This is a genomic window from Pseudomonas sp. 1 R 17 (genome assembly GCF_900067035.1).
Lineage (GTDB): Bacteria > Pseudomonadota > Gammaproteobacteria > Pseudomonadales > Pseudomonadaceae > Aquipseudomonas > Aquipseudomonas marginalis.
In genome coordinates this window covers 127,262-241,525 of sequence record NZ_FKLB01000060.1, presented here as the reverse complement: position 1 = coordinate 241,525, position 114,264 = coordinate 127,262, and the positions used below count along the sequence as shown (strand labels likewise).

Here is a 114,264-nt window from a genome sequence, read left to right as displayed (position 1 = left end):
CGCGGTGGCCAACAACTTGCTGCACAGCAAGAATGTGCGCGGCAGCGGGCTGGTCAGCAGCACGCGCATGCTGCCCATCTCGCGGTCGTAGACCATCGACAGCGAGCCTTGCATGCCGTTGAACAGCAGGATCATGCAGGCCAGCCCCGGGACGATGTACACCTCGTAGGGGATGTAGGTGTCGTAGGGTTCGATTACCGAGATGCCCAGCGCGGCGCGGAACCCGGCGGCGAACACCAGCAGCCACAGCAATGGGCGCACCAGCGCACTGAGAAACCGCGTGCGCTGCAACACAAAGCGCAGCCACTCGCGCAGCACGATGCCGCGCAGGCATTGCCAGTAAGCGTTCATGCCGCCGCTCCCGTCGTGGTGGGGCGAGTCAAGTGCGCGAACACGCTGCCCAGATCGCCGCCTTGCTGCGCAATCAAGGCAGCGACTTGCCCACTGGCCACCAGGCGGCCCTGATGCAGGATCATCAACCCATCGTCGGCCTGTACTTCGTCGAGCAGGTGGGTGGTCCACAACACGCTGATGCCCTGTTCGATGCACAGGCTGCGCACGTGCTGGTTCAGCGCCAGGCGGCTGGCCGGGTCGAGGCCGACGCTGGCCTCATCCAACAGCAGCAGGCGCGGCTCATGCAGCAACGCCCGGGCGATTTCCACCCGGCGCCGATGCCCGCCGTTCAGTTCGCGAACTTTTTCCCGGCGCCGTTCGGTGAGGGCCTGGCGGGCCAGTTCGGCGGCGACGCGCAGGTCGGTCTGGCGCCGCGATAAACCATGCAGCGCGGCGTGGTAGCGCAGGTTCTGTTCCACGCTTAAATCCAGGTCCAGGGTGCTTTGCTGGAACACCACACCCAGTTGTGTGAGGGCCGCACGCGGCGCCTCACGCAGGGAATGACCGCCCACGCGAATGTCGCCGCTTTGCAGGTCATACAGCCGCGTGAGCAGGGCGATCAAGGTGGATTTGCCGGCGCCATTGGGCCCCAGCAGCGCCGCAAAACGCCCTGGCGCCAGGCTGAAACTCATCTCGCACAAGGCCTGCCGTGCGCCGTAGGCGAAGCTCAGGTCGCGCACCTCCAGGGCGTTCATGGCGTGACCACCACGCCCCACGGATAACGCCCGACCTTCACCGACTTGATCACCTTGAGACTGTCCACATCGATCACCGACACATCACCGCTTACGCCGTTGGTGGCCAGCAACTGTTTCTCGTCCGGGGTAAATGCCATCTGCCACACGCGGCGGCCCACCAACAGGTAGTCGATGACCTCGAAGGTCTTGGCGTCGATCACGGCCACATGGTTGGCCGGGCCGAGGGCGACAAAGCCGTACTTGCCGTCGGCGCTGAGCTTGATGCCGACCGGCTGGACTTTGTCCGGGTGCACGCCCTTGATCTTGAAGGTCAAGGTCTTGAGGATCGCGCGGCTGGCCACGTCGAGGATGGTCACGGTGCCGCCGATTTCCGCCGAGGCCCACAGTTGCGAGCCATCGTGGTTGAACTCGACGAAGCGCGGGCGCTGGTCCACCAGGGTGCTGTCGGCCAGGGTCTGGGTGCTGGTGTCGATCCAGTGCAGCATGTTGGTGGTTTCGCTGGTGTTCACCGCCCACTTGCCATCCGGGCTCACGGCCATGCCTTCGGGTTCGACGCCGACGTTGATCTGGCCGAGCACCTTGGAGGTCTCGGTGTCGATCACGGTGACCAGCGCATCGTCTTCGTTGGACACGTACAGCCAGCGGTTATTGGGGTGCAGGGCGAACTGCTCGGGGTCTTTGCCGGAGGGCAGTTCCTTGATGATCCTGCGCGTGGCCACGTCCATCACCTGCACGCGGTCCGAGTCGCTGGCGCAGATGTACAGCAGCTTGTTGTCATGGGACAGCAGCAGGCCCCGTGGGCGCTGGCCGACCTTGAGGGTGTCGGTGACTTGCAGGGTCTGCATGTCGATCAGGCTCAGGCTGTTGTCTTTCTCGTTGGAGACCCAGGCGGTACTGGCCACGGCGTGCCCGGCGGCAAGCAGCAGGGCGCATGGGAGCAGGGTGCGGCGCATGGCGGATTCCTTATTATTGTGGGTAGGCGATCAAGGGAAGCGGCAGGTCACCTCGGGTTTGTCATAGCCCAGGCTGTCCATTTCGTTGGTGGGGTGCAGGAAGCCGTCCTGGGGCGAGGTGCTGACCAGCGCGCGGGGCTGCACGATGGGAATCGGCTGACGCAGTTGGCCGTTCCAGGAGCGGTAGCTGAGCTTGCGGCCCTTGAAGCCGTCCAGGGGCAGTTGCTCGCTGATTTGCACTTGGCGGATCGCCATGGGCTCGACCTGGCGCAACTTGCTCACTGCACTGGCGACGCTGCGCACGGCCATCCAGGCGGCGAAGTCGCGGTCGTTCATCCAACGCCCGGCCAGGGCCTCGAAGCGTTTCTGCAATTGGGCGGCGCCGTAGGTCTCGACGGTTTTGTGCCAGCCGGTGGGCGTCAAGCCCTGGGTGCCGGCGACGGGGCGCGGGTACCAGGTCTGGTAGGGCACGTACTCGCCGAAGTCGCCGCGCTCGTCGGCCACCAGCACCACGTCGTATTCGGCGGTCTGGGTGAACAGCGGCATATCCGCCTGGGCGCTGCGGCGTTGGTCGTTATCGAAGCGCCAGGCCTTTTCCGCCACCAGCTGCACGCCGAAGCGTTTGGCGGCGCGCCGCAGGGCGGCGGCGTAGGCCTGGTCATCCTCGGTGGGGCCGACGATCAACAGCGCTTTCTGCCATTTGCGCACTACCAGGAACTGCGCCAGGGCATCGGCGAGCATCGCGCGGCTGGGCAGGGTATGCAGCACGTTGCCCAGGCAGTCGCTGCTGCGCAGTCGGTCATCCGGGCTGCCGGCATTGAACAGCAGGCTGTCGGGCAGGGCTGCGCTGAGTTGGCGCAGGCTGGCGGCGGGTGCGTTGATCACGAACAGGCGCAGGCCCTGGGCATGCTGGGCCTGGGCGGCGGCGAGCAGGGCGTCCGGGGTGTCCACCGTGGCGGTCGTCAGGCTGTAGCGCTGGTTGAGAAAGGCGCCCGTGCTGTTGCTGTCGATGATCGCCAGTTCAGCGCCACGCTGCCCGGCATCGGCGGGCTCGGGAATCACATTCGACAGCAGCGGGCCTGGATCGGGCCGATAGCCCAGGTAGCCGATCTGCACCTGCAAGGGCGCTTCGGCGGCCTGGCCGGTGGCGGCCCAGGCGATCGCCAGCAGGCAGATCACGGCGTAGGGGGCGAGCTGGCGCATAGGGCACTCCATGACAGGTAGCGCCAGCATAGGAACCCTGAACGTCGCTGCAAATATGCAGAAAGTAGCGCTGGGGCAGTACCAAGGTAGTAGCCCCAGGCGCGCCGTGGGGTTTTAGCATGGAGCACCACGGGCTCTATCCACAGGAGTGACACCAGCATGCGCGTCTTGTCGGCCTTGTGGCGCATCAACCTATGGGTGTGCGGCTTCTTCATCCTGGTGACCTGCGCCTGCACCGCGCTGTTGCTGCACCAGGCCCTGGCCGATGTGGAGCGCGAGCTGCAATCGGCCGAAGCGGTGGTGCACTACCTGAGCGAAACCGCCGCGCGCGACCCGGCCAGCCTGCAACCCCACCTCACCGCGAGTTTGCGCCATGTCCGCGTGCACTGGCTGGCGAGCGGCGACACCGTGCAAGCGCCGGACGCGGACGGGCTGGACGCCTGGCTCGGGCAGCTATTGTTTGCCGAGGCGCGGCGCAGTGCCCAGGTGTTGGACTTGCCGGACGGCCGGCGCGTGTCCATCGCTGTCGACCCACGGGATGAAATCGACGAGGTCTGGGACTCCCTGCAACAACTGCTGGGCCTGTGCGCCCTGGCCCTGGCCCTGAGCCTGTTGACCATCCGCTGGGCGGTGCGCCGGGGCATGGGCGTGCTGGATGAATTGCTGCGTGCGCTGCAACAGGTGTGCGCCGGCCAGCTCAATGTGCGCCTGCGCAGCCAACGCGCGCCGGAAGCACGCCAACTGGCGCTGCACTTCAACCGCATGACCGACGCCCTGGAGCAGGCGCGCACCGATAACACCCGGCTTACCCAAACCCTGCTGGCGGTGCAGGAGCGGGAACGCACCCACCTGGCCCAGACCCTGCACGATGACCTCGGCCAATACCTGGCCGGCATTCGCGCCCAGGCCTGCCTGTTGCGCCTGGCCACCGACCAGCCGCACCTGCTGGCGCCCACGGTGACGCAACTTGAGGATCACTGCGAGCACTTGCAGCGAGGCTTCCGGGCACTGGTCCACGACCTTTATCCGGTGGCCCTGCAACACCTGCCGATGGCCGAGGCGTTTGCGCTGCTGGTCACCCAGTGGCAGGCCAGCCACGGCATTCCCTGCCACCTGCAGGTCAGCACCGACCTGCCGCTGTTGCCCGGCGCCAGCAAGACCCATCTGTACCGCCTGCTCCAGGAAGCCCTGACCAACATCCTGCGGCATGCCGACGCCAGCCAGGTGCACGTGCGCCTGCAACATCGCGGTTCGCGCCTGCGCCTGTGGGTGCGCGATAACGGTCGCGGCGCAGACACGCCCCAGCGGCCCGGCGTGGGCATGTATTCGATGGCCGAACGCGCCCGCTGCCTGGGCGGCGAATTGAAGATCATCAGCCACCCCGGCGCCGGCTGGGCATTGGCGTTGAACATGCCGTTGGAGGCCTCATGAATATTCTGTTGGTGGATGACCACGCGGTGGTACGCCAGGGCTATGCCAGCCTGTTGCGTGCGCTGCTGCCGGCCGTTGAAGTGCGCGAGGCGGCCAGTGGCGAAGAGGCGTTGAGCCGGGTCCAGGAAGCGCTGCCGCACCTGGTGATCATGGACTTCGGCCTGCCGGGCATCAGCGGCCTGGAAACCACCCGGCGCCTGCGCCAGCGCCTGCCGCACCTGCGCGTGCTGTTTTTCAGCATGCACGACGAGTTGCCCCTGGTGCGCCAGGCCCTGGAGGCGGGCGCCTCGGGCTACCTGACCAAAACCTCGGCACCCGAGGTGTTGATCGAAGCGGTGCGGCGCATCCTCGACGGCCACGCCTATATCGAACAGGCCCTGGCCACTGAACTGGCCTATACGCCCGGTGATCAACGTTTGCAGGGCATGACCCCGCGCGAGCTGGAAATCTTCCTGATGCTGGCCAGGGGCACGCCGACCCGAGCGATTGCCGACCAGTTGAATATCAGCAGCAAGACCGTGTCCAATCACCTGACCTTGCTCAAGAGCAAATTGCAGGTGAGTTCCCATGCCGAGCTGGTGCACCTGGGGATCGACATGGGGGTGGTGCGGGTGGTTGGGTAACCGGGTGTGCGCACCGTCCCTCCTACATTTCAATAGCGTCGTTTCAGCGATCCCAGGTCGTTGGGCAATCCTGGCAGCCCTCCATATTCGCATCCTGAAAATTCCCATAATGTTGCCGCGCACCGGTCAGGGTGGCGTTTTCAAGGTTGCTCTCGCCGAACTTGGCTTCCTGCAGGTTGGCATCGCTGAGGTCGGCACCTTGCAGGTCGGCCTTGCTCAGCCAGGTCATTTCCAGGTCGGCCGCACGCAGGTTGGCCTTGTGCATTTTCGCCCCGGACAGCCGCGCAAATTGCAGGTAGGCCGCGCTGAGGTTGGCGTTTTCGAACTGCGCACCCTGGGCGAACAGGCCCCAACCCTGGATCGCCATCAACGTGGCGCCGCTGAAGTCGGCCAGGCGCAGGTTGGCCTGTTGCAGGCTGGCGCGGGTCAGGTTGGCGCCTTGCAGTCGGGCTTTTTCCAGGTTGGCCAGGTCGAGGTTGGCATGGCGCAGATCCGCCTCGCGCAGGTCGGCGCCGGCCAGGTTCATCTTGCTCAAGTCCTGGTTGCGCAAGTTGGCGCCCTTGAGGTTGGCGCCAGGGCATTGGCTGTGTTCGGCGATGGTGCAGCCGTTGATGATCAGCGGCGCATCGTCGCCATCCTCGGCGTGGGCCACGGGCAGGCAGAGCAGGAGTAACAAGGGCAGGTAGTTCATCGTGCGACCTCTGGGGATCCTGTGGTAAGCGGGCTTGCTGTGGTGAGTGGGCTTGCTGTGGTGAGCGGGCTTGCTGTGGTGAGTGGGCTTGCTGTGGTGAGCGGGCTTGTTGTGGTGAGCGGGCTTGCCCCGCGCTGGGCTGCGAAGCGGCCCCGGCATTCCTCCAGCACCACCGTGCGCTCAGGTTCTACGACTGCTGCGCAGCCGAGCGCGGGGCAAGCCCGCTCACCACAAGGGAAGAAGCCGCCTGCTGCAAAAAGCGGCCCGGCATTCTCGCGGGGGTTATTTTTGCGCGGTCTTTTGATCCCAGCTCGGGATCTTGAACACCCAGAACGACCCGCCTTGTGCCACTGGCTTGGTCAGCTCCGCCATGTCGCCGCCCCACAATGGCACCGCGCCGCCGTAGCCGACGGTGACGCCGACATACTGCTCGCCATCCTGCTCCCAGGTGATCGGCGGCGAGACGATGCCGCTGCCGGTCTGGAACTTCCACAGCTCCTTGCCGGTTTTCGCGTCGAAGGCCTTGAAGAAACCGTCGCCTGTACCGGTAAACACCAGGTTGCCCTTGGTCGCCAACACGCCGGCCCACAGCGGCAAGGCTTCCTTGTGCTCCCACACCACCTTGCCGGTGGTCGGGTTCATTGCCCGCAGGGTGCCGACGTGGTCGTCATACATGCGCTTGATGCGAAAACCCATGCCCAGGTACGCCGAGCCCTTCTTGTAGTTGACCTCTTCGGTCCAGTATTCCTCTTTCCACTGGTTGCCCGGAATGTAGAACAGGCCGGTGTCCTGGCTGTAGGCCATGGGGTTCCAGTTCTTGCCACCCAGGAACGGCGGCGAGACTTCCACCGGTTTGCCTTTGGTTTCACCCGGCAATGGCTTGGCCGGGCGCTGGCCTTCGTTCTCCACCGGACGTCCGGTCTTCAGGTCGATATGGCTGGCCCAGGTGATGTTGTCGACAAACGGGAAGGCGTTCTGCAGCTTGCCGTTGTTGCGGTCCACCACATAGAAAAAGCCGTTGCGGTCGGCGTGGCCGGTGGCCTTGACCACTTTGCCGTCCTTGTCCTTGTAGTCGAACAGCACCAGCTCGTTGTTGCCGGAGAAGTCCCAGGCGTCGTTCGGGGTGTGCTGGTAGAACCACTTCACTTCGCCGGTGCTCGGGTCGACGCCGACCTGGCCCGAGGTGTAGAGGCTGTCGAAGTCGTGGGGGTTGCCGTCCTTGGCGGTGCGCGCCCAGGTGTTCCACGGGCCGGGGTTGCCGGCACCGACGATGATCGTGTTGGTCTCGGCATCGAAGCTCGCGCTCTGCCAAGGGGCGCCGCCGCCGTGGCTCCAGGCCTCGACCTTGCCGGTTGCGGTGGTCGGGTCATCCGGCCACGAAGGCGCCTTGACGTCGCCGGTGGTGGTGCTGTCCTTGCCGTTGAGGCGGCCCATATGGCCTTCCACGAACGGGCGCATCCACACTTCTTCCCCGGTGTCCGGGTCGCGGGCAAACAGCTGGCCGACCACGCCGAACTCATCGCCGGAGCTGCCGTGAATCAGCAGCACCTTGCCGCTGACCTTGTCTTTGATCAGCACCGGGGCGCCGGTCATGGTGTAGCCGGCGGCGTGGTCGCCGAACTTCTTGTTCCACACCACTTTGCCGGTGTTTTTGTCGAGGGCGATCAGGCGTGCGTCGAGGGTGCCGAAGTAGATCTTGTCGCCGAAGATCGCCGCACCGCGGTTGACCACATCGCAGCATGGGCGAATGTTGTCGGGCAGGCGGTGGTTGTAGGTCCACAGGCGCTTGCCGGTCTTGGCGTCGAGGGCGAACACGCGGGAATAGGAGCCGGTGACGTAGACCACGCCGTCGCTGACGATGGCCTGGGATTCCTGGCCGCGTTGCTTCTCATCGCCAAAGGAATAGGACCAGGCCGGGGTGAGCTTGAATACGTTCTTGTCGTTGACCTGGGCCAGCGGGCTCCAGCGCTGGGCGTTGGTGCCCATGCCGTATTGCAGCACGTCCTGGGTAGTCAGGTGGTCGTTGGCGATGTCTTCCCAGGTGACGTTGTGCGTCGGCTTGGCGGGTTCGGCGGCGGCAAACGTTGCCGCACTGAGGGACAGGCTGCCCACCAGCACGAAGGCTTGCACGGCAAGGCTTAAAGGTGAGCGGGCGGGTAGCGATCTTATTGTCATGGTTGCAGTTCCCAGTGGAGGTTTTGGCCTGCACAGGGTGGAACGCCGGGGCGCCGGGCGGATACGGAAAAACTCCCGCCGTGGCCGGGAAGACTTCCCGAGGCGCCGCTGTTTTAGGCGTGCCCCACAAGCCCTACTACCAAGGGAGGAGAGGGCGGCCACCAAAGCAGCATACGGCCTATGCCCCGGGGTTTCTAAGATGGTTGCCATAGCCTCTGCAATGAGGTTTTGCGTGCAATCCTGAGGGCAAAAATAATGACAACAAAACACAATGCCTTGCTCGTCGCCGGGCTGTTGGTCGGTGTGATCGCCGGGGGCTCCGCCTGGGCCCATGGCAACGTGGTCCCGCAAGCGGTGGAAACCAAGGGCCTGACCTCGATCAAGGACGCCGGCGTACCGGTCAACGAAGACGGCTGGGCGGCGGTCAACCCGTACCGCACCTCGCCTGAACACGACCGCGCCGTGGAAATCGGCTCGTCCGCCTACAACCAGAACTGCGCCGCCTGCCACGGCCTGGAAGCCAAGTCCGGCGGTATCGCCCCCGACCTGCGCATGCTCGATGTGGGCGAAGCCGGTGATGAGTGGTTCGTCGAGCGCGTGCGCCATGGCGCGGTGCGTGACGGTCGCGTGTACATGCCGAAAATGGCCGACTATCTGAGCCAGGAAGCCTTGTGGGCCGTGCGCACCTACCTGGACAGCGTGCACGTCGAGGAGTAAGCCATGCGCCTGTTCGCTTATGTGCTTGGCCTGGCCCTGCTGTGTTGCCAGCCGGCACAGGCGCAGGTGCGCAGCTATGACCAGATGATCGCCGCCGGCGAAATCAACGTGGCGGTGTACAAGGACTTTGCCCCCTACAGTTTCGAAGACGGCGCCACCGCGCGCGGGGTCGACGTGGAACTGGCCCAGGCCCTGGCCACGGCGCTGGGGGTACGGCTGAAGTTGATCTGGGCGCCGGCCGGCGAGAAGCTCGACGACGACCTGCGCGACTACATCTGGCGCGGCAGCCCGTTGCACAACCAGCAACTGGCCGACCTGATGATGCGCGCGCCCTACGACCGCGATTACGCACAAAAGCGCAACGACCAGGGCGAACTGGAAAACGGCCATGTGGTGATGTTCGGGCCGTACCAGAACGAACAATGGCAGGTGGCTTATGACCGTCGGCGCCTGGACACGGTTGCCAGCGTGGCGGTGTTCGAGCAGCACCCGATTGGCGTCGAAGTCGACAGCGTGCCGTCGTTCTACCTCACCTCGGTGTTCAACGGCATGCTCGCCGCCAAGACCCATCACTACCCCGACGTACCCCAGGCCTTTGCGGCGATGAAAGCCGGTGAGGTCGATGCGGTGATGGCGATGCGCGGCGAAGTCGATTGGCAGGTGCACGAGGCCCATGACCCGCAACTGGCCCTGGCCGAAAACGCCTACCCGAACATGGGCAAGCAACGCTGGGAGATCGGCATGGCGGTGCACGAGAGCAATCGCCAGTTGGCCTACGCGGTGGAAGAGGCGCTGGAAGGCCTGATCCGCGACGGCGCGGTGCAAGCCATCTATGCCCGTTACGGCCTGCAGTACGAAGTGCCCGAGATGTATCAATAGGAGCAGGCGATGAACTGGCGATTGAGCTGCATCCTGGCCTGCTGGCTGCCGCTGGCGGCGCACGCCGTGGAGGTCGATCCGGTGCCGTCGGTGATGTGGGACTTCTATCACAAGCAGTTCCTGGCGCTGGCGCCGTTCGTGTTCGACGACCGAGTCAAGCTGCTTGCGCCGCCGTTTGCCGAAGATGCGCGCCAGGTGCCCCTGGAAATCGATGCACGGGCCTTCAGCGGCCATGTGGTAAAGATCCTCGCCTGGGCTGAGCTCAACCCGTTGCCGAAAATCGTCGACTTCCAGCCCAAGGCCGGGGTGCTGCCGTGGCTGTCGCTGCGGATTCGTATCGAGCAGGCCACGCCGTTGCGGGCGGCGGTGCTCACCGATGACGGCCTGTGGCACGTGGGCTCGACCCTGATCGACGCGGCCGGTGGCGGCTGCACCGCGCCCAGCGTGGTACGCACCCAGCCGGGCTGGGAAGAGCACATCGGCGAAGTGCTCGGCGGCCGTTACCCGCGTGGCGAGTTCAGCCGGGTGCGTGTGCAGGTGGCGCACCCGATGGACAACGGCATGGTCAGCGGCATCCCCGAGTTTTTTATCAACCATGCACAACTGCGCGGCCAGGACGGCCAGGTGCTGGCTGACCTTGAGTTGTTCCCGGCGGTCAGCGAAAACCCCAACCTGGCCTTCGACATCGACGCGCCGGGGCCCACCCGCCTGGTGTTGCGCGACAACAGCGGCAATGAGTTCGACGCGGCCATCCCCTGACCAGAAGGAGCGCGGCATGCGCTGGATTCTATTGTTATGCCTGGGCCTGAGCCTGCCCGCCCTGGCGGACCTCGACTACGCCCTCAAGCCCCGGCTGATCGCCGACGACACCTGGCTGCTCGAAGGCAGCACCGACAATTTTGCCAAGGCCAATGGCGGCAATATCGTCAACACCGCCTTCATCGTCACCGAGGCCGGTGTGGTGGTGATCGACACCGGACCGTCGCGGCGCTACGGCGAAGCCATGCGCGAGGCCATCGCCCGTGTCACCCCCAAACCGGTGATCCAGGTGCTGATTACCCATCATCACCCCGACCATGCGCTCGGCAACCAGGCCTTCAAGGACATGCCCATCGGCGCCCTGGCCGAGACCACGCGGCTGCTGCACGAGCAGGGCGACGGCATGGCGGAAAACCTCTATCGCATGGTTGGCGACTGGATGCGCGGCACCGAGGTGGTGTTGCCCACCCAGGTGCTGGAACCCGGTGTGCTGAGCGTCGGCCGCCACGACTTGCGCCTGCTTGCGCTCAGCGGTCACACCGGCGCCGACCTGGCGATCTTCGACCAGAGCACCGGCGTGCTGTTTGCCGGCGACCTGGTGTTTTACCAGCGCGCCCTCACCACCCCCAACAGCCCGGGGCTGGCGGTGTGGCTGGCTGACCTCGGCACCCTGCAAGCCTTGCCCTGGACCCTGATCGTGCCCGGCCATGGCCCGGTGGCCAGCGACGCGCAACCCTTTACGCAGATGCGCGACTACCTGACCTGGCTTGACCAACTGCTGCGTGACGGCGCGGCCCAGGGCAGCGACATGGCCGAGATGATCCGCAGCCCCATCCCCGCACGCTTCGCGGCGATCAGCCTGAGCCGCTATGAACTGATCCGCAGCGTCAGCCACCTGTACCCGCGTTACGAGCGCGAACAGATGCAACGCGTGGATTCGGCGCGCTGACCCGCTACTAAGGAACTAGCAAACTCGATACTGCGGTCAATTGTGACAACGGCCCCTGCGCCCAAGAATCTGCACCAGACCGGGAAAATTTCCCGGGTATAACAAAAAACCGCAGAGGTAGCCGTCATGACCCAACCCGCACGTCGCCAACCCTTCGCCTTGAGTGTGTTGCTCGGTGCCATCCTGTTGTCTGGCCAGGCCATGGCCTCGGTCACCGATGAGGACATCCTCCAGGACCCTAAAAACCCCGGGCAGATCGTCACCAACGGCCTCGGCGTGCAGGGCCAGCGCTACAGCCCCCTCGATACCCTGAACGTCGACAACGTCAAGGAACTGCGCCCGGTCTGGGCGTTTTCCTTTGGCGGCGAGAAGCAGCGTGGGCAACAGGCGCAGCCGATGATCAAGGACGGGGTGATGTACCTCACCGGTTCCTACTCGCGGGTGTTCGCGGTGGATGCGCGCACCGGCAAGAAGCTCTGGCAGTACGATGCGCGTCTGCCCGATGACATCCGCCCGTGCTGTGACGTGATCAACCGTGGCGTGGCGTTGTACGGCGACCTGGTGTTCTTCGGCACCCTCGACGCCAAGCTGGTGGCGCTGAACAAAGACACCGGCAAAGTGGTGTGGAGCAAGCAGGTCGCCGACCACAAGGAAGGCTACTCGATCAGCGCCGCGCCCCTGGTGGTCAACGGCAAGCTGATCACCGGCGTGGCCGGTGGCGAATTCGGCGTGGTCGGCAAGATCCAGGCCTATGACCCGAAAAACGGCGAGCTGCTGTGGAGCCGCCCGACGGTCGAAGGTCATATGGGTTATGTCTACAAGGACGGCAAAGCCGTGGAAAACGGCATCTCCGGTGGCGAGGCGGGCAAGACCTGGCCGGGCGACCTGTGGAAAACCGGCGGCGCCGCACCGTGGCTGGGCGGCTACTACGACCCGGAAACCAACCTGCTGCTGTTCGGCACCGGCAACCCGGCGCCGTGGAACTCGCACCTGCGCCCCGGCGACAACCTCTACTCGTCCTCGCGCCTGGCGCTGAACCCGGACGACGGCACCATCAAGTGGCACTTCCAGAGCACGCCCCACGACGGCTGGGACTATGACGGCGTCAACGAGCTGATCTCCTTCAACTACACCGAAGGCGGCAAGGAAATCAAAGCGGCAGCCACCGCTGACCGCAACGGCTTCTTCTATGTACTCGACCGCACCAACGGCAAGTTCATCCGTGGCTTCCCGTTTGTCGACAAGATCACCTGGGCCAGCGGCCTGGATAAGGACGGTCGACCGATCTACAACGAAGCCAGCCGCCCAGGCGCGCCGGGCAGCGAAACCAAGGGCACCTCGGTGTTTGTCGCGCCGGCGTTCCTCGGTGCGAAGAACTGGATGCCGATGGCCTATAACCGCGACACCGGGCTGTTCTATGTGCCGTCCAACGAGTGGGGCATGGACATCTGGAACGAAGGCATCGCCTACAAGAAGGGCGCGGCGTTCCTTGGCGCCGGCTTCACCATCAAGCCGCTGAACGAAGACTACATCGGCGTACTGCGCGCCATCGACCCGAAGACCGGCAAGGAAGTCTGGCGCCACAAGAACTTCGCGCCGCTGTGGGGCGGGGTGCTGACCACCAAGGGCAACCTGGTGTTCACCGGCACGCCGGAAGGCTTCCTGCAGGCGTTCAACGCCAAGACCGGCGAGAAGGTCTGGGAATTCCAGACCGGCTCCGGCGTGCTCGGCTCGCCTGTGACCTGGGAAATGGACGGCGAACAGTACGTCTCGGTGCTCTCCGGCTGGGGCGGCGCAGTGCCGTTGTGGGGCGGTGAAGTGGCCAAGCGCATCAAGGACTTCAACCAGGGCGGCATGCTCTGGACCTTCAAGCTGCCCAAAGAGCTGGTCGCCAAGCACTGAATCTACGACCAAATGACAAGTGCCCCCCTGCCAACGGCGCATTCGCCCGCCAGCGGGGGCTCTTTACTATCGGGTCATCGCCTGTTGACCGACAGGCCCGGACCCAGACAGAGGCTTTAACATGATCTACGCACAACCTGGCACCCCTGGCGCCATCGTCAGCTTCAAGCAGCGCTACGGCAATTACATCGGCGGCGAGTTCGTCGCCCCGCTCAGTGGTGAGTACTTCACCAACACCTCGCCGGTGACCGGTGAAGTGATCGCCGAATTCCCGCGCTCCAACGCCGCCGATATCGACAAGGCCCTTGACGCTGCCCATGCCGCCGCCGACGCCTGGGGCAAGACTTCGCCCCAGGATCGCTCCCTGGTGCTGCTGAAAATCGCCGACCGTATCGAGCAGCACCTCGAAGTGCTGGCCGTGACCGAAAGCTGGGACAACGGCAAGGCCGTGCGTGAAACCCTCAACGCCGACGTGCCCCTGGCCGCCGACCACTTCCGCTACTTCGCCGGCTGCATCCGCGCCCAGGAAGGCGGCGCCGCCGAGATCAACGAACACACCGCGGCCTATCACTTCCATGAGCCATTGGGCGTGGTCGGGCAGATTATTCCGTGGAACTTCCCGCTGCTGATGGCCGCCTGGAAACTCGCCCCGGCCCTGGCCGCCGGTAACTGCATCGTGCTCAAGCCGGCCGAGCAGACGCCGCTGTCGATCATGGTGTTTGCCGAGTTGATCAATGACCTGCTGCCACCGGGCGTGCTGAATATCGTCCAGGGCTTTGGCCGCGAAGCCGGGGAGGCGCTGGCCACCAGCAAGCGCATTGCCAAGATCGCGTTCACCGGCTCGACCCCCATCGGTGCGCACATCATGCATGCGGCCGCCGAGAACCTCATTCCCTCCACCGTGGAACTAGGCGGCAAGTCGCCGAACATCTTCTTCGAAGACATCATGCAGGCTGAGCCGCAGTTCATCGAAAAAGCCGCCGAAGGCCTGGTGCTGGCGTTCTTCAACCAGGGCGAAGTGTGCACCTGCCCGTCGCGGGCGCTGGTGCAGGAGTCGATCTACGACGACTTCATGAAAGTGGTGATGAAGAAGATCGTCAAGATCAAGCGCGGCAACCCGCTGGACACCGAGACCATGGTCGGCGCCCAGGCGTCCGAACAGCAATACGACAAGATCCTCTCCTACCTCAAGATCGCCCAGGAAGAGGGCGCCGAGCTGCTCACCGGCGGCGCGGCCGAGCGCCTGGAGGGCGACCTGTCCAGCGGTTACTACATCCAGCCGACCCTGCTCAAGGGCCACAACAAGATGCGTGTGTTCCAGGAAGAAATCTTCGGCCCGGTGGTGGGTATCACCACCTTCAAGGACGAAGCCGAAGCCCTGGCGATTGCCAACGACAGCGAATTCGGCCTCGGCGCCGGGCTGTGGACCCGCGACATCAACCGCGCCTACCGCATGGGCCGGGCGATCAAGGCCGGCCGCGTGTGGACCAACTGTTATCACCTGTACCCGGCGCATGCGGCGTTTGGCGGCTACAAGAAATCGGGCGTGGGGCGTGAGAACCACAAGATGATGCTCGATCACTACCAGCAGACCAAGAATTTGCTGGTGAGCTACGACATCAATCCATTGGGTTTCTTCTAACCCTCTGATTGCAATGCGGTCCCCTGTGGGAGGGGGCTTGCTCCCGATGGCGGTGGGTCAGAGGCATAAATGCTGGCTGACACACCGCCATCGGGAGCAAGCCCCCTCCCACATTTTGATCGGCGTACACCCGCTACCAATGCAGGCGCCGCTTCGTTCGAAAGTAGCATTCGCACCCCCATCCCCCCATGCATTAATGCCTTTACCGGAATCTTCCGGCACAACAAGAGGACTCTGCCCATGTGGACCAAACCCGCCTTCACCGACCTGCGTATCGGCTTCGAAGTGACCATGTACTTCGCCAGCCGCTGATCCATCTCCGGCCAGCCTCGCGCTGGCCGGTGCCCTATTGGGAATGACCCTTTGGTCTGATTGCAAACGCCTGCGAATGGGTTAGTGTGGAGCGCATCTCCCAAAAATAATAACAACAGGCTTTCCAATGAGCCCCAATCTGAGCCTCCTGCGTAAATTCGTCTCGCCTGAAATCATCTTCGGTGCCGGCTGTCGGCACAACGTCGGTAACTACGCCAAGACCTTTGGTGCGCGCAAGGTCCTGGTGGTCAGCGACCCCGGTGTGATCGCCGCCGGATGGGTCGCCGATGTGGAAGCCAGCCTGCAGGCCATCGGCATCGACTACTGCCTGTACAGCGCCGTGTCGCCCAACCCGCGCGTCGAGGAAGTGATGCTCGGTGCCGAGGTGTACCGGGAAAACCATTGCGACGTGATCGTGGCCATCGGCGGCGGCAGCCCCATGGACTGCGGCAAGGCCATCGGCATTGTGGTCGCCCATGGGCGCTGCATCCTCGAGTTCGAAGGCGTGGACACCATCCGCGTGCCGAGCCCGCCACTGATCCTGATCCCCACCACCGCCGGCACCTCGGCGGATGTCTCGCAGTTCGTGATCATTTCCAACCAGCAGGAACGCATGAAGTTCTCCATCGTCAGCAAGGCGGTGGTGCCGGATGTGTCGCTGATCGACCCGGAAACCACGGCGAGCATGGACCCGTTCCTGTCCGCCTGTACCGGCATCGATGCGCTGGTGCATGCCATCGAGGCGTTCGTGTCCACCGGCCATGGCCCGCTGACCGACCCCCATGCGCTGGAAGCCATGCGCCTGATCAACGGCAACCTGGTGCAGATGATCGCCAACCCCGGTGACATTGCCCTGCGCGAGAAGATCATGCTCGGCAGCATGCAGGCGGGGTTGGCGTTCTCCAATGCGATCCTCGGCGCGGTGCATGCCATGTCCCACAGCCTCGGCGGGTTTCTCGACCTGCCCCATGGTTTGTGCAACGCGGTGCTGGTGGAACACGTGGTGGCGTTCAACTACAACTCGGCGCCGGAGCGCTTCAAGGTGATTGCCGAGACCTTCGGCATCGATTGCCGTGGTCTCAACCACCGACAGATCTGTGGGCGCCTGGTGGAACACCTGATTGCCCTGAAACACGCCATCGGCTTCCATGAAACCCTTGGCCTGCATGGCGTGCGCGTGGCGGACATTCCGTTCCTGTCCCAGCATGCGATGCACGACCCGTGCATCCTCACCAACCCGCGCGAGTCCAGCCAGCGTGATGTCGAGGTGGTGTATGGCGAAGCGCTCTGACGACCAGCAACAGGCCCTCGCCGGTCTGTTGGGCCTGGGTAATCACTCGGCGCGCAAGAGCCACTACCCGGAACTCACCGCGCGTCTCGACGAGCTGGAGGCCGAGCGCAACCGCTATATCCGTCTCAACGATGAGCTGGAGCAGCGCGTGGCGGCGCGCACCGATGAACTGCTGGAAGCCAACCGCAACCTGCAACAGCAGATCGCCCAGCGCGAGCAGGTCGAGCAGGAGCTGCGTGACGCCCGCGATGCCGCCGAGGCCGCCAACCGCAGCAAGGACAAATACCTCGCCGCCGCCAGCCATGACCTGTTGCAGCCACTCAACGCCGCGCGACTGCTGATCTCCACCTTGCGCGAGCGCAAGCTGCCCAGCGTCGAACAAGTGCTGGTGGAACGTACGCACCAGGCCCTGGAAGGCGCCGAGGATTTGCTCACCGACCTGCTGGATATTTCGCGGCTCGACCAGGCGGCGGTCAAGCCCGATGTGGCGCTGTATCGCCTGGATGAGCTGTTTGCGCCGCTGGTCTCGGAGTTCCAGTCGGTGGCGCTGGCGGCCGGGCTGAACCTGCGCGCGCGTACCGGCCATTATGCGATTCGCACCGACCTGCGCCTGGTGACGCGGATCCTGCGCAACTTCCTCAGCAACGCCTGTCGCTACACCGACGAGGGCTGCATCCTGCTCGGCGCGCGCCGCCGTGGCGATCGCCTGCGCCTGGAAGTGTGGGACACCGGGCGCGGCATCGCGGCCGACCGCCTCGACGCGATCTTCCTCGAGTTCAACCAGCTCGACGTCGGCCGTGCCTCGGACCGCAAAGGCGTAGGGCTGGGCCTGGCGATTGTCGAGCGCATCGCCGAGATCCTCGGCTACCCGGTGGCAGTCCGTTCGTGGCCGGGGCGCGGCTCGATGTTCAGTATCGAGGTGCCCATCAGCGACGAGATGCCCCTGGCGATCAGCCAACTGCCGGCGCAACCGAGCACGGGCAACCCGCTGCCGGGAAGGCGCCTGCTGGTGATCGACAACGAGGTGAGCATCCTCGACAGCATGCGCGCGCTGCTGGGGCAGTGGGGCTGCGAGGTAATTACCGCCACCGACCAGGCCGGGGCGTTGCTGGCGTTGCAGGGCAGGGCGCCGGAGCTGATCCTCGCCGACTACCACCTTGACCATGGGGTGGTGGGTTGTGCGGTGGTCAAGCACCTGCGCGAGCATTTCGCGCAGAACATCCCCGCCGTGATCATCACCGCCGACCGCACTGACCAGTGCCGCCGCGCGCTGCGCCGCCTGGACGCGCCGTTGCTGAACAAACCGCTCAAGCCCGGCAAGTTGCGGGCGGTATTGAGCCAGTTATTGACCTAGGGTGTTGATACCCGTCAACACCTGTTGCGGCGCTTTGCCCCATGCTGCCTCCCTGATTCAGAGCCCGACGGAGCCCGCCATGAACGCCCCCGCAACAACCGCAGCCTCTTTCAAGTTGCCCCTGGGCCTGGTGATCGGCGTACTGGTGATGGTCGGCGTGCTGCTGTTGCCGCTGCCCGCCGACCTGCCGGTGGCCGGGCAGCGCATGCTGGCGATCCTCGCGTTTGCGGTGGTGGTGTGGATCACCGAGGCGGTGTCCTATGAAGCCAGCGCGATCATGATCACCTCGCTCATGGCGTTTTTGCTCGGCACCGCGCCGTCGCTGCAAGACCCCACGCACCTGATCGGCTCCAGCCCGGCCATCAGCATGGCGCTTACCGGCTTTTCCAACCCGGCACTGGCCCTGGTGGCGGGCGCGTTGTTCATTGCGGCGGCCATGACCCACACCGGCCTGGACCGGCGCATCGCCCTGGTGACCCTGACCCGCGTCGGCACCAGCACGCGGGGCATTCTGCTCGGGGCGATTGCGGTGACGATCCTGCTCAGCCTCGTGGTGCCCAGCGCCACTGCGCGCAGCGCCTGTGTGGTGCCGATCATGATGGGCGTGGTCGCCGCATTTGGCGTGGACAAGCGCTCCAACATCGCCGCCGGCCTGATGATCGTGGTGGCCCAGGGCACCAGCATCTGGAACGTCGGCATCCAGACCGCCGCCGCGCAAAACCTGCTGACCGTGGGCTTTATGGACAAGATGCTCGGCCAGCGCGTGTCGTGGATCGACTGGCTGATCGCCGGCGCGCCGTGGGCGGTGATCATGTCGGCGGTGTTGCTGTTCCTGGTGATCAAGCTGCTGCCGCCGGAAACCGACAGCATCCCCGGTGGCAAGGAGGCCGTGGCCCAGTCCCTGGTGGACATCGGCCCGATGACCGGCCCGCAGAAACGTTTGCTGACGGTGTCGGTGCTGCTGCTGTTGGCATGGGCCACGGAAGGGCGCCTGCACCCGTTCGACACCACCTCGACCACCTATGCCGGGTTGGTGTTCCTGCTGCTGCCGGGCATCGGGGTGATGACCTGGAAAGATGTGCAATCGCGCATTCCGTGGGGCACGGTGATCGTGTTTGGCGTGGGCATCAGCCTCGGTACCGCATTGCTGACCACCCAGGCCGGGCAATGGCTGGGGGCTCAGGTGGTGGCGCACACCGGCCTGGATCAGGTCGGGCCGTTGGGGGTGTTTGCGATCCTGGGGGCGTTTCTGATTGTGATCCACCTGGGCTTTGCCAGCGCCACGGCGCTGACTTCGGCGTTGTTGCCGATATTGATTGCGGTGCTGCAGACCTTGCCGGGGGAGTTCAACCGCTTGGGCATGACCATGCTGTTGGGGTTTGTGATGAGCTACGGGTTTATCCTGCCGATCAATGCGCCGCAGAACATGGTGTGCCTGGGGACGGGGACGTTTACGGCGCGGCAGTTTGCCAAGGTGGGGATCCTGGTGACGTTGATCGGGTATGGGTTGATGTTGGTGTTTGCGGCGACTTACTGGAGCTGGCTCGGTTGGATCTGATTTGAAATGCGCTTGTGGATGCCCATGAGATCCACTGTGGCAGGCCGCTGATGTGGTGAGCGGGCTTGTCCCGCGCTGGGGGCGCTTCGCACCCTCACGGGGGACAAGTCTGCATCGCCATCAGCTTGAGCGTTGGGTGGGCTTAGTCATAGGACCTTGATCACCACCTTGCCCTTGGCTCTGCCCCGTTCGACGTAGCTCAAGGCCTCAGCCGTTGCCTCGAGAGGGAAGGTTCGGTCGATCACCGGTGTGATAGCGCCGGACTCGACGAGCGCGGTGATTTTCTGCAATTGCGCACCGCTCGCACGCATGAACACGAACCCATAGTCGACGCCCTGCCTGCGGGCTTTTCTGCGTATGCCGCTGCTTAACAGGCGCATGATCCAACCGAGTCCCCAGGACAGCTTTTGCTCGCGTGCGAACTCGGCGGTCGGTGGCCCCGAGATGGAGATGAGCTGCCCACCCGGTTTGAGAATGCGCAGGGATTTTTCCAGTTCGGCGGGGCCGAGGCTGTTCAAGACGACGTCGTAGTCACGCAAGACGTTTTCGAAATTCTGCTGCGTATAGTCGATGACGACGTCTGCTCCCAACGCCTTGACCCAATCCACGTTGGCGGTGCTGGTCGTGGTGGCAACGAAAGCCTCCAGGTGTTTTGCAAGCTGGATGGCAATGCTGCCGACACCACCGGAGCCCGCCTGGATAAAGACTTTTTGCCCCTTCTTCACGCGGGCTGTTTCAACCAGCACCTGCCAGGCGGTCAGTGCCACCAGGGGCAGGGCGGCGGCTTGTTCCATGCTGGTGTTTTTGGGTTTCAGTGCGAGGGCACTTTCCTTAATCGCGATCAGCTCGGCAAAGCCACCGATGCGCGCGTCGGGCGGGCGCGCGTAGACCTCGTCACCGGGCTTGAAGGTGCGCACGCCTGACCCTACGCGAACGACGACGCCGGCCAGGTCGTTGCCCATGATCAGCGGGAATGTGTACGGCAGGATCAGTTTGAATTCACCCTTGCTGATCTTCGAGTCCAGCTGGTTGACGCTGCTGGCATGTACCTTGACCAGTACGTCGTGGATGCCCGGTTCCGGGTCCGGTACCTCGGCAAGGCGTCCTTGATGCTTGCCGTAACGGTCGATCAGGAAGGCTTTCATCGTTCAGTTCCCATGGCTATACGTGACAATCACGCCTTGGCTTGATAGCGCTCGGCGACGACCGATTGGCGAATCTCTGACAGCAAACCCTGGCGGGCGGCTTGCAGGGCATCCCAGCGGGCGGCGTCTTGCAATGGCGGAATGGTCACCGGCTCGCGACGATCAAAACCGACCAGCGCAGCATCGACCAACTCGTCCACGCTCATGATTTCGCTCAGGGTATTGATGTCGATGCCTGCGCGATCCCAGATTTCCGTGCGGGTGGCGGCTGGAAGAACGGCTTGCACGTAGACGCCCTTGGGCGAGAGTTCGAGGCTCAGCCCCTGGGATAGAAACAGCACGAACGCCTTGGTTGCGCCGTAGACGCTCATGCCGAATTCCGGTGCCAGCCCCACCACCGAGCCAATGTTGATAATCGCGCCGTTACCGGCGTGTACCAGGCGTGGAGCGATGGCGCTGGCGAGTCGCACCAGGGCGGTGGTGTTGAGCGCGACCAGGTTGGTAACGCTGTCGATGGATTGCTCGATGAAGCTGCCGGAGAGGGCGGCGCCCGCATTGTTCACCAGGATGCCGATACTGGCGTCCTCACGCAGGCGTGCTTCGACGCGGGCCAGGTCACCGGTTTGAGTCAGGTCGGCCTGGATCACGTCAATGGACACCGCGTGTTTCTCACGCAGCTGCGAGGCCAGTGCGTCCAGCCGGCCTTTATCGCGGGCTACCAGCACGAGATTGTGCCCACGTTGGGCAAAACGCTCGGCGTAGGTCGCGCCAATGCCTGTTGAGGCGCCGGTAATCAGTACGGTTTCTGGGGTGCTCATAAGTAGATGCTCTTGATTGTTCAGGATGATCAGAGACGGCGATCCGCGCCGTACAGCCGCAGAGACATGCGCTGGTGGTTTTATGATGTCGATCACAATCAAAACTGTCAACAGTTTTGATTGTGATCGACATCAGAGTATAGTCAGGCCATTGTTCAGGAGTCCCAGGGGCGCGAAATGAAGATCACCAAGACACAATCACTCGCCAACCGAGCTCATATTGTGGAGACGGCGTCAGAGCTGTTTCGTGAGCGTGGCTATGACGGTGTGGGTGTGGCAGAACTCATGGCTACTGCGGGTTTTACCCAGGGAGGCTTCTACAAACACTTCGGCTCCAAGGCCGACTTGATGGCCGAAGCAGCGGAAAATAGCCTGGCAAAGTCCCTGTCGAATAGCTCCGATCTGGACATTCCGGGCTTTGTGAACCTGTACGTGTCCAGGGATCACAGAGACGGCAGGGGAGAGGGGTGCACCATGGCAGCCCTGTGTGGTGACGCGGCCCGTCAGTCAGATGATCTGAAGGCAACCTTCGCCAGTGGCGTTGAAAACACGCTTGCAGCACTCGAGGACAAGTACACGGCGGGTGTGGATGTGCCCAGGCAAGAGGTCCGCGCGAAAATGATCGACCTGCTGGCCCATGCAATCGGTGCGGTCATGCTGTCGCGGGCGTGTCCGGATGACTCGGCCCTGGCGGATGAAATATTGGAAACGTGCCGCGCTGAGATAATGGCATCCCTGCCTTCGAGTGAAGAACGCAGCGCATGAGTGGCAAGATGGGCGCTGACCGACGCGCCCAAGATGGCAAGATGAACCCCGCTCAGGTTTACTACTCTGAGTAGTGGTTTTACCGACGTCACCCGTCGGCTCATCTAGGTCATCGAATGGACAAATACACCCCCCGCCCTTGGGAACCCCACGAGCGCCCGAGCCTGCCGGGCTCGCCGTCGACGCCGCTGCATCCGACGCACAAGCGCTGGCTGTTTGCGATGGTCGGCGTGCTGGTGGCAATCACCGGTGGCCTTGGCAACGCGCTGGTGATCGCCAACCTGCAATACCTGCAAGGCGCCCTCGGTGCGACCACCGCGGAAATGGCCTGGCTGCCCGCCGCCTATGTGATGACCAACGTATGCATGAACCTGCTGCTGGTGAAGTTCCGCCAGCAATTCGGCCTGCGCGCGTTTACCGAGGTGTTTCTGGTGCTGTATGCGCTGGTGACCTTCGGCCACTTGTTCGTCAACGACCTCAACTCGGCCATCGCCGTACGGGCCGCCCACGGCATGGTCGGCGCGGCGCTGAGTTCGTTGGGCTTGTATTACATGATCCAGGCGTTCCCGGCCAAGTGGCGGTTGAAATCCCTGGTGCTGGGGCTGGGCACGGCGCAGTTGGCGTTGCCCCTGGCGCGGCTGTTCTCCGAGGACTTGTTGCAGATCGCCGAATGGCGCGGGCTTTACCTGTTCGAACTGGGCCTGGCGCTGATCTGCCTGGGTTGTGTATTCCTGCTCAAACTGCCTCCCGGCGACCGCTTCAAGACCTTTGAAAAACTCGACTTCGTCACCTTCGCCATTCTCGCCAGCGGTGTCGCGCTGCTGTGTGCGGTGTTGTCCCTGGGGCGTATCGACTGGTGGCTGGAAGCGCCGTGGATCGGCGTGGCCTCGGCCTGTTCCCTGGTGCTGATCATGGCCGGCCTGGCCATCGAGCATAACCGCGCCAACCCGATGCTGATGACCCGCTGGCTGGGCAGCGGCACCATGATCCGCCTGGCGTTGGCGGTGATCCTGATTCGCATGGTGCTGTCGGAGCAGTCCACCGGTGCGGTGGGGTTCATGCAGATGCTGAACATGAGCTACCAGCAGATGCATACGCTGTACGTGGTGATGCTGGCCGGCGCGATCAGCGGGCTGGTGGTCAGTGCGCTGACGATCAACCCGGCGCACCTTCTAATGCCGTTGGTCATCTCCCTGGCGCTGATGGCCACCGGCTCGGTGATGGACAGTTTCTCCAGCAACCTCACGCGTCCGCAGAACCTGTACATCAGTCAGTTCCTGCTAGGCTTCGGTGGCACCTTCTTCCTGGGGCCGACCATGGTGCTGGGGACCAAAAACGTGCTGGCCAACCCGCGTAACCTGGTGAGCTTTTCGGTGATGTTCGGGATTTGCCAGAACCTCGGCGGCCTGATCGGCGCGGCTTTGCTCGGGACCTTCCAGATCGTGCGCGAGAAGTATCATTCCAGCATGATCGTCGAGCACCTGACGCTGCTCGACCCGCGTGTGGCCGCACGGGTGCAGAGCGGCGGGTCGGCCTATGGCGGTATCGTCGCCGACCCGGAACTGCGTAACCTCATGGGCATCCGCAGCCTGGCCACGGCGGCGACCCGCGAGGCCAATGTCATGGCCTACAACGATGTGTTCATGCTGATCGCGATTATCGCGATCCTGACCATGATCTGGATCTTTATCCGCAGTCTGTGGCTGATGAGTACCACCAAGGCAGCCACTCCCGTTCAACCCAGCGGCGCTACTTCATGACCGAACCCACCACCACGACCACCAACGCCATCGCCGCCACCCCGGAAGGCACCACACCGCCCGGCGCCACGGTTACCGAGCCGCGCTCATTGCGCGTGCGCATCTTCTCGTCCCTGGGCTTTGCCGCGATTGCCATCGTCGGCGTGCTGATCGTGCTGTATGCCTGGCAATTGCCGCCGTTCAGCAGCGCGGTGGAAACCACCGAGAACGCTCTGGTGCGCGGCCAGGTGACCATTATCGGCCCGCAGCTCAGCGGCTATGTGTTCGAGGTGCCGGTGCAGGATTTCCAGTACGTCAAGGCCGGCGACCTGCTGGTGCGCCTGGATGACCGCATCTACAAGCAGCGCCTCGACCAGGCCCTGGCGCAACTGGCGGTGCAGAAGGCCGCGCTGGCCAATGTGGTGCAGCAACGCAACAGTGCCGAAGCCACCATCAAGCTGCGCCAGGCCGCACTGGTGGACAGCCAGGCCCAGGCGCGCAAAAGCACCGCCGACCTGCGCCGCAACGAAGAGCTGATCAGCGACGGTTCGGTGTCCCGGCGCGAGCTGGACGTGACCCGCGCCGCCAATGCCCAGACCATCGCCGCCGTGGCCCAGGCCCAGGCCAGCCTGGAAATCGCGCGGCAGGATTTGCAGACGGTGATCGTCAATCGCGGCTCCCTGGAAGCGGCGGTGGCCAGTGCCGAGGCGGCGGTGGAGCTGGCGCGGATCGACCTGTCCAACACCCGCATTACGGCGCCCCGTGACGGGCAGTTGGGGCAGATTGGCGTGCGTCTGGGGGCCTACGTCAACTCCGGCGCGCAGTTGATGGCGCTGGTGCCGAAGCAGCTGTGGGTGATCGCCAACATGAAGGAAACCCAGATGGACAATGTGCAGGTCGGCCAGCCGGTGACTTTCACCGTGGATGCGCTCAACCACCGCAGGTTTCACGGCACGGTGCAGCATATCTCCCCAGCCACGGGCTCGGAGTTCAGCCTGTTGCAGGCGGACAACGCGACGGGCAACTTTGTGAAGATTGCCCAACGCGTGCCGGTGCGGATCACCGTGGACCCGGATCAGGCCGAGAGCGAACGGTTGCGGCCGGGGTTGTCGGTTGTCGTGAGTATCGACACGGCTGGGCGGCTGAAAAACTCTCCACCTTGAGCATGACGCTGATCCCTGTAGGAGCGAGCTTGCTCGCGAAGATCGTCAACGATAACGCGGGGCGCCTGATGCCCCGCGTTGCCCTGAGGTTTTTCGCGAGCAAGCTCGCTCCTACAGGGGGGTGTATTTCAGGTTGAAATTGAGTTGGACCGACTGATTGTGTTCCAGCAGTTTCAGGCCCGGCCGTCCCGCCAGGTGATGAGCATTCACCGGATGGCTCACCGGCTCGATGCAAAAGAACCCCAGCCCCGGCGGGCAGTACAGCAGGAAGTAATCGGCCCCGCTGGCCTGGCATTCCAGCGCATAGCCCAGGTCCGGCTGTTCGATCCGACAATGCCCGTCCCACTGGCAAAACCCGTTGTCCACCAAGCCTTCGGGCAGGGGCTTCAATGCCTGGAAGTCCCACTCGCCCGGCACCGGCGCCAACCCGGTCGGCAACTTGGATGCGTCACTCATCCACACCTGTGCGGCCCTGGCCTGCAACCGGGTACCCGGCCGGCGCGGAAAGTACGGATGCAAGCCCAGGCCGTGCCACGCCGCTGTTTCGGCCAGATGGGTCACCCGCAGTTCAATACTTAACGCTCCGTCACTCAGGCGAATCCGCTGCTCGGCGCGATAGGCAAACGGCGTCTCGCACAGTACCTCCAGCACCACTTCATCCGCCGACTGGCTGACCACCTGCCACGCCTGTTGCCAGGCCGAGCCATGGATCGGCAGCGGATCGGTGAGGCTGTTGGGCGTGAGCGCGAGCCAACCGTCGGGGTTGTCGAAACCGCCGTGGGCAATGCGGTTGGACCAGGGCACCAACGGATAGCACGCCAGCTTGCCGGGCAAACCGGTATGGATCGCCTGCTCATCGTTATGGCGCAGCAGCGGCTGCCCGGTGGCGCGCACCGTCCAGTTGACGAGGCTGCCGCCCACGGCCGGATTCACGGTGAGGTGGGTCAGGTGGTCTTCAAGTTCAATCATCTTCACAACACCACGCTTGGCAGCCACAACGACAGCGCCGGAATGTAAGTCACCGCTAACAGCACCAGGAACAGCACGGCGTAAAACGGCAGCAGCGCTTTCACGGTCTTCTCGATACTCACCTTGCCCACCGCCGCACCCACGAACAGCACCGCACCCACCGGCGGCGTAATCAAGCCAATGCCGAGGTTAACCAGCATGATCATGCCGAAGTGCACCGGGTCGACGCCGATACCGAGCACCACCGGCAGCAGGATTGGCGTGAGGATCAGGATCAGCGGTGCCATGTCCATCACCGTGCCGAGCAACAGCAGCATGGCGTTGATGCACATCAGGATCACGTAGCGGTTGTCCGACAGGGTCAGGAACAGCGTGGTGATCTTCGCCGGGATCTGCATCAGGGTCATGATGTAGCCGAAGCTGGCCGCGAAGGCGATCAGGATCATTACGATGGAAATGGTGCGCACCGTGCGGTGCATCAGCTTGGGCAGCTCGCTCCATTTGTAGTCGCGGTAGATGAACATGGTCACGAAGAACGCCCACAGCACGGCAATCGCGGCGGACTCGGTGGCGGTGAAAATGCCCGAAAGAATGCCGCCGAGGATGATCACCATGGCCATCAGGCCCCACAGCGCGTCGGCGCAGATTTTCAGGGCCTGTTTCAAGGGGATGACTTCGCCCTTGGGGTAGTTGCGTTTTTTCGCGAAGATCAGGCACAGCACCATCAGGCACGCGCTCATCAGCAAGCCGGGCACCACGCCGGCCATGAACAGCGAGGCGATGGACACCGTGCCGCCCGCCGCCAGGGAGTAGAGCACCGAGTTATGGCTGGGCGGGGTCAACAGCGCCTGCACCGAACCGCTGACGGTGACGGCGGTGGCAAATTCCCGTGGGTAGCCACGGCGCTCCATTTCCGGGATCAGCACCGAGCCGACCGAGGCGGTGTCGGCCACCGACGAGCCGGAGATGGCGCCAAAGAACGTCGAGGCCATGATGTTCACCAGCGACAGGCCGCCGCGTACAAACCCCACCAGCACCCCGGCAAACGCCACCAGCCGCCGCGACATGCCGCCCTCGGCCATGATCGCCCCCGCCAGCACGAAGAACGGAATCGCCATCAGCGAAAATTTGTTCACCCCGCCCGCCACCTGAATCATCAGGGCCTGGAACGGGATGTCGATCCACCACGCGCCAATCAGCGCCGACAAACCCAGGGCGTAGGCCACCGGCATGCCGATCAGGATCAAGGCGATAAAGCTGCCCAGCAGAATCAATGCGTCCATATCAGGCAGCCCCTTCGCTTTCTTCCACCAGGTCGAAGCGCACCACGCGCCGGTTGCTCTGGTCACCGAGCAGGAGTTTTTCCACCACGAAGATCAGGGTCAGCAGCCCGCCAATCGGGATCGGCATATAGGTGATGCCCACGCGCAGGGTCGGGATGGCGCTCATGAACTGGTTCCAGGTCGACACGCACAGCTTGGTGCCCCAGATCGCCATGAACAGGCAGATGGTGCCCATCAGCAGTTGCGACAGGATGCCGACGATGCGGCGCTGGGCGGGCGGCAGGCGGTCCGTGACCATGGCCACCGACATATGCGCGCCGGCGCGGTAGCTGGCGGCGGCGCCGATAAAGGTGAACACCAGCATCAGCAGGATGGCGGTTGGTTCCGGCCAGCTGGAGCCGGTGCCGAGGATGTAGCGGGCGAAGATGCCCCAGGGGATGATCAGTGCGACGCCGAGAACCGAGAGGCCGGCGACCCAGATGCAGGTCATGTAGATGCGGTCGTTGATGCGCAGCAGTAGATTCTTCATGGCGTTCACCGTAACCGGGCGCGGCGGTGCAGACCGCGCCGGGCCTTTTGCGAGAGGCAGGAGAGGTTATTGAACGGCGTCGATGCGCGCGATGATGTCGGCGTACGGCGCGCCGTACTTGGCGCGAACCGCTGCGGTGGCGTCATAGAAGGGCTTTTTGTCGACGGTGATGAACTCGACGCCGGCCTTTTTGAGTTTTTCCTCACTGCTGGCGGACTTGGCATCCCACAGCGCGCGCTCATCGGCCTGGGCGGCCTTGGCGGCGTTTTTGACCATGACCTGTTGCGCCGGGGTGAGCTTGTTCCAGGTGATTTTCGACATCACGATGGGCTCGGGCAGGATCAGGTGCTCGGTGAGGGTGTAGTACTTGGCGTTCTGGAAGTGGTTGTGTTCCAGCAGGGTCGGCGGGTTGTTCTCCGCGCCGTCGATCACCCCGGTCTGCAGGGCGCTGAAGATCTCGCCGGTGTCCATTGCAATGCCGTTGGCGCCCATCGCGTTGAAGGCGTCGATGAACAGCGGGTTGCCTTGCACGCGGATCTTCATGCCCTTGAGGTCTTCGATCTTGCGCACCGGCTTCTTGGTGTAGAGGTTGCGTGTGCCGCCGTCCATCCAGGCCAGGGCCACCAGGCCGAACTCGGAGTCGGTGATCTTGGCGAGAATCTCGTCGCCGATCTCGCCGTCGATAACCTTGCGCATATGCGCCTGGTCGCGGAACACGAACGGCAGGTTGAACACGTTCACGTCCGGCACCACCGGCCCGACGATGCCGAGGCTGACGCGGGTCATCTGCACGGCGCCGACCTGGGCCTGTTCGACCACTTCCTTCTCGGAGCCCAGCACGCCGCCGGGGAAGTACTTGAAGGTCAGTTCGCCGTTACTTTCCTTGGTCAGGGCCTTGCCCATGTTTTCTTCGGCGACGACGGTGGGGTAGCCGGCGGGGTGGATGTCGGCGAACTTGATTTCCAGTGCCTGGGCGGCGCTGCTGAGGGTAAAGACTGCGGCGGCGAGCAAGGTGCGTTTGAAGTCCATGGGAGGTCACTCCTGTGTTGTTATTGTTGTATTCAAGGCACAGCGATGCAGCTAAAGGATGAAGCGGGGCTCCGGCAATCCGGTGACACCGGGGTTGAGGGCGAACACGCCGCCGGACACTGACTGTTCACTCTGGTCGTCACGGATCGAGGTGACGAACAGGGTGTCCAGGCGGCTGCCGCCGAAGGCGCACATGGTGGGTTTTTTCACCGGTACGGTGAGGGAGCGGTCCAGGCGCCCGTCGGGGGTGAAGCGGTGGATCAGGCCGGCGTCGTTGGCGCAGATCCAGTAGCAGCCATCGGCGTCCACGGCGGCGCCGTCGGGGCGGCCGAGGAAGTTGTGCATGTCGACGAACACGCGACGGTTGGACGGCGTGCCGGTGTCGATGTCGTAGTCGAAGGCCCAGATCTGCTGGACCAGCGGGTGCGAATCCGAGGCATACATCGTGCGGCCATCGGGGCTGAAGGCCAGGCCGTTGAGGGTGATAAAACCGTCCAGATGGGCGTGGGGGGCCGAACCCGATGCATAGCGATAGAGGATGCCTTCGGCCGCATTCGCGCCCATGTTCAGCACCATGCTGCCGGCCCAGAAACGGCCCTGGCGGTCGCAACGGCCGTCGTTCAGGCGCATGTCCGGGCGTGGATGCTCGACACTGGCCAACGGCGTGGTATCGAGGCTGCCGTCGTTGTGCGGCGTGAGTTGGAAGAAACCGGTTTCCATCCCGGCGACCCAGTCGCCCGCCGTGGTGCGGGCAATGCAGGCAAGCATCTGCGGGGCTTTCCAGGCGGCAACGTGGCCGCTGGCGGCGCTCCATTTTTGCAGGCCGCCGTTGGGGATATCCACCCAGTACAGGGCGTTTTCCTCGGGCACCCACACCGGGCATTCGCCCACGGCATTGCGGGCGTCGACGATCAATTCAGCAGTCATGGCCACTCATTCCCTTGGGTTGGTGTGAACTCAGTCACCGAACGGCCCGGCGGCGCAGAACGCCCCACCCTGATAGACCTTGGCCGGGTCATCGGCGGCTACCGGTGGCTGGGTTTCGACCTGGGCGCGGAAGACTTCGGAGCTGTCTTTCGGGGCGTAGCCCAGGTGCGCGGCGTAGCGGTTGTCCCACCAGGTGTCGAGGTTATCCGACATGCCGTAGACCACCGTGTGACCGACGTTCGGCGTATACAGCGCGCGTTCGAGCAGTTGGGTCAGGTCGTCGAAGCTCAGCCAGGTGTGCATCATCCGGCGGTTCTGCGGTTCCGGGAACGAGGAGCCGATACGGATGCTCACGGTCTCGATGCCGTAGCGGTCGAAGTAGAAGCTCGCCATGTCTTCGCCGTAGGACTTGGACAGGCCGTAGTAGCTGTCGGGGCGGCGTGGGGAGTGGGCGTCGATGGTTTCGGTCTGCTTGTAAAAGCCGATCACATGGTTGGAACTGGCGAAGATCACACGTTTTACCCCATGGCGGCGTGCGGCTTCGTAGATATGGAAGGTACCGCTGATATTGGCGCCGAGGATTTCTTCAAACGGACGCTCCACCGATACACCGCCGAAGTGCAGGATGGCGTCGACGCCTTCCACCAGGTGGTGCACCGCTTGTTTGTCGGCGAGGTCGCAGGGCTGGACTTCTTCCGAGGCATCCACCGGCGGGGCCATGCTGGCGATGTCCGACAGGCGCAGCACCTGGGTGTAGGGACGCAGGCGTTCGCGCAGGACTTTGCCGAGGCCGCCGGCGGCACCGGTGAGCAGCAGGCGGTTGAAGGGAGTGGGGGTGGTCGTGGTCATGGGGATTCCAAATTTTTGTTGTAGGTTGTCGTATGACTATGCCGAAGTATTGTTAGGGATCCCCCAGGTTGTCAACGTTCTTCCAGATGAGTGAGATTCAAACTGTGGGAGGGGGCTTGCCCTCGATGAGGGCGTGCCAGTGAATGCATCTGTTACTGACCCACCGCCATCGGGAGCAAGCCCCCTCCCACAGGGGATTTTCTGGGGCTGGGAGACTAGGTTCTACAGCAGGGAGATTGGATAGCTGATAAAGATCCGGTTTTCGTCGAACTCGTTGTTGCTGAAATCTCGACGCATGGTCGAGTTGCGCCACTTCACGTTGAGGTTCTTCAACGCACCGCTCTGCACGGTGTAGGCCAGTTCCGATTCGCGCCCCCATTCCTTGCCATCGGTGATCGCCCCGGTGTGCACGTTGCTGCCGCTGATATAGCGGTTCATCAGCGTCAGCCCCGGCACGCCGAGTACCACGAAGTTGAAGTCATGCCGCACCTGCCAGGATTTTTCCTTGGCGTTGTCGTAGCTGGCGTTGTAGCTGTCGTTGGCCAGGGTGCCACCGCTGGTGCCGTTGACGCGCATCCACACGCTGTCGCCGGTGAGTTTTTGCAGGCCCACGTAGAAGGTGTTGCCGTTGTACTTGGCCGAGAGCAGGGCGAACACGGTCTTGTTGTCGAGGTCGCCGGCCAGGGCGCTGCCGTCTTCCTTGCCGTTGAAGAAACCGAGGTTGGCCCCCAAGGTCCAGTCGCCCACGGGCTGGCTGTGGGTCAGGTTGAAGTACTGCTGCTGGTAGATATCGGCCAGCTCGGCGTACCACACGCCGACCTGGGTGCGCTTGTCGTTGAAGGTGTATTCGCCGCCGCCGAAGTTGAAGCGATCGGAGGTGAACGCGGCTTTGCCGTTCATGAACATGTCTTCCATGCTCGCGTCGTTGCGCGGGCTGTTGCCGCGAAACTGGCCGCCGTAGAGGGTCAGGCCGGCGATTTCGCTGGACGTCACCTGGCCGCCGCGAAAGGTCTGGGGCAGCGAGCGGCCATCGTCGGAGCGCAGGATCGGCAGCACCGGCATCCATTCGCCGACCTTCAATTCGGTCTTCGACAGCCTGGTTTTCAGCGCCACGCCCAGGCGCCCGAAGTTGTCGGCGGGGCGGCCGTCGTCGTGGATCGGCAACAGTTGGGTACCGCCGGTGCCTTTGCCGCCATCGAGCTTCTGGGAATACAGCCCCAGCACATCAATGCCGAACCCCACGGTGCCCTGGGTGAAGCCGGACTTGGCGTCGAGAATAAAACTCTGCGTCCACTCTTCGGCCTTGCCCTGGGGGTTGCTCGGGTTGGTGAAGTTGCGGTTGAAGTAGGCGTTGCGCAGGTTGAGCGTGGCCTTGGCATCATCGACGAAACCGTCGGCATGGGCGAGGAGGGGCAGGGTAAACAGGCCGATAACACTGAGACGCGCGGACGAATTGCGGGCGAATGGACTCACAGTGACGCTCCCTTTCATTTGTTGTTTTTATTATTTGTTATACGTCGTCGTACAACATTGGAGCGGATATTTGCGGGGTTTTCAGGGTGTGTCAAGCAGAAGTTATACGATGACTAGGTGTGGGTTGACCTAGAGCGCACAGGATCAATGTGGGAGGGGCGGTGCGACGATTCGACTTGCCCCTTCCACATTCAGCCCGCCAGGACCATCGGCGGCAAAGTGCCAAGGAGTGAAACGACCGCTACTGCACAAACACCGAGCAGCCATTCCAGCATCACGCTGGCCTTCAAGCTGCCCAACCGCTGTTCGCCGCTATCAAGGCGCAACCGGTTCAACAATGCCAGCGCCAGCATGCCCAGCACCAGCATCACCTTGATCAGCAGAATCAGGGCAAAACCACTGAACAACGGCGTGGGCCACAGCTGTCCGGTGAGTACGCGCACATTGATCAGGCCGGTCACCAGCAAGCCGGTGACCAGGCCATAACCCACGCCGCTGAAACGACGCAGGACAGGCGCCAGCTCAACACGGTGTGACTGCCTGAGGATCAATACCAGCAGCAACAACCCACCCAGCCATGCGCCGACGCATATCAGGTGCATCACCTGGTTGAGGATCAACAACTGCCCGCTCAGCCCGTCGAGCATGGCGCCATGGCCGACCGGGGCGAGAGTCATCAGCAACAGTGTGAGCAATGGCAGGCGCGGGGCTTTCCACGGGGTCATCAGGGCGATGACCAGCAAGCCATTGACGATCAGGTGCCAGGTCCACACCTGGCCAAAAAAGGTCTTGCCCAGCACCAACTGCACGGTCGACAGTTCCAGCGCCGCCGGCCATGAACCGGCCATGCTGGCAGTAATCAACAGTAACCAGATCACCCCCGACGCGAGGGCCGTCCATGCCAGCCCATGGGTGATGCGCAACAATTGCCGGTCCAGCACCGGCTGCGGTTCAGCGCCGAGGAGCCAGGGCCTGAATACACGGGCCCCGAACATCAACAGCACGACGATGAAATGCACGAACCGGCACAGCACCAGCAGCGTTGCCATGGGTTATTGGCCGACCTTGAAGCTGTACTCACCGTTGCTCTTGTGGGTGTCGACCGACACCGCATTCCACACCACCTTGTAGGTGCCCGCCGCAAGTGGGGCGGCCGGTGTCACCACCAGGGTTTTCTTGTCGGCGTCCGGGGTTTCCAGGCCTTTGATGGCGATTTCGGTGCCGTCCTTGCTCAGGGACACCTTGGTGAAGGTGGCTTCGACGCCTTCGCTGAAGGTCAGGCGCAGGTCTTTGGGCGCGGTGACGCTGCTGTCTGCCGCAGGCGTGGAGCTTTTGAGATGAGCATGGGCAAATGCTGCGGAGGCACCCAGCAGGGAGGCGAGCAGGGCGACAGTGGTCAGGGTTTTCTTGATCAACATTGTGCAATACCCATCAATGGTTAGGAGCGGGCAGTGTACGAAGTTTCGACTGCGCCTGTCGCCCCGATCTAGAGCGGTGGTAGTCTTTGGGGCATGTCTTTGTCAGGGAGCCCTTATGGGCAATCACAAGAGCGGAATTCGCCGGGTCAACGTCGAGAAAATCCTGCTGGCGGCGGAGAAAATCTTCGCCGAAAAGGGCTACGGCAGCACTGCCATGGCCGATATCGCCGAAGAAGTACAACTGCCGCGCTCCAACCTGCATTACTACTTCACCACCAAGAGCGAGCTGTACAGCGCGGTGCTGTTCGACCTGCTGGAAGTGTGGAAGCAGGACGCCCTCAGCTTCGAAACCTTCGATGACCCCCGGGTGGTGCTAAGCAGCTATATCCGCGCCAAGATGCAGCGCTCGCGCACGCGGCCCTATGGCTCCAAGGTCTGGGCCAACGAGATCATCCACGGCGCGCCGACACTCGGTGAGGCCCTGGATGAAAGCCTGTACGACTGGGCCAAGATGAAGGAAGCGAAAATTCGCCAGTGGGTGGAAGACAAACGCATCCTGCCGGTGGAGCCGTCGAGCCTGCTGTACATGATCTGGGCGTCGACCCAGCACTATGCCGACTTTGATCACCAGGTGAAGATTTTGAATGATCACCAGCCGTTGTCGGATATGCAGTTCGAGAAGGCGATCCAGACGGTGACCAGTGTGATTTTGCGCGGGATTGGGTTGGAGCCTTGAGTGTTGTGGTGGGGCTGAGGGCCTCATCGGGGCATAGGTATCTACACAACTCTTAAAGGCTGACACATAACTCTGTGGTGAGCGGGCTTGCCCCGCGCTGGGCTGCGCAGCAGCCCCAAAACACAGCCCCGGAACTGTCTGGCACACTGCAGCGTTCTTATTGGGGCTGCTACGCAGCCCAGCGCGGGGCAAGCCCGCTCACCACAGAAGCCTAATTGCCATAGATTAGTGTGTAGATACCCATGCTCATCGGGGGCAAGCCCCCGATAGCGGCCTACAGGCCTACACCGCCTCCCGGTAAGGATTCCTCGGATCCTGCGTCCAATTCAAAAACGGCTTGCCCGTGTCGATGGGCACCATCTCGATGCAATCGGCCACCGGGCAGGTGATCTGGCACAGGTTGCAGCCCACGCACTCGTCATCGATCACTTCGTATTTATGCGTGCCGTCCGCCTGTTTCAGGCTGGCGATGGCCTGGTGCGAGGTGTCCTCACAGGCAATATGGCAACGCCCACAGCCAATGCACGCCGCCTGGTCGATCCTGGCGATCACCTGGTAATTGATGTCCAGGTACTTCCAGTCCGTGGTGTTGCCCACCGCACGCCCGGAAAATTCTTGCAGGCTGGTGTAGCCCTGGCTGTCCATCCATCGCGACAGCCCATCCTTCATCTCTTCCACGATGCGAAAACCATGCAGCATCGCCGCCGTGCACACCTGCACCGCGCCGCAACCGAGGGCGACGAATTCCGCGGCGTCGCGCCAGTTGCCGATGCCGCCGATCCCGCAGATCGGTAGGCCTTGGGTCTGCGGGTCACGGGCGATTTCGGCAACCATGTTCAGGGCAATCGGCTTGACCGCCGAGCCGCAGTAACCGCCGTGGGTGCTCTGGGTGCCGACCATCGGCAGGGCGACCATGCGTTCCAGGTCCACGCTGGTGATGGAGTTGATGGTGTTGATCAGCGACACCGCGTCCGCACCGCCGCGATACGCTGCCCGTGCCGCCACGCGGATGTCGGTGATATTCGGCGTGAGCTTGACGATCACCGGCAGCGAGCAATAGGTCTTGCACCAGCGCGTCACCTGTTCCACGTACTCCGGCACCTGGCCCACCGCCGCACCCATGCCGCGTTCGGGCATGCCGTGGGGGCAGCCGAAGTTCAGCTCGATACCGTCGCAGCCGGTGGCTTCCACCAGGGGCAGGATGTTTTTCCAGGATTCCTCCACGCAGGGCACCATCAGCGACACGATCAGCGCGCGGTCGGGCCAGTCCTTTTTGACTTGGGTGATTTCCCGCAGGTTGATCTCCAGGGAACGGTCGGTGATCAGTTCGATATTGTTGATGCCCAGCACTTCACGGTTGGCGCCGTAGTGCGCCGAGTAGCGCGATGACACATTGACCGCCGCCGGGTCTTCACCCAGGGTCTTCCACACCACGCCGCCCCAGCCCGCTTCAAACGCACGCACCACGTTGTAGGCCTTGTCGGTGGGCGGCGCGGAGGCCAGCCAGAATGGGTTGGGGGCCTTGATACCGGCGAACACAATCGAGAGATCGGCCATTACGCAGCCTCCACATTCAGCATGAGTTGGGCGTGCATGGCTTCGGCGGCCAGCTTGCCGTGTTGCACCGCCTGCACGGTGAGGTCCTGGCCGAGGCTGACGCAGTCACCGCCGGCGTAGACCCCAGGGATGCTGGTGCGCAGCTGTTCGTCGACGAAGATACGCTCGCCGACGCGGTGCAGCTGTTGCGCCAGGGGATCGTGCAAAGCGTCGTTGTCGAAGCCCTGGCCGATGGCCTTGAAGATGGCATCAGCGGCCAGTTCGAAGGTTTCTCCGGTGGATTGCAGGCGGCCGTTTTCCAGGCGGGTGCGGGCGAAGCGCATGCCGCGTACGTGGCCCTGGTCGTCGAGCAGGACTGCTTCGGGTTGGGCCCAGGTCAGCAGGCGCACCTGATTGGCCTTGGCGATGTCCTGCTCATGGTGGGTGGCGCCCATATCGGCCAGGCCCCGGCGGTAGACGAGGTTCACATCACGGGCACCGAGCCGGGCCATTTGCACGGCCATGTCGATGGCGGTATTGCCGGCGCCGAGCACGATGCAGCGGTCGGCCAGGGGCAGTTGGCTCAGGTCGTCGGCCTGGCGCAGTTCGCGGATATAGTCGGTGGCGGCGAGCAGGCCGGGGGCGTCCTCATGGGGTAAACCGAGTTGCTTGCTGGCCGCCAGGCCCAGGCCGAGGAACACCGAGTCGAATTGCTGGTGCAGTTCGCTCAGGGTCAGGTTGTCGCCCAGGTGCTGGCCATGGCGGATTTCGATGCCGCCGATCTGCAGGAGGAAATCCAGTTCCTTCTGGGCGAAGTCGTCGACCAGCTTGTATTTGGCGATCCCGTATTCATTCAGGCCGCCGGCTTTTTCCCGCGCTTCGAAGATCACCACGTCATGCCCGTGCAGCGCGGCGCGATGGGCACAGGCCAGCCCTGCGGGACCTGCGCCGACCACGGCGATGCGTTTGCCGGTGGGGGCGGCACGCTGGAACGGGTGTTCGCTGAAGTGGGCGTTATCGATGGCGTAGCGTTGCAACAGGCCTATCAGCACCGGCGCGCATTCTTCGGCGTTGTTACGCACGCAGGCTTGCTGGCAGAGGATCTCCGTCGGGCAGACCCGCGCGCAGCTGCCGCCAAGGATGTTGGCCGAGAGGATTTTCTGCGCTGCGCCCTGGACGTTGTCGGTGTGGATATTGCGGATGAACGACGGGATGTCGATTTCGCTGGGGCATGCGTTCACGCAAGGGGCGTCGTAGCAATACAGGCAGCGCGAGGCTTCCAGTTGGGCCTGGCGCGCGTTGAGCGGCGGCGCCAGGTCGGTGAAATGGCTGGCGAGGGTGGCCCCGTCTTCATGGGGATGGGGGAGGTGGGTCAGGGTCTGGATCACGGTGTGGGCCTCACGGTTTTTTTGGATTGCCTCTAAGTGGGCATTTTTGTTGCCTGGCGGTCTCAGCGCTTCACAGCAACCGGCCTGGAATGCTCCGCCCGCTTGCTCAACTGTTCGAACACCGACGGATACGCCGGCCGTTCCACATAGCGCCCGGCCCCGCGCTCGGCGCGCAGGTCGCCATCGGCCCAGACCAGCTTGCCCTGGCTGATGGTGTGGCTCGGCACGCCGCGCACGGTCTTGCCTTCGAAGATGTTGAAGTCGACTTGCTGGTGATGGGTCTTGGCGGAGATGGTCCGCGTACCCTCGGGGTCCCACAGCACCAGGTCGGCATCCGCACCCACGCGGATCGCGCCTTTGCGTGGGTAGAGGTTGAAGATCTTCGCGGTGTTGGTGGAGGTCAGCGCGACGAACTCCTGCATCGACAGGCGCCCGGTATTGACCCCTTCGTGCCACAGCAGCGCCATGCGGTCTTCGATACCGGCGGTGCCGTTGGGGATCTTGCTGAAGTCGTCACGCCCGGCGGCTTTTTGCTCGGCGCAGAAGCAGCAGTGGTCGGTGGCGGTGGTGTGCAGGTTGCCCGATTGCAGGCCATGCCACAGCGCTTCCTGATGCCCGCGCGGGCGGAACGGCGGGCTCATCACGTAGCCGGCGGCGGTTTGCCAGTCGGGGTGCTGGTAGACGCTGTCGTCCAGCAGCAGGTGGCCGGCGAGCACTTCGCCGTAGACCGCCTGGCCCTTGCCCCGGGCGTAGGTGATTTCATCCAGCGCTTCCCGGGTGGACACGTGCACCAGGTACAGCGGCGTGCCGATGGTCTCGGCGATACGGATCGCGCGGCTGGCCGCTTCGCCTTCCACCTGGGACGGGCGCGACAGCGGGTGCGCTTCCGGCCCGGTGATGCCCTGGGCCATCAGCTTGCGTTGCAGGTGGTACACCAGTTCGCCGTTTTCCGCATGCACGGTGGGCACGGCGCCGAGTTCCAGGCAGCGTTCGAAGCTGGCCACCAGGGTATCGTCGGCCGCCATGATCGCGTTCTTGTAGGCCATGAAATGCTTGAAGCTGTTGATGCCGTGGTGGCTGACCAGCTCGGCCATTTCCTCGCGCACCTGCTCGCTCCACCAGGTGATTGCTACGTGAAAGCCATAGTCGGACGCGGATTTTTCCGCCCAGCCCCGCCACTGATGGAACGCTTCCATCAGCGATTGCTGCGGGTTGGGAATCACGAAGTCGATAATCGACGTAGTGCCCCCCGCCAAACCCGCCGCCGTGCCGCTGAAGAAGTCTTCACTGGCCACGGTGCCCATGAAGGGCAGTTGCATATGGGTATGGGGATCGATGCCGCCGGGCATCAAATATTGTCCGCTGCCGTCGAGTTGTTCAGTGCCGGCGGGAATATCCAGGTCCGTGCCAATGGCGCGAATCAGACCGCCTGCGCATAAAACATCGGCGCGGTAACTTTCATCATGGGTAATAACGGTGGCGCCACGGATCAACAGCGACATGTCGAGTTCCTCACAGGCTTGACCGGCTTGTGCCAGTTCTAAGTGTTGTATGGCTACGCGCCGATGGTCGGTTAATTCCTGTCATCGGTGACAGGAATAGAAACTAGACCGAGTTTTTCGATTGAGCAAGAAGATTTTTTATAAGCTTATATCGTATTTAATCTATTGATTTATAAGAATAAAAATACAAAATCACCAAAATGTAGCGGTCTCTCACCATTTTGACGCACTTGACAGGTTCCCAATATGAGCAACATTTCTTATTGCAAATCAGACGCTTGAGACATTCCTCTTGACGGGGTCGGTCAATAAAAATAATTGTGGTGCACCAGATTGAGTCCTGACCATTCGGATAATTGGCGCGTTATTTAGCCTGAGTATCGCGGCAAGTACCGCAGGCACAATCGGAAAGCTGATTAACATCAGCGAGTTATATAAGCGGTGCGGGTTCAAGAGCGGTTGTCGGCACGGTTATTGAGTGCAGTGGCGGCTGGCCGGGCCCGTGATGTCATGTTGTTTACGAGGTACTCCGGCCACCCTGCGTTCAGCGCGGAGTGAGCAACAATAATTCGAAAAAACCGTGGAGCGGCCATGCAACAGAACAGATCGCAAGTCATTGAGCGCAACGGCCTGTACGAACTCGACGCCGGCCCCGACGTCCTCGACAGCCCTCGCTACAACCACGACATGGCACCGACCAAGGTGCACGAACGCACCTGGAACAAGTGGCACATCACCGCGCTGTGGGTCGGCATGTCGATCTGCGTGCCCACGTACACCCTGGGCGGTGTGCTCACCGCGTATTTCGGGTTGTCGGTGGGCGAGGCGTTGATGGCGATTTTGCTCGCCAATATCGTGGTGCTGATCCCGCTGACCCTCAACGCCTTCCCCGGCACCAAGTACGGCATTCCGTTTCCGGTGTTGCTGCGTTCGTCCTTCGGCATCCTCGGCTCTAACGTGCCGTGCCTGATCCGCGCGCTGGTGGCGTGCGGCTGGTTTGGTATCCAGACGATGTTTGGCGGGCTGGCGATTCACCTGTTCCTGGGCTCGATTTTCGAGGGGTGGAAGTCCCTCGGCGGCACTGGTGAAGTGATCGGCTTCATGATGTTCTGGTGCCTGAATTTATGGGTGGTGCTGCGCGGCGCCGAGTCGATCAAGCGCCTGGAAACCCTGTCGGCGCCGTTGCTGGTGGCGGTGGGCATTGGCCTGCTGGTGTGGGCGATGCCGAATGTGTCTCTCAGCGAACTGATGGCGATCCCGCCCAAGCGTCCGGAGGGCGCGAGCCTTACCGGTTACTTCATGGCCGGCCTGACCGCGATGGTGGGCTTCTGGGCCACCTTGTCGCTGAATATTCCCGACTTCAGCCGCTACGCCAAAAGCCAGAAGGACCAGATCCTCGGGCAGATCTTCGGCCTGCCACTGACCATGTTCCTGTTCGCCGCCCTCGGCGTGATCATGACCGCCGCGTCGGTGAAACTGGTGGGCGTCAGCGTGTCCGACCCGGTGACGCTGATCGGGCATATCCAGAGCCCTGTGTGGGTGGCCGTGGCCATGGCGCTGATCATCGTCGCCACCTTGTCCACCAACACCGCCGCGAACATCGTCTCGCCCACCAACGACTTCCAGAACATCGCGCCCAAGCTGATCAACCGCACCACGGCGGTGATCCTCACCGGGTTGGTGGGCTTGGCGTTGATGGGCCATGAACTGCTGAAAAAACTCGGCTTGATCGTCTCGGATGTGAGCCTGGAAACCGTGTATTCCAACTGGTTGCTGGGCTATTCGAGCCTGTTGGGGCCGATTGCCGGGATCATGGTGGTGGACTACTTCATCACCCGCAAACAACAACTGGACCTGGCCGGCCTGTACCGCGACGACGTGTACCCGGCGTGGAACTGGAGCGGTTTTATCGCCTTCGGTGTGCCGGTGGTGCTGACCTTGCTGTCCCTGGGCAGTGATGCGTTCAGCTGGTTCTATAGCTACGGCTGGTTTACCGGTTCGGCGTTGGGCGGGTTGTTGTATTACGGCCTGAATGCCAGGCGTGGAGCCAGCCCGGTGGTTGTCAATTCATAAGAAATACAAGCCTGAGGAGATCCCCATGAACGCTGCCCTTGACGTTCTGCAATCGCCCCACCAGCACATCAATCGCGACCGCTTGTGGCAGTCGTTGATGGACCTGGCCAAACTCGGTGCCACCCCCAAGGGCGGCGTGTGCCGCCTGGCGCTCACCGACCTCGACCGCAAGGCCCGCGACCTGTTTGTGCAATGGTGCGAAGACGCCGGTTGCACCGTGACCGTCGACGGCATCGGCAATATCTTCGCGCGCCGCCCTGGGCGTAATCCCGACCTGCCGCCGGTGATGACCGGCAGCCATATCGACACACAGCCTACGGGCGGCAAGTTCGATGGCTGTTTCGGTGTGCTGGCGGGGGTGGAGGTGCTGCGTACGCTCAATGACCTCAAGATCGAAACCGAAGCGCCCTTGGAAGTGGTGGTGTGGACCAACGAGGAAGGCTCGCGCTTCCCGCCGTGCATGATGGGCTCGGGGGTATTTGCCAAGAAATTCACCCTGGCGGATACCTTGGCCAAGGTCGATGCGGATGGGGTCAGCGTGGGTGACGCGCTGAATGCGATTGGCTACGCGGGAACCCGTCCCGAGTGTGGACACAAGGTCGGTGCGTATTTCGAGGCGCATATCGAACAAGGGCCGATTCTGGAGGATGAGAAAAAGACCATCGGCGTGGTGCTCGGCGCCCTCGGGCAGAAGTGGTTCGACCTGAAACTGCGCGGTGTCGAGGCCCATGCGGGGCCGACGCCGATGCACCTGCGCAAGGACGCCCTGGTAGGCGCGGCAGCGGTGGTGGCGGCGGTCAATGCGGCGGCGTTGGGGCATCAGCCCCATGCGTGCGGGACCGTCGGTTGCCTGCAGGCGTATCCCGGTTCACGCAACGTCATTCCGGGCGAAGTGCGCATGACTCTGGACTTCCGTCACTTGGAACCGGCGCGGTTGGATTCGATGATTGCCCAGGTGCGCCAGGTGATTGACGAGACCTGTGCCAAGCATGGGCTGAGTTTTGAAATGGAACCCACGGCTGACTTCCCGCCGCTGTACTTCGACAAAGGCTGTGTGGACGCCGTGCGCGATGCGGCCAATGGGCTGGGCTTGTCGAACATGGACATCGTCAGCGGGGCAGGGCACGACGCGATTTTCGTCGCCGAGTTGGGGCCGGCGGGGATGATCTTTGTGCCGTGTGAAGGGGGCATCAGCCACAACGAAATCGAGAACGCCGCCCCGGATGACCTGGCGGCGGGGTGTGCGGTGTTGTTGCGGGCCATGGTGGCCGCTTCAGCCGCCATCGCCAGCGGCAAACTCGCGGCTTGAAATGCGGGTAAAAAATGTAGGAGGGGGCTTGCTCCCGATAGCGGTGTATCAGTTACAGATAAGTTGACTGACCTACCGCAATCGGGAGCAAGCCCCCTCCCACATTTGAACTGTGTTTGACGTTAAACCCAGATGGCATCCCACAGTGGGTAGTCGCCAATCCGCTCGACCAGACCCGCTCGCAATGGATTAGCCACCACATACCGGGCCATTTTCACCAAGTCATCTTCCTTGCGCAGTGCCCGGTCATGAAAGCTTTCTTGCCAAAGCCGTCCTTTGCGACCACTCACAGCATTGACGGTCCTGGTGCTTTTTGACTTCACCTGGCACATCAAGTCCGCCAGCGAGCCTTTTTTCAGTTCAAGCAGCCAATGGAAATGGTCCGGCATGATGACCCATGCCAGGGAGTTGGCCAGCCCTTGGTACTGGGCTAACCGAAATTGCCAGACCACCAGGCGAGCGAGTTGGAAATTGTCGAATATCGGTATGCGTTCGTGGGTGTTGGTGGTGATGAGGTAGATGCGGTTGGGGTCGCTGAATCGACCGATGCGCAGGCGGTGTGAAGCGGGTAAATCTGCCATTCCCTGGCCCTCTCTAGATGTGCTTAGAGAGGCTAGATTGGAGAGCAAGAGGTTGATGGGCGGGCTTTTGGCAGGATGTGTCTGGACGGTCGCGATCGGGGGCAAGCCCCCTCCCACATTGGCTCAGCGGTGTTCATACATTGTGTGTCTGACGTGGGACCAGTGTGGGAGGGGGCTTGCTCCCGATGAGGCCGGAACTGACGCTGCCGAAACCTCATTGGACGTGGAAGTACCTTGTTTTGAGGCTGTGGTGTAAGGCATGTCTTACTCCTTTGTACGAAGTCTCTTTTGTTCTTCTCCTCGCTCATCATCTTGGCTATCTGGTGTTAGGTTCTGCCGCGCAAAAACCTAATGCAGAGGAAGCATGCAATGGCGAACCCTATACCCCCGCCTGGTGTATCGGTTGACGAAAATATGGCCACCGCTTTTCATAAAAAGAATGTACTGAAAGCCGGTTCAGCGTTTATGTACTCTTGGTTTTATACTCAGGTCCGCAATCGCGGCCCGTGGGACTACAAGCAAATTTCCAAAGAATATGAAGCGTTTGGAAATTTTCACTATGGTGCGGTGGGGATTGCGGCGGGTTTCAGCGAGGAAGTGCTTTTACGCGCAGCGGGACTTGCTCAAACCAGAGCGGGTACGGATAAACCCGAGTTTGGTCGTTGGTGGGGGGATGCGCCTTTCGGTGACGATCCAGTCGACCAATATTGGATCAAGAAAGGAATCAGCTATGCCAGGTTCAGGAACTACTAGAAAGTCGCTTTATTCAACGGTCACAACGATCTTGCTGGCGCTTTGCTTGGTGTATATCGCTGGTGATTGGCTGCTCTCGCCGGGCCGTCCGCAATTGACGGAGGTTGTACTCCGCGTGCCGATCAGTGATGACGCTTCGATCTATGGCGTCAAGGATGATCGCGGAGGGGCCACTGTGCCGTTCAGTTACCGATATTACGTTTACCGCACCTTGGGAACCGATAGTGAAATATTGGCTGTATTGAAAGATGCCAATCCGTTTCTAGTTACGCGTGACGGGGCGGTAAAAGTTGATGTCGAGAGCCGTTCGATTACGGTTTCGGTGTCGGGGGATGTATCCGACTATCACAGCAGCACCCTGTATCGGCATGCCAATGGTAGTGATTACACAGTGGTGAGTGTTTTTCTTAATAGTCGGCCAGAGGGCTGAAATGTGCGGTGGCTCAGTCAGTGGTGGTTGACTGAGCCACCGCCATCGGGGGCAAGCTCTCTCCTGCATTTAGCCTGAACTGTGCCTTGGGGCGATGTCAGGCGCCAGGTTGCCAGCCGCCGCCGAGTGCGGTCACGAGTCCTACACTGGCCTGCAACTGCCGCGTCTGCACCGCCTGCAATGTCCGCTGCGCCTGCAACGCTGCGGTCTGCGCGGTCACCACATCCAGGTAACTCACCGCCCCCGCCTGATAGCTGTTCATCGCCAATGATTGCGTATGCTGCGCCGCATCCGCCGCCGCCTGTTCATCCTGCGCTTCCTGCTGCAAATCCCGTAGTTGCGCCAAGTTATCTTCCACCTCGCGCACGGCCTTCAGCACCTGGCTACGGTACTGCGCCGACGCCTCTTCAAACTCGGCCTTGGCCTGGCGTTCATTGGCGCTCAAGCGGCCACCGTCGAAAATCGGCAGGTTCACCAACGGGCCCAGTGCCCAATACCGATTACCCGCCGACAGCAGATTGCCGACGCCCTGTGTCTGCCCGCCAATCAACCCGGTCAAGCTGAAGTCCGGATACCACGCCGCCTTGGCCACGCCGATATTTGCGTTGGCCGCAAACACCCGTCGCTCTGCCGCTGCAATATCCGGGCGACGTTGCAACAGGTGGCTTGGCAACTGCGACGGAATTCCCGGCAGGGCGATCAGTTGCTGGCCGGGCGGCAAGGTAAAGTCGCTGGCTGCCACACCCACCAACTCGCCGATGGCGTGCTCGGTGAGGTTGCGTTGCCCACGCACTTCATCCAATTGCGCCCTGGCCTGCGCCAGTTGATTTTGCGCACGGGTCAGGTCCAGCTCCGAGGCTATCTGGCCCTCGTAGCGGCTGCGGGTCAATTGCAATGCCTGGCTGAAATCATCCAGCGAGCGAGTGAGAATCCGGCTCTGTGCATCCAGCCCATTGAGCTGCACGTACAAGGTCGCCAACTGACGCTGCAAACTCAGGCGTGCCACCGCCAGGTCATCCCCGGACGCTTGCGCCTGGGCATCGCCGGCCGCGACCTGGTTGCGGATTTTGCCCCACAGGTCCAGGTCATAGCTCAACGAAAAGCCCGCGATGTTGCTGTTGTACACCGACGGTTGCGTATCCCCCCGCAACGGTCGCGAATCCGATTGCCGCTGGCGCAGCGGTTGCGCGCTGGCGCTGATCTGCGGGAACAGGCCTGCGTGCAGTTGGCTGGCATACGCCTGGGAAGCGTCGAAGTGCGCCAGCGCCGCCGCCAGGTCCGGGTTGGCCTTGAGCAGCTGCTGTTGCAGGTCATTCAGGCGCGAATCGTTGTAGAGCTTCCACCATTCGGGCGCCAGTTGGTCGGAGGGCTGGGCGCTGTGCCAGGGCCCATCGCTGGTCCGTTCGCGGTAGTTGGCCGGCAGGTCGATCGCCGGCACCTTGTAGGTCGGCGCCATCGAGCAACCCTGCAAGACCAGCAGCGTCAATGCGGCGAGCGGTTTAAGCCTTATGCGCATGCGCACCTCCGGAGGCATCGGCGAGTTGCACGGGATCACCTTCGCGCAGCGCATCGGGCGGGTTGTCGACGATGCGGTCGGCGGGTTTCAAGCCCTGGTCGATCACCAGGCGTTCGCCCAGGTCGAGGCCGATATGGATGGCCTGCAGGTGCACATGGTTCTGCCCGTCCAACACCGCCACCTGGGTGCCTTGGGCGCGGAAGATCAGGGCGCTGGCCGGGATGCTCACACCATGGGTATCGGCCGGAATCGGCAGGGTGGCCTCGGCATAATCACCGGGCAGCAGTTCGCCGTCGGGGTTGTCGGCGACGAACTGGGCGAGCAGGGTGCCGGAGCGGCGGTCGATGGCGGTGGAGTCACCGATCAGGCGCGCCTTGAAATGCTTGCCGGGGTGCTCGGGCACGGTCAGCTCGGCTTCAAGGCCCGGATGGATGACCGCTGCGTAGTTCTGCGGCACCGGTACATAGAGGCGCAATTGATGGGTGTCGGCAATGTTGAACAGTTCCGGATCGCTGTCGGTGTCGGCCTTGATCAGTTGGCCGATATCGGTGTTGCGCGCGGTGATGGTGCCGGCGAACGGGGCGCGAAGGGTCTTGTAGCTTTCCAGCGCCGACAGCCGGGCATAGTCGGCAGCGGCGGCCTCGGCGTTGGCCTTGGCGGCAGCGGCATTGGAGGTTTTTTCATCGGCCTCCTGGCGCGATACCGAATGGCTGGCCAGCAGGTTTTGCCAGCGCGTGGCGGTGGTTTCGGCCAGGCGTGCGTTGGCCTGTTCCTGCACCAGGCGTGCATGGGTCTGCGCCAACTGTTGATCAAGGTCGGGGCTGTCGATTTCCGCGAGGACTTGCCCGGCGTTGACGTGGCTGCCGATATCGACTTTCCAATCCTTCAGGTAACCGCTGACCCTGGCGTGGATCGGCGCCTTGCTCCAGGCTTCCAGGTGCGCCGGCAGGCGCAAGGTATCGCCGGCCACATTCTGCCTGGGCTGGAACACCATCACGTGCGGGATGGCGGCGGTCTCGGTCCAGGCCGTGACCGATTGTTCGTGCAGCGTACGGGCATGCAGGCCGTTGGCGACCAACAGGGCGGCCAGGGTCAGGCCGCCGACACCCATGAGCATCAGACGCTTGCGCGAGGGTTTGTGATCAGACGACATGTGGGGTTTCTCCTGCAACTGCGCGAGTAGGGTGACGACCGTGGACCAGGCTGAAGACCACGGGAACAAACAACAATGTGGCGAGGGTGGCGAAGATCAAACCGCCGATGACGGCGCGCCCGAGCGGGGCGTTCTGCTCCTCGGAAATCGCCAGGGGCAACATGCCGATGATCATCGCCAGGGCGGTCATGCACACTGGGCGGAAGCGCGTGTAACCGGCCTCCATTGCGGCTTTCAACGCATCACCATGTTCGGCCAGGCGCTCACGGCAGAAGCTCACCACCAGGATCGAGTTGGCCGTGGCGACGCCCATGCACAGGATGGCGCCGGTGAGTGCCGGCACCGACAAGGAGGTGCCGCTGAGGAACAGCATCCACACGATGCCTGCGAGCGCCGCCGGCAACGCGGTGATGATGACGAATGGGTCGGCCCACGACTGGAAGTTGACCACGATCAGCAGGTAGATCAGCACCACCGCACCCAGCAGGCCAAGGCTCAAGCCGCTGAAGGCTTCATGCAGCGCATCGATCTGTCCGTGCAGGCTGATCGTCGCGCCTTTGGGACGCAGATGCGCGGTGTCATCCAGCACCTTTTGCACGTCGCGGGCTACGCCGCCGAGGTCGCGGCCCTGCACGTTGGCGTACAGGTCCAGGGTCGGTTCGATGTTGTAGTGGGTCACCACCGCCGGGCTTTGCACGCGGGAGATGGTTGCCACGCCGCCGAGGATCTGCGACTGCCCATCGGCGCCGGTGACGGGCAGCGCTTCCAGTGACGGCAGGCTGTCGAGGCGGTATTGCGGGGTGGCGGCGACGATGGAATAGGACACGCCGTTGGCCGGGTTGAGCCAGAAGGTCGGCGCGGTCTGCGAACTGCCGGCCAGCGACGCCACCATGCTGTTGGTCACGTCCCGCTCGGTAATGCCCAGGCCGTTGGCGCGCATGCGGTCGACACTCACCTGCAGCGACGGGTAGCCGGTGGACTGCTGGATGCGCAGGTCGGCGATACCAGGCACGTGTTGCAGGCGACGTTCCAACTCGACGGCATAGGCGCGGTTTTCTGCATCGCTGCGCCCGGAGATTTTCACGTCCAGCGGCGCCGGCGCACCGAAGTTGAGGATCTGGCTGCTGATGTCCGCCGGCAGGAACGCAAAGTGGCTGCCAGGGAAACTTTGCGGCAGCGCTTCACGCAGTTTTTTCACGTAGTCGGCGGTGGGCGCATGGTCCTTTTTCAGGCTGACCTGGATGTCGCCATCCTGCGGGCCGATGGTGCCGCTGCTGCTGTAGGCCATGTCGATGCCGCTGAGCGGAATGCCAATGTTATCGACGATGGTGTCCAGCTCTTCGGCGGGGATCACTTCACGGATCCGCGCTTCGATGCGGTCGAAGGCGGCGGCGCTTTCTTCGATGCGCGTGCCCAGCGGCAGGCGCACATGCAGGGCCAGCGCACCGGCATCCGTCGCCGGGAAAAAGTCCTGGCCCAGGCTGGGCAACAGCAGGAATGAGGCGAGCACACAGGCCAGGAAACCGACGATAAAACCCTTGCGATTGCCCAGGGCCAAGGTCAGCAGGCCGTGGTAGGTGTCGCGGATATTCGAGAAGTGACGCTCGAAACCCTGCTGGAAATTCAGCACCGCTTGCAGTCCGGCATTGCGCGGTTTCGGGTGCTGCTCGCCCTCATGGTGGTTGATGAATGCATCTTCGGGATGGTGCCCCACGCCTGGCTCCGGCGTGTGCGGCTTGAGCAGGAACATCGCCAGCGTCGGCACCAGGGTGCGCGAAAGAATGAATGAGCTGGCCATGGCGAAGATCACCGCCAGCGCCATCGGCCGGAACAGATAACCGGCGATGCCTTGCAGCAGGAACATCGGCACGAACACGATGCAGATGCACAGCAGCGAGACGAACGCCGGGCCGACAATTTGCGCGGCGCCGTCGAGGATCGCGGTCTTCACCGCCTTGCCTTGTTCCAGGTGCCAGTTGATGTTTTCGATGGTCACCGTGGCGTCGTCCACCAGGATCCCCACCGCCAACGCCAGCCCGCCGAGGGTCATGACGTTGAGGGTCTGCCCGCTGACCGCCAGCAACGCAATGGCCGACAGCACCGCCAGGGGAATTGACGCCGCGATAATGATCGTGGAGCGCCAGCTGCCGAGGAACAGCAGGATCATCGCACTGGTCAGCAGCGCGGCGATGATGCCTTCCTGGGCCACGCTGCCCACCGATTGCTTGACGAATACCGAGGCGTCGCCCAGCAACGAGGTCTTCAATGACGGCGGCAGGGTTTCGTTGATGCGCGGCAGCATCTGGCGGATACCGTCGATGATCGACAGGGTGGAAATGCTGCCGTTTTTCAACGCCGGCATCAGCACCGCTCGATGGCCGTCGACGCGCACGATGTTGGTCTGCGGCGGCGAACCGTCGCGCACGTGGGCGACCTGGCCGATGGTGATCAGCGCGCCGTCGACGGTCTTGATCGGCAGGTCGTTGAGCTCATCGATGGCCTTGGGGCTGTTGTTGAGCAGGATCGTGTATTCATTGGGGCCGAGTTTGGCGGTGCCCACCGGGATGATCTGGTTCTGCAGCGCCAGGGCATTGCCCACATCCTGGGCCGACAAGCCTTTGGCCGCCAACGCCTGGGGGTCGAGGTCGAGGGTGATCTGCCGCTGCTTGCCACCCATCGGCGTGGGCATGGCCAGGCCGGGCAGGGCGCTGAGGGGCAGGCGGATATTGTTCTGCACCAGGTCGCGAATTTTGGCTTCCGACAGCGTGGGGCTGGAGAACGCCATTTGCAGGATCGGCACCGTGGAGGCGCTGTAGTTGAGGATCAGCGGCGGCGTGATGCCCGGTGGCATCTGCTTGAGCACGGTTTGTGACACGGCGGTCACTTGGGCGTTGGCGGTGCGGATGTCGACGCCGGGCTGGAAGAAAATCTTCACGATGCCCATGCCGGGCAGGGATTGCGATTCAATATGTTCGATGTCGTTGACGGTGGTACTCAGGGAGCGTTCATAGGTGTAGATCACCCGGCCGGCCATGGCGTCCGGTGACAGGCCGTTGTACTGCCAGACCACAGCGACCACAGGGATGCCGATATCGGGAAACACGTCGGTGGGGGTTCGCAGGGCCGCCATCGGCCCGATGATGCAGATGAATATGGCCAACACGATAAACGTGTACGGCTTTTGCAGTGCGGTCTTTACCAGCCCGAGCATGCGTGAACCTCCGAGGGAGCAGGATTGCAAACCCCGGCAGTCTTGCCCGACCCACCTAACACGCGCCTTTCAGCCAGGTGAAGGAACATTTAGGTAAGGGCTGAAGATCGTTTCATATGGATTCATTTGTTCTACAGGGCGTGGCTGCCCAAGCTTGCATCCCATCGGACGACTTGTCTTTTAACTGATGTTCTTTGGAGCCCTGCCATGTCACTCAAACCTTTATTGTTGATCCCCGCCCTGGGGGCTGTTTTGTTGTTGTCGGCCTGTGCCGGCCCGATTCCCAAGGCGGACCCCAGCGAAGCCTGGATCGGCTTGAAAGAAGAAGCGCCGAACGACCTGATGGCCGAACGTGTGGACGGCAAGCGTGTCGACGACGGGCGCTTTTTCGAGGTGACCCCCGGGGATCACCGCCTGGACGTGACGTTGTTCGAGGAAGAGGCAGGCGACGACAACCAGCAGGACTGCCAGGGTCGGGTCGAGTACAAGGATTTCAAGGCGGGTGAGCATTACACCCTGGTGGAGTCGAGCCTGGGCACCACCGTGCGCGCATCCCTGATGGACGGGCACGGCAAGGAAGTCGCAGCGACTCAGGATTTCAATTGCATGCCTGGCTAGGCGTGGTGCACCGCCGCTCTATGGGGCTTGGCGGGTGCCGCAGGTTTGACGTGGGGGTGATGGTGCCGGCGAGTAATGCGCAACACCCCCCACAACATGGCGCCGGCTACCGCCAGCCAACCGCAGATCAACAGGAAAATCGTTGTTGCAAGGCTCATTTTGGCCTCCTTTCGCCCCGCAGGGGGCACACACAGTCTTCTCAATGGACAGTCTAGCTACCCGGCGGTTGCCTGCTATTGACCAATGGTCGTGTTCGTCCAACTTGTTTGCTCTATCCGCGACGCTTTACTGAGCCTGTGGGCTATACCCGCGTGGCAGAGCGTCCTATGATCAGGGCCCTCACCGGCAGTTGATCAAGAGAGTAAAAAATTGCGGTTACGGTCGAACCTTAAAACATCCTTGTTGCTGGCCTGTGCCCTGGGGCTCGCGGCCTGTTCCGGGCAGCCGTCGAAACTTCCGGGCCTGCCGGAACGTGTCGAACTCAATGGTGTGCCGACCTTTCGCAGCGAGGCTTATCAGAGTGGTCCTACAGCGTTAGCCAGCATGCTGTCGCAACAAGGCATTGTGATGACACCGGGCTTGTTGGATAAACCGTTGCATTTGCCGGGCGGGGAAGCGGACCTGGAGCGCAACATGCAGGTGCTGGCCCGTGAGTACGGGCTGATGGTGTACCCGCTGGATGCCAAGCTGACCGCGGTACTGGCGCAGGTGGCGGCGGGTTACCCGGTGATGGCGCGGATTGGCGGCGGCCTGTTGTCTGACGCGCGCTACGTGGTCGTGGTGGGTTTCAACCAGCAGAAAAGCACGGTGCTGTTGCGTTCAGGCATGGACCGACGCCTGCTGATGAGCTTCAGCGACTTTGAGTCGAAGTGGAGCAGTGCCGGGCACTGGGCAATCCTCACTCAGCGCCCGAGCCAGTTGCCGGCCAATGTGGATGCGCAGCGCTGGCGGGACTCGGCGAACGCAACGGCCCAGGCCGGGCAGGAGCGGGCGGCGGCGCAGGCGCTCAAGGTGTTGGCGGAACACAAATAAAATGGGAGGGGCGAGCCCCACCTAAATGAGTTCTCGGTGTTCCTTAGCGGCGGACTTCGGCGGCATTCGCGCGGTTCTTCAGGTTCTTATCAGCCTTGTAGCGCAGAGCGACGTCCGGCACCGAGCCGCCCTTGCCGGTCTCGACCCAGTTACGGATACGGCTGGCATCGGCAAAGTGGGTGAATTTGCCGAAAGCATCCAGGATCACCAGCGACACCGGACGATTACCCATGCGGGTGACCAGCACCAGGCAATGACCGGCCTGGTTGGTGAAACCGGTCTTGGTCAGCTTGATATCCCAGTTGGCGCGGTTGATCAGGTGGTCGGTATTGGAGAACCCCAGGGTGTAGTTGGGCTTGCGGAACGCTACGGTCTTTTCCTTGGTGGTGCTCAACTGGCTCAGCATCGGAAATTTTTGCGCGTAGGCCAGCAGCTTGCTCAAGTCGCGGGCGGTGGACACGTTGTGGATCGACAGGCCGGTGGGCTCGACATAATGGGTGCTGGTCATGCCCAGGGCCTTGGCCTTGGCGTTCATCGCGGCAATAAAGGCCGCGTAGCCGCCCGGATAGTGGTGCGCCAGGCTCGCGGCGGCGCGGTTTTCCGAGGACATCAGGGCAATCAGCAACATCTCCTTGCGCGGCATCTGGCTGCCGATCTTCACGCGGGAGAACACGCCTTTCATCTCCGGCGTGTCGGTGATGTTGATGTCGATGTACTCGTCCATGTTCTGCTTGGCTTCAAGCACGATCAGGCCCGTCATCAGTTTGCTCACCGAGGCGATAGGCACCACCACGTCGGGGTTGCTGGCGTAGATGACCTTGTTGGTTTGCAGGTCCACCAGCATGGCGCTGCCGGAAGCGATCTGCAGTTTGGATGGATCCCGCGGCGCCAGGGCGGAGTCGGCAGCGTGTGCAAAGGTGCCGGTGAAAGCAAAAAATAGGCTGACAATGGAAAGACGAATTTTCACGCGGATGAACTCGCTAAAAAAGTAAGAAATACCGTTGGGAAACGGGTTCTGTGACAAATGGCGTTACATTTTAGGAGTATGGACGACAGACTGTCGAATGTTCTTCTAAAACCAGACGAAAGTGCTTAAAAACTAAGAAAAAACAGGTTTTCTTCCGGGCGATAAAAAGCCCTGCGATAAGGCAGGGCTTTTTCAGTACGACTGGTTATTAACCGTGCAGGGTTTCTGCGGCGTACAGGGTATTTTCCAGCAGGCAGGCACGGGTCATCGGGCCAACGCCACCCGGCACCGGGGTGATCCAGCCAGCGCGGGGCAGGGCGGTTTCATACACCACGTCGCCGACCAGCTTGCCGTCTTCCTGGCGGTTGATGCCCACGTCGATGACGATGGCGCCTTCCTTGATCCATTCGCCCTTGACCAGGCCCGGCTTACCGGCGGCCACGACGACCAGGTCGGCACGGCCAACGTGGCCTGCGAGGTCCTTGGTGAAACGGTGGGTCACGGTGACGGTGCAACCGGCCAGCAGCAACTCCATGGCCATGGGGCGGCCCACGATGTTGGACGCGCCGACGATGACGGCATCGAGGCCGTACAGGTCGACACCGGTGCTTTCCAGCAGGGTCATGATGCCTTTGGGCGTGCACGGGCGCAGCAGCGGGATACGCTGGGCCAGGCGGCCGACGTTATAGGGATGGAAACCGTCGACGTCTTTGTCAGGGCGGATGCGCTCGAGCAACTTGGACGCGTCCAGGTGCGCGGGCAATGGCAATTGCAGGAGGATGCCGTCCATCGCCGGGTCGTCGTTGAGGCTGTCGATCAGGTCGGTCAGGGCCTGCTGGGTGGTGTCGGCAGGCAGGTCGTAGGCCTTGGAAAGAAAGCCGACCTCTTCACAGTCTTTACGCTTGTGCGAGACATAAACCTGAGAGGCAGGATCGCTGCCGACCAGGATCACCGCGAGGCCAGGCGTGCGCAAGCCTTGCTGGCTGCGCTCGGTGACTCGTTTGGCGATCTGCTGGCGCAGGCTGGCGGCGATTGATTTGCCGTCGATAAGTTGTGCAGTCATTACGCGTGATTAACCATCGAGAGGGGGAGGAAAAGTGCGCGCATTCTCGCACGCCACGGCGTGAGGGCAAAGGCGCTTGGTCCGCAAATTGGCCTAACCCCTTAAATAAAATGAATTTTTTTCAAAAAAGATTTGACGGGTTTCCAGGCCCTCTATACTATTCGTCGCACTTGTCGGGCACAGCCTAGCACTGGTTAAGAAGGTCGAGCAGAATCGTTGTTCTGCAAGGCTGGAAGCACTTAGTTTGTAATCCTCCAAGAGTACAGATTAATAAGGCGCCCGTAGCTCAGCTGGATAGAGCATCCGCCTTCTAAGCGGATGGTCGCAGGTTCGAGTCCTGCCGGGTGCGCCATTAGGCAGCTTTGGCACAAGTAGCGCTATATGGTGGGCGTAGCTCAGTTGGTAGAGCACGGGATTGTGACTCCCGTTGTCGAGGGTTCGATCCCCTTCGTCCACCCCATATTTTGAAAGGCGCCAGATTAACCGTCTGGCGCCTTTGCTTTAAGAGCTTCAAGCGCGGATGTGGTGGAATTGGTAGACACACTGGATTTAGGTTCCAGCGCCGCAAGGCGTAAGAGTTCGAGTCTCTTCATCCGCACCAATAAAGCTTTACTCGGTCTATACGCAGGGTAGGGCTCGACAAAGAAGTGGTTTGGTTTCTTTGTTAACGCAATATGGTGGGCGTAGCTCAGTTGGTAGAGCACGGGATTGTGACTCCCGTTGTCGAGGGTTCGATCCCCTTCGTCCACCCCATATTCGAAAGGCGCCAGATTTAACAGTCTGGCGCCTTTTTTGGTTTTGGCGGTTCGGATTGTCGTGGCCGCAGGTTCTGGGTCGCGATGGCGGTGCGTTTCATCGTATTTATGTGTCTCGATGATACTGCGTTGTTATCTGCCCTCACTGCGGGGTGGGCGTCAGGGAGATGAGCGACGACCCCTTCTATATATAGAAGGGGCGGCGCAGAGCCCTGGCGTGATTGGCTTTATTTGTCACCGGGGCGGGGCGCGACAGTGCCTTCGTATCGATAAATTGCCGGCTGTTTACGGGCGTATTTCCAGTAGGGTGACTTCTTGAGTTTGACCCACTAGAATGCATGCCCTTGATTGGGGTCGGAAATGGCCGGCTAACGTCTGTGCAACGAGGAATATCCATGCAAGTTTCTGTTGAAAATACTACTGCTCTCGAGCGCCGCATGAGCATCACCGTGCCGGCTGAGCGCATCGAGACTGCGGTCAACAAGCGTCTGCAGCAGACTGCCCAAAAGGCCAAGATCGCTGGTTTCCGTCCAGGCAAAGTGCCAATGAGCGAAATCAAGCGCCGTTTTGGTGCTGATGCACGCAATGAAGCCGTCGGTGACGTGATCCAGGCTTCTTTCTACGAAGCAGTGGTTGAGCAAAAGCTGAACCCGGCTGGTTCGCCTTCGATCGAACCCAAGTCCCTGGAAGCGGGCAAGGACCTGGAATACGTTGCCGTATTCGAAGTGTTCCCCGAGTTCGAAGTGGCCGGTTTCGACGGTATCGCTATCGAGCGCCTGAGCGCCGAAGTGGCTGATTCGGACCTGGACAACATGCTGGAAATCCTGCGCAAGCAGAACACCCGTTTCGAAGTGGTCGACCGTGCTGCCCAGAACGAAGACCAGTTGAACATCGATTTCGTTGGCAAGGTTGACGGCGAAGCATTCGCTGGCGGCTCCGCCAAGGGTACTCAGCTGGTGCTGGGTTCCAACCGCATGATTCCTGGCTTCGAAGACGGCCTGGTTGGCGCCAAGGCTGGCGAAGAGCGGGTCCTGAACCTGGAATTCCCTGCTGACTACCAGAACCTGGACCTGGCTGGCAAAGCCGCCGAGTTCACCGTGACCGTCAACAGCGTTTCCGAGCCTAAGCTGCCAGAGCTGAACGAAGAATTCTTCAATCAGTTCGGCATCAAGGAAACCGGTATCGAAGGCTTCCGCACCGAAGTTCGCAAGAACATGGAGCGCGAGCTGCGCCAGGCTATCAAGTCCAAGGTCAAGAACCAGGTCATGGACGGTCTGCTGGCCTCCAACCCGATCGAAGTGCCTAAGGCCCTACTGTCCAACGAAGTGGATCGCCTGCGCGTACAGGCTGTCCAGCAGTTCGGCGGCAACATCAAGCCAGACCAGCTGCCGGCCGAGCTGTTCGAAGAGCAAGCCAAGCGCCGTGTGGTGCTGGGTCTGATCGTGGCTGAAGTGGTCAAGCAGTTCGACCTCAAGCCTGACGAAGATCGCGTCCGCGAAATGATCCAGGAAATGGCTTCGGCCTACCAGGAGCCTGAGCAGGTCGTGGCCTGGTACTACAAGAACGACCAGCAGCTGAACGAAGTACGTTCGGTTGTGCTGGAAGAACAAGTTGTGGATACTGTTCTGCAGAAGGCTAAGGTGACCGATAAAGCGGTCTCTTACGAAGAAGCAGTCAAGCCGGCGGAAGCAGCACAAGCCGACTGATTGTCCAACTCGTTGGAAATTCAACCATAAGCCAGCCTCGCGCTGGCTTATGCGTTTTCAAGACATGACTATTTGGGAGTAACTGCAGAGCATGTTCCGTAATTCCTATATTCAGCAGAACTCTGATATCCAGGCCGCAGGCGGCCTGGTCCCGATGGTTGTCGAGCAGTCCGCTCGTGGTGAACGCGCCTACGACATCTACTCGCGCCTGCTCAAGGAGCGAGTGATCTTTCTGGTGGGCCCGGTAGAGGACTACATGGCCAACCTGATCTGTGCGCAACTGCTGTTCCTTGAAGCGGAAAACCCGGACAAGGACATCCATCTCTACATCAACTCGCCGGGCGGTTCGGTGACAGCGGGCATGTCGATCTACGACACCATGCAGTTCATCAAGCCGAACGTATCGACTACCTGCATTGGCCAGGCCTGCAGCATGGGCGCGTTCCTGCTGACCGCAGGTGCCGAGGGCAAGCGTTACTGCCTGCCGAACTCGCGCGTGATGATTCACCAGCCACTGGGCGGTTTCCAGGGCCAGGCGTCGGACATCGAAATCCACGCCAAGGAAATCCTCTTCATCCGCGAACGTCTCAACACGCTGATGGCCAAGCACAGCGGGCACACCCTGGAAGAAATCGAGCGCGACACCAACCGTGACAACTTCATGAGCGCCGAAGCCGCACGTGAATATGGGTTGATCGACGCAGTGATCGAAAAGCGCCCCGCTTAATATAAGCCGCTCAAAATAGGGCTGGTCGGGTTTCCCGATCATCTGCGGGCTTGAAAAAGCCCGCATAAGCCTTCATCTTGTGTTGCAAGCCTATCGGATTTGGATCGAACGAATGACTGACACCCGCAACGGCGAGGACAACGGCAAGCTGCTCTATTGCTCCTTCTGTGGCAAAAGCCAGCATGAAGTGCGCAAATTGATTGCCGGCCCCTCGGTCTTTATCTGCGACGAGTGCGTCGACCTGTGCAATGACATCATCCGTGAGGAGGTGCAGGAAGCCCAGGCCGAAAGCAGCGCGCATAAATTGCCTTCGCCTAAAGAAATCAGCGGCATCCTTGATCAGTATGTGATTGGTCAAGAGCGTGCAAAGAAGGTTCTGGCCGTAGCGGTATACAACCACTACAAGCGCTTGAACCAGCGTGACAAGAAAGGCGACGAAGTCGAACTCGGCAAGAGCAACATCTTGCTGATCGGTCCTACAGGCTCGGGTAAGACCCTGCTTGCAGAAACCCTCGCTCGCCTGCTGAACGTTCCGTTCACCATCGCTGACGCCACCACCCTCACCGAGGCTGGCTACGTGGGCGAAGATGTCGAGAACATCATTCAGAAACTGCTGCAGAAGTGCGACTACGACGTAGAGAAGGCCCAGATGGGTATTGTCTACATCGACGAAATCGACAAGATCTCGCGCAAGTCCGACAACCCGTCGATCACTCGGGACGTTTCCGGTGAAGGCGTGCAGCAGGCCCTGTTGAAACTGATCGAAGGCACGGTTGCTTCCGTACCGCCACAAGGCGGCCGCAAGCACCCGCAGCAGGAATTCCTTCAGGTTGATACGCGCAACATCCTGTTTATCTGTGGCGGTGCATTCTCCGGCCTGGAGAAGGTTATTCAGCAACGGTCTACCCGTGGCGGCATCGGTTTCAGTGCAGAAGTGCGCAGCAAGGAAGAAGGCAAGAAGGTGGGCGAGTCCCTGCGTGAAGTCGAGCCTGACGATCTGGTCAAGTTCGGTCTGATCCCGGAATTCGTTGGTCGTCTGCCGGTCCTGGCCACGTTGGACGAGTTGGATGAGGCGGCTCTGATTCAGATCCTCACCGAACCGAAAAACGCCCTGACCAAGCAATACGCCAAGCTGTTCGAGATGGAAGGTGTGGACCTCGAGTTCCGTACCGACGCGCTCAAATCGGTGGCCAAGCGGGCACTGGAGCGCAAGACCGGTGCACGTGGCCTGCGTTCGATCCTCGAAGGTGTATTGCTCGACACCATGTACGAAATCCCCTCGCAGTCCGAGGTGAGTAAAGTGGTGATCGACGAAAGCGTTATAGAAGGTAAGTCCAAGCCACTGTATATCTACGAAAACAGTGAGCCGACTGCCAAGGCTGCGCCAGACGCGTAAGCGTTTCGCAGTTTTGGTACAAACGAAGGGGCCTCTAGGGGCTCCTTTGTTTTTCATAAGGATTTTTACTGCGTGTAACTGCCAGCATTGAGCTTGTTTTTTTTACACGCAGCCCCCATCTTGGTTTCAAGCTTATTTTTCAACTGTCATAGAGGCGAAATCATGAAGACAACCATCGAATTGCCTCTCCTGCCGTTGCGTGATGTCGTCGTCTATCCGCACATGGTTATCCCGCTGTTCGTGGGGCGCGAGAAGTCTATCGAAGCCCTCGAGGCCGCGATGACGGGCGACAAGCAGATCCTGCTGTTGGCCCAGAAAAATCCTGCCGATGATGATCCAGGCGAAGATGCCCTGTATCGCGTCGGCACCATTGCCACTGTCCTGCAACTGCTCAAGCTGCCCGATGGCACCGTCAAGGTGCTGGTGGAAGGCGAGCAGCGCGGTGCGGTAGAGCGTTTCATGGAGGTGGACGGCCACCTGCGCGCCGAAGTGGTGCTGATCGACGAAGTCGAGGCCCCTGAGCGCGAGTCCGAAGTGTTTGTGCGCAGCCTGCTCTCGCAGTTCGAGCAGTACGTGCAGTTGGGCAAGAAAGTCCCGGCTGAAGTCCTGTCTTCCCTCAATAGCATCGATGAGCCAAGCCGCCTGGTCGACACCATGGCCGCGCACATGGCGCTGAAGATCGAGCAGAAGCAGGACATCCTCGAAATCATTGACCTGTCGGCCCGTGTCGAACACGTGCTGGCGTTGCTGGATGCCGAGATCGACCTGCTCCAGGTCGAGAAGCGCATCCGGGGTCGGGTCAAAAAACAAATGGAGCGCAGCCAGCGCGAGTACTACCTGAATGAGCAGATGAAGGCCATTCAGAAGGAGCTCGGCGACAGCGAGGAAGGCCACAACGAAATCGAAGAGCTGAAAAAGCGCATCGATGCTGCCGGCCTGCCGAAAGACGCCCTGGCCAAAGCCACCGCCGAGTTGAACAAGCTCAAGCAAATGTCGCCGATGTCGGCCGAAGCCACCGTGGTGCGCTCGTACATCGACTGGCTGGTGCAGGTGCCGTGGAAGGCCCAGACCAAGGTACGCCTGGACCTGGCCCGTGCCGAAGATATCCTTGATGCCGACCACTATGGCCTTGAAGAAGTCAAAGAGCGCATCCTCGAATACCTCGCCGTGCAGAAGCGCGTGAAGAAGATTCGTGGCCCGGTGTTGTGCCTGGTTGGCCCGCCTGGGGTAGGTAAAACCTCCCTGGCCGAGTCCATCGCCAATGCCACCAACCGTAAATTCGTGCGCATGGCCCTCGGTGGTGTGCGCGATGAGGCGGAAATTCGTGGCCATCGCCGGACTTACATCGGTTCGATGCCAGGAAGATTGATTCAAAAAATGACAAAGGTGGGTGTGCGCAACCCGCTGTTCCTGCTCGATGAAATCGACAAAATGGGCAGCGACATGCGTGGCGATCCGGCATCGGCCTTGCTGGAAGTGCTCGACCCTGAGCAGAACCACAATTTCAACGACCATTACCTGGAGGTCGACTACGACCTGTCCGACGTAATGTTCCTGTGCACCTCCAACTCCATGAACATCCCGCCGGCATTGCTGGACCGGATGGAGGTGATTCGTCTGCCGGGTTACACCGAAGACGAGAAGATCAATATCGCCGTCAAATACCTCGCGCCCAAGCAGATTTCGGCCAATGGCCTGAAGAAGGGCGAGATCGAATTCGACGTCGAGTCGATCCGCGACATCGTGCGCTACTACACTCGCGAGGCCGGTGTCCGGGGCCTTGAGCGCCAGATCGCGAAGATTTGCCGCAAGGCGGTCAAGGAGCACGCGCTGGAAAAACGCTTCTCGGTGAAGGTCTCGGCCGACGCTCTTGAGCACTTCCTGGGTGTGCGTAAATTCCGTTACGGCCTGGCAGAACAGCAGGATCAGGTAGGGCAGGTGACTGGCCTGGCGTGGACCCAGGTGGGCGGCGAATTGCTGACCATCGAAGCTGCGGTGATCCCCGGCAAGGGCCAGTTGATCAAGACCGGCTCCCTCGGTGACGTGATGGTCGAATCCATTACCGCCGCGCAGACCGTGGTGCGCAGCCGCGCCAGGAGCCTGGGGATCCCCCTGGACTTCCACGAGAAGCACGACACCCACATCCACATGCCGGAAGGGGCTACACCGAAGGATGGTCCGAGCGCTGGCGTAGGCATGTGCACGGCCCTGGTTTCGGCATTGACCGGCATACCGGTGCGCGCCGATGTTGCGATGACCGGGGAAATCACCCTGCGTGGCCAGGTATTGGCCATTGGTGGCCTGAAAGAGAAATTGCTGGCTGCACACCGCGGTGGCATCAAGACTGTGATCATTCCTGAAGAGAATGTTCGCGACTTGAAGGAAATTCCTGACAATATCAAGCAGGATCTTCAGATTAAACCGGTTAAATGGATTGACGAGGTCCTGCAAATTGCGCTGCAATACGCGCCGGAGCCCTTGCCGGATGTGGTTCCGGAGATAGTTGCAAAGGACGAAAAACGAGAGTCTGATTCCAAGGAAAGAATTAGCACGCATTAATGTGAATAAGCCTGGGGGCTTCCTTGACAGCTTTTTAGAGCCCTTGTTATAAAGCGGCTCTTAAGTGTCTGTAGGCCATTCAGCACTGGTTTTTGCTGTTTACCAAAAAACTTAGAATCATACTCAATAGATATATAAGGGGACTTAGAGTGAACAAGTCGGAACTGATTGATGCTATCGCTGCATCCGCTGATATCCCGAAAGCTGCTGCCGGCCGTGCGCTGGATGCAGTAATCGAATCCGTCACTGGCGCTCTGAAGGCCGGCGACTCCGTGGTACTGGTAGGCTTCGGTACTTTCTCTGTGACTGACCGCCCAGCTCGCACTGGCCGTAACCCACAGACTGGCAAAGCACTGCAAATCGCTGCTGCCAAGAAACCAGGTTTCAAAGCCGGTAAAGCCCTGAAAGAAGCGGTTAACTAAGCTTCGATCAAGCCTTTGCTACCCGGGTCGGACGCAGGTCTGGCCTGGCAGCGGAGCGAAAGCTGACCCAAGTATCCATCGGGTCGCCAAGCCGGGGGTGTAGATTCAACCCCCCGTCCGCTCCGCCAGTTACGAGAAGGCGCATCCTCGGATGCGCCTTTCTTCTATCCGGACTCTACCCACGCTCCACGGTTGCCAATTTTTGAAGTTCAACCGTTTCTGGGGGACGCATGCTGCAAAATATCAGGGACAATTCACAAGGCTGGATTGCCAAGACCATTATCGGGATCATCGTCGCATTGATGGCGTTCACCGGTATCGAGGCCATTTTCCAGGCTTCGACCAACACCAAGCAGGACGTGGCCAAGGTCAACGGTGAAGAAATCACCCAGACTGAACTGAGCCAGGCCGTCGACATGCAACGTCGCCAGCTGATGCAACAGCTGGGCAAGGATTTCGATGCTTCACTGCTGGACGAAAAACTGCTGCGCGAAGCGGCCCTCAAGGGCCTGATCGATCGCAAGCTGCTGCTGCAAGGCGCTGCCGACTCCAAGTTTGGCTTCTCTGAAGCTGCACTGGACCAGGTGATCCTGCAGACGCCGGAATTCCAGGTGGACGGCAAGTTCAACGCCGAACGCTTTGACCAGGTGATCCGTCAGCTGGGCTACAGCCGTCTGCAGTTCCGTCAGATGCTGACCCAGGAAATGCTGATCGGCCAGGTGCGCGCAGGCATCGCCGGCAGCGGTTTCGTGACCGACGCCGAAGTGCTGGCATTCGCCCGTCTGGAAAAACAGACCCGCGATTTCGCTACCGTCAATATCAAGGCCAACCCTGCGGCGGTGAAACTCACCGACGACGAGGTCAAGGCTTACTATGACCAGCACGCCAAGGAGTTCATGACCCCGGACCAGGTGGTCATTGACTACCTGGAACTGAAGAAGTCTTCCTTCTTCGACCAGGTCAGCGTCAAGGACGATGAACTGCAGGCTGCCTATCAGAAAGAAACCGCCAACCTCGCTGAACAGCGTCGTGCCGCGCACATCCTGATTGAAGTCAACGACAAGGTCACCGACGCGCAAGCCAAGGCCAAGATCGAAGAAATCCAGGCACGCCTGGCCAAGGGTGAGAAGTTCGAGGCCCTGGCCAAGGAGTTCTCCCAGGATCCAGGTTCGGCCAACAATGGCGGCGATCTGGGCTTTGCCGGCCCTGGCGTCTACGACCCTGACTTCGAAGCTGCCTTGTACGCGTTGAACAAAGACCAGGTTTCGGCGCCGGTGCGCAGCACCTTCGGTTGGCATTTGATCAAGCTGTTGGGCGTTGAAGCACCGCAAGTGCCGACGTTTGCCAGCCTGAAAGACAAGCTGACCCGCGAGCTCAAGACCCAACAGGTCGAGCAGCGTTTTGTCGAAGCAACCAAGCAATTGGAAGATGCGGCATTCGAAGCCTCCGACCTGGCCCAACCAGCATCGGACCTGAAGCTGACCGTACACACCTCCGCGCCGTTTGGCCGTGAAGGTGGTGACGGTGTCGCGGCCAACCGCGCCGTGGTCACCGCTGCGTTCAGCCCGGAAGTGCTGGATGAGGGTGCCAACAGCAGCGCCATCGAGCTGGACCCGGAAACCATCATCGTGCTGCGTGCCAAAGAGCACCGCAAACCGGCGCAACTGCCGCTGGAAAGCGTTGCTGCGGCGATTCGCACACAGATGGCCAAGGAGCGCGCCAGCGCGGCTGCCAAGACTCACGCTGACGAACTGATCGCCAGCCTGCGTGATGGCAAGACCCCGCTGAACCAGCCGGTCGACGGCCAGGCCTGGAAAGTCACTGAAGCGGCTACCCGTAGCCAGGAAGCGATTGACCCGGCCGTGCTGCAAGCCCTGTTCCGCATGCCCAAGCCTGCGGCCAAGGACAAGCCGACCTTCACCACCGTGACCCTGGCTGATGGCAGCCTGGTGATCGTGCGCTTGAACGGCGTCAACGAAGCGGCCGCCCCAACGGACGAAGAAAAGGCGCAATACCGCCGCTTCCTCGCTTCCCGTGTCGGCCAGCAGGACTTTGCGGCGTACCGCAAGCAGTTGGAAACCAAGGCTGATATCAAGAAGTACTGATGTCGCTTTGAACAAGAAGCCCCCGGCCTGAAAAGACCGGGGGCTTTTTTATGTGTGCGCTAGACTGGGTACTCGGTATCGTCGACCCAGGAGTTCCAAGCGTGTTGATTCAAGGAATGGATGGCTTGCTGATCCGCCGCGCCAGCGTGGCGGATGTTCCTGCGGTGCTGCAGGTGTTCGACGAGGTGATCGCCTGGTTCGTTGGCAGGGGCAATACCCATCAGTGGGGCACCGAGCCCTGGTCGGGGTCGCCCCGGCGGGTCGCGCAAGTGGCTGAAGCCTGCGCGTTGCCCGGGGCCTGGGTTGTCGAGGACCCCGAGGGGCATCTCCGAGGAGCGCTGGTGGTGGGCGATCCCATGCCTTATGTACCTTCGGCGACTGAGCCCGAGGTGTATGTGCGCCTGTTGATTGCCGCGCGTGACCCGAGTGTTCGCGGCCTTGGCCGGCGCATGATGGCCTTTGCCGATGACCAGGCCCGCGCAGCAGGAGTCACGCGCTTGCGTGTGGACTGCTACGGCGGCGGGACAGGGGATCTGGTGCGTTTTTATGAGTCCTGTGGCTACCAGCGCATTTCAACGTTCGACTTGGCGGGGTGGCCGGGCCAACTGCTGGGGCGCCGTCTGTGATGCACCGGCCCAGGCCAGCAGCATCAGAAGCACAACCGCCCATGGAAAGGCCGTGACGCCCCAACCTTGAAGCAATACGCCACCCGCCAGGCCGCCACCGGCTATCCCCAGGTTCCACACGGTCACCAGCATGGATTGTGCGGCATCCGCCGACTTGCCCGCCGATTGGGCCAGTGCGGTTTGCAGCAATGCCGGCAAACCGCCGAACGCCAGGCCCCATAACGTCACGGCGATATAGATGACTGCCGGCACATTGATCCACAACGCCAGCGCAAGGGCGATCAGGCCAAACAGCGCACAACTGATCAGCAGCAAGGCGCGCAACCACCGGTCAATCAATACACCTGCCAGCCAGATGCTCAGCACTGCCGCGAGGCCGAACACCAGCAGTACTCGGTCAACGTCCGCATCGACCCCTGCGGGCACCAGCAACGGGGCGATGTAGGTGTACAGAATGTTGTGGGCCAGCACGTAGGTAAACGTCACCCATAGCACCGGACGAATGCCCGGCAGGTTCAGCACCTGGCGCAGCCCCAGGCGTTTATCCGCCCGTTCGCCGGCAAAGTCCGGCAGTTGCCAGCGTGCCCAGGCGAGCAGCACCAGGGTCAGCCCGGTCATGATCGCAAAGCTCAAGCGCCAGCCAACGGCGGTGCCGAGGAAGGTGCCCGCAGGTACACCCAGCGACAGCGCCAGGGGTGCACCCAGCATCGCCACGGCAATGGCGCGACCTTGCAGGTGTGGCGCCACCATTCGGCTCGCATAACCCGCCAGCAACGCCCACAGCAACCCGGCGAAGACCCCGGCAAAAAAGCGCGCCACCAGGGTCAACCCGTAATGGCTGGACAGCGCGGTTACGCTATTGACCAAGGCAAAGCCGCCAATGGCCAGCAGCAACAACGGCCGCCTGCGCCAGCCGCGGGTCAGCAGCGTCAGCGGGATGGCTGCCAGCAGGGAGCCAAGGGCGTAGAGGGTAACCAATTGGCCGACCAAGGCGGGCGACACGCCCAGGCCGTCGCCCATCTGCGGCAGAAGCCCGGCGGGCATGGCTTCGGTGAGGATGGTAATAAAGCCGGCGCTGGCCAGGGCCATTAGACCGCCCAAGGGTAAAGAATCCCGTTGGGCTGATGCGGTGAGTGAAGGGCTGCTGCTCATGACGTTTTATCCAGGTAAAAGGGCAAGCAGGCAGAGTAGGGGGCTGTGGTTGACGGAAAAACAGGCTAAGGTTCCGAACTTATCGGACGCGGATGTCCGTAATTGGAGGCAGATCATGGACAGCTTGGGCAGCCTGTCGGTATTTGTGCAGGTGGCGCAGACGCTCAGCTTCACCGCCGCCGGCCGCGTGCTGGGGGTGTCGTCGTCGGCCGTGGGCAAAAGCATTGCGCGGATGGAAGAGCGCCTGGGCGTGCGGCTGTTTCACCGCAGCACGCGCAGTATCACCTTGACCAGTGAAGGTGCACTGTTCCTTGAGCGCTCGCGGCGGATTCTCGCTGAGGTGGAAGCGGCCGAGCAGGAGCTGACGGACGCCGCTGCAACGCCACGGGGCAAGTTGCGCATCAGTGTGCCGCAGGTGCGCGGCTTGTTGATGCCGGTGCTCAGTGACTTTATGCGCACCTACCCGGAGATCGAGCTGGACGTGGATTTTTCCGACCGCATGGTGGACGTGATCGAGGAAGGTTTCGATGCGGTGATTCGCACGGGCAAGCCGGAAGATTCGCGCTTGATGGCGCGTCATCTGGGCCACTACCAGTTGGTACTCGTCGCCACGCCGGGCTACTTCGCCCAACACGGCACGCCGCAGCAACCACAGGACCTCAATGGCCACGCCTGCCTGCGCCACAAGTTCTGCGCCACGGGCAAGCTCGAGCCCTGGCCGTTGCGCCTTGCCCCGGGGGCTGCGGAACCGCTGTTGCGTACGCCGCTGGTCAGCACCACCATCGAGTCCCTCAAGCATGTGGTGCTCGAGGGCTTGGGCATTGCCTGCCTGCCGGACTACATGGTCAACCAGGCCGTGGACGAAGGGCGCTTGCAACGGGTGCTGGATGATGACCTGGAGCATCGGGGCAATTTCTGGATATTGTGGCCCGGTCGCCATACCTCGGCCAAGCTCCGCGTATTTATTGACCATATGTGCGCCGGGCTTTTCCCTGCAGGCCCCGGCGCGTAACACTGTGACGTTTTACCGACAGGAATGCGCGCGCCAAGGCCTCGTTCTGTTGCACAATACCGCCCAGACCGTTTTCCTCAGGATTATCAATGTCGACATCATTCCACTTGCGTAGCCTCGGGCTGGCGCTGGTGCTGGCGGGCGCCGCGGGCTGCTCGTCACCCAAGACCGCTATTTATGAACATGAGAACTTCGACGACTCCGGTACATTTTCCCGGGATTACCCGGTTACCGATGTAGCGGCGTGCGAGGCCGCGCGGCGCGCCTTGCTGAGCCAGGGCTACATCATCACCAGCAGCGATCCGAAACTGGTCGTGGGTAACAAGAGCTTCCAGCAGACCGGCGAAACGCACCTGCAGATCAGCTTCAACGTGGTGTGCGCCGATGATGGCAAAGGCAAGAACCACTCGACGATGTTCGCCAATGCCCTGCAGGATCGTTATGCGCTGAAGAAGGTCAACAACTCCGCGAGCCTGGGCGTGGGCGTGCTGGGGTCGGTGTCGATGCCGATCGGCTCTACCGATGACTCGATGGTGAAGGTGGCCAGTGAGACGGTGTCCGCGCCGAAGTTCTACGACCGTTACTTTGCGTTGGTGGATGTGTTCCTGCCACAGGAAGTGAAGAAGGCCGAGCATATCCCCGAGCAGCCCAATGCCGACCTCGGTGTGCCGGAGCCGAAGGCCGCACCGGCTGCAGAGAAAGTCGAGGCGCCGAAGGAAGAGCCTGCCGCACCGGCTGCCTCGGAGCCGGTTGTGCCCGCGCCTGAGGCTGCACCGATTGCGCCGCAGGCCGAGCCCGCACCCGCTGCCACCACGCCGGACCTGCCGCCGCCGACAGAAGCGATTCCGCCCCTGCCGACGCCTGCGCAGTAAATCAAACCGCTACGGGGTCGGCCTTGTCGACGTTGATCCCGTAGCGTTTGATCGCTTCACTGACCTTGTCGCGACCGATCACGCCGTCATCCGCCAGTGCCTTCAGGGCAGCCAGGGCGATGTAGTGGCGATCCACCTCAAAGAACGCGCGCAAGGCTTCCCGGGTGTCTGATTGCCCGAAACCATCAGTGCCCAGTGCGACAAAGCGTCGGCCCGGCACGAACGGACGGATCTGATCGGCGAACAGCTTCACGTAATCCGTCGCCACCACCACCGGTCCCGTTTGCCCGGCCAGGCATTGCTCGACGTAGCTCTCGCGTGGCTCACGCTCGGGGTGCAACAGGTTCCAGCGCTCCACCGCGTGCCCGTCACGGCGCAATTCGGTCAGGCTGGTTACGCTCCATACATTGCATTGCACGGCAAAGTCGTTGGCGAGCAGGTCGGCGGCGGCGATCACTTCGCGCAGGATCGAACCACTGCCCATCAGTTGCACCTTGGCGTGCTGGCTGCCGCTCAGGCGGTACATGCCTTTAACAATGCCATCCTCCATACCTTCGGGCATTGCCGGGTGCGGGTAGTTTTCGTTGAGCAGGGTGATGTAGTAGTAAATATCCTCCTGTTCGACATACATACGCCGCATGCCTTCGCGAATAATCACCGCCAGTTCGTAGGCAAAGGTCGGGTCATAGGACACGCAGCACGGAATCACCGACGACAGGATATGGCTATGGCCATCGTCATGCTGCAGGCCTTCGCCCATCAACGTGGTGCGCCCGGCCGTGGCACCCAGCAGGAAACCACGTGCCCGTGCATCGCCCGCTGCCCAGGCCAGGTCGCCGACGCGCTGGAAGCCGAACATCGAATAGAAGATGTAGAACGGCACGGTCATCAGGCCGTGATTGCTGTAGGACGTACTCGCCGCTATCCACGAGGAAATGGCCCCGGACTCATTCAGGCCTTCCTGCATGATCTGTCCGTCCTTGCTCTCCTTGTAATAGCTCAGTTGCCCGGAGTCCTGTGGGGTGTAGAGCTGGCCGACGGCAGAGTGGATACCGATCTGACGGAACAGGCTTTCCATGCCGAAGGTGCGTGATTCGTCCGGCACGATGGGCACGATCAGCTTGCCCAGGTGCGGGTCTTTCAGCAGGGTGCCGAGGATGCGCACGAAGGCCATGGTGGTTGATATCGCGCGCTCGCCAGTGTCCTTGAGCTGAGTGGCGAAGGCGCTCAGTTCGGGGATCTGCAACGGTTCGACCGCCGTGTGGCGCGCGGGTACATAGCCGCCCAGGGCCTGGCGACGCGCGGCGAAGTAACGGGCTTCTTCGCTGTCGGCGGTGGGCTTGAGGTACGGAATTTCAGCGAGTTGCTCATCGGGCACTTCCAGGCCGAAGCGGTCGCGGAAGGCTTTGACGGCATCGGCGCCCATCTTTTTCAGTTGGTGATTGATGTTCTGGCCTTCGCCGGCTTCGCCCATGCCAAAGCCCTTGACGGTCTTTGCCAGGATCACCGTTGGTTGGCCGCTGTGGCGTACGGCGGCAGCATAGGCGTTGTAGACCTTGTCCGGGTCATGGCCGCCCCGTGAGAGTTTCCAGATATCGTCGTCGGACAGGTCTGCAACCAGTGCCAGCAACTCCGGGTATTTGCCGAAGAAATGTTCGCGCACATAGGCGCCGTTCTGGGATTTGTAGTTCTGGTAGTCACCGTCCACGCACTCCATCATGCGCTGGCGCAGCAGGCCGCCGGTGTCTTTTTCCAGCAGCGCATCCCAGCCACCGCCCCAGATCACTTTGATCACATTCCAGCCGGCGGCGCGGTACAGGCTTTCGAACTCCTGGATCACCTTGGCATTGCCGCGTACCGGGCCGTCCAGACGTTGCAGGTTGCAGTTGACCACGAAGATCAGGTTGTCGAGTTTCTCGCGCCCGGCCAGGGAAATGGCGGCCAGGGATTCCGGCTGGTCCATTTCGCCATCACCGAGGAATGCCCAGACCTTGCGGCCCTGGTGTTGCTTGAGGTCACGAAACTCCAGGTAGCGCATAAAGCGCGCCTGGTAGGCCGCCGTGATCGGCCCGAGGCCCATGGACACGGTGGGGAATTGCCAGAAGTCCGGCATCAGCCGTGGGTGGGGGTAGGACGAAATGCCCTCGCCACCGGCTTCGCGGCGGAAGTTATCCAGTTGTGCTTCGCTGATGCGGCCTTCGAGGTAGGCACGGCCGTAGATGCCTGGCGAGGAGTGGCCCTGGATGTACACCAGGTCGCCGTCGAAGTTGTCGGTGCGGCCACGGAAGAAGTGGTCGAAACCTACGTCGTACAGCACAGCGGCTGACGCATAAGTGGCGATATGCCCACCCACACCGGAGTGTTTGCCTGCACGCAATACCATGGCCATGGCGTTCCAGCGGATAAACGCGTTGATACGGCGTTCGATGACCAGGTTGCCGGGGTAGGGCAACTGGCGTTCCACCGGGATGGTGTTGACGTAAGGCGTGGTCACCCGCCCGTAGAAATCACCATGCCGCGCCACGTCGAAATCCAGCAACTGATCGATCAGGTAATGGGCGCGCGGGCGACCTTCGGTGGACAGCACCGATTCGATGGACTCCAGCCACTCGCGGGTTTCCTGTGGATCGACGTCGCGTCTGACTACGTTATTCGGGGTCATGTGAGGCTCCAGGGTCGGCGGATTTCAAGTGGCGGGCTCCTTGTGGGAACGTCGTCAAAGTTGTTGCAATTGCAACTACATGGCCGAATCTAGCGCGGGATGAGCTACTATTGCAACCTTCTTGAAATCCGCCGGATGGTGTTGCATGTCGTCGAAAGAGCCTGATGTATGGTTCCGTTTTGTCAGGGCCCACAGGACGGTCATCCGTGAAATCGAGCGCCGCCTGGCGGCCGCCGACTTGCCGCCTTACGCCTGGTACGATGCACTGTGGGGCCTTGAAAGCGGCTCCGAAGGCACCCGCCGCATGCACGAATTGGCCGATGTGCTGGCCATCGAGCGCTATAACCTCACGCGCCTGGTAGACCGCCTGGAAAAGGACGGCCTGGTGCTGCGTTCACGCTCCGACGGCGATGGCCGCGCCGCATTTGCGTCGATCACCGATGCCGGCCGGGCGTTGCGTAAAAAAATGTGGAAGATCTACGAAAGTACGGTGGACGAGTTGTTCCTGTCGCAGATCGAACCGCAGCAGCGCCAGGCGTTTGCCGAGGCGTTGGAGCGTGCCGCCGGGATGGCGGTGGAGGCGGGTGTTCAAACCCGTGGTCGACGCAGGTCTGAAACTTGATGCAGATCGAATGTGGGAGGGGGCTTGCTCCCGATAGCGGTGGGTCAGTGACAGATGTGTTGACTGACACCCAGCTATCGGGGGCAAGCCCCCTCCCACATTGGAATGCTTCCCGTCCATTTCCGTACATCCCTGATTGCAATCGCGCCTCAAAACCCCGGTGCTAAATCCGCACAACGCTGCTACGTTTAATCCTGGAGTGCAGGAACGTCATGACGTCGACATTTTTTCGTCATCACGGCACTTTAGGCTGGCTGTGCAGGTCATTTATCTGCAGCCGCTTTTAATTCATAACAAGGAGCCCACCATGGACGAATACCAGGAAGAACTGCTGGAGTACCAGGCCTTTGAACTGGATCCTCTGGATCCGGCCGATGACGCCACCGAGCTGTAAGACCGACTTCAGGCGGAATGCCGCTGACTGCGGCGAAATTCCCCTGGGGTCTGGTTGTTCCATCGCCTGAACGCCCGTTGAAACGCCTGGGCCGAGGCAAAACCGAGCAAGTAGGCGATTTCGCCGAATGCCAGTTCCGTATCGCGAATGTAGGTCATGGCCAGGTCGCGGCGGGTATCGTTGAGAATCGCGCGAAACTGTGTGCCTTCTTCGGCCAGTTTGCGGCGCAGTGTCCAGGTCGGCAGCTTCAAGCGTGCCGCCACTTCTTCCAGGTCGGGTTCCCGGCCGCCATTGAGCATCGGCCCGAGCAACCGGGTAATGCGCTCGCGCAGGCTGCGGGTGCGGGTCAACTGCTCCAGTTCCCGTTCACACAGTTGCAGCAACAGGTGCCAGGTACTCGGACAATGCTGCGGGTTGCGCAGGGCCAGGGTTTGCTGGCTCAGGCGCAGTTGATTGGCGTCGGCGCCGAACTGGATCGGGCCATCGCCCAGCACCGCGTACTGTTCGCTGTAGTCCGGCGCTTCAAACTCGATTTCAATCCGCTGCGCCTGCACCGTTTGCTGGGCCAGGCTCGACAGTTGCTGCAGCCAGCCGGCGATGATCGAGTCCACCACGAAGCGGTTGTAGGCGTTATAGGGGCTGATGGAATAGAAACGCAGCCAGGCGCCTTCGGCGTCCTCGTGAAAACTTGATTGGCCGCGATAGTTGGAGCCGTACAGCGCCTCGAAGCGGGTCAGGGTGCGCGCCGCCTCACGTACGTTGGGTGCCTGGGCGGCGGTGACCCCGGCCAGCCCGGCCTGGCTCAGGCGGCTGAGCTGGCCCATGCGCAGGCCCAGGCCGGGGTCGCCGGTGAGTTGGATGGCCGCATGGCCCAGGCGCATATAACGGGGGATCGACAAGCGTGCACCCGCTTCGGCGAGGCGCGCGGGGTCGAGGCCGTATTGCAGCAGCAGCGGTTGCGGGTCGAGGCCGTGGCTGTGGATCGCGTCGGCCAGAGTGTGCACGAAGCCCACCGACAAATCACCCAGGCGCACCGGCTTCACGGGGTTACAGCCAGATATTCAGCAGGCGCGCACCACGGGCGTCGCCGTCGGCGCTGATCTGCCCGTAGCTGCTGAGAAAGCTGTGCCCGGCCGTGCCCAGGTCCCAGAACTGCCCACGCAGGAATACGCTCATGCCAGCGGTTGCCTGGCTGACGGGTTGCTGGCTGATCAGCGTCAGGCGCCGCCAGGCCTCACCTTCGCTGAGTTCTTCAGGCTTGAGGCTGATTTCCGGTGGCGTGGACACGCTCTTGAAGCCGCGCCATGGTCGATCCCAGGTATCGCGACCCAGCACAAAGGCCGGTACCGCAATCAGTTGCGCACCTTGCTCGTTGAGCTTGCGATAGTTGTCCGGGTACCAGCTGTCACTGCCGACCAACACGCCGAGGCGCCCGGCCGGGGTGTCGACCACGCTGACGATGTTTTCGTCACCGGGTTCGATAAAACCGCGTTCATCGTAGATCGGATAAAGCTGGCGCTGGGGATCACCGAGGGGCAATCCGTCCGCCGCGAACACCACGCTGGCGTTGTACAAGGCGCCATGGCCGACCTGCAGTTGGCCCTGGCTGACGCTGGGGTTGGGCAGGGCGATGGAGCCGGCCACCAGCGTGACGCCAAACTCCTTGGCCAGGCCGCCGAACAGCACCTGATAGTCCCGCGCCATGCCGGAGGCTTTCATGCGCAGGTAGGCGTCATCGGTGCGGTTATCGCCGGTTGCGCTGATCCAGGCACGCGCAAACAGCAGCGGGTTGCTGACCGACAGCCAGTTCATCGCATCCTTCACGTGCAGCGCCTGGTACACCTCATTTTTTTCACCGGTCAACATCAGCCAGGTGCCGATATGTTCAGGCAGCACCACGATGGTTTTTTCGTTGATCAACCCCTGGTCCCGGGCCTTTTGCAGATAGGCCGCGAGCTTCAGGTGCAGGCGTTCCAGGCTCTGGTAATCGGCGGGAAACAGCTCCGGCTGGATGCCCAGCAAGTTGCCGCGATCGGCGGGCAGGCCTTCGTTGACGGCGAGGGTGATGCGCAGGTCCGACAGGTAATGCCCCACGGGGCGCTCCTGGGTCCAGACCAGATACGCGGCGACTGCGGCAACCAGGGCCATGGAGACGGTAAAAGCGAGAAGTTTACGCATGGGGCAACAGACAACAGACCGGGTGCAGGGTTCGCGACTAGGGTAGGGCCCCGGCAGCGGCTTGCCAAGGGGCGCTGTGCATTTGGATCAATAACTTGTCAGTTTCAGTCATTGAGCCGTCGTCCACCGCCTCTTAGTCTGTGGGACATAAACCGATGGGGTGCCATTCGAGCCCTCCACGTCCCGTGATGATCCGTTGTGGAGCTGTACCATGACCGCTGCTGCCTACCCGCACCTGCTGGCCCCGTTGGACCTGGGTTTTACCACCTTGCGCAACCGCACCCTGATGGGCTCGATGCACACGGGCCTGGAAGAAAAGCCCGGTGGGTTCGAGCGCATGGCGGCCTACTTTGCCGAGCGCGCCCGTGGCGGCGTGGGCCTGATGGTCACTGGCGGCATTGGCCCGAATGATGAAGGCGGGGTGTATTCCGGCGCGGCCAAGCTCACCACCGAAGAAGAAGCGCAGAAGCACAGGATCGTCACGCAGGCCGTGCATGAGGCGGGCGGCAAGATCTGCATGCAGATCCTCCACGCCGGCCGTTATGCGTACAGCCCAAAACAGGTGGCGCCGAGTGCGATCCAGGCGCCGATCAACCCGTTCAAGCCCAAGGAGCTGGACGAGGAAGGCATCGAGAAGCAAATCCAGGATTTCGTTACCTGCTCGCTGCTGGCCCAGGTCGCCGAGTACGACGGCGTGGAAATCATGGGTTCCGAAGGTTACTTCATCAACCAGTTCCTCGCCGCCCACACCAACCACCGCACCGACCGTTGGGGCGGCAGCTACGAAAACCGTATGCGCCTGGCGGTGGAGATCGTGCGCCGCGTGCGTGAAGCGGTGGGCCCGAACTTCATCATTATCTTCCGCCTGTCGATGCTCGACCTGGTGGAAGGCGGCAGCACTTGGGAAGAAATTGTGCAGTTGGCCAAGGCCATCGAGCAGGCCGGCGCGACCATCATCAACACCGGCATCGGCTGGCACGAAGCGCGTATCCCGACCATCGCCACCAAAGTACCCCGTGGCGCGTTCAGCAAAGTCACGGCCAAATTGCGCGGTGCGGTGCAGATCCCGCTGATCACCACCAACCGCATCAACACACCGGAGATTGCCGAGCAGATCCTCGCCGAAGGCGATGCCGACATGGTCTCGATGGCGCGGCCTTTCCTCGCCGACCCCGAGTTCGTCAACAAGGCCGCCGCCGGCCGCGCCGATGAAATCAACACCTGCATCGGCTGCAACCAGGCTTGCCTGGACCACACCTTTGGCGGCAAGTTGACCACCTGCCTGGTTAACCCTCGGGCCTGCTATGAAACCGAACTCAACTATTTGCCGGTCAAGCAGGTCAAGAAAATCGCCGTGGTCGGCGCCGGTCCCGCCGGTCTGGCGGCTGCCACCGTAGCGGCTGAGCGTGGTCACCAGGTGACCTTGTTCGATTCGGCCAGTGAGATCGGCGGCCAGTTCAATATCGCCAAGCGCGTACCGGGCAAGGAAGAGTTTTTCGAGACCCTGCGCTACTTCAATCGCAAGTTGCAGACCACCCACGTCGAGCTGTGCCTCAACACCCGTGTCGACACCGCACAACTGGTGGCGGGCGGTTACGACGAGATCATCCTGGCCACCGGCATTGCGCCGCGCACGCCGGCGATTCCGGGCGTTGAAAATGCCAAAGTGCTGAGCTACCTGGACGTGATCCTCGAGCGCAAGCCGGTGGGCAAGCGCGTCGCGGTGATCGGCGCCGGCGGCATTGGTTTTGACGTGTCGGAATTCCTCGTGCATGAAGGCGTGTCTACCAGCCTCGACCGCGAAGCGTTCTGGAAAGAGTGGGGCATCGACACCCAGTTGCAAGCCCGTGGCGGTGTGGCCGGGATCAAGCCGCAACCCCATGCCCCGGCCCGTGATGTGTTCCTGTTGCAACGCAAGGCTTCCAAGGTCGGCGACGGCCTGGGCAAGACCACCGGCTGGATCCACCGTACCGGCTTGAAGAACAAGCGCGTGCAGATGCTTAACAGCGTCGAGTACCTGAAGATCGACGATGACGGCCTGCATATCCGCATCGGTGCCGAAGGTGAGCCGCAGCTGTTGGCCGTGGACAACATCGTCATCTGCGCCGGGCAAGACCCGCTGCGCGAGTTGCAGGACGGCCTGGTCGCCGCAGGGCAGAACGTGCACCTGATCGGCGGCGCCGATGTGGCGGCCGAGCTGGACGCCAAGCGCGCCATCAACCAAGGCTCACGGCTCGCCGCCGAGCTGTAAGGCGACGCAAGGGGCGGTGTTAGACTACCGCCCCTTTTTCGATGCAGATGCCGCCCGATGGGTCCTTTCGATTGGCTTCCCCATGCACCGCTTGAACCGTTAGCGCTGGAGTGGCTGAACGGCGTCGAGCTGGCCGTGCTGCGCCTGGACCGTATCGACCCACTGATCAGCGGCAATAAGTGGTTCAAGCTCACCCAACATCTGGCCCAGGCGCAGCAGGCCGGTGCCAGCGGCATCGTCAGCCTCGGCGGTGCTTACTCCAACCATCTGCACGCGCTGGCAGCGGCGGGCAAGCGCTTTGGTTTTCCCACCGTCGGCCTGTTGCGTGGTCACCCTCAAGACACCCCCACAGTCCTCGATCTGAAAGCCTTTGGCATGCATTTGCATTGGCTGGGCTATGCCGGCTACCGCGCGCGCCACGCGGAGGATTTCTGGTTGCCGTGGCGCGCGCAATATCCCGATCTTTACCCCGTGCCCGAAGGCGGCGGCGGGATGGCCGGGGCATTGGGTTGCGGGGTCTTGGTCGAGCAGGCACGCCGGCAATTGAGCACCGTGGGCTGGGCCGATTACGATGCCTGGTGGTTGGCGGCAGGCACCGGTACGACGTTGGCGGGGTTGGCGTTGGCGGAGGCGGGCGCGCATCCGGTGTATGGCGCCATGGCGGTACCGGATGATCATGGTGTGGCACAGAACGTGAGTGCCCTGGTGCAGGGTGGTTATGAATTGCTGGACGCCAGTCGGGGCGGTTTTGCCAAGGTAGATCCGCTGCTACTGGACTTTATCGAGACCGCTGAACAGGCCTGCGGTGTACCGCTGGAACCGCTCTATACCGGCAAGGCGTTGTTGGCGTTGAAGCAGCAGATCGAGGCCGGGCGGTTCGTACCCGGCACTCGCCTGATCTTCGTGCATACCGGCGGCTTGCAGGGCCGCCGAGGGTTTACAGCCTAGCACGCTTACCCGGCATCATCCGCAGCGCCGTGTTATCACGCATCACATAATGATGAAAGATCCCCGCCAACGCATGCAGCCCGATCAGCCAGTAACCGGCCTTGCCGAACCACACATGCCAGCCTTCAATCTCTTTGGCCAGCGCCTTGTTTTCAGCGATCAGCGGCGGCAACTCGATCCCATAGAACATCACCGAATGCCCCTCGGCACTGACGATCAGCCAACCGGCAATCGGCATGCCGATCATCAAGGCGTACAGCGCGAAGTGCATCAGCGTGGCCAGCAGGCTTTGCCATTGCGGCGGGGCGGGGACGATCCTCGGCGCAACCCCCAGGCTGCGCGCGAACAGGCGCAGCCACACCAGCACAAACACGGTGAGGCCGAACATAAAATGCATCTCGACGATCAACGTCCGTGCACCGCTGCCTTTGGGAAACTGTCCGCGTAACTCAATGCAGGCGTAGACCACCGCCAGTAGCACCACCATCAACCAGTGCAGCGCAATCGACATGGTGCTGTAGCGCGTATCGGAATTTTTCCACGGCATCGCTGGGTTCCTCACTCATCAGGGCGAACCTTCGTTCTTTGGCGACGAAGTCCTTTTACTGTAAGCCTGTTTTGCGCGGTTTGCCCGGTGCGATGTCGTTGTCTTGACCTCTATCAGTCGCTTTGCGGCATTTCGCCACGGGCCAGGCGCTGGTTGATGTCGGCGATGACGGCCGGCAGGTCGGTAATGGTATCGATCAGGTAATGGGGGCGGGAGCTTGCGAACATCGCTTCGATGCGCGTGCGTTCGCTGGCCAACGTGGCGCTGTCCAGGGCGCGGAACTGCGCGTAGGTCAGGCCCAGGGCATTGCCGGAGCAGGTCAGGGCCACGGTCCACATCCCGGCGCGGCGGCCTTCGAGGATGCCTGGCACGGTGTCGTCGACCTTGACGCACGCCGCCACATCGTCGATGCCCAGGGCGATCACGTTGGCGAGTGCCTGGGCTGGCCATGGGCGGCCGTTGGGCACTTCGTCGGTGGCGACCACGTGGTCGGCGACGTAGCCGTTGGTGGCGGCCAGGGCGACCACTTTGTCCATGACTTGCTTGGGATAGCCCGAGCAGGAGCCGATCTTGATGCCTTGCCCGCGCAGTTGGCCGATGGTGTCGAGGGCGCCGGGGATCAGCGCCGAGTGTTCGGCGATCTTCTCGATCTGCAACGGCATGAAGCGCTGGTAGATGGCCGTCACGTCGTCATCGGTGGGCGTGCGGCCGAATGCCTGGCGGTAGCGCTCGGCGACTTGCGGCTGGTCGCACAGGGTGCGGATATGGTCCCACTTGCCCATGCCCATCGGGCCACGGGCTTCTTCGATGGATACCTGCACATCGAATTCGGCGAAGGCCTCGACGAAAATCTGCGTGGGGGCGAAGGAGCCGAAGTCGACCACGGTGCCGGCCCAGTCGAGGATGACGGCCTGGAGGGTGTTGGGGTTTTGATAGTTCATGGTTCAGATCCTGTGGGTAAGGGGCAATCAGATGTCCGACACTTCCATTTCTTGCAGCACCTCGGCGATCGCCTTGACCGCTGCGCGCATCCCTTGCGCATCGACATGGCCGATGCAGCCCACGCGGAACGTCTCCACCTCGGTCAATTTGCCCGGGTACAGAATGAACCCCTTGGCCTTGACCCGTTCGTAGAAGTCCTTGAACTGGTAGCGCGGGTCCTGCGGTGCGTGAAAGGTCACGATGATCGGTGCCTGGATCGCCGCCGGCAGGAAGCTGCGCAGGCCCAGTGCGGCCATACCGTCGAGCAAGGCCTGGCAGTTGTCGGCATAGCGTCGGTGGCGCGCGGGCAGGCCGCCTTCTTCCTGGTATTGCAGCAGCGCTTCGTGCAGGGCGGCGACCACATGGGTCGGCGGGGTAAAGCGCCATTGGCCGGTCTTGGTCATGTAGCTGTGCTGGTCGAACAGGTCCATCGCCAGGGAATGGCAGTTGCCCTGGGCGGTGGCCAGCGCCTGTTTGTTCGCGAAGACGAAGCCCATGCCCGGCACGCCTTCCAGGCACTTACCGGACGCGGCGATCAGTGCGTCGAACGGCACCTCGCGGGCATCGATCGGCAGCGCACCGAAGGAGCTCATGGCGTCGATGATCAGGCGCTTGCCGTGGTGTTTGACGACCTCGGCGATCTGCGGCAGCGGGTTGAGAATGCCGGTGCTGGTTTCGCAGTGGATCAACGCAACGTGGGTGATGGCGCTGTCTACCGCCAGCAGGCGGTCCACATCGGCGGCGGTAGTGGGCTGGTCCTCGGCGGTCTCAAAGGTGCTCAAATCACGGCCGAGCACTTCGCAGATCCTGGCCAGGCGCTTGCCGTAGGCGCCGTTGATCAGCACCAGTACCTTGCCGTCACGCGGGACCAGGGTGCCGATGGCGGCCTCGACCGCAAAGGTGCCGCTGCCTTGCAACGGCACGCAATGGTGGCTGCCTTCGCCGTGGAGAATCGCCAGCAATTGCGCGCAGACGCTGGCAGTGAGTTGGTTGAAGCGGTCATCCCATGAACCCCAGTCCACCATCATGGCCCGGCGGGTGCGGTTCGATGTGGTCAGGGGGCCAGGTGTCAGCAGGATCGGCGCGGCAGTGGTCATCTCAAGTCCTCGCAAGGCATCGGGGGTTGAAGCTACGACGCCTAAATTGCAGTTTGGCTTGTCATCAATCAAATTGTTTGTTGTTATGCGAGCTATCAGTGAGGCCGATAACCATGAACCTGTTCCAACTGCGCGCATTCGATGCCGTGGCCCGCGAGGGCAGTTTTACCCGTGCTGCCGCGCGGCTGTTCATCAGCCAACCGGCGGTGACCGGGCATATCAAGGCCCTGGAGGAGCACTACCAGATCCCGTTGCTGCGCCGCACCGCGCGGCGGGTGGAGTTGACCGAAGAGGGCGCGCGGCTGGCGGCGATCACACGGGCGATCTTTGGCCTGGTGGACGAAGCCCAGACCATGCTGGAGGCCAACCGCCAACTGCTGAGCGGGCGCCTGGAAGTCGCGGCGGACGGCCCGCACCTGGTGATGCCGATGATTGCCAGCCTGCGCGCGCGCTACCCCGGGATTACCGTCAACCTGCGCCTGGGCAATGCCCAGGAAACCCTGGCCGCGCTGTTGTCCGAGCATGCGGATGTGGCGGTGCTCACCGAAGTGGAACCGCGCAACGGTCTGCACCTGCAACCGTTGAGCGAGTCGCGGATGTGCGCATTGGTGCCGGCCAGCCACCCGTGGGCGCAGCAACCCGAGGGTATTCGCCTCGAGCAACTCAACGACATGATCATGGTGCTGCGCGAGCCCAGCTCGATCACCCGGCGTACCTTCGATGAGGCCTGCATGGCCGCGAATGTGCAGCCCAAGGTGCTGCTGGAGCTGGACAGCCGCGAGGCGGTGACCGAAGCCGTCGCCGCTGAGCTGGGGGTGGGCGTGGTCTCGGCCATGGAAGTCAGCCCCGACCCGCGGGTGCAGGCGGTGCCGATTGAGGGCGAGGGGCTGCTCAACCGGCACCTGCTCGGTTGCATGGAGCGGCGCCGTTCGTTGCGCCTGATTCAGGCGTTTTTCGAGTTGGCGCCCTGAGGGTTTTTTGGTGGAACGATGCGTTCTCGCGCTATAAACTCTGCCCCCAAAGCGCCGGCCAGTAGACGTTTCGGCGCGATGTATAGAAGAGAGTGAGTCATGGGCGCACAGTGGAAAGTCAAACATAAAGAAGCGGCATCCAATGCCAAGGGCAAGATCTTCGGCAAGCTGGTGAAAGAAATCACCATCGCCGCCCGCAACGGTGCCGACACCGCGACCAACGCCCACCTGCGTCTGGTGGTGGAACAGGCCAAAAAGGCCTCGATGCCCAAGGAAACCCTGGAACGCGCGATCAAGAAGGGCGCCGGTCTGCTCGGTGAAACCGTGCAATACCACCGCGTGACCTACGAAGGGTTCGCCCCGCACCAGGTACCGTTGATCGTCGAGTGCGTGACCGACAACATCAACCGCACCGTGGCGGAAATCCGCGTGGCGTTCCGCAAGGGGCAGCTGGGTGCTTCCGGCTCCGTGGCCTGGGATTTCAACCATGTCGGCCTGATCGAAGCCTCGCCGGACACCCCGGATGCCGATGCGGAAATGGCCGCGATCGAAGCCGGTGCGCAGGACTTTGAAGACGGCGAAGAGGAAGGCACCACCCTGTTCATCACCGAGACCACCGACCTGGACGCCGTGCAAAAAGCCCTGCCGGAACAGGGGTTCACCGTGCTGTCGGCCAAGTTGGGCTACATCTCGAAGAACCCGGTAAGTGGCCTGACCGATGAGCAGATGGCTGAAGTCGAAGCCTTCCTCGAAGGCTTGGACAACCACGACGACGTGCAGGATATGTTCGTCGGCCTGGCGGGCTGATTTATCCGCTGAAGAAACGCATTCAAAATGTGGGAGGGGGCAAGCCTTAATGCCAGTCAGTTAAGGCTTTTTGTAGGAGCGAGCTTGCTCGCGAAAAACTCACAGGCGCCGCGCTCATTCAGGAAGCACGCGTTATCGTTGACGTTTTTCGCGAGCAAGCTCGCTCCTACAGGAGGCGATGTACGCTTAACTGACTGGCATTAGGGCAAGCCCCCTCCCACAGTTGCTTAGTGGTGTTGGATGGATTGCAGCAAGGCGTTGATTTCTTCGAAGCTCGGCCGTGCCAACACGTCGGGCTGGCAACAGCTTTTCTGCAACGCTACCAGCGCCTCGTCAATCAACCCCGCTTCAACCCGCTCCAGCAATTCCCCCAGCAACACCCCGAACGCGCGCACTTCAATGCGTTGCAAGGCTCGTGTTTCCAAGGTGTCTGCCTTGGCATGGAACGACGCCGCGCCAAAGTCCCCGAGCAAACAATCTCCCGCTTCATTCCACAGGATATTGTGCCCGTACAGGTCGCCATGGGTGATGCCGTGCCGGTGCAGATGCGCGGCCACGGAGGCGATGCCCCGGGCCATGCGCAAGGCTACGTCGAGGCTGAAGCGGGTGGCGGGGTCGTAGACATCGCGGGTGCACGAGGCCAGGCTCGGCAGGGCGGCGAGGTTGCGGTAGCTCGGGTCGATCAGGTCCATGACCAACGCGGCCTGGTCCTCGGGGGCACCCACCACGCGGCCTTGCACCTTGATCAGGTTAGGGTGCAACCCGGCGGCGATGCAGGCCTGCATTTCGTGCAGCGGCGAGCCGTCGCTGGTGATCGTGCCTTTGTACAGCTTGACGGCGACGGGCTTGGCCGTGGGTGTCCACAGGGCCTTGCGAATAACCCCCGAGGCACCTTCGCCCAGCACCTCGGACAGTTCCAGTTCCGTCCAGGGAATAGCCGCTGTCGCGTCATCCGCCACCCCATCCACGGTCATTTCCACCGGGTTGCCCGCATAGGCCAGCCACGTCAGGCTCGGCAGCGTCAACAGCCACTCGGGCAGGCGTGTGAGGCGGTTGGAGGCAATGCGGATCAGCTCCAGATTGCTGCAGTTGGCCAGGCTCTGCGGCAACTGCGTCAGTTGGTTACCGGCGAGCATCAGTTTCTGCAGCAGCGGCCGCTCGCCCAACTCGCAGGGGAGCTGGCTGATGCAGTTATCGGTGAGGATCAGCCAGCGCAGCAACGGCGGCAGCGCGGCGGCGGGCACGTGGCTGATCTGGTTGGCCTTGAAGCCGATCATGCTCAGTTTGGCGCATTGGCCCAGGCATTCCGGCAGTTCGGTAAAGGCGTTGTCCGAGCAGAACAGCACGCGCAGGTGCGGCAGGCGGTGCAGGTCGTCGGGCAGGCGGCTCAGGGCATTGCCGCTGAGGTTGAGGATTTCCAGGGAGTCGGCCAGCCCGAAGATTTCCTCAGGGAATTCGGTGAGCCCGCAGGACAGGTCCAGGCGCGTAATGCCGGCCAAGTGGCCGGCCTTGAGTTGGGCGAGGGTATTCATGAACGGCGCGATCACTCGGCAAGGGGGCGTAAATGGCGCTCATGATACCGGGTCGCGCGCCCGTTGCGGGTTGGCCTGTTGCAATTGGTTCAGGCGACTGGCGGTGCGCGCCAGGTCGATGGCCTGGCCGCTCATGGCCTGTTCCAGCGGTTGTTCGCCGATCAGGACCAGGTGCTTGTCCTTGTCGTAAAGCACGTCCACCAGGTTGATAAAACGTTGTTGCACGGCGATCGGGCACTCTGCCAGGTGGGGCAGGCCGTCGATGACCCAGTGATCGAACGCCTCGCACAGCAACAGGTAGTCCATCACCGCCGTCAGCTGTTCGCACAGATCGTTGAAGGTGAATACGATGGTGCGTGCATGATGCTGGCGGCAGATCAATGTGCGGTTGCCCACCGTCAGCGTCTGCGTCGGGCCGCCGCTGACAGGCAGGCCGAGCGCCGCACGCTGGGCCTGCGTGCCCGGCCACAGGTAACAACCGGTGGTAAAGCGTTGCGCTGCATGGGCCTGGGGCAGGCTGCGAAAGTCCTCGGGCGAACTGACTTCCAGCACGTCCATACGCGCGGCAATCAAGTCGATCACCGGCTTGAAACGCTCGTGGTACAGCGGGTTGGGCAACAGCCCTTCGGGTGGATAGTTGGAGGTGACCAGCACCCACACGCCACGCTGGAACAGGGCCTTGAACAGCCGGGTAATCAGCATGGCATCGCCGATGTCGTGCACGTGGAACTCGTCGAAACACAGCACGCTGCAGCCGTCGAGCAGTTCGTCCAGGGTCATGGCCAAGGCATCGTCCGTCGCCTGGTGCGTGAACATACCGCGGTGCAGTCGGGCGAAAAACTCATGGAAATGCACGCGTTGCTTTTCGGCGATGGGCAGCGCCTGGAAGAAACCGTCCAGCAGCCAGCTTTTGCCGCGCCCCACCGGGCCGTGCAGGTACAGGCTGCGGGTCGGCTGGCTGGCGAGCAGGTGCCGGGTCTGGCGCGCCATCGCGTCGATGGCCTGGGCTTGGCCAGCACTGAGGGTGTAACCCTGTTGCCGGGCTTTGTCCTGAAAGAACGTCTGGATGGGCATGTCGTCGTGTGTGTCGGTTTTTTTACCGAGCAAACGACGGATAAGGGGGAGCACGGCCAATGCGAGTCACTCTGTAGTGCGGTGGTCGCTTACTTTAGGGCGCCGCTGGCGATTTGACCAATCTAGAACGGCTGCAGGGGGGGCGTCGCCTGGCCGGCCGGGCTGACCACCGCATAGTTGTAGCCGCCGCCGGACCAGTATTGCGCTTGCAACCCATCCGCCGTGCGCTCGCCACGGGGCAGGAAACCGTTGTCCGGGCCCGGTGGGCGGATGTAGAAGCTGAGGCGCCGACCTTGTGCGTCCTGATACAGCACCATGGCGGCGGCGCCTTGATCGGTGGTGAGCAGTCGCCCGCTGACGGGCGTGAAGCCCGCTTGGCTCAAGTCCGGCAGGCGATGGGCTTGATTGAAGTAGCGGTCGAGCCACGCCTGCATCGTGCCGCGGTCCTGGCCGTTGTAGTCGGCGGGCATGATGCCCTCCTGGGCAAACAGGCGGAACGCTTGCATCGCATCGGCCATCGGCAGCAGCGGCGGTTGCGTGGCTTCACGGGCCTGCCAGCCGCCGAGGCCACCGAGGCTGACGGCCATCAGCAGGACCGCAGCGGTAGCATAGTGGCGGCGCGATTGATGCTTGAGGCGCTGGCGAATCAGTGCCGGGTCCAGCGCCGGGTTAGCCGGTTGTTGCAGGGCGCCGCTCAAGGACGCGCGCAGCAATTGCGCGTCCTGTTGCCACGCCTGCACTTGGGCCGCGACCTCGGGGTGGGCGGCCAGATAGGTTTCGAGCACGCGGCGATCACTGTCCAGGAGTTGATGATCGACGTAGGCATGCAGGTCGCGTTCGCTGGGGGGCAGGCTGATCATTTGAGTATCCGCAGGGAAGGGCTGGCGATGTCGCCATCGCTGAGTTGACGCAACGCTTGGCGCGCCCGGGACAGGCGCGACATCACGGTGCCGATCGGCACCTCGAGTATTTGCGCGACTTCCTTGTAGCTCAAGCCCTCCACCGACACCCACAACAGCAGTGCGCGTTGTTCGGTGTTGAGTTGGTCGAAGGCTTGCAGGGTCGCTTGGGCGATGACGGTGCGCTCCACCGACGGCTGCGCATCATCGCGGCCGGTAAAGAATTCCAGCATGCGTGCATAGCGCCGGGTGCGGCGGTGGGCATCGAGGAACTGCCGGTAGAGGATCGAGAACAGCCAGGCGCGCAAATCGCCCTCGATGCGTTTGTCGGCCCAACGGGTGATCGCCCGCTCCAGGGTCGCCTGCACCAGGTCGTCGGCACTGCTGGCGTTACGGGTCAGGGACACAGCGAAACGCCGCAGCCTGGGGATGAGTTCACGTAACGGTTCGTCGAGTTCATGCATGGGTGTCTGGCTGGTCACTACGCTGGGACTAGAGAGACGTCCGGCGTGAACGGTTATTCCCGGCCGTGGAAAATAAATCCAGGGCCTGGGAATAGAGCGGATCGGCGTTCGTCTTAATGCTCCGACCTTATGGTTACCCCCAAAGGCCTTCAGGCCCTGGAGTCTGTTCATGGTAGATCACTCATCACCGCCACGTCCCCCGTTAAGCACGGCGAGCCTGATCGCACGACTTGCGGGAATTGGTGCCGTGGTTGCGGTTATGGCCGGGGCATTTGCCTACGTCAACGGCAGCCTCGACCCACAACGCCTGCGCCCGAAAACCCTGGTCAATGCCCTGGAAACCAACAACGGCGTGCACCCTGGATTCCGGCGTAACCATGCCAAGGGCGTGTGCGTGGCCGGGTACTTCGAAAGCAGTGCCGAGGCGCGTGCCTACTCCCGCGCCCAGGTGTTCAGCGCGGCCAGGACCCCATTGATCGGCCGCTTCGCCCTGCCCAGCGGCAACCCCTATGCGCCGGACAGCAGTGTACCGATCCGCAGCTTTGCCGTGCAGTTCAGCCTGGCCAACGGCCAGCAATGGCGTACCGGCATGAACAGCATGCCGGTGTTCCCGGTGGGCACGCCCGAGGCGTTCTACCAGATGCTCAAGGCCGGCGCGCCGGACCCGGCCACCGGCAAGCCGAACCCGGCGAATATGCCGGCGTTTTTTGCCGCACACCCTGAGGCGGCGCCATTCCTGGCGTGGGTCAAGACGGCCAGGCCATCGGCCAGTTATGCGACCGAAACCTATAACGGTATCAACGCGTTTTATTTGGTGAGTGCCGAGGGCAAGCGCCAGGCCGTGCGTTGGGGCGTAGTGCCCCAGAGTCAGGATGCAAAGGGGGAGACCGCACCGATGGGCGCCGACTTTCTGGAGAAAGACCTGGTGCAACGCCTGGCCACAGGGCCGTTGCGTTGGCAGTTGAACATGACCCTGGCCAACCCCGGCGACCCGCTGGAGGACGCGAGCAAACCCTGGACCGGTGAGCACAAGGTGTTGAATGCCGGCACCCTGGTGCTGCAAAGCAGCCAGCCCCAGGCCGACGGCGATTGTCGCGACATCAATTTCGATCCGTTGATCTTGCCCAGCGGCATCGAAGCCTCCAATGACCCGCTGCTGGCTGCACGTTCGGCGGCATATGCCAGTTCTTACCTGCGCCGTGCCGGTGAAGTCAGCCCCTTGCACAGTGCCCCAGCGGAGTCGAAGCCATGAATGCCCAACCGCGGTTTTTTGCGCCCCTGGCGCGCCTGCTGCACTGGTTGATGGCGCTGATGGTCATCGCCATGTTGTTTATCGGCGCAGGCCTGGCGGCGTCAGTGTCGGAGCGGCATGAGTGGTTGATCCACCTGCACAAGCCGCTGGGGATCGCGATCCTGGTGCTGGTGATCGTGCGCCTGGCGGTGCGCTTTTCCACCCGCCAGCCGCCGTTGCCGTCTGACTTACCGCTGTGGCAAGTGCTGGCGGCCAAGGCGTCCCATCTGGTCTTGTATGGGTTGATGCTGGTGTTGCCGCTGCTGGGCTGGGCGATGATTTCGGCGGCGGGCGACCCGGTGATGCTCAGCAGTTCGGTGCAGTTGCCGGCGCTGGTGGCGGCGGATGCGCCGCTGTTTGCGCTATTGCGCAAGGCCCATGGGTATCTGGCCTACCTGCTGTTCCTGACGGTACTGCTGCACCTGGCGGCGGCGTTGTTCCATGGGTTGATTCGGCGCGATGGTGTGTTGCAGAGCATGACCGGCACCAAGGACTGATGCCGGGGGCCAGGGGCGTTAGCGCAGGACCGTGACGATATCGGCCACGGTGCTCAAGATGTCCTTGGCCAGCTGTTTGGAGCGTTCGCCTGACCAACCGGTTTTCGGGTTGGGGGCGTCGTCGTTGTCCTTGAACGGCATTTCCAGGGTCAGGGACAGGCAGTCGTACTGCTCGCCGACGGCATTGCAGGCCAGGGTCATATTGGCTTCGCCCGGCAAGTCGCGGGTGTAGCCGTGGGTGGTTTGGAAGTCACGGGTCAGCGAACTCAAATGGCTGCGAAAGCGTTTTTCCAGCCCTTCGATACGCGGGGTGTAGCCGGGGTTGCCTTCGCAGGCAGCGGTGAACACGTAGGGGATTTCTTCGTCGCCGTGAATATCGAGGAACAGGTCGACACCGTACTGCTGCATTTGCTGTTGCACGAACAGCACTTCCGGGCTGATCTCCTGGCTGGCGCTTTGCCAGGCGCGATTGAGGTCCTGGCCCATGGCGTTGGTGCGCAGGTGACCGTGGAAGGCGCCGTCGGGGTTCATGTTCGGCACCAGGTACAGGTCGGCAACGGCCAGGAGCTTTTTCATCTCGGCATCGCCATCCTGTTGCAGGCGTTCGATGATGCCCTCCATGAACCATTCGGCCATGTGTTCGCCGGGGTGCTGCTGGGCAATGATCCAGACATTGCGTCGGCCTTCGCCGCCTTTGCCACGTCGCAACAGTTGAATATCGCGGCCCTCGACACTTTTGCCGGTGGCCAGCAGTTGGGTGCCGGCGTACTTCAGGGCCTGGTCGATCAGCCAGTCGTGGCGTTCGCGACTGTAGGGCTCGAAGTAGGCCAACCAGGCATGCTTCTCACGGGTTTCGAGGCTGATGTGCAGGATCTCGCCGTCAAAGCGCGTGGGGACTCGGAACCAGTTGACGTGATCATAGGACGCGACAGCGTTATAGCCGCTCCAGGCGTGCTTATACGAAGAGCCACCGGCGTTGCTCAGGCGAAAGTTATGGGTGTGGCCCACGTGCATGCCTTCGGCTTTGAAGTGGAACCATTGGTAATGGTGGCTGCGGGTATCGGGTTGGATGGCCAGCAGCAGCTGGTAGGCGTCGCTGGCGTCGAGCACCTGGATATTGCCACTGTCGAAGTCGGTGCTGATCTTGATGGAGGTCAAGGCCACGGTCATAGTCTGGTTGCCTGAATATGAGTGTTGTGGCGGCTATATTACACAGGAGTTTGGTAAAGCCTGGATGCAAAATTGTTGCGGGGAGGGGGGCGTCGTCCGTGACGCCGCCGCAGCTTAGAATCTATGAGATTGATTCTCAAGCGCTATTTCGCAGAGATGTGCGCTGGAGCACTGGACTGGCTTTCTTTTGGCGATGGTCTTTTGCTACCATGCGCGCCATCAAGCAACACACAGTCTTCATTAGCCTGAAGCCATGCCAGGGAAACTGGCAAAAAAAAGACCCGGCCAAAGAGCCGGGTCAAAAACCGTGATTAGCCTGATGAGGAGATATTCCAAGAGTCCGACCTAAGGTCCCTTGGTCTATCGACTGATCTCGCGATCAGCTGGGTCCAATAATAATCATTATCATTTGCAAGTCAAATGTTTTTATCCATGGGATAGAAATATTTTTCTTTCGCGGTTGTTATCCGTTCGCCCGAACCTCCGGTGCCCGCAACGACCGCTCGACCATCGCCTTCGCCATATCAATCAAATACACCACTGAAAACGCCAGGTCTCGCTGGTTGCCCTGATGGCTGCTCGCTGATTCGTAGGCCGTGGCGGCGGCACTGCGCAACAGGTCCGAGGCGTGCACCAGGGCTTCCTCCTGGCTGATGCCGGGCTTGATGGCGAAAAAGCTGTCATCCGGGACGGGTGCTGACATATTTTCTTTCAAGTAAAAGTCCAAGGCACGCTGGGCAGCACCGCTGCTGCGCAGGCCTTGCACGTCATCGTTTTCGGGTGTTTCAGGCAGGGGATACGGGCTCGTCGTCATAAGGGGCGGTACTCTGGGTGGGTGTCGAAAACCTTATGCTCGATGATAGTACGTATCGTATTTATGTCGTTTTATGGATTACTACAAACTGTTTATTGCCCTGGAAACTGGCTGACGTATTGTCGGCGGCCATGGATAAATGGATAGCATTGGTCAAGGCCAACATGAAAGACCGCGAGGTCACCCAGGGTGAGCTGGCTGAACGCTTGGGCATGTCCCAGGGGGGCGTTGGCCACTGGCTCAACAAGCGCCGCGTGCCGAGCCTGGCGGATATGAACCGGGTGCTGGCAGAGTTGGGGCTGGGCGACTTGGAGGTGGTGCAGGAGCTGCGTGAGAAGGCCGACGAAGTCCGTGGCCCGGCAAAACAATACACGTCGTATTTTCGCTACCCGGTCAGCGAGTGGAAAGGCCTGTGTGACATTCGCGAAGAGCGCCCGGCCTATGGCGCCGCACGCTTCGAACCGACGGATTACCACGCCCGGGGCGACGCCTTCTGGCTGCCGGTGACAGGTGACGCCATGACCGCGCTCAGCGGCCCGAGCATCGCAGCGGGGATGATGATCCTGGTAGATCCGGCCATCGCCGCCGAACCCGGAAAACTGGTAGTCGCCCAACGGGCCGCCAGTACCCAGGCGACCTTCCGCCAGTTGCTGGAAGAGAGCGGCCAGCTCTACCTGGTGCCGCTCAACCCCACCTACCCGAAACTGCTGTTCACCGCTGATTGCCGCATCCTCGGCGTCGTCGTGCAGGCCACGGTGAAGTTCTAGTCCTCCGTTTCGAGCTCCACCAACGCACACCCTTCGGCAACCATTTCGCCCTCCTGGCAGAACAGCGCCTTGACTACCCCGGCCTGGGGCGCGCGGATACTGTGCTCCATCTTCATCGCCTCGAGCACCACCAGTTGCGTGCCGGCCTCGACCGTTTGGCCGACGTCCACCAGTACCCGCACGATGCTGCCGTTCATGGGTGCCGTGAGGCCGCCCTGGTGCGACTGGCTGGCCTCGACTGCCGCAATCGGATCGAACAGGCTCACGCCCTGCATCTCGCCGTCCCAACGCAGGAAAACCCTGTGCTCGTTGCGCACTGCCAGATGTGAACGACGGACGCCCTGGTGTTCGATCACTAACTGTTCGCCCTGCAATGTCGCGGCGTCGGCGGCCAGTGTCACCAGGCGGTCCTGGCCATTGCAGCTCAAGTGCAGCGAGACCTCGGCGGGCAGCCCCGCACGGAATCCACGGGTGTCCGCCCATGGCCCGTCACCCGCAGGCAAGCTCTGCATAAAGGCCGAACCCGCAGCCTGCCAGAACGCATCGCTCAGCGTCCCGGCCACCGGCAGCAGATCCTCCTGATAGCGCGGAATGAATCCGGTATCCAACTCGGCCGCCGCAAATGCCGGATGACCAATAATGCGCCGCAGGAAGCCCAGGTTGGTCTTCAGCCCACCCACGGCAAACTCGTCGAGCATGCTCAGCAACCGCAGGCGTGCCTGTTCACGGTCTTCACCCCAGGCAATCAGCTTGCCGAGCATCGGATCGTAGAACGGCGACACGTCGTCTCCTTGCTCGACACCACTGTCCACGCGGCGCCCCGGGCCCGGCCCGGACTCGCGATACAGCGCCAGGTGCCCGGTGGCGGGCAGGAAGTCGTTGGCCGGGTCTTCGGCGTACAAACGCACTTCAATCGCGTGGCCGATCAGCGGCACCTGCTCCTGGGTGATCGGCAGCGCCTCGCCCTGGGCGACGCGAATCTGCCAGGCCACCAGGTCCAGGCCGGTAATCGCTTCGGTGACCGGGTGTTCCACCTGCAGCCGGGTGTTCATCTCCATGAAGAAAAACTCGCCGCGCGCATCCAGCAAGAACTCCACCGTGCCCGCACCGACATAACCGATGGCCTGGGCCGCACGCACCGCCGCTTCGCCCATGGCCTTGCGCTGTGCAACGCTCAGCCCCGGTGCCGGGGCTTCCTCGACGACCTTTTGGTGGCGGCGTTGGATCGAGCAATCCCGCTCATTGAGGTACAGGCAATGCCCATGCTGATCGGCAAACACCTGGATCTCTACGTGGCGTGGCTTGAGCAGGTATTTCTCCACCAGCATCTGCCCATTGCCGAAGGACGACAGCGCCTCACGCTGGGCCGAGGCCAGGGCGTCGGCGAGCTGGCTGACATCCTCCACCACCTTCATGCCCTTGCCGCCGCCACCGGCCGTAGCCTTGAGCAGCACCGGATAGCCGATGCGCTCACAGGCGGCGCGGAAGGTTTCCAGGTCCTGTTCTGTGCCGTGATATCCCGGCACCAGGGGCACGCCGGCGGTTTCCATCAGGGCCTTGGCGGCGGACTTACTGCCCATGGCGTCGATGGCCGAGGCGGGCGGCCCGAGGAAGATCAGGCCCGCCGCTTCGATCGCACGGGCAAACCCGGCGTTTTCCGACAGGAAACCGTAGCCTGGGTGAATGGCCTGGGCACCGCTGGCCTGGGCGGCGGCGATCAGTTTGTCGATTTGCAGGTAGCTCTCGGTGGCCTTGCTGCCCCCCAGGTCGACACGAATATCCGCCTCGCGGCTGTGTCGCGCATCACGGTCGACGGCGCTATGCACCGCCACGGTGGTCAGGCCCATGGCCTTGGCGGTGCGCATCACCCGGCAGGCAATCTCGCCGCGGTTGGCCACCAGTATGGTGGTCAGCGTGCTCATGAACGCGGCTCCTGGGGTTGCCAGCTGGGTGGGCGTTTTTGCAAAAAAGCGCGCAAACCTTCCTGGCCTTCGGCGCTGACACGGATGCGTGCAATGGCATTTTCGCAATAGCGGCGCAGGGCAGGGGTGAGCGCGCCGTTACCGACTTCACGCAGCAGGTCCTTGCTGGCGCGCATCGCCGCCGGGCTGTTATGCAGCAGGTGGGTGATCCACTGTTCCACCTGTTGGTCCAGTTCGCCAATCGGGTAGCTTTCCGCCAGCAGGCCGATTTCCCGTGCACGCTGGCCGCCAAAGCGCTCGGCGGTCAGGGCATAGCGCCGCGCCGCCCGTTCGCCGATGGCCTGCACCACGAACGGGCTGATCACGGCCGGGGCCAGGCCGATGCGCACTTCCGACAGGCAGAACTGCGCGTCATCGGCGCCGATGGCCATGTCGCAGCAACTGATCAGGCCCAGCGCGCCACCGTAGGCCGCGCCTTGCACTACTGCCAGGGTGGGGATTTTCAGCTTGGCCAGGTTGTACATCAGCTCCGCCAGTTCGCGGGCGTCGTCCAGGTTGGTGTGGTAATCCAGCTCGGCCGACTGCTGCATCCAGGCCAGGTCGGCACCGGCGCTGAAGTGCCTGCCACGCCCCCGCAGGACCAGGAAACGCAGGGACGCATCACCTTGCACATGGTCGAGGGCGATGATCAGTTCGCGGATCATCTCGGCGTTGAACGCGTTGTTCTTGGCTTCTCGGCTGAGCCACAGCGTGGCAAAGCCACGGCTGTCGGTGATCAGTTCGAGGGTGTTGAAATCGCTCATGCAAGGAGCTCCATGATGATGAGAGGTCTCCTGTAGGAGCGAGCTTGCTCGCGAAAAACGTCCAGGCAACGCGTTCATCCAGAATGCTCGCGTTATCGTTAACGACCTTCGCGAGCAAGCTCGCTCCTACAGGTTACATACGGAACACGCCGAAGCGGCTCGGCTCGATGGGGGCATTCAGCGCGGCGGACAAGGCCAGGGCCAGCACATCGCGGGTCTGCATCGGGTCGATGACGCCGTCGTCCCACAGGCGTGCGCTGGAGTAATAAGGGTGACCCTGGGTTTCGTACTGGTCGAGGATCGGCTGCTTGATCGCCGCTTCCTCTTCAGCGCTGAAGCCGACGCCTGCCCGTTCAGCCTGCTCACGCTTGACCTGCACCAGCACGCCCGCAGCCTGTTCGGCGCCCATCACGCCAATCCGCGCGTTGGGCCACATCCACAAAAAGCGCGGATCATAGGCGCGGCCGCACATGCCGTAGTTGCCGGCGCCGAAGCTGCCGCCGATGATCACCGTGAATTTCGGCACCTTGGCGCACGCCACCGCGGTCACCAGCTTGGCGCCGTGCTTGGCGATGCCACCGACTTCGTATTTCTGGCCGACCATAAACCCGGTGATGTTCTGCAGGAACAGCAGGGGAATCCCGCGTTGGCAGGCCAGCTCGATAAAGTGCGCGCCTTTTTGCGCGGCTTCGGCGAACAGAATCCCGTTGTTCGCCAGGATCGCAATCGGGTAGCCGTGCACATGCGCGAAGCCGCACACCAGGGTGGTGCCGAACAGCGCCTTGAACTCATCGAACACCGAGCCATCCACCAGCCGTGCGATCACTTCGCGTACATCGAACGGCTGCTTGGCATCGGCCGGGATCACGCCGTAGAGCTCTTCGCTGCTGTACAGCGGCGCCACGGGCGTGCGTTGCAGCAATTGGCCCTGCTTGCGCCAATTGAGGTTGGCCACGCTGCGGCGGGCCAGGGCCAGGGCGTGTTCGTCACTGTCGGCATAGTGGTCGGCCACGCCGGATATCCTGCAGTGCACATCGGCACCGCCGAGGTCTTCGGCACTGACCACTTCACCGGTAGCGGCCTTTACCAGCGGCGGGCCGGCCAGGAAGATGGTGGCTTGGTTGCGCACCATGATCGCTTCGTCGGCCATGGCCGGCACGTAGGCGCCACCGGCGGTGCACGAGCCCATCACCACGGCGATCTGCGGGATGCCCTGGGCACTCATGTTGGCCTGGTTGAAGAAGATCCGCCCGAAGTGTTCGCGGTCGGGAAACACTTCATCCTGGCGCGGCAGGTTGGCGCCGCCGGAGTCCACCAGGTAGATGCACGGCAGACGGTTCTGCTCGGCGATGGTCTGGGCGCGCAGGTGTTTTTTCACCGTGAGCGGGTAGTAGGAGCCGCCTTTTACCGTGGCGTCGTTGGCGACGATCATGCATTCGACGCCTTCCACGCGGCCGATGCCGGCGATCACGCCGGCGGCCGGCACGTCTTCGCCATACACCTGATGGGCGGCCAGTTGGCTGAGTTCAAGGAACGGCGAGCCCGGGTCCAGCAGGCGATTGATGCGCTCGCGCGGCAGCAGTTTGCCGCGTGAGGTGTGGCGCTCCTGGGCCTTGGCGCCGCCGCCTTGCTGCACGTGGGCGAGCAGGGTATGCAGGGCGTCGACCTGTTGGCGCATCGCCGCGCTGTTGCTGGCGAACTCCGCTGAGCGTGGGTTGAGCTGGGTGTGCAAGGTGGCCATGGGGCGCTCCTTCAGCGGGTTTCGTTGAAGAGTTCGCGACCGATCAGCATCCGCCGAATCTCACTGGTGCCGGCGCCGATTTCATACAGCTTGGCGTCCCGCAGCAGGCGCCCGGCGGGGAATTCATTGATGTAGCCATTGCCGCCGAGGATCTGGATCGCGTCGAGGGCCATTTGCGTGGCGCGTTCGGCGCTGTACAGGATCACCCCGGCCGCATCCTTGCGCGTGGTTTCACCGCGTTCGCAGGCCTGGGCCACCGCGTAGAGGTAGGCGCGGCTGGCGTTGAGCTGGGTGTACATGTCGGCGACCTTGCCCTGGATCAGCTGGAACTCGCCGATGCTTTGGCCGAACTGCTTGCGATCGTGGATGTAGGGCACGATCAGGTCCATGCACGCCTGCATGATCCCCGTGGGGCCGCCGGACAGCACCACGCGCTCGTAATCGAGGCCGCTCATCAGCACTTTCACACCGCCGTTGAGCACGCCGAGGATGTTTTCTTCCGGCACTTCGACGTCATCGAAAAACAGCTCGCAGGTGTTGGAGCCACGCATGCCGAGCTTGTCGAACTTGTTGCTGCGGCTGAAGCCTTTCCAGTCGCGCTCGACGATAAACGCGGTGATGCCGTGGGGGCCCTTTTCCAGGTCGGTCTTGGCGTAGATCACATACGTGCTGGCGTCGGGGCCGTTGGTGATCCAGGTCTTGCTGCCGTTGAGCACGTAGTGGTCGCCGTGTTTGTCGGCGCGCAGTTTCATCGAGACTACATCGGAACCGGCGTTGGGTTCGCTCATGGCCAGGGCGCCGACGTGTTCGCCGCTGATCAGTTTGGGCAGGTACTTGAGTTTCTGTTCGTGAGTACCGTTGCGGTTGATCTGGTTCACACACAGGTTGGAGTGGGCGCCGTAGGACAACGCCACCGACGCCGAGCCACGGCTGATTTCTTCCATGCTCACCACGTGGGCCAGGTAGCCCAGGCCGGCGCCGCCGTATTCTTCCGGTACGGTGATGCCCAGCAGGCCCATATCCCCGAACTTGCGCCACAGGTCGGCGGGGAACAGGTTGTCGATGTCGATCTGTGCCGCACGGGGCGCGATTTCCTTGGCCACGAAGGACTGCACCTGGTCGCGCAGCATGTCGATGGTTTCACCGAGGGCGAAGTTCAGGGACGGGTAACTCATGGACAGGCACCTTAATGTGAGCTTTGTTGTTGTGTGGATGGCGCGCCAGGGAAGGGCGCTCACCTTTACGTTAACGTAAGCTTGCGTTACGGTGCTGTCAATCGTAGTTTACGTTTACGTCAACCTACAAAAAAGACAACCGGGGTCGTTATGGATCAACTGCATCCGAGCTACAGCCGTGGCTCCCAGGACAAGGCGTTGCTGGCCATGACCATTGGCCAGGCCTTCGATCACACCGTGGCGCAATACCCCGATGGCGAAGCCCTTGTGGTGCGCCATCAGCAGCGTCGCTACACCTGGCGGCAACTGGCCGAGACCGTCGATGTGCATGCCCGCGCGTTCCTGGCCTTGGGTATGCAGACCGGCGATCGCCTGGGCATCTGGGCGCCCAATTGCGCCGAGTGGTGCATCAGCCAGATCGCCAGCGCCAAGATTGGTGTGATCCTGGTCAATATCAACCCGGCGTACCGCAGCAGTGAACTGGACTACGTGCTCAAGCAGTCCGGCTGCGAGTGGCTGGTGTGCGCCGGCGCGTTCAAGACCTCCGACTACCACGCGATGTTGCAGGCATTGCAGCCTGATCTGCGCGGCATGATCAGCCTCGACCCCAGCCCGCCCCCGGGCTTCCTGCCCTGGTCGGAACTGGCGGCCCTCGGTGCGGGCCTGCCGCCCGAGCAGCTGCACAGCCGTCAGGCCAGCCTGCACTTCGATCAAGCCGTCAATATCCAGTACACCTCCGGCACCACGGGGTTCCCCAAGGGCGCCACCCTCAGTCATCACAACATCCTCAATAACGGCTATATGGTCGGCGAAAGCCTGGGCCTCACCGCGCAGGACCGCCTGGTGATCCCGGTGCCGCTGTACCACTGCTTCGGCATGGTGATGGGCAACCTGGGCTGCATTACCCATGGCACCACCATGATCTACCCGAATGACGGCTTCGATCCGCTGCTGACCCTCACCGCCGTCGCCGAAGAACGTGCCACTGGCCTGTACGGCGTGCCCACGATGTTTATTGCCTTGCTTGATCACCCACGCCGGGGCGAGTTCGAGCTGTCCACCCTGCGCACCGGCATCATGGCCGGCGCCACGTGCCCCATCGAGGTGATGCGCCGGGTCATCGGCGAATTGCACATGGGCGAGGTGCAGATTGCCTACGGCATGACCGAGACCAGCCCCGTGTCCCTGCAAACCGGCGCGGATGACGATCTGGAGCGTCGCGTGACCACCGTCGGCCGCACCCAGCCGCAACTGGAAAGCAAGATCATCGATGAAGCCGGTAACACGCTGCCCCGTGGCCAGGTCGGCGAACTGTGCACCCGTGGCTACAGCGTGATGCTCGGCTACTGGAACAACCCCGACGGTACCCGCGAGGCCATCGACGCTGCGGGCTGGATGCACACCGGCGACCTGGCCACCATGGATGCCCACGGCTATGTGTGCATCGCCGGGCGCAACAAGGACATGATCATTCGCGGTGGCGAAAACGTGTACCCGCGCGAGGTGGAAGAGTTTTTCTTCACCCACCCGGCGGTGGCCGATGTGCAGGTCATCGGCATTCCGGACGAGCGTTACGGCGAGGAGATCGTGGCCTGGGTCAAGTTGCATCCCGGCCATGTGGCCAGCGAACTGGAGCTGCAGGCCTGGTGCAAGGGCCGCATCGCGCACTTCAAGACGCCCAGGTACTTCAAGTTCGTGGAGGAGTTTCCGATGACGGTGACGGGCAAGATCCAGAAATTCCGCATGCGCGAGATCTCGATCGAAGAGCTGGGGGCAGGGCAGGGTTAAAGGCCAGAAAGCACAAAGGGGACCCGAAGGTCCCCTTTAATTTGTCGTTGCGTGCTCTTTTTTTATTATTGAGGGGCGGTCTATTGTTGTTTTTGGCAACCGTTACCCTTTACCGCTGTTTTTGGCGACCCCCATCCGGGGTCAAGAGCAAACGTATTTTTTTGAGCGCTGATCTGCTTCTTCGTTAACGATCCAACCAGTGGGTAGCTACCTGAGGTAGTTTTATTTTTCTCTAACCGGTTGCGGGTTTCGGCATGCCGTACCCTGCGAAGCACATCTTCTCCAAAAAAATCTGTTAGCTGCGTCTCTGCCGTGTTGTTTTTGTTATGTCAGAGTCGTTTCGTCTTATTTTTATTAGATTTGGCGCTTTTTATTCTTGTTATGCCATAGAGATAGCAGAAGGCGTGCCAACTTTTAAAATTCATTTAAAATCAATAAGTTAATTTTTTAGTAGGGTTTGGCCTACAGAAAATACGACAAAATATGTTCCCGTGTTACTCGATGTGTAGCCGTGCGGTAACACATTGTCACGGCTACGCTACTCAACCGGCTGTCCGCGCCTTGGCTACGCGCGAGCCGGTAGGGCGGCCGAGGACATGGCTGATTTGCAGGCCCGCGCGAATCAATGCGTCCAGGTCGATGCCGGTGTCGATCCCGAGGCCATTGAGCAGGTACAGCACATCTTCGGTGGCGACGTTACCGCTGGCGCCCTTGGCATAGGGGCAGCCGCCGAGGCCTGAAATAGAGCTGTCGAATACCGTGATGCCTTCCAGCAGGCCGGCATAGATATTGGCGATGGCCTGGCCATAGGTGTCATGGAAGTGGCCCGCCAGTTTGTCCCGTGGCACCTGCGCGCCGACCACCTCGAACAGCCGCCGCGTGGTGCCCGCCGTGCCGGTGCCGATGGTGTCGCCCAGGGACACCTCGTAGCAGCCCATGGCATACAACTCCCGCGCGACCGCCGCCACCTGTTCCGGCGCAATCTCACCTTCGTAAGGGCAACCCAACACACAGGACACATAGCCGCGCACGCTGATGCCGTGCTGCCTGGCCGCCGTCATGATCGGCGCAAAACGCTCCAGGCTTTCGCTGATGGAACAGTTGATATTGCGCTGGGAAAACGCCTCGGAGGCTGCGGCAAACACCGCCACTTCCTTCACGCCCGCCGCCAGCGCGTCCTCGAAACCACGCAGGTTTGGCGCCAGCGCGCCGTAGGTTACGCCGGGCTTGCGCTGGATCTGCGCGAACACGTCGGCGGAACCGGCCATTTGCGGCACCCACTTGGGCGAGACAAAACTGCCGACTTCGATATAGCTCAGGCCCGCCGCGCTGAGGGCATCCACCAATTGGACCTTGTCGGCCACGCTGATGGGCTGGGCTTCGTTCTGCAAGCCGTCGCGCGGGCCGACTTCCACCAGGCGCACATGGGAGGGGAGGGACATGGCAGCTACCTTCTGATCAATGGCCAACCTGGCCCATGGTTTGCGCCAGGGCCTGGGTGCAACGCTCTTCGGCGGTGTCCAGCTCCAGCTTCATTTGTTCGATATCCAGCAGTTGCTGTTCCAACTGCTCACGGCGCTCGGCGATCTTGGCCAGCATGCTGTTGAGTTGGATCTGGTTGCCGCCGGTGGGGTCGTAGAGTTCGATCAGCTCACGGCACTCGGCCAGGGAAAAACCGATGCGTTTGCCCCGCAGGATCAGCTTGAGGCTGACCTTGTCCCGCGCCGAATAAATGCGCTCCTGGCCCCGGCGTTCCGGGGCCAGCAGGCCTTGTTCCTCATAGAAGCGAATGGCGCGGGTGGTGATGTCGAGCTCGCGGGCGAGGTCGGAGATGCTGTAGGTCGTGCTCATGGGGGCGCTCAAGAAGGTCTTGGCGCTAAGCTAATGGCAGGTTGACGTAAACGTCAAGGGCCGCTGCGCAGCCCATCGGGGGCAAGCCCCCTGCCACAGGGGGCGTTTTTCAGCCTCAGGCCTGTTGTTTGTCCAGCTTCTTCTCGTGGGCGGTGACTTGCTGGCACAACTCGATCATCTGCTCGCGCATCCAGCGGTTGGCCGGGTCCTGGTCGGTGCTTTCATGCCAGTACAGGTGGGTTTCCACCGGTGGCACGTCGTTGACCGGCAGGTTGAACCAATGCAGCTCATGGCGGCGGGCGAAACGTTCGGGCACGGTCATGACCATGTCGGTCTGCTGCAACACTTGCGAGGCCATCAGGTAATGCTGGGAGCGCAGGGCGATCTTGCGCTGGATGCCCATCTTGCCCAGGGCCAGGTCGACATGGCCCAAGCCGTTGCGGCGGCTGGAGATATGGATATGGGTCAGCGACAGGTAGTCATCCAGGGTGAACTTGTCCTTGCCCGCCATGGGATGGCCCTTGCGCATGGCGCACACGTAGCGGTCTTCCATCAGCTTGACGTGGCGTACCTGCGGGTCGGTGTTGAGCGGCGCGTCCACGGCAAAATCCAGGCGCCCGGCCGCCAGTTCCTTGGTGGTCTCGCGGCGTTTGGACAGGAAACTCTCGATCACCACGGTGGGCGCCAGGCGGCGCAGGCGTTGGAACAGCAGCGGCAGAATCACCGCTTCGGTGAGGTCGGTCATGCTGATGCGGTAGGTCTTGGCCGCCTGCTGCGGGTTGAAGATGCGGCTTTCCTGCACCGACACCCGCAGCAACGACAGCGCATTGCGCACCGGGCCGATGATGTTCTGCGCCATCGGCGTGGGCACCATGCCTTGGGCGGTGCGCACGAACAGCGGGTCGTTGAACGTCTCGCGCAGGCGCGCCAGGGCGTTGGACACCGCCGGCTGGGTGATGCCGACAATCTGCCCGGCGCGGGTCAGGTTGGCTTCGGTGTAGATCGCGTCGAAGACGATAAAGAGGTTGAGGTCGACCTTGCTCAGATTCATTGGGTTGCGCTCTTATTATTAGGTGGCGATTTGTTACGTGCTCATACGTCGATCATATATCGGTGATGAATGTTAATACACGCCGAGAATAGGCTAGGTAAATTATCAACGCTGTTCTAGCATCGATTGCATGACCTAAACAACCTCTCAAAGAAGGGAGCTGCTCATGGATTTCGCCTATTCGCCCAAGGTTCAGGAACTGCGTGAACGTGTTACAGCGTTCATGGACGCTTACGTTTACCCGGCCGAGCCGGTGTTCGAACGCCAGGTCAGCGAAGGCGACCGCTGGCAGCCCACCGCCATCATGGAAGAGCTGAAGGCCCGGGCGAAAGCCGAAGGCCTGTGGAACCTGTTCCTGCCCGAGTCCGAACTGGGCGCCGGCCTGACCAACCTTGAATACGCCCCCCTGGCCGAGATCATGGGCCGCTCGCTGCTGGGGCCGGAACCGTTCAACTGCTCCGCCCCCGACACCGGCAACATGGAAGTGCTGGTGCGCTACGCCAACGAAGAGCAGAAACAACGCTGGCTCGAACCGCTGCTGCGCGGTGAGATCCGTTCGGCCTTCGCCATGACCGAGCCCGATGTCGCCTCCTCGGATGCCACCAACATGGCCGCCCGCGCCGAGCGCCAGGGCGACGAGTGGGTGATCAACGGCAAGAAATGGTGGACCTCCGGCGCCTGCGACCCGCGCTGCAAGATCCTGATCTTCATGGGCCTGAGTAACCCGGATGCACCGCGCCACCAGCAGCACTCGATGATCCTGGTGCCGGTGGACGCCCCCGGCGTGAAAATCGTACGCCCGCTGCCGGTGTTCGGCTACGACGATGCGCCCCACGGCCACGCCGAAGTGCTGTTCGACAATGTCCGCGTGCCATACGAAAACGTACTGCTGGGTGAAGGCCGAGGCTTCGAGATTGCCCAAGGCCGCCTTGGCCCGGGCCGTATCCACCACTGCATGCGCTCCATCGGCATGGCCGAGCGCGCGCTGGAACTGATGTGCAAACGCTCGGTCAGCCGCACCGCGTTCGGCAAGCCTTTGGCGCGCCTGGGCGGCAATATCGACAAGATCGCCGACTCACGCATGGACATCGACATGGCGCGCCTGCTGACCTTGAAAGCGGCGTACATGATGGACACCGTGGGCAATAAAGTGGCGAAAAGTGAAATCGCCCAGATCAAGGTGGTGGCGCCGAAAGTGGCGTTGAAGGTGATCGACCGCGCGATCCAGATCCACGGCGGCGCCGGCGTATCCAACGACTTCCCGCTGGCCTATATGTACGCCATGCAACGCACACTGCGCCTGGCCGACGGCCCGGACGAAGTGCACCGCGCGGCCATCGGCAAGTTCGAGATCGGCAAGTATGTGCCTAAAGAGTTGATGCGCGGCGGGCAGTAACACCGCGCCGCCTGCAATCGGGGCAAGCCCCCTCCCACACTTTGACTGTATTCCCAAATCAAAATGTGGGAGGGGGCTTGCCCCCGATGAGGCCATTCCGAACACCGCAAGGCTAAGGCCTCAGTACACCCAAACCTCCACCCGCCGATTCTTGATCCGCCCCTCATCCGCCGTATTCGCCGCCACCGGCATCTGTGCGCCGAAGCCGCGAATATCGCGCAATACCACGCCATTCTTGACCAGCTCCCGGCGTACCGCCATCGCCCGCAGCTTCGAGAGCAGCGCGGCCCGTTGCGGGTCATTCTTGGCATCGCCGAATCCCACCAGCGTTACCTGCTTGTCGAGTTGGTTGTGGCGCTTTATATAGGCCACGACGCGCTGCACGTCCTGGCGCGCCTTGTTGTCCAGGCTGGCGCTGCCTTCCTCGAAGCGAAAATTCACGCTCAAACGCTGGGCGTCGCGGGCAATCGCCTGGTAATCGTCGGGCATCGAAGGGCGTGGCTCCACCGTCATCGCCTGCACCTGCTGCGCAATAAACCCATTGGCCGCCACAATCGCCTGGCCTTTGCTGCTCTGGGCAAAGTCCACCAGGGCCTTGGCCCACGGGTTGCTGGAGGAGGGCGGCAGGTAGAAGAACAGCCGGCGTGACAGCGGGTAATCCTCGGTGGCAATCAGGCTGTTCAACGGCAACATCGGTTGCGAGTCGCCATCGACAATCGCCACCGCCTTGGCCTGGCGCACGTAAGGCAAGCCGATAAAACCGATGCCCTGGGGATCCCGGCTCACCGCATCGGACAACGCTTCGCTGGACTCGAAGCGCTTGGCGTCAGCGGCCAGGGGCTTGCCGCGCAGGCGCAGCACCAGGTCCTTGAAGGTGTCATAGGTGCCGGATTGATCATCCCGCGCATACAGGTGAATGGCGCCGCCGATCCCGCCCAATGCTTCCCAGGTGTTGATTTCGCCGTTGAAAATCTGCGCCAGTTGCTCGGTGTTCAACGTATTCAGCGGGTTGCGCGGGTTGAGGATAATGGCCAGGCCGTCGATGGCGATCACCTGTTCGGCCTCGGGGCTTTTCAGGTCGCCGAGCGGTTCGAGGTCCACCAGTTCGCTGTCTTTTATCGGCCGGGACGAGGCGGCCAGGTCGGCGCTGGCGTTTTTCAGCGCGGCAAACCCCGTGCTGGAACCATGGGCCGCCACCTCGACGGTCACCGTCCTGCCCTGGCGTGTCTTGCCGATCACGCGCTGTTCATTGGCGCCCTCGGCCGGTTCGCTGTGCACCGCCTGCAGGCCCTGATGCTCCATCAACCCCTTGACCAACGCCGGCCCCAGCGCCGCGCCAATGGTGTTGGAACCCTGGATGCGCAAAGCCGGGCCTTGGTCGGGAACGGGGAGGGGGGCAGCCACGACGCAGAGGGAAAACGCGCTACACAACAGGAACAGAACGCGCAGCATCATGCCGGCACCTTCTCAAGCCAAAGGGAGTGCCGCGAGATTAAGTCACTTGGATTTCAATAATGTGACTGACAGTCAGCCTATCTGTTACTGATACACCGCGATCGGGGGCAAGCCCCCTCCTACATTTGGCCCGAGTACACAGTCAAGGGGATCAGCTCAGTTCAAGCCAGATCGGCGCATGGTCAGACGGTTTCTCCAAGCTCCGCAGGTCGTAATCCACGCCGGCATCCTTGACCCGCGCCAGCAAGCCATTGGAGGCCATGATCACGTCAATGCGCAGCCCACGCTTGGGCTCATCCTCGAACCCACGGCTGCGGTAGTCGAACCAACTGAAACGGTCGGCCACATCGGGGTTGAGGTGGCGGAAGCTGTCCACCAGGCCCCAGTTCTTCAGGCGCGCCATCCACTCGCGCTCTTCAGGCAGGAAGCTGCACTTGCCGGTTTTCAGCCAGCGCTTGGCGTTGTCGGCGCCGATGCCGATGTCGCAGTCCTCCGGGGAAATGTTCACATCGCCCATCACCACCAGGGCCTGGTCGTTGCTGAACTGGCTTTCCAGCAGGTGCTGCAAATCTGCGTAGAAGCGCTGCTTGGCGGGGAACTTGGTCGGGTGGTCGCGGCTTTCACCTTGTGGGAAATAGCCGTTCATGATGGTCACCGGCTGGCCATTTTCATCGGCGAAGGTGCCCCAGATAAAGCGGCGCTGGGCGTCTTCTTCATCGCTGGCAAAGCCCTTGTGCACGCTCAAGGCTTCTTTGCGCGAGAGCAGCGCTACACCGTAGTGGCCTTTTTGGCCGTGGTAGTACACGTGATAGCCCAGGGCCTGCACTTCGGCCAGGGGGAACTGGTCGTCGTGGACCTTGGTTTCCTGCAGGCCGATCACGTCGGGTTGGTGTTTTTCAATCAGTGCCGCCAGCTGATGAGGGCGGGCGCGCAGCCCGTTGATATTGAAGGAGACGATTTTCATGGTCGGCGGTCCAGTCTGGCAAAAGGGCGATGCTAGCGGACAAGTCGGACGGGGGCCAGCGTGGCGGTAGGACAGATGCACTGCTAATGTCTGGGAACGACTGGTGCTGCGTAGGTTCGTACCCATAAGAACGCCATCTATTGAGTGGCGCCCAGGGAGATTGACTGTATGACTGACACTGCCATTGGCGAAGTTCGCCTGCTCAACAGCGGCTACTCCCGCGAAGCCCGCTCGCTGCTGTACCAGGCCTATCGGCATGAGCCGACGTTTGCCTACATCTTCGAGGCGGAACGCGCAGGCTATGAACAACGGGTACGTGCCACGGTGCGCGAACTGGTCAAGCAGCATTTCTTCCAGAAACTTCCCGCCATCGGCCTGTTCGTCAACGACCGCCTGATCGGCATCGCGCTGATCGCGCCACCGCAGCGACGCCTGGGGATTACCGAAAGCTGGGCCTGGCAATTGCGCATGTGGCTGAGCACCGGCGTGCGCGGTACCCGGCGCTACCTGGACTACCACTATGCGGTGATGGCCTGCCTGCCCAACGAGTCGGTGCATGTGTTACCGCTATTGGGCATTCATCCGCAATTCCAGGGCAAGCACTACGGTGAACAGCTGCTGGAGGCGGTACACAACTGGTGCGCTGAAGACCCGCATTCGTCCGGTGTGGTGTTGGACACGGGGAATTCGCGCTATCTGGAGTTCTACAAACGCCAGGGCTATGAGGAGATCGGCGAAGTGGCGGTAGGACCGATTCTGGAACACGTATTTTTCCACCCCAATCCGCAGGTGTTACATGCTGCAACGGCTTAGCGCAGAATTTTTCAGAATCCTCTGAGTTCTAAGTTTCTCCCCAGCTCGTGTAGCATCCGCGCCTATGAAGTTTCCAGGAAGATTTACCAGCGGCTTGGTTCTGCTGTTCACAAGCTGCGGCGCATTCGCGCAAAGCGAATTGGACGTGCGGATCAAGCCAAAAAACGACGCGTTGAAAGCCAACATCGAAGGCTATATCGGCGGGGTGGGCGAGCGTGACGAAGAGGCCTTGCTGCGGTTCAGCCGTGGGGCCGAAGAGCAGGCGCGCAAAGCCGCCCAGGCTTTAGGTTTCTATCAGCCCCGGATCGAAAGCGATGTGAAGGGCGGCAAGAACCCGCGCCTGATCCTCACCATCGACCCCGGCGAACCGGTGCATCTGCGCAACGTGACCATTCGGGTCGACGGCCCGGCCGCGGACCTCAAGGCCTTTCGCGTGCCCGCCAGCGACGACCTGAAATCCGGCGCCGTGCTCAACCACGGCCACTACGAAGACGCCAAGCGTCTGATCCAGAACCAGGCCTCGCGCTACGGCTTTTTCAGCGGGCGTTTCACTCACCAGAAACTCTCGGTAGACCCCCAGGCCGGTGTCGCCGATATCGAACTCATCTATGACAGCGGCCCGCGCTACACCTTGGGCAAGGTCAGCTTTGCCGGCTATACGCCGTTTGACGAAGAGCTGCTGCAACGCATGGTGCCGTTTAAAAGTGGCGCCCCCTACGATTCCGAACTGATCGCCGAACTCAACCAGAACCTGCAAGCCAGCGGCTTTTTCGAAGGCGTGCGCGTCGACGCCGCGCCTGCGGCTTCGGCCAATGACGTGATCCCGGTGGCCGTCAACCTGGAGACCCGCAAGCCACGCACCATGGGCCTGGGCCTGGGTTTCTCCACCGACGTCGGCCCGCGCGGCAAGGCCAACTGGACGCGCCACTGGGTCAATCCCCAGGGCCACAGCTATGGCTGGGAAGCTGAACTGTCGGCGCCTCGGCAGAACGTCGGGCTGTGGTACGACATCCCGCTGGACCCGCCGCTCACCGATAAACTGCGTTTCGCCGGCGGTTATCAGAATGAAGAAATCGCCAACACCGACACCTTGAGTAAATTGCTCACCCTCGGGCCCGAATGGCACAGCAAGTTGCCCAGTGGCTGGACCCGGGTGATCTCGCTCAAATACCAGCGCGAAGAATACCGCCTGGGCAATGACTCGGGCCTCAGTAACCTGGTGATGCCGGGTGTGAGTTATTCCTACCTGCGCAGTGATAACCGCATCGACCCCCACAACGGCTACCGCCTGCAATTCGACAGCAAGGTGGCGAAGGAGGGGCTGGGCTCCGACACCAACCTGCTGTACGGCACGGCCATGGTCAAGGGCCTGACCACCCTGTGGGACAACCACCGCTTCTTGGCGCGGGCCCAGGTCGGCGGCAGTGCCACCAACGGCTACAAGTCGGTGCCACCATCGCTGCGGTTCTTCGCCGGTGGTGATCAGAGTGTGCGCGGCTACGAGTACCAGACCCTGTCGCCGGAGAATGACCGGGGCGACCGTATCGGCGGCCGCTACATGGTGGCCCTGAGTGCCGAGTATCAATATTCCATCGCCGAAAAATGGCGGATTGCGACCTTTATCGACCAGGGCAACTCGTTCAACTCCCTGGAGTTGCCCAGCTTGAAGACCGGTGTGGGTGTCGGCATCCGCTGGGTCTCGCCGGTCGGGCCGATCCGCCTGGACCTGGCCCATGCCCTGGAAGACCCGGGCGGCGTTCGATTGCACTTTTCCATGGGACCTGAGCTGTGATGCGTGGTGTGAAAATAGCGGGGCTGGCCGTGTTGGCCATCCTTGTCGTGCTGTTGCTGGCCCTGTGGGCAGTCCTCGGCACCCAGGCGGGCAGTCGCTGGGCGCTGGGGCGTGTACCGGGTTTGAGCGTAGAGAATTTCCACGGCCGTCTGGGCGGCCAGTGGCGCGCCGATCATCTGTTGTGGGCGCAGGACGGCAGTCGCGTCGAACTCGATGCGCCGACGTTTGACTGGTCGCCGGCGTGCCTGTTGCGCATGACCCTGTGCATCAATCGCGTGGATGTGGAGCAAGTCCGCCTGGACGTTGCGCCGAGCACCGAAGAAAGCAGCGGGCCGATTCAATTGCCCGACCTGAAGCTGCCCGTTTCCATTCAGTTGGGCGACGTTCGTGTCGGCAGCCTGCTGCTTAACGGCAGCGAACAACTCAAGGGCCTGCAACTGGCCGCGCACTGGACCGCCGCCGGTATGCAGATTGACACGGTGCACCTGCAACGGGACGGCCTGGTGCTGGACCTGAACGGCCTGTTGCAACCCAGCGGCGACTGGCCGCTGACCGCCAGCGGCAATCTGAACCTGCCCTACGCCCCCGACGGCGCGCCGTGGACGGTGGCGCTCAAGGTCGAGGGCGACCTGCTCAAGACCCTCAGGCTCGACGCCGACAGCAGCGGCTACCTGCCGGCCAAGCTCAAGGGCGAGCTGCAACCCCTGGCGGACAACCTCCCGGCCCAACTGCACATCACTGCCGATGGCTTCAAACCCAGCGCTGATCTGCCCGACACCCTGCAACTCAATCAACTGGACCTCACCGCCAAGGGCGACCTGGGCAGTGGCTACCAACTGTTGGGCAAGGCTGTGCTGCCGGCGGAAAAAGGCCCGGTGGACCTGTTGCTGCAAGGCACGGTCGACGCCAAGGGCGCGCAGATCGCCGGCCTGGACCTCAATGCCGGCGACAAACAAAGCCTCAAGCTCACGGCGCAGTTGGACTGGCAACAAGGCTTCAGCGCCGAGGCCAAGATTGACTGGCTGGACTTTCCCTGGCATCGCCTCTACCCGCTGATCGACGAGCCACAGGTGGTGCTGCGCACCTTCAACGGTGAGGTTTCCTACAAAGACGGCAACTACCTCGGCAACCTCAAGGCCGACCTGGACGGCCCGGCCGGCAAATTCAATCTGGTCACGCCATTCAGTGGCGACCTCACGCAAATCTTCCTGCCGGAGCTGAAACTGACCGCCGGCCAAGGCAAGGCCGAAGGGCACCTGAGCCTGGAATTCGCCGATGGCATCGCCTGGGATACCGCGTTGGACCTGTCGGCGCTGAACCCGGCGTACTGGGTGGCGGAATTGCCGGGCACGTTGGCTGGCCCCTTACGCAGCAAAGGTGAATTCAAAAACGAACAGCTCAAACTCAACGCCGACCTCGACCTCAAGGGCCGCCTGCGTGGGCAAACCGCCGTGCTGGCGGCCAAGGCCGAAGGCGCGGGCGAGCAATGGACCCTGGCCAACCTGGATATCCGCCTGGGCGACAACCGCATCAATGGCAGCGGCAGCCTGCAGCAACGCCTGGCCGGGCAGATCGACATCAAGCTGGCGCGCCTGGCCCAGCTGTGGCCGCAGTTGCGTGGTCAGGTGAATGGCCGACTCGACGTGGCCGGCAGCCTCAAGGCGCCTCAAGGCAAACTCGACCTCAAGGGCCAGCAACTGGCGTTCGCCGATAATCGCCTGCAAAGCCTGAGCCTGGACGCGACCCTGGACAGTGCCCAGCGCGGGAAAATCGGCCTCAAGGGCAGCGGCATTCAAAGCGGTGACACCCAGGTTGGCACGCTCACCGCCAGCGCCCAGGGCGATATCAGGAGCCAGAAGGTCCAACTCGACCTGGCCGGCCCCTTGGTCAAACTGGCCCTGGCCCTGGATGGCAACCTCGACCAGGGCAACTGGCGCGGTCGCCTGGCCAGTGGCGATGTGCAGGCGGGTGGCCAGGACTGGAAGCTGCAAGCGCCGGCAAAAATCGAGCACATGGCCGACGGCAAGTTGACCTTCGCGGCCCACTGCTGGATCTCCGGCGCCGCCAGCCTGTGCGGTGAAGACCAGCGCCTGATGCCCGAACCCAAATTGCGCTACCACCTCAAGCAATTCCCCATCGACAGCCTGGCGGCGTTTCTGCCCAAGGACTTCGCCTGGCAGGGCAAGCTCAACGCCGACGTCCAACTGGACCTTCCCGACAGCGGCCCCAAAGGCGTGGTCGCGGTGGATGCCAGCGGCGGCACCCTGCGGGTCAAGGACAAGGACCAGTGGCTGGATTTCCCCTACGACACCCTCAAGCTGGAAACCACCCTCAACCCCAAGCGCATCGACACCCAGCTGAACTTCAGAGGCGGCAAGCTCGGCGAGTTGCTGTTGCAGGCGCAGATCAACCCATTGCCGAAAAACAAGCCGATCAGCGGCAACTTCAGCCTCACCGGTCTGGATCTCGCCGTGGCGCGGCCGTTTGTGCCGATGGTCGAGAAACTCAGCGGCAAGCTCAATGGCAGCGGCCGGATCGCCGGTGGCCTGCTGGCGCCGCAGGTCAACGGTAACGTCAATCTGGTGGGCGGCGAAGTCTCCGGGCCGGAGCTGCCCATCAGCCTTGAAGGCCTGAACGTGCAGGCGCTGATTGCCGGTGAAAGCGTGCAGTTGAACGGCGCATGGCGCAGTGGCAAGGCCGGGCAGGGCAGCCTCAAGGGCCAGATCGACTGGGGCCAGGCCCTGGTGGTGGACCTCAGCCTGCAAGGCTCGCAACTGCCGGTCACGGTGGAGCCCTATGCGGTGCTCGAAGTGGCCCCGGACCTGAAGATCAGCCTGAAGAACGACAAACTGGCGATTGCCGGCAAGGTGCGGATCCCGCGCGGCGACATCACCGTGCGCGAACTGCCGCCTTCGACGGTCAAGGTCTCGGATGACACCGTAATCGTCGGCAGCCAGACCGAAGAGGGCAAGCCGCCGATGGCCATGGCCATGGATATCGATGTGGCGGTGGGCGAAGACCAGCTCAACTTCTCGGGCTTCGGCCTCACCGCCAAGGTGCAGGGCCATGTGCACATCGGCGACAACATGGACACCCGTGGCGAGCTGTGGCTCAACGACGGTCGCTACCGCGCCTATGGCCAGCGCCTGGATGTGCGCCGCGCACGCCTGCTGTTCGCCGGGCCGCTCGACCAGCCGTACCTGGATATCGAAGCGATCCGCAAGACCGACGATGTAGTCGCCGGTATCCGCCTCAGCGGCAGCGCCGAGCAGCCCACCACGCAGATCTTCTCGGAACCGGCAATGAGCCAGGAACAGGCACTGTCCTACCTGGTGCTGGGCCGTCCGCTGAGCTCTACCGGCGAAGACAACAACATGCTTGCCCAGGCCGCCCTCGGCCTGGGCCTGATGGGCAGCGCCGGGGTCACCTCGGATCTTGCCAACAAACTGGGGATTCGCGACTTCGACCTCGACACCCAGGGCAGCGGCAACAATACGGCAGTGGTGGCCAGCGGCAAGATCACCGAGAAACTCAGCCTGCGTTACGGGGTAGGGGTGTTCGAACCGGCCAGCACCATTGCCTTGCGCTACCTGCTGAGCAAAAAGGTCTACCTGGAAGTGGCGAGTGGCGTGGCCAGTTCCCTCGACATCTTCTACAAGCGCGATTTCTGAGTCCTGCTCGATCAAAAAATGTGGGAGGGGGCTTGCCCTAATGCCAGTCAGTTAAGCGTACATCGCCTCCTACAAAAAGCCTTAACTGACTGGCAAGCCTCCTCCCACATTGGTTTGCATTCCAGCCCGCCGGTCGTGAAATTAGCAAGCAAGCTAATTATTCCATTTGACTTTCGCTGCCTAGGCAGTAACATCTCGTCATACATTCACTGCCTAGGCAGTAATAAGGTGACTTCCGATGCCCCACTTCACCCCTGAAAACTTCCACAACTGCCACCTCGGGCTGTTGCTGGGCCGTGCGGCGCTCCTCAAGGACCGCATCATCGACACCCACATGGAACCCCACGGCATCACGGCCGCGCAGTTCAAGGTGCTGATCATCATGGCCCAGTTCGGCGTCGACACCCCGGCCGAGCTGTGCCGCAACCTGTCCCTGGACAGCGGTTCGATGACCCGCATGCTTGACCGCCTCGAGCAGAAAGGCCTGCTGGACCGCAAACGCTCCGAGCAGGACCGCCGCCAGGTGCAGTTGGTGCTGACTGCCGACGGCCAGCGCCTGGCAGACATGCTGCCGCACATAGGCGCCCAGGCGTTGAACCAACTGGCGGGCGTACTTGAGGCTGGCGAGCTGGAAACCCTGGAACGGATTCTCAAGAAAATTCTGATAGCTGCCGGTGATCCCATCACCCTGCAGCGGGTAGGTAAAGCATGAACACACGTGCCCTATGCCTGGTGCTCGTGGCCATGAGCATGGCCGGTTGCGCCAACTACAGCGGCCTCGACACCCAGGGCCGGCGCCTCGACGCCAACACCTTGCAGACCGGTAAATCCCTGAGCGGGGTGACCCTGTCGAGTGCCGCCTGGCCCAGCGCCGACTGGTGGAAAAACCTCGGCGACCCGCAGCTCGACGGCCTGATCCAGGAAGCCCTGCAAAACAGCCCCGACATGCAAGTCGCCAGCGCCCGTGCCCATCAGGCCGAAGCCGCCGCCTATGCCGCGAATGCCGCACGCATGCCGACCCTGGATGCCAGCGCCGGCGTGAGCCGTTCACGCCTGGCCAAGGACCAGGACCCGCGCGGCGAGGGCGATGCCTACTCGACCGTGCGTAATATCGGCGCCAGCTTCAATTACAACTTCGACCTCTGGGGTGGCCAGCGCGCCGCCTGGGAAGCCGCGCTGGGCCAGGCCCGCGCCGCCGAGGTCGACCAGCAGGCCGCGCGCCTGACCCTCGCTGCCGATGTGGCCAAGGCCTACAGCGACCTGGGCCAGGCGCACATCGTGCGCGACCTGGCCGGCGATGACCTCAAGCGCACCCGGCAAATGCTCGACCTGAGCAAGCGCCGCCTGGCTGCGGGCATCGACAGCCAGTACCAGTACCAGCAGACCGAAAGCCTGGAAGCCAGCTCCCAGTCGCAATTGATCGATGCCGACAAACAACTGCAGAGCGCCCAGATCGCACTCGCCGTATTGCTAGGCAAAGGCCCGGACCGAGGCGGCGAACTGGCTCGTCCGAATGTGCTCAAGCCCGCCGCTGTCGCCGTGCCTTCGGTGTTGCCCGCCGAGCTGCTGGGCCGCCGCCCGGACCTGATCGCCGCGCGCTGGCGAGTCGAGGCCGCGAGCAAGGACATCGCCGCCAGCAAGACGCGCTTCTACCCCAACCTCAATCTCAGCGCGAGCGCCGGGGCCGAGTCGTTGCTGGGGGATGCGATGTTCGGCTCGGCCAGTCGCTTCTTCAACATTGCGCCGACGATCTCGTTGCCGATCTTCGATGGCGGCCGCCTGCGCGCCGACCTCGATGCGCGTGATGCCGACTACGACCTGGCCGTGGCCCAGTACAACAAAACCCTGGTGCAGGCCTTGGGCGATATCGGCAACACCCTTTCGCAACTGCGCGAAACCGGTCGGCAGATCCAGGCCCAGCAACACGCCACGGACATTGCCCAGCAGTCCTACGACACCGTGGTCGAGCGCTACGGCTCAGGGGTCGGTAACTACCTGGACGTGCTCAGCATCGAGCAGCAATTGCTGCAGGCCCAGCGTCAGCTGGCGACCCTGAATGCCGGGCAAATCGATCTGTCGATTCAATTGATGCAGGCCCTGGGTGGCGGATACAGCGCCGACAACGTGGCGTCGACCACCCCAGCCACACGCACGGAATAATTTGAGGTATTTGTCATGGCCACTGCCGAAAACACCAACGCTACAGAACAACCCAAAGACAACAATCCACGCAAACGCAAGGTCATGCTGATCGGCCTCGCGCTGATCGTCATCCTCGGTGTCGTGGGCGTATGGGGCTGGTATGAATTCTACGGGCGCTTCAACGAGAGCACCGACGACGCCTATGTGAACGGCAACGTGGTGGAAATCACCCCGCTGGTCACCGGCACCGTGGTCAGCATCGGCGCCGACGATGGCGACCTGGTTCACGAAGGCCAGGTGCTGATCAACTTCGACCCCAATGACGCCGCCGTCGGCCTGCAAAGCGCCCAGGCCAACCTGGCCCGCACCGTGCGCCAGGTGCGGGGCTTGTACAGCAACGTCGATGGCATGAAAGCCCAGGTCAACGCACAGAAAGCCGATGTGCAAACTGCCCAGGACAACTTCAACCGTCGCAAGACCCTGGCCCAGGGCGGCGCGATTTCCCAGGAAGAGCTGTCCCACGCCCGTGACAGCCTGACGGCCGCGAAAAACGCGCTGACCAACCTTGAGCAGCAACTCAAGACCAGCAATGCGCTGGTGGATGACACCGTGATCTCGTCCCACCCGGACGTGCAGGCCGCCGCCGCGCAACTGCGCCAGGCCTACCTGGCCAATGCGCGCAGCACCTTGATCGCGCCGGTCACCGGCTACGTGGCCAAGCGCACCGTGCAACTGGGCCAGCGCGTGCAGCCGGGTACGGCGTTGATGGCGGTGATCCCGCTGAACCAGCTGTGGATCGACGCCAACTTCAAGGAAACCCAACTGCGCGACATGCGCATTGGCCAGCCGGTGGACATCGAGTCGGATATCTACGGCAGCGACGTGAAATTCAGCGGCACCGTGGATAGCCTTGGCGCCGGCACCGGCAGTGCGTTTGCCCTGCTGCCGGCGCAGAACGCCACCGGTAACTGGATCAAGATCGTGCAACGGGTGCCGGTACGCATCCACATCAATGCCGAAGAACTGGCCAAGCACCCGCTGCGGGTCGGCCTGAGCACCGTCGTCAATGTCGACCTGCATGACCAGAGCGGCCCGGTGTTGGCGCAACAGGCGCCGCAAAAGGCGACCTTCACCACCAACGTGTACGACCGCCAATTGGCCGAGGCTGACGCCATGATCACCGAGTTGATCCATGCCAACAGCATCGCCGCGCCCAAGGCTGCGCAACGCTGATGAGCAATAACGCCTCCTTCACGCCGCCCAGCCTGTTGATGGCCACCATTGGCCTGTCGCTGGCGACCTTTATGCAGGTGCTCGACACCACCATCGCCAACGTGGCCTTGCCGACCATTTCCGGCAACCTCGGCGTGAGTTCGGAGCAGGGCACCTGGGTGATCACCTCGTTTGCGGTGAGCAACGCCATCGCCTTGCCGCTGACCGGTTGGTTGAGCCGGCGGTTTGGCGAAGTGAAGCTGTTCCTGTGGGCCACCATGCTGTTTGTGCTGGCCTCGTTCCTCTGTGGTATTTCCACTTCGATGCCCGAATTGATCGGCTTCCGGGTGCTGCAAGGCCTGGTGGCCGGGCCGTTGTACCCGATGACCCAGACACTGCTGATCGCGGTCTACCCGCCGGCGAGGCGTGGCATGGCCCTGGCGTTGCTGGCGATGGTCACGGTGGTGGCGCCGATTGCGGGGCCGATCCTCGGCGGCTGGATCACTGACAGTTACAGCTGGCCGTGGATCTTCTTTATCAACGTCCCCATCGGCATCTTTGCGGTGATGGTGGTGCGTGCGCAATTGAAGAAGCGCCCGGTGACCACCAGCTACCAGCCGATGGATTACGTCGGGCTGTTGAGCCTGATCGTGGGCGTCGGCGCGCTGCAGATCATCCTCGACAAGGGCAACGACCTGGACTGGTTCGAATCCAACTTCATCATTGTGGGCGCGGCGATTTCGGTGATTGCCCTGGCGGTGTTCATCATCTGGGAAATGACTGACAAGCACCCGGTGGTCAACCTGCGGCTGTTTGCCTACCGTAACTTTCGCATCGGCACGATTGTGTTGATCCTCGGCTACGCGGGCTTCTTCGGCATCAACCTGATCCTGCCGCAATGGCTGCAAACTCAGATGGGCTACACCGCCACCTGGGCCGGCCTGGCGGTGGCGCCGATCGGCATCCTTCCGGTGCTGATGTCACCGTTCGTGGGCAAGTACGCGCACAAGTTCGACCTGCGCCTGCTGGCAGGCCTGGCGTTCCTGGCGATTGGTCTGAGCTGCTTTATGCGCGCGGGCTTCACCAATGAGGTGGACTTCACCCACATCGCCCTGGTGCAGCTGTTCATGGGCATCGGCGTGGCGCTGTTCTTCATGCCGACCTTGAGCATCCTGATGTCCGACCTGCCACCGCACCAGATCGCCGATGGCGCCGGTCTTGCGACCTTTCTGCGGACCCTGGGCGGCAGCTTTGCGGCCTCGCTGACCACCTGGATCTGGATTCGCCGGGCGGACCAGCACCATGCGTACATGAGCGAGAACATGACCACCTATGACTCGGCCACCCGCGACGCGCTGCAGGCGCTCGGTGGGGCAGGGCACAAGGCCTACGCGCAACTGGACCAGATCCTCACCAGCCAGGCGTACATGATGTCCACCGTGGATTACTTCACGTTGCTGGGGTGGATGTTCATGGGGTTGATGCTGCTGGTGTGGCTGGCCAAACCGCCGTTTGGCGCCAAGGCAGGGCCGGAAGCGTCCGGCCACTGATTGGCAAAGACTGAAATGCAATCAATTGTGGGAGGGGGCTTGCCCTAATGCCGTTCAGTTAAGCGAAAGTGATTCACTGTAGGAGCGAGCTTGCTCGCGAAGAACTCAGGGCCACCGCGCTTATCGAGAATGAAC

Annotated in this window: 98 protein-coding genes and 4 tRNA genes (1 of these 102 running past the window's edge); 53 read left to right on the top strand and 49 right to left on the bottom strand. The window is 62.2% G+C overall.

Going from position 1 to position 114,264, the window contains the following annotated elements; translation table 11 throughout:
• The 4 genes in view from BFP99_RS24480 to BFP99_RS24465 are tightly spaced (at most 30 nt apart) and all read right to left on the bottom strand, a layout consistent with a single transcriptional unit that may run on beyond the window.
• Positions 1-351, bottom strand: partial view of an ABC transporter permease gene (locus BFP99_RS24480; RefSeq protein WP_065926984.1) — the 5' end (the start) only. 441 nt of this gene lie to the left of the window's left edge; the window shows 351 of its 792 coding nt (coding positions 1-351); the start codon lies at positions 349-351; its stop codon lies off the left edge, out of view.
• Positions 348-1,088 (bottom strand): ABC transporter ATP-binding protein, encoded by a 741-nt coding sequence (locus BFP99_RS24475; protein WP_065948417.1) that lies wholly within the window; start codon positions 1,086-1,088, stop codon positions 348-350. The genes BFP99_RS24480 and BFP99_RS24475 overlap by 4 nt, the downstream gene beginning before the upstream one ends.
• Entirely contained in the window at positions 1,085-2,044 is a 960-nt protein-coding gene (locus BFP99_RS24470; RefSeq protein ID WP_065926986.1) for a YVTN family beta-propeller repeat protein, read from the bottom strand. Before BFP99_RS24470 ends, BFP99_RS24475 begins: the two co-directional genes overlap by 4 nt.
• 30 nt (positions 2,045-2,074) lie before the next feature.
• Positions 2,075-3,247, bottom strand: a complete 1,173-nt coding sequence (locus BFP99_RS24465) for an ABC transporter substrate-binding protein (protein ID WP_065948416.1) — start codon at positions 3,245-3,247, stop codon at positions 2,075-2,077.
• Between the two features lie 168 nt (positions 3,248-3,415).
• Between BFP99_RS24465 and BFP99_RS24460 the strand changes: the two genes are divergently transcribed.
• Both BFP99_RS24460 and BFP99_RS24455 read left to right on the top strand, forming a co-directional pair.
• Entirely contained in the window at positions 3,416-4,678 is a 1,263-nt protein-coding gene (locus BFP99_RS24460) for a HAMP domain-containing sensor histidine kinase (RefSeq protein WP_065948445.1), read from the top strand.
• On the top strand, positions 4,675-5,301 hold the full coding sequence (locus BFP99_RS24455) for a response regulator transcription factor (RefSeq protein ID WP_065948415.1): 627 nt from the start codon (positions 4,675-4,677) through the stop codon (positions 5,299-5,301). The genes BFP99_RS24460 and BFP99_RS24455 overlap by 4 nt, the downstream gene beginning before the upstream one ends.
• A gap of 43 nt (positions 5,302-5,344) precedes the next feature.
• Here the strand turns inward: BFP99_RS24455 and BFP99_RS24450 are convergent, their stop codons facing one another.
• Together BFP99_RS24450 and exaA are read right to left on the bottom strand one after the other, a co-directional pair.
• Positions 5,345-5,992: a pentapeptide repeat-containing protein gene (locus tag BFP99_RS24450; RefSeq protein ID WP_065948414.1), complete on the bottom strand. Its 648-nt coding sequence runs from the start codon at positions 5,990-5,992 to the stop codon at positions 5,345-5,347.
• Positions 5,993-6,274: 282 nt separating this feature from the next.
• Positions 6,275-8,167, bottom strand: a complete 1,893-nt coding sequence (exaA, locus tag BFP99_RS24445; protein WP_083221248.1) for a quinoprotein ethanol dehydrogenase — start codon at positions 8,165-8,167, stop codon at positions 6,275-6,277.
• 255 nt (positions 8,168-8,422) lie between these two features.
• Between exaA and pedF the strand changes: the two genes are divergently transcribed.
• The 10 genes from pedF to BFP99_RS24400 all read left to right on the top strand — a co-directional run bounded on the left by pedF (position 8,423) and on the right by BFP99_RS24400 (position 19,530).
• On the top strand, positions 8,423-8,884 hold the full coding sequence (gene pedF / locus BFP99_RS24440; protein ID WP_027606205.1) for a cytochrome c-550 PedF: 462 nt from the start codon (positions 8,423-8,425) through the stop codon (positions 8,882-8,884).
• Between the two features lie 3 nt (positions 8,885-8,887).
• Positions 8,888-9,763, top strand: a complete 876-nt coding sequence (locus BFP99_RS24435; protein WP_065948412.1) for a substrate-binding periplasmic protein — start codon at positions 8,888-8,890, stop codon at positions 9,761-9,763.
• 9 nt (positions 9,764-9,772) lie between these two features.
• Positions 9,773-10,522 carry a quinoprotein dehydrogenase-associated SoxYZ-like carrier gene (locus tag BFP99_RS24430; protein WP_065926991.1) on the top strand — a complete coding sequence of 250 codons (750 nt, stop codon included), beginning with the start codon at positions 9,773-9,775 and terminating at the stop codon, positions 10,520-10,522.
• 16 nt (positions 10,523-10,538) lie between these two features.
• Positions 10,539-11,471 carry a quinoprotein relay system zinc metallohydrolase 1 gene (locus BFP99_RS24425; RefSeq protein WP_065948411.1) on the top strand — a complete coding sequence of 311 codons (933 nt, stop codon included), beginning with the start codon at positions 10,539-10,541 and terminating at the stop codon, positions 11,469-11,471.
• Positions 11,472-11,597: 126 nt separating this feature from the next.
• A complete protein-coding gene (locus BFP99_RS24420; protein ID WP_065948410.1) occupies positions 11,598-13,373 on the top strand; it encodes a PQQ-dependent methanol/ethanol family dehydrogenase in 1,776 nt (591 codons plus the stop codon).
• Between the two features lie 121 nt (positions 13,374-13,494).
• On the top strand, positions 13,495-15,015 hold the full coding sequence (locus BFP99_RS24415; protein ID WP_010209363.1) for an acetaldehyde dehydrogenase ExaC: 1,521 nt from the start codon (positions 13,495-13,497) through the stop codon (positions 15,013-15,015).
• A gap of 240 nt (positions 15,016-15,255) precedes the next feature.
• Positions 15,256-15,327: a pyrroloquinoline quinone precursor peptide PqqA gene (pqqA, locus tag BFP99_RS32415; protein ID WP_010209364.1), complete on the top strand. Its 72-nt coding sequence runs from the start codon at positions 15,256-15,258 to the stop codon at positions 15,325-15,327.
• Positions 15,328-15,454: 127 nt separating this feature from the next.
• A complete protein-coding gene (ercA, locus tag BFP99_RS24410; RefSeq protein WP_065926995.1) occupies positions 15,455-16,618 on the top strand; it encodes an alcohol dehydrogenase-like regulatory protein ErcA in 1,164 nt (387 codons plus the stop codon).
• Positions 16,602-17,972 (top strand): ATP-binding response regulator, encoded by a 1,371-nt coding sequence (locus BFP99_RS24405; RefSeq protein WP_065948409.1) that lies wholly within the window; start codon positions 16,602-16,604, stop codon positions 17,970-17,972. Before ercA ends, BFP99_RS24405 begins: the two co-directional genes overlap by 17 nt.
• 79 nt (positions 17,973-18,051) lie before the next feature.
• Entirely contained in the window at positions 18,052-19,530 is a 1,479-nt protein-coding gene (locus tag BFP99_RS24400; RefSeq protein WP_065948408.1) for a DASS family sodium-coupled anion symporter, read from the top strand.
• A gap of 146 nt (positions 19,531-19,676) precedes the next feature.
• Here BFP99_RS24400 and BFP99_RS24395 read toward each other — a convergent pair whose 3' ends face one another.
• Positions 19,677-20,675: an NADP-dependent oxidoreductase gene (locus BFP99_RS24395; RefSeq protein WP_065948407.1), complete on the bottom strand. Its 999-nt coding sequence runs from the start codon at positions 20,673-20,675 to the stop codon at positions 19,677-19,679.
• Positions 20,676-20,704: 29 nt separating this feature from the next.
• Positions 20,705-21,493 (bottom strand): SDR family NAD(P)-dependent oxidoreductase, encoded by a 789-nt coding sequence (locus BFP99_RS24390; RefSeq protein ID WP_065948406.1) that lies wholly within the window; start codon positions 21,491-21,493, stop codon positions 20,705-20,707.
• 177 nt (positions 21,494-21,670) lie between these two features.
• Here BFP99_RS24390 and BFP99_RS24385 point away from each other — a divergent pair, with 177 nt between their 5' ends.
• From BFP99_RS24385 to BFP99_RS24375, 3 genes are all read left to right on the top strand, one after another.
• A complete protein-coding gene (locus tag BFP99_RS24385; RefSeq protein ID WP_065948405.1) occupies positions 21,671-22,258 on the top strand; it encodes a TetR/AcrR family transcriptional regulator in 588 nt (195 codons plus the stop codon).
• Positions 22,259-22,374: 116 nt separating this feature from the next.
• Complete coding sequence (locus BFP99_RS24380; protein WP_065927000.1) at positions 22,375-24,018, top strand: MFS transporter; 1,644 nt, start codon at positions 22,375-22,377, stop codon at positions 24,016-24,018.
• Complete coding sequence (locus tag BFP99_RS24375; protein WP_065948404.1) at positions 24,015-25,160, top strand: HlyD family secretion protein; 1,146 nt, start codon at positions 24,015-24,017, stop codon at positions 25,158-25,160. Before BFP99_RS24380 ends, BFP99_RS24375 begins: the two co-directional genes overlap by 4 nt.
• Positions 25,161-25,271: 111 nt before the next feature.
• Here BFP99_RS24375 and BFP99_RS24370 read toward each other — a convergent pair whose 3' ends face one another.
• From BFP99_RS24370 to copC, 9 genes are all read right to left on the bottom strand, one after another.
• Complete coding sequence (locus BFP99_RS24370) at positions 25,272-26,129, bottom strand: aldose 1-epimerase (RefSeq protein ID WP_065948403.1); 858 nt, start codon at positions 26,127-26,129, stop codon at positions 25,272-25,274.
• A 2-nt stretch (positions 26,130-26,131) separates the two neighbouring features.
• Positions 26,132-27,412 carry a TRAP transporter large permease gene (locus tag BFP99_RS24365; RefSeq protein ID WP_065948402.1) on the bottom strand — a complete coding sequence of 427 codons (1,281 nt, stop codon included), beginning with the start codon at positions 27,410-27,412 and terminating at the stop codon, positions 26,132-26,134.
• Between the two features lies 1 nt (position 27,413).
• Entirely contained in the window at positions 27,414-27,941 is a 528-nt protein-coding gene (locus tag BFP99_RS24360) for a TRAP transporter small permease (RefSeq protein WP_065927004.1), read from the bottom strand.
• A 66-nt stretch (positions 27,942-28,007) separates the two neighbouring features.
• The gene (locus tag BFP99_RS24355; protein WP_065927005.1) at positions 28,008-28,970 is read right to left on the bottom strand and encodes a TRAP transporter substrate-binding protein; all 963 of its coding nucleotides are present in this window, start codon (positions 28,968-28,970) and stop codon (positions 28,008-28,010) included.
• 51 nt (positions 28,971-29,021) lie between these two features.
• Entirely contained in the window at positions 29,022-29,897 is an 876-nt protein-coding gene (locus BFP99_RS24350) for an SMP-30/gluconolactonase/LRE family protein (RefSeq protein ID WP_065948401.1), read from the bottom strand.
• A gap of 30 nt (positions 29,898-29,927) precedes the next feature.
• On the bottom strand, positions 29,928-30,746 hold the full coding sequence (locus tag BFP99_RS24345; RefSeq protein WP_065927007.1) for an NAD-dependent epimerase/dehydratase family protein: 819 nt from the start codon (positions 30,744-30,746) through the stop codon (positions 29,928-29,930).
• 222 nt (positions 30,747-30,968) lie between these two features.
• Entirely contained in the window at positions 30,969-32,219 is a 1,251-nt protein-coding gene (locus tag BFP99_RS24340) for an OprD family porin (protein ID WP_065927008.1), read from the bottom strand.
• A gap of 191 nt (positions 32,220-32,410) precedes the next feature.
• Complete coding sequence (gene copD / locus BFP99_RS24335) at positions 32,411-33,268, bottom strand: copper homeostasis membrane protein CopD (RefSeq protein WP_065927009.1); 858 nt, start codon at positions 33,266-33,268, stop codon at positions 32,411-32,413.
• Positions 33,269-33,271: 3 nt separating this feature from the next.
• Positions 33,272-33,637: a copper homeostasis periplasmic binding protein CopC gene (gene copC / locus BFP99_RS24330; protein ID WP_065927010.1), complete on the bottom strand. Its 366-nt coding sequence runs from the start codon at positions 33,635-33,637 to the stop codon at positions 33,272-33,274.
• A 115-nt stretch (positions 33,638-33,752) separates the two neighbouring features.
• On the opposite strand from copC, the gene BFP99_RS24325 reads away from it, so the two are divergent.
• Positions 33,753-34,373, top strand: coding sequence for a TetR/AcrR family transcriptional regulator (locus tag BFP99_RS24325; RefSeq protein ID WP_027606227.1), 621 nt, complete (start codon positions 33,753-33,755; stop codon positions 34,371-34,373).
• Between the two features lie 282 nt (positions 34,374-34,655).
• Here the strand turns inward: BFP99_RS24325 and preA are convergent, their stop codons facing one another.
• The 3 genes from preA to hydA all read right to left on the bottom strand — a co-directional run bounded on the left by preA (position 34,656) and on the right by hydA (position 38,799).
• Positions 34,656-35,930, bottom strand: a complete 1,275-nt coding sequence (gene preA / locus BFP99_RS24320; RefSeq protein ID WP_065927011.1) for an NAD-dependent dihydropyrimidine dehydrogenase subunit PreA — start codon at positions 35,928-35,930, stop codon at positions 34,656-34,658.
• Positions 35,930-37,297: an NAD(P)-dependent oxidoreductase gene (locus BFP99_RS24315; RefSeq protein ID WP_065948400.1), complete on the bottom strand. Its 1,368-nt coding sequence runs from the start codon at positions 37,295-37,297 to the stop codon at positions 35,930-35,932. Before BFP99_RS24315 ends, preA begins: the two co-directional genes overlap by 1 nt.
• 62 nt (positions 37,298-37,359) lie before the next feature.
• Positions 37,360-38,799 carry a dihydropyrimidinase gene (gene hydA, locus BFP99_RS24310; protein ID WP_065927013.1) on the bottom strand — a complete coding sequence of 480 codons (1,440 nt, stop codon included), beginning with the start codon at positions 38,797-38,799 and terminating at the stop codon, positions 37,360-37,362.
• Positions 38,800-39,390: 591 nt separating this feature from the next.
• Between hydA and BFP99_RS24305 the strand changes: the two genes are divergently transcribed.
• Both BFP99_RS24305 and BFP99_RS24300 read left to right on the top strand, forming a co-directional pair.
• Complete coding sequence (locus BFP99_RS24305; protein WP_065948399.1) at positions 39,391-40,872, top strand: NCS1 family nucleobase:cation symporter-1; 1,482 nt, start codon at positions 39,391-39,393, stop codon at positions 40,870-40,872.
• 25 nt (positions 40,873-40,897) lie between these two features.
• Positions 40,898-42,181, top strand: coding sequence for a Zn-dependent hydrolase (locus tag BFP99_RS24300; RefSeq protein ID WP_065927015.1), 1,284 nt, complete (start codon positions 40,898-40,900; stop codon positions 42,179-42,181).
• 122 nt (positions 42,182-42,303) lie between these two features.
• On the opposite strand, the gene BFP99_RS24295 is transcribed toward BFP99_RS24300, so the two are convergent.
• Positions 42,304-42,762 carry an REP-associated tyrosine transposase gene (locus BFP99_RS24295; protein WP_053138490.1) on the bottom strand — a complete coding sequence of 153 codons (459 nt, stop codon included), beginning with the start codon at positions 42,760-42,762 and terminating at the stop codon, positions 42,304-42,306.
• Positions 42,763-43,131: 369 nt separating this feature from the next.
• Between BFP99_RS24295 and BFP99_RS24290 the strand changes: the two genes are divergently transcribed.
• Both BFP99_RS24290 and BFP99_RS32410 read left to right on the top strand, forming a co-directional pair.
• Positions 43,132-43,515, top strand: coding sequence for a polymorphic toxin type 44 domain-containing protein (locus BFP99_RS24290; protein ID WP_065927017.1), 384 nt, complete (start codon positions 43,132-43,134; stop codon positions 43,513-43,515).
• Positions 43,493-43,945, top strand: coding sequence for a hypothetical protein (locus tag BFP99_RS32410; RefSeq protein WP_074847219.1), 453 nt, complete (start codon positions 43,493-43,495; stop codon positions 43,943-43,945). Before BFP99_RS24290 ends, BFP99_RS32410 begins: the two co-directional genes overlap by 23 nt.
• A 97-nt stretch (positions 43,946-44,042) precedes the next feature.
• Here the strand turns inward: BFP99_RS32410 and BFP99_RS24285 are convergent, their stop codons facing one another.
• Genes BFP99_RS24285 through BFP99_RS24275 form a run of 3 tightly spaced genes read right to left on the bottom strand, consistent with a single transcriptional unit; the run spans position 44,043 to position 49,825 of the window.
• Positions 44,043-45,461 carry an efflux transporter outer membrane subunit gene (locus tag BFP99_RS24285; protein ID WP_065948398.1) on the bottom strand — a complete coding sequence of 473 codons (1,419 nt, stop codon included), beginning with the start codon at positions 45,459-45,461 and terminating at the stop codon, positions 44,043-44,045.
• Positions 45,445-46,614 (bottom strand): efflux RND transporter periplasmic adaptor subunit, encoded by a 1,170-nt coding sequence (locus tag BFP99_RS24280; protein WP_065927019.1) that lies wholly within the window; start codon positions 46,612-46,614, stop codon positions 45,445-45,447. Before BFP99_RS24280 ends, BFP99_RS24285 begins: the two co-directional genes overlap by 17 nt.
• Complete coding sequence (locus BFP99_RS24275) at positions 46,604-49,825, bottom strand: efflux RND transporter permease subunit (RefSeq protein WP_065948397.1); 3,222 nt, start codon at positions 49,823-49,825, stop codon at positions 46,604-46,606. Before BFP99_RS24275 ends, BFP99_RS24280 begins: the two co-directional genes overlap by 11 nt.
• 207 nt (positions 49,826-50,032) lie before the next feature.
• On the opposite strand from BFP99_RS24275, the gene BFP99_RS24270 reads away from it, so the two are divergent.
• Positions 50,033-50,443 carry a PA0061/PA0062 family lipoprotein gene (locus BFP99_RS24270; protein WP_065927021.1) on the top strand — a complete coding sequence of 137 codons (411 nt, stop codon included), beginning with the start codon at positions 50,033-50,035 and terminating at the stop codon, positions 50,441-50,443.
• Here the strand turns inward: BFP99_RS24270 and BFP99_RS33360 are convergent.
• Positions 50,440-50,601 (bottom strand): hypothetical protein, encoded by a 162-nt coding sequence (locus BFP99_RS33360; protein ID WP_162844269.1) that lies wholly within the window; start codon positions 50,599-50,601, stop codon positions 50,440-50,442. The genes BFP99_RS24270 and BFP99_RS33360 overlap by 4 nt on opposite strands.
• Before the next feature lie 211 nt (positions 50,602-50,812).
• On the opposite strand from BFP99_RS33360, the gene BFP99_RS24265 reads away from it, so the two are divergent.
• Entirely contained in the window at positions 50,813-51,475 is a 663-nt protein-coding gene (locus BFP99_RS24265; RefSeq protein WP_065948396.1) for a peptidase C39 family protein, read from the top strand.
• Between the two features lie 43 nt (positions 51,476-51,518).
• Here BFP99_RS24265 and pbpG read toward each other — a convergent pair whose 3' ends face one another.
• Positions 51,519-52,442: a D-alanyl-D-alanine endopeptidase gene (pbpG, locus tag BFP99_RS24260; RefSeq protein WP_065927030.1), complete on the bottom strand. Its 924-nt coding sequence runs from the start codon at positions 52,440-52,442 to the stop codon at positions 51,519-51,521.
• Positions 52,443-52,650: 208 nt separating this feature from the next.
• On the bottom strand, positions 52,651-53,505 hold the full coding sequence (folD, locus tag BFP99_RS24255; RefSeq protein WP_065927023.1) for a bifunctional methylenetetrahydrofolate dehydrogenase/methenyltetrahydrofolate cyclohydrolase FolD: 855 nt from the start codon (positions 53,503-53,505) through the stop codon (positions 52,651-52,653).
• Positions 53,506-53,780: 275 nt separating this feature from the next.
• Between folD and BFP99_RS24250 the strand changes: the two genes are divergently transcribed.
• The 11 genes from BFP99_RS24250 (at position 53,781) to BFP99_RS24200 (ending at position 63,801) form a co-directional block, all read left to right on the top strand.
• Positions 53,781-53,857, top strand: a tRNA-Arg gene (locus BFP99_RS24250).
• Between the two features lie 32 nt (positions 53,858-53,889).
• A tRNA-His gene (locus BFP99_RS24245) sits at positions 53,890-53,965 on the top strand.
• Between the two features lie 56 nt (positions 53,966-54,021).
• Positions 54,022-54,106: transfer RNA gene (locus BFP99_RS24240), tRNA-Leu, on the top strand.
• Positions 54,107-54,182: 76 nt separating this feature from the next.
• A tRNA-His gene (locus BFP99_RS24235) sits at positions 54,183-54,258 on the top strand.
• 397 nt (positions 54,259-54,655) lie between these two features.
• Positions 54,656-55,966 carry a trigger factor gene (gene tig, locus BFP99_RS24230; protein ID WP_027606242.1) on the top strand — a complete coding sequence of 437 codons (1,311 nt, stop codon included), beginning with the start codon at positions 54,656-54,658 and terminating at the stop codon, positions 55,964-55,966.
• A gap of 91 nt (positions 55,967-56,057) precedes the next feature.
• Positions 56,058-56,693 carry an ATP-dependent Clp endopeptidase proteolytic subunit ClpP gene (gene clpP, locus BFP99_RS24225; RefSeq protein ID WP_003174822.1) on the top strand — a complete coding sequence of 212 codons (636 nt, stop codon included), beginning with the start codon at positions 56,058-56,060 and terminating at the stop codon, positions 56,691-56,693.
• A gap of 112 nt (positions 56,694-56,805) precedes the next feature.
• Entirely contained in the window at positions 56,806-58,089 is a 1,284-nt protein-coding gene (clpX, locus tag BFP99_RS24220; protein ID WP_003238279.1) for an ATP-dependent Clp protease ATP-binding subunit ClpX, read from the top strand.
• Between the two features lie 162 nt (positions 58,090-58,251).
• Complete coding sequence (lon, locus tag BFP99_RS24215) at positions 58,252-60,648, top strand: endopeptidase La (RefSeq protein ID WP_065927024.1); 2,397 nt, start codon at positions 58,252-58,254, stop codon at positions 60,646-60,648.
• Positions 60,649-60,797: 149 nt separating this feature from the next.
• The gene (locus BFP99_RS24210; RefSeq protein ID WP_003174819.1) at positions 60,798-61,070 is read left to right on the top strand and encodes an HU family DNA-binding protein; all 273 of its coding nucleotides are present in this window, start codon (positions 60,798-60,800) and stop codon (positions 61,068-61,070) included.
• Between the two features lie 230 nt (positions 61,071-61,300).
• Positions 61,301-63,175: a SurA N-terminal domain-containing protein gene (locus BFP99_RS24205; RefSeq protein ID WP_027606244.1), complete on the top strand. Its 1,875-nt coding sequence runs from the start codon at positions 61,301-61,303 to the stop codon at positions 63,173-63,175.
• Between the two features lie 101 nt (positions 63,176-63,276).
• Positions 63,277-63,801 (top strand): GNAT family N-acetyltransferase, encoded by a 525-nt coding sequence (locus BFP99_RS24200; protein ID WP_141690815.1) that lies wholly within the window; start codon positions 63,277-63,279, stop codon positions 63,799-63,801.
• Here BFP99_RS24200 and BFP99_RS24195 read toward each other — a convergent pair.
• Positions 63,748-64,953 (bottom strand): MFS transporter, encoded by a 1,206-nt coding sequence (locus BFP99_RS24195; protein ID WP_065948395.1) that lies wholly within the window; start codon positions 64,951-64,953, stop codon positions 63,748-63,750. The two genes, BFP99_RS24200 and BFP99_RS24195, sit on opposite strands and share 54 nt — an antisense overlap.
• A gap of 115 nt (positions 64,954-65,068) precedes the next feature.
• Between BFP99_RS24195 and BFP99_RS24190 the strand changes: the two genes are divergently transcribed.
• Together BFP99_RS24190 and BFP99_RS24185 are read left to right on the top strand one after the other, a co-directional pair.
• Entirely contained in the window at positions 65,069-65,965 is an 897-nt protein-coding gene (locus BFP99_RS24190) for a LysR family transcriptional regulator (RefSeq protein WP_065927027.1), read from the top strand.
• Between the two features lie 89 nt (positions 65,966-66,054).
• Positions 66,055-66,837 (top strand): DUF2242 domain-containing protein, encoded by a 783-nt coding sequence (locus BFP99_RS24185; protein WP_065948394.1) that lies wholly within the window; start codon positions 66,055-66,057, stop codon positions 66,835-66,837.
• 1 nt (position 66,838) lies between these two features.
• Here the strand turns inward: BFP99_RS24185 and aceE are convergent, their stop codons facing one another.
• Positions 66,839-69,499 (bottom strand): pyruvate dehydrogenase (acetyl-transferring), homodimeric type, encoded by a 2,661-nt coding sequence (gene aceE, locus BFP99_RS24180; RefSeq protein ID WP_065948393.1) that lies wholly within the window; start codon positions 69,497-69,499, stop codon positions 66,839-66,841.
• A 145-nt stretch (positions 69,500-69,644) separates the two neighbouring features.
• On the opposite strand from aceE, the gene BFP99_RS24175 reads away from it, so the two are divergent.
• Positions 69,645-70,121, top strand: a complete 477-nt coding sequence (locus BFP99_RS24175) for a MarR family winged helix-turn-helix transcriptional regulator (protein WP_065948392.1) — start codon at positions 69,645-69,647, stop codon at positions 70,119-70,121.
• Positions 70,122-70,257: 136 nt separating this feature from the next.
• Complete coding sequence (locus BFP99_RS33015) at positions 70,258-70,515, top strand: hypothetical protein (RefSeq protein ID WP_141690814.1); 258 nt, start codon at positions 70,258-70,260, stop codon at positions 70,513-70,515.
• Between the two features lie 8 nt (positions 70,516-70,523).
• On the opposite strand, the gene BFP99_RS24170 is transcribed toward BFP99_RS33015, so the two are convergent.
• Together BFP99_RS24170 and BFP99_RS24165 are read right to left on the bottom strand one after the other, a co-directional pair.
• Positions 70,524-71,558 (bottom strand): AraC family transcriptional regulator, encoded by a 1,035-nt coding sequence (locus BFP99_RS24170; protein WP_065924139.1) that lies wholly within the window; start codon positions 71,556-71,558, stop codon positions 70,524-70,526.
• 4 nt (positions 71,559-71,562) lie between these two features.
• Entirely contained in the window at positions 71,563-72,693 is a 1,131-nt protein-coding gene (locus tag BFP99_RS24165) for a carbon-nitrogen hydrolase family protein (RefSeq protein WP_065924138.1), read from the bottom strand.
• A 211-nt stretch (positions 72,694-72,904) separates the two neighbouring features.
• On the opposite strand from BFP99_RS24165, the gene BFP99_RS24160 reads away from it, so the two are divergent.
• Both BFP99_RS24160 and BFP99_RS24155 read left to right on the top strand, forming a co-directional pair.
• On the top strand, positions 72,905-74,944 hold the full coding sequence (locus tag BFP99_RS24160; RefSeq protein ID WP_065948391.1) for an NADPH-dependent 2,4-dienoyl-CoA reductase: 2,040 nt from the start codon (positions 72,905-72,907) through the stop codon (positions 74,942-74,944).
• Between the two features lie 57 nt (positions 74,945-75,001).
• A complete protein-coding gene (locus BFP99_RS24155) occupies positions 75,002-75,892 on the top strand; it encodes a 1-aminocyclopropane-1-carboxylate deaminase/D-cysteine desulfhydrase (protein WP_065948390.1) in 891 nt (296 codons plus the stop codon).
• Here BFP99_RS24155 and BFP99_RS24150 read toward each other — a convergent pair.
• The 3 genes from BFP99_RS24150 to BFP99_RS24140 all read right to left on the bottom strand — a co-directional run bounded on the left by BFP99_RS24150 (position 75,882) and on the right by BFP99_RS24140 (position 78,517).
• The gene (locus tag BFP99_RS24150; RefSeq protein ID WP_065924135.1) at positions 75,882-76,439 is read right to left on the bottom strand and encodes a cytochrome b; all 558 of its coding nucleotides are present in this window, start codon (positions 76,437-76,439) and stop codon (positions 75,882-75,884) included. The genes BFP99_RS24155 and BFP99_RS24150 overlap by 11 nt on opposite strands.
• 113 nt (positions 76,440-76,552) lie before the next feature.
• Entirely contained in the window at positions 76,553-77,380 is an 828-nt protein-coding gene (gene phnX, locus BFP99_RS24145) for a phosphonoacetaldehyde hydrolase (protein WP_065948389.1), read from the bottom strand.
• A gap of 27 nt (positions 77,381-77,407) precedes the next feature.
• Positions 77,408-78,517 (bottom strand): 2-aminoethylphosphonate--pyruvate transaminase, encoded by a 1,110-nt coding sequence (locus BFP99_RS24140; protein ID WP_065948388.1) that lies wholly within the window; start codon positions 78,515-78,517, stop codon positions 77,408-77,410.
• Positions 78,518-78,630: 113 nt separating this feature from the next.
• Here BFP99_RS24140 and BFP99_RS24135 point away from each other — a divergent pair, with 113 nt between their 5' ends.
• Together BFP99_RS24135 and BFP99_RS24130 are read left to right on the top strand one after the other, a co-directional pair.
• On the top strand, positions 78,631-79,488 hold the full coding sequence (locus BFP99_RS24135) for a LysR substrate-binding domain-containing protein (RefSeq protein ID WP_065948387.1): 858 nt from the start codon (positions 78,631-78,633) through the stop codon (positions 79,486-79,488).
• A 99-nt stretch (positions 79,489-79,587) separates the two neighbouring features.
• A complete protein-coding gene (locus BFP99_RS24130) occupies positions 79,588-80,295 on the top strand; it encodes a YebC/PmpR family DNA-binding transcriptional regulator (RefSeq protein ID WP_027606258.1) in 708 nt (235 codons plus the stop codon).
• Between the two features lie 227 nt (positions 80,296-80,522).
• Here BFP99_RS24130 and BFP99_RS24125 read toward each other — a convergent pair whose 3' ends face one another.
• The 4 genes from BFP99_RS24125 to BFP99_RS24110 all read right to left on the bottom strand — a co-directional run bounded on the left by BFP99_RS24125 (position 80,523) and on the right by BFP99_RS24110 (position 84,264).
• Positions 80,523-81,827 carry a protein kinase gene (locus BFP99_RS24125; protein ID WP_065948444.1) on the bottom strand — a complete coding sequence of 435 codons (1,305 nt, stop codon included), beginning with the start codon at positions 81,825-81,827 and terminating at the stop codon, positions 80,523-80,525.
• A gap of 39 nt (positions 81,828-81,866) precedes the next feature.
• The gene (zapE, locus tag BFP99_RS24120) at positions 81,867-82,961 is read right to left on the bottom strand and encodes a cell division protein ZapE (protein ID WP_065948386.1); all 1,095 of its coding nucleotides are present in this window, start codon (positions 82,959-82,961) and stop codon (positions 81,867-81,869) included.
• Between the two features lie 62 nt (positions 82,962-83,023).
• Positions 83,024-83,761 carry an anti-sigma factor family protein gene (locus BFP99_RS24115; protein ID WP_065948385.1) on the bottom strand — a complete coding sequence of 246 codons (738 nt, stop codon included), beginning with the start codon at positions 83,759-83,761 and terminating at the stop codon, positions 83,024-83,026.
• Entirely contained in the window at positions 83,758-84,264 is a 507-nt protein-coding gene (locus BFP99_RS24110; protein ID WP_027606262.1) for an RNA polymerase sigma factor, read from the bottom strand. Before BFP99_RS24110 ends, BFP99_RS24115 begins: the two co-directional genes overlap by 4 nt.
• A 169-nt stretch (positions 84,265-84,433) precedes the next feature.
• Here BFP99_RS24110 and BFP99_RS24105 point away from each other — a divergent pair, with 169 nt between their 5' ends.
• The gene (locus tag BFP99_RS24105; RefSeq protein WP_065948384.1) at positions 84,434-85,516 is read left to right on the top strand and encodes a catalase family peroxidase; all 1,083 of its coding nucleotides are present in this window, start codon (positions 84,434-84,436) and stop codon (positions 85,514-85,516) included.
• Positions 85,513-86,052 (top strand): cytochrome b, encoded by a 540-nt coding sequence (locus BFP99_RS24100; protein ID WP_065940125.1) that lies wholly within the window; start codon positions 85,513-85,515, stop codon positions 86,050-86,052. Before BFP99_RS24105 ends, BFP99_RS24100 begins: the two co-directional genes overlap by 4 nt.
• Before the next feature lie 18 nt (positions 86,053-86,070).
• On the opposite strand, the gene BFP99_RS24095 is transcribed toward BFP99_RS24100, so the two are convergent.
• Together BFP99_RS24095 and BFP99_RS24090 are read right to left on the bottom strand one after the other, a co-directional pair.
• A complete protein-coding gene (locus BFP99_RS24095) occupies positions 86,071-87,222 on the bottom strand; it encodes a M14 family metallopeptidase (protein WP_065948383.1) in 1,152 nt (383 codons plus the stop codon).
• A gap of 463 nt (positions 87,223-87,685) precedes the next feature.
• Positions 87,686-88,036, bottom strand: coding sequence for a DUF6124 family protein (locus tag BFP99_RS24090; protein ID WP_027606266.1), 351 nt, complete (start codon positions 88,034-88,036; stop codon positions 87,686-87,688).
• Between the two features lie 131 nt (positions 88,037-88,167).
• On the opposite strand from BFP99_RS24090, the gene BFP99_RS24085 reads away from it, so the two are divergent.
• Entirely contained in the window at positions 88,168-88,803 is a 636-nt protein-coding gene (locus BFP99_RS24085; RefSeq protein ID WP_065948382.1) for a LexA family protein, read from the top strand.
• On the opposite strand, the gene BFP99_RS24080 is transcribed toward BFP99_RS24085, so the two are convergent.
• The 4 genes from BFP99_RS24080 to BFP99_RS24065 form a co-directional block, all read right to left on the bottom strand.
• On the bottom strand, positions 88,800-90,725 hold the full coding sequence (locus tag BFP99_RS24080; RefSeq protein WP_065948381.1) for an acetyl/propionyl/methylcrotonyl-CoA carboxylase subunit alpha: 1,926 nt from the start codon (positions 90,723-90,725) through the stop codon (positions 88,800-88,802). The two genes, BFP99_RS24085 and BFP99_RS24080, sit on opposite strands and share 4 nt — an antisense overlap.
• Entirely contained in the window at positions 90,722-91,528 is an 807-nt protein-coding gene (locus tag BFP99_RS24075) for a gamma-carboxygeranoyl-CoA hydratase (RefSeq protein WP_027606269.1), read from the bottom strand. The genes BFP99_RS24080 and BFP99_RS24075 overlap by 4 nt, the downstream gene beginning before the upstream one ends.
• Positions 91,529-91,661: 133 nt before the next feature.
• Positions 91,662-93,269 (bottom strand): carboxyl transferase domain-containing protein, encoded by a 1,608-nt coding sequence (locus BFP99_RS24070; RefSeq protein WP_065948380.1) that lies wholly within the window; start codon positions 93,267-93,269, stop codon positions 91,662-91,664.
• A gap of 11 nt (positions 93,270-93,280) precedes the next feature.
• Entirely contained in the window at positions 93,281-94,444 is a 1,164-nt protein-coding gene (locus BFP99_RS24065; protein ID WP_065924121.1) for an isovaleryl-CoA dehydrogenase, read from the bottom strand.
• A 150-nt stretch (positions 94,445-94,594) separates the two neighbouring features.
• Between BFP99_RS24065 and BFP99_RS24060 the strand changes: the two genes are divergently transcribed.
• Positions 94,595-96,232 (top strand): AMP-binding protein, encoded by a 1,638-nt coding sequence (locus BFP99_RS24060; RefSeq protein ID WP_065924120.1) that lies wholly within the window; start codon positions 94,595-94,597, stop codon positions 96,230-96,232.
• 542 nt (positions 96,233-96,774) lie between these two features.
• Here the strand turns inward: BFP99_RS24060 and BFP99_RS24055 are convergent.
• The 3 genes from BFP99_RS24055 to BFP99_RS24045 all read right to left on the bottom strand — a co-directional run bounded on the left by BFP99_RS24055 (position 96,775) and on the right by BFP99_RS24045 (position 99,134).
• Positions 96,775-97,674, bottom strand: coding sequence for a hydroxymethylglutaryl-CoA lyase (locus tag BFP99_RS24055; RefSeq protein ID WP_065924119.1), 900 nt, complete (start codon positions 97,672-97,674; stop codon positions 96,775-96,777).
• Between the two features lie 16 nt (positions 97,675-97,690).
• Positions 97,691-98,083, bottom strand: a complete 393-nt coding sequence (locus tag BFP99_RS24050) for a MerR family transcriptional regulator (RefSeq protein ID WP_027606274.1) — start codon at positions 98,081-98,083, stop codon at positions 97,691-97,693.
• 115 nt (positions 98,084-98,198) lie between these two features.
• The gene (locus BFP99_RS24045) at positions 98,199-99,134 is read right to left on the bottom strand and encodes a LysR family transcriptional regulator (RefSeq protein ID WP_027606275.1); all 936 of its coding nucleotides are present in this window, start codon (positions 99,132-99,134) and stop codon (positions 98,199-98,201) included.
• 166 nt (positions 99,135-99,300) lie between these two features.
• On the opposite strand from BFP99_RS24045, the gene BFP99_RS24040 reads away from it, so the two are divergent.
• The gene (locus tag BFP99_RS24040) at positions 99,301-100,530 is read left to right on the top strand and encodes an acyl-CoA dehydrogenase (protein WP_065948379.1); all 1,230 of its coding nucleotides are present in this window, start codon (positions 99,301-99,303) and stop codon (positions 100,528-100,530) included.
• A gap of 120 nt (positions 100,531-100,650) precedes the next feature.
• Here the strand turns inward: BFP99_RS24040 and BFP99_RS24035 are convergent, their stop codons facing one another.
• Both BFP99_RS24035 and xthA read right to left on the bottom strand, forming a co-directional pair.
• A complete protein-coding gene (locus BFP99_RS24035) occupies positions 100,651-101,985 on the bottom strand; it encodes a substrate-binding domain-containing protein (protein WP_065948378.1) in 1,335 nt (444 codons plus the stop codon).
• Positions 101,986-102,136: 151 nt separating this feature from the next.
• Positions 102,137-102,949, bottom strand: coding sequence for an exodeoxyribonuclease III (gene xthA / locus BFP99_RS24030; RefSeq protein WP_065924116.1), 813 nt, complete (start codon positions 102,947-102,949; stop codon positions 102,137-102,139).
• A 168-nt stretch (positions 102,950-103,117) separates the two neighbouring features.
• Between xthA and BFP99_RS24025 the strand changes: the two genes are divergently transcribed.
• The 7 genes from BFP99_RS24025 to BFP99_RS23995 all read left to right on the top strand — a co-directional run bounded on the left by BFP99_RS24025 (position 103,118) and on the right by BFP99_RS23995 (position 114,129).
• Positions 103,118-103,762 (top strand): GNAT family N-acetyltransferase, encoded by a 645-nt coding sequence (locus BFP99_RS24025; RefSeq protein ID WP_027606279.1) that lies wholly within the window; start codon positions 103,118-103,120, stop codon positions 103,760-103,762.
• A 64-nt stretch (positions 103,763-103,826) separates the two neighbouring features.
• On the top strand, positions 103,827-105,554 hold the full coding sequence (locus BFP99_RS24020) for an autotransporter assembly complex protein TamA (protein ID WP_065948377.1): 1,728 nt from the start codon (positions 103,827-103,829) through the stop codon (positions 105,552-105,554).
• Positions 105,554-109,225 (top strand): translocation/assembly module TamB domain-containing protein, encoded by a 3,672-nt coding sequence (locus tag BFP99_RS24015; protein WP_083221247.1) that lies wholly within the window; start codon positions 105,554-105,556, stop codon positions 109,223-109,225. The genes BFP99_RS24020 and BFP99_RS24015 overlap by 1 nt, the downstream gene beginning before the upstream one ends.
• A gap of 238 nt (positions 109,226-109,463) precedes the next feature.
• The gene (locus tag BFP99_RS24010; RefSeq protein ID WP_027606282.1) at positions 109,464-109,937 is read left to right on the top strand and encodes a MarR family winged helix-turn-helix transcriptional regulator; all 474 of its coding nucleotides are present in this window, start codon (positions 109,464-109,466) and stop codon (positions 109,935-109,937) included.
• A complete protein-coding gene (locus BFP99_RS24005) occupies positions 109,934-111,385 on the top strand; it encodes an efflux transporter outer membrane subunit (RefSeq protein ID WP_065948375.1) in 1,452 nt (483 codons plus the stop codon). The genes BFP99_RS24010 and BFP99_RS24005 overlap by 4 nt, the downstream gene beginning before the upstream one ends.
• Positions 111,386-111,400: 15 nt before the next feature.
• Positions 111,401-112,600, top strand: coding sequence for an HlyD family secretion protein (locus BFP99_RS24000; protein WP_065948374.1), 1,200 nt, complete (start codon positions 111,401-111,403; stop codon positions 112,598-112,600).
• Positions 112,600-114,129, top strand: coding sequence for a DHA2 family efflux MFS transporter permease subunit (locus tag BFP99_RS23995; RefSeq protein WP_027606285.1), 1,530 nt, complete (start codon positions 112,600-112,602; stop codon positions 114,127-114,129). The genes BFP99_RS24000 and BFP99_RS23995 overlap by 1 nt, the downstream gene beginning before the upstream one ends.
• The last annotated feature ends 135 nt before the right edge of the window (positions 114,130-114,264 follow it).

Bases quoted from the DNA above. Each gene is read 5' to 3' on its own strand.
- BFP99_RS24420 (WP_065948410.1), top strand. From the start codon at position 11,598: ATGACCCAACCCGCACGTCGCCAACCCTTCGCCTTGAGTGTGTTGCTC.
- BFP99_RS24370 (WP_065948403.1), bottom strand. From the start codon at position 26,129: ATGATTGAACTTGAAGACCACCTGACCCACCTCACCGTGAATCCGGCC.
- BFP99_RS24405 (WP_065948409.1), top strand. From the start codon at position 16,602: ATGGCGAAGCGCTCTGACGACCAGCAACAGGCCCTCGCCGGTCTGTTG.
- copC (WP_065927010.1), bottom strand. From the start codon at position 33,637: ATGTTGATCAAGAAAACCCTGACCACTGTCGCCCTGCTCGCCTCCCTG.
- clpX (WP_003238279.1), top strand. From the start codon at position 56,806: ATGACTGACACCCGCAACGGCGAGGACAACGGCAAGCTGCTCTATTGC.
- BFP99_RS24005 (WP_065948375.1), top strand. From the start codon at position 109,934: ATGAACACACGTGCCCTATGCCTGGTGCTCGTGGCCATGAGCATGGCC.
- BFP99_RS24140 (WP_065948388.1), bottom strand. From the start codon at position 78,517: ATGACCACTGCCGCGCCGATCCTGCTGACACCTGGCCCCCTGACCACA.
- copD (WP_065927009.1), bottom strand. From the start codon at position 33,268: ATGGCAACGCTGCTGGTGCTGTGCCGGTTCGTGCATTTCATCGTCGTG.
- BFP99_RS24105 (WP_065948384.1), top strand. From the start codon at position 84,434: ATGGTAGATCACTCATCACCGCCACGTCCCCCGTTAAGCACGGCGAGC.
- BFP99_RS24380 (WP_065927000.1), top strand. From the start codon at position 22,375: ATGGACAAATACACCCCCCGCCCTTGGGAACCCCACGAGCGCCCGAGC.
- BFP99_RS24470 (WP_065926986.1), bottom strand. From the start codon at position 2,044: ATGCGCCGCACCCTGCTCCCATGCGCCCTGCTGCTTGCCGCCGGGCAC.
- lon (WP_065927024.1), top strand. From the start codon at position 58,252: ATGAAGACAACCATCGAATTGCCTCTCCTGCCGTTGCGTGATGTCGTC.
- BFP99_RS24110 (WP_027606262.1), bottom strand. From the start codon at position 84,264: ATGCATGAACTCGACGAACCGTTACGTGAACTCATCCCCAGGCTGCGG.
- BFP99_RS24345 (WP_065927007.1), bottom strand. From the start codon at position 30,746: ATGACCACGACCACCCCCACTCCCTTCAACCGCCTGCTGCTCACCGGT.
- pedF (WP_027606205.1), top strand. From the start codon at position 8,423: ATGACAACAAAACACAATGCCTTGCTCGTCGCCGGGCTGTTGGTCGGT.
- BFP99_RS24015 (WP_083221247.1), top strand. From the start codon at position 105,554: ATGCGTGGTGTGAAAATAGCGGGGCTGGCCGTGTTGGCCATCCTTGTC.
- BFP99_RS24395 (WP_065948407.1), bottom strand. From the start codon at position 20,675: ATGAAAGCCTTCCTGATCGACCGTTACGGCAAGCATCAAGGACGCCTT.
- BFP99_RS24050 (WP_027606274.1), bottom strand. From the start codon at position 98,083: ATGAGCACGACCTACAGCATCTCCGACCTCGCCCGCGAGCTCGACATC.
- BFP99_RS24455 (WP_065948415.1), top strand. From the start codon at position 4,675: ATGAATATTCTGTTGGTGGATGACCACGCGGTGGTACGCCAGGGCTAT.
- BFP99_RS24205 (WP_027606244.1), top strand. From the start codon at position 61,301: ATGCTGCAAAATATCAGGGACAATTCACAAGGCTGGATTGCCAAGACC.
- BFP99_RS24390 (WP_065948406.1), bottom strand. From the start codon at position 21,493: ATGAGCACCCCAGAAACCGTACTGATTACCGGCGCCTCAACAGGCATT.
- tig (WP_027606242.1), top strand. From the start codon at position 54,656: ATGCAAGTTTCTGTTGAAAATACTACTGCTCTCGAGCGCCGCATGAGC.
- xthA (WP_065924116.1), bottom strand. From the start codon at position 102,949: ATGAAAATCGTCTCCTTCAATATCAACGGGCTGCGCGCCCGCCCTCAT.
- BFP99_RS24280 (WP_065927019.1), bottom strand. From the start codon at position 46,614: ATGTCGTCTGATCACAAACCCTCGCGCAAGCGTCTGATGCTCATGGGT.
- BFP99_RS24185 (WP_065948394.1), top strand. From the start codon at position 66,055: ATGTCGACATCATTCCACTTGCGTAGCCTCGGGCTGGCGCTGGTGCTG.
- BFP99_RS24025 (WP_027606279.1), top strand. From the start codon at position 103,118: ATGACTGACACTGCCATTGGCGAAGTTCGCCTGCTCAACAGCGGCTAC.
- BFP99_RS24135 (WP_065948387.1), top strand. From the start codon at position 78,631: ATGAACCTGTTCCAACTGCGCGCATTCGATGCCGTGGCCCGCGAGGGC.
- BFP99_RS24165 (WP_065924138.1), bottom strand. From the start codon at position 72,693: ATGCGTAAACTTCTCGCTTTTACCGTCTCCATGGCCCTGGTTGCCGCA.
- BFP99_RS24325 (WP_027606227.1), top strand. From the start codon at position 33,753: ATGGGCAATCACAAGAGCGGAATTCGCCGGGTCAACGTCGAGAAAATC.
- BFP99_RS24065 (WP_065924121.1), bottom strand. From the start codon at position 94,444: ATGAGTTACCCGTCCCTGAACTTCGCCCTCGGTGAAACCATCGACATG.
- BFP99_RS24085 (WP_065948382.1), top strand. From the start codon at position 88,168: ATGGATAAATGGATAGCATTGGTCAAGGCCAACATGAAAGACCGCGAG.
- BFP99_RS24425 (WP_065948411.1), top strand. From the start codon at position 10,539: ATGCGCTGGATTCTATTGTTATGCCTGGGCCTGAGCCTGCCCGCCCTG.
- BFP99_RS24285 (WP_065948398.1), bottom strand. From the start codon at position 45,461: ATGCGCATAAGGCTTAAACCGCTCGCCGCATTGACGCTGCTGGTCTTG.
- BFP99_RS23995 (WP_027606285.1), top strand. From the start codon at position 112,600: ATGAGCAATAACGCCTCCTTCACGCCGCCCAGCCTGTTGATGGCCACC.
- BFP99_RS24100 (WP_065940125.1), top strand. From the start codon at position 85,513: ATGAATGCCCAACCGCGGTTTTTTGCGCCCCTGGCGCGCCTGCTGCAC.
- BFP99_RS24155 (WP_065948390.1), top strand. From the start codon at position 75,002: ATGGGTCCTTTCGATTGGCTTCCCCATGCACCGCTTGAACCGTTAGCG.
- BFP99_RS24125 (WP_065948444.1), bottom strand. From the start codon at position 81,827: ATGAATACCCTCGCCCAACTCAAGGCCGGCCACTTGGCCGGCATTACG.
- BFP99_RS24130 (WP_027606258.1), top strand. From the start codon at position 79,588: ATGGGCGCACAGTGGAAAGTCAAACATAAAGAAGCGGCATCCAATGCC.
- folD (WP_065927023.1), bottom strand. From the start codon at position 53,505: ATGACTGCACAACTTATCGACGGCAAATCAATCGCCGCCAGCCTGCGC.
- BFP99_RS24300 (WP_065927015.1), top strand. From the start codon at position 40,898: ATGAACGCTGCCCTTGACGTTCTGCAATCGCCCCACCAGCACATCAAT.
- BFP99_RS24365 (WP_065948402.1), bottom strand. From the start codon at position 27,412: ATGGACGCATTGATTCTGCTGGGCAGCTTTATCGCCTTGATCCTGATC.
- BFP99_RS24060 (WP_065924120.1), top strand. From the start codon at position 94,595: ATGGATCAACTGCATCCGAGCTACAGCCGTGGCTCCCAGGACAAGGCG.
- clpP (WP_003174822.1), top strand. From the start codon at position 56,058: ATGTTCCGTAATTCCTATATTCAGCAGAACTCTGATATCCAGGCCGCA.
- BFP99_RS24305 (WP_065948399.1), top strand. From the start codon at position 39,391: ATGCAACAGAACAGATCGCAAGTCATTGAGCGCAACGGCCTGTACGAA.
- BFP99_RS24080 (WP_065948381.1), bottom strand. From the start codon at position 90,725: ATGAGCACGCTGACCACCATACTGGTGGCCAACCGCGGCGAGATTGCC.
- ercA (WP_065926995.1), top strand. From the start codon at position 15,455: ATGAGCCCCAATCTGAGCCTCCTGCGTAAATTCGTCTCGCCTGAAATC.
- BFP99_RS24020 (WP_065948377.1), top strand. From the start codon at position 103,827: ATGAAGTTTCCAGGAAGATTTACCAGCGGCTTGGTTCTGCTGTTCACA.
- BFP99_RS24070 (WP_065948380.1), bottom strand. From the start codon at position 93,269: ATGGCCACCTTGCACACCCAGCTCAACCCACGCTCAGCGGAGTTCGCC.
- BFP99_RS24385 (WP_065948405.1), top strand. From the start codon at position 21,671: ATGAAGATCACCAAGACACAATCACTCGCCAACCGAGCTCATATTGTG.
- BFP99_RS24275 (WP_065948397.1), bottom strand. From the start codon at position 49,825: ATGCTCGGGCTGGTAAAGACCGCACTGCAAAAGCCGTACACGTTTATC.
- BFP99_RS24045 (WP_027606275.1), bottom strand. From the start codon at position 99,134: ATGAATCTGAGCAAGGTCGACCTCAACCTCTTTATCGTCTTCGACGCG.
- BFP99_RS24160 (WP_065948391.1), top strand. From the start codon at position 72,905: ATGACCGCTGCTGCCTACCCGCACCTGCTGGCCCCGTTGGACCTGGGT.
- BFP99_RS24075 (WP_027606269.1), bottom strand. From the start codon at position 91,528: ATGAGCGATTTCAACACCCTCGAACTGATCACCGACAGCCGTGGCTTT.
- BFP99_RS24190 (WP_065927027.1), top strand. From the start codon at position 65,069: ATGGACAGCTTGGGCAGCCTGTCGGTATTTGTGCAGGTGGCGCAGACG.
- aceE (WP_065948393.1), bottom strand. From the start codon at position 69,499: ATGACCCCGAATAACGTAGTCAGACGCGACGTCGATCCACAGGAAACC.
- BFP99_RS24040 (WP_065948379.1), top strand. From the start codon at position 99,301: ATGGATTTCGCCTATTCGCCCAAGGTTCAGGAACTGCGTGAACGTGTT.
- BFP99_RS24360 (WP_065927004.1), bottom strand. From the start codon at position 27,941: ATGAAGAATCTACTGCTGCGCATCAACGACCGCATCTACATGACCTGC.
- phnX (WP_065948389.1), bottom strand. From the start codon at position 77,380: ATGAACTATCAAAACCCCAACACCCTCCAGGCCGTCATCCTCGACTGG.
- BFP99_RS24035 (WP_065948378.1), bottom strand. From the start codon at position 101,985: ATGATGCTGCGCGTTCTGTTCCTGTTGTGTAGCGCGTTTTCCCTCTGC.
- BFP99_RS24375 (WP_065948404.1), top strand. From the start codon at position 24,015: ATGACCGAACCCACCACCACGACCACCAACGCCATCGCCGCCACCCCG.
- BFP99_RS24270 (WP_065927021.1), top strand. From the start codon at position 50,033: ATGTCACTCAAACCTTTATTGTTGATCCCCGCCCTGGGGGCTGTTTTG.
- hydA (WP_065927013.1), bottom strand. From the start codon at position 38,799: ATGTCGCTGTTGATCCGTGGCGCCACCGTTATTACCCATGATGAAAGT.
- BFP99_RS24355 (WP_065927005.1), bottom strand. From the start codon at position 28,970: ATGGACTTCAAACGCACCTTGCTCGCCGCCGCAGTCTTTACCCTCAGC.
- BFP99_RS33360 (WP_162844269.1), bottom strand. From the start codon at position 50,601: ATGAGCCTTGCAACAACGATTTTCCTGTTGATCTGCGGTTGGCTGGCG.
- BFP99_RS24430 (WP_065926991.1), top strand. From the start codon at position 9,773: ATGAACTGGCGATTGAGCTGCATCCTGGCCTGCTGGCTGCCGCTGGCG.
- BFP99_RS32410 (WP_074847219.1), top strand. From the start codon at position 43,493: ATGCCAGGTTCAGGAACTACTAGAAAGTCGCTTTATTCAACGGTCACA.
- BFP99_RS24055 (WP_065924119.1), bottom strand. From the start codon at position 97,674: ATGTCCCTCCCCTCCCATGTGCGCCTGGTGGAAGTCGGCCCGCGCGAC.
- BFP99_RS24435 (WP_065948412.1), top strand. From the start codon at position 8,888: ATGCGCCTGTTCGCTTATGTGCTTGGCCTGGCCCTGCTGTGTTGCCAG.
- BFP99_RS24475 (WP_065948417.1), bottom strand. From the start codon at position 1,088: ATGAACGCCCTGGAGGTGCGCGACCTGAGCTTCGCCTACGGCGCACGG.
- BFP99_RS24010 (WP_027606282.1), top strand. From the start codon at position 109,464: ATGCCCCACTTCACCCCTGAAAACTTCCACAACTGCCACCTCGGGCTG.
- BFP99_RS24150 (WP_065924135.1), bottom strand. From the start codon at position 76,439: ATGCCGTGGAAAAATTCCGATACGCGCTACAGCACCATGTCGATTGCG.
- BFP99_RS24450 (WP_065948414.1), bottom strand. From the start codon at position 5,992: ATGAACTACCTGCCCTTGTTACTCCTGCTCTGCCTGCCCGTGGCCCAC.
- BFP99_RS24350 (WP_065948401.1), bottom strand. From the start codon at position 29,897: ATGACTGCTGAATTGATCGTCGACGCCCGCAATGCCGTGGGCGAATGC.
- BFP99_RS24290 (WP_065927017.1), top strand. From the start codon at position 43,132: ATGGCGAACCCTATACCCCCGCCTGGTGTATCGGTTGACGAAAATATG.
- BFP99_RS24090 (WP_027606266.1), bottom strand. From the start codon at position 88,036: ATGACGACGAGCCCGTATCCCCTGCCTGAAACACCCGAAAACGATGAC.
- BFP99_RS24000 (WP_065948374.1), top strand. From the start codon at position 111,401: ATGGCCACTGCCGAAAACACCAACGCTACAGAACAACCCAAAGACAAC.
- BFP99_RS24295 (WP_053138490.1), bottom strand. From the start codon at position 42,762: ATGGCAGATTTACCCGCTTCACACCGCCTGCGCATCGGTCGATTCAGC.
- BFP99_RS24415 (WP_010209363.1), top strand. From the start codon at position 13,495: ATGATCTACGCACAACCTGGCACCCCTGGCGCCATCGTCAGCTTCAAG.
- BFP99_RS24195 (WP_065948395.1), bottom strand. From the start codon at position 64,953: ATGAGCAGCAGCCCTTCACTCACCGCATCAGCCCAACGGGATTCTTTA.
- BFP99_RS24465 (WP_065948416.1), bottom strand. From the start codon at position 3,247: ATGCGCCAGCTCGCCCCCTACGCCGTGATCTGCCTGCTGGCGATCGCC.
- BFP99_RS24115 (WP_065948385.1), bottom strand. From the start codon at position 83,761: ATGATCAGCCTGCCCCCCAGCGAACGCGACCTGCATGCCTACGTCGAT.
- BFP99_RS24400 (WP_065948408.1), top strand. From the start codon at position 18,052: ATGAACGCCCCCGCAACAACCGCAGCCTCTTTCAAGTTGCCCCTGGGC.
- preA (WP_065927011.1), bottom strand. From the start codon at position 35,930: ATGGCCGATCTCTCGATTGTGTTCGCCGGTATCAAGGCCCCCAACCCA.
- BFP99_RS24175 (WP_065948392.1), top strand. From the start codon at position 69,645: ATGTCGTCGAAAGAGCCTGATGTATGGTTCCGTTTTGTCAGGGCCCAC.
- exaA (WP_083221248.1), bottom strand. From the start codon at position 8,167: ATGACAATAAGATCGCTACCCGCCCGCTCACCTTTAAGCCTTGCCGTG.
- BFP99_RS24095 (WP_065948383.1), bottom strand. From the start codon at position 87,222: ATGACCGTGGCCTTGACCTCCATCAAGATCAGCACCGACTTCGACAGT.